Source organism: Blastococcus sp. TF02A-30 (genome assembly GCF_003319185.1).
Classification (GTDB): Bacteria; Actinomycetota; Actinomycetes; order Mycobacteriales; family Geodermatophilaceae; genus Blastococcus.
Window position 1 is genome coordinate 167,158 of the sequence record NZ_QOHJ01000007.1, and the last position, 87,577, is coordinate 254,734.

The window sequence follows — 87,577 nt, forward strand, 5'->3', positions numbered from 1 at the left end:
CGAGCCCCCGCCGACCGGGGGGCGGCATCGGTTCTCCAGGTGAGCGACGGATGCGAGGGTCCATGGGCATCGGGCGGTTCGGCGGGCAGTCACGACCCGGGCGGCAGCGGCAGCACCGCTGGCTCCTCGTCGCCGCTGTCGTCATCGCGTGGGCGGGGCTCATCGCGGGGCTCACCGCGCCCGGCGGCACCGACGTGCAGGCCGCCCGTGCCGAGACACCCGAGAGCGGGCGCCCGGAGATCACCGTGGCCGACCTCTCCGAGGGGGCACCGCCCGGCGCCGAGACCCTCCCCGTCCAGCCGGTGCGCGGCGCCGAGCAGCCCGCGGACGCTCCCGTCATCGACGGGCTGGCCGCCAACGGCATCCCGAACGTCGCGCTCAACGCCTACCGGGTCGGCGCCACCCGCATGAACGCCACGAAGCCGGGCTGCGGCATCGACTGGTCGCTGCTGGCGGGCATCGGCCGCGTCGAGTCCAACCACGGCCGCTTCGCCGGCGCGACGCTCAACCCCGACGGCACCTCGACCCCGGAGATCCGCGGGCCGGCGCTGGACGGTGGCCAGTTCGCCTACATCGGCGACAGCGACGACGGCCGCTACGACCACGACACCCGGTACGACCGGGCCGTCGGCGCGATGCAGTTCATCCCGACCACCTGGCGCGCCTACGCCGTCGACGGCGACGGCAACGGCACGACCGATCCCTTCGACATCGACGACGCGGCCCTCGCCGCGGCCAACTACCTGTGCGCCTCCGGCGGCGACCTGCGCACCGAGTCCGGCCAGCGCCGGGCAGTGCTGGCCTACAACCACTCCGACAGCTACGTCGCCCAGGTGCTCGCCCTCGCCCGGGCCTACGCCGGGGGCATCCCGGTCGACGCGCTGCCGCTGGTGGGCGACACCAGCAGCCCGGTCCCGCCGCCGGACCGCAGCTACCGCGGCCCCGCTGCCCCCGGCCCCGCGCTGGGTGCCCAGGACATGACCCCGGCCTCGGGCGAGACGGCGGGCGTCCGCGACGGGGGCCAGGCCGCCCCGCCGGCCGGGGGCGCTCCGGCCGGGCAGCCCGTCTCCTCCGGCGGCGGGAGCGGCTCCGCCCCGGCGCCGGCGGGCGGCAGCGGTGGCAGCACCAGCGGGAACACCGGCGGCGGGGACCAGGGCTCCCAGCCCGCGCCGGCCCCCGTGGCCCCGGCGCCCGCACCGGCCGCCCCGCTGCCCCTGCCGCTGCCGCTGCCGCTGCCGAGCAACCCGGTGCCGCTGCCTCCGGCCCCCGCCGTGCCGCCCCCGCCGCCGGTGGTGACCCAGCTGGTCCCGGGGGTCACCTGCACGCTGCTCGGTCCGCTCGGGCCGCTGCTGCCGAACCTCCCGGTCTGCCCGGAGTAGCGGGGTTCAGCGGCCACACGGCGGCCGGAACACGGCGAAGGGATCGGTGACCTCGAGACCGGCCTGCACGAAGCGGTACAGCGCGGCCGGTCGGCCACCCGCGCGTCCGGGCGGCGCGGTCTCGCCCGTCGGCTCCAGCACGCCGCGGCGCAGCAGGACGCGCTGCAGGTTGGTCGCCGCGACGTCGTAGCCGAGCGCGGCCACGTAGATCTCGCGCAGCTCGGCGATGGAGAAGGTCGGCGGCGCCAGCGCGAAGCCGACGTTCGTGTACGAGAGCTTGGCGCGCAGCCGGCCCACGGCCGAGCCGACGAGCGACCCGTGGTCGAACGCGGTGGCCGGGAGGTCCTCGACCGGGTGCCAGCCGGTGTCCTCCGGCAGCTCCGGGTCCAGGTGCGACGGGATCAGCCCCAGGTAGGCGGTGGCGACCGTCCTCCCCCGGGGATCGCGCCCGGGGTCAGACCGGGTCTCCAGCTGCTCGAGGTGGGCGAGGTGCCCGAGCTCCACCTTGGACGCGAGCTGCCGCGCCACCGAGGCGCCGAGGGTCTCCTCCCCCAGCAGCGGCCCGCCCGGGAGCGCCCACGCCCCCGCGAACGGCTCGTTCGGCCGGCGCCACAGCATGGCGTGCAGCCGCCGCGCGCGGACCTGCAGCACCACGGCCAGCGCCTGGTGCGGATAGGCCGGGCGCTCCGGCGACGACCACACGGAACCCACGCCCGGAATGCTAGGGTCTTCCCACGAGGTTTTCGCCTGATAGTCAGAAACCCCACTCGCACGGAGGTTCCCCGTGACCGCGACGATCCCCGCTCCGCGCACCGCCGGTTGGACCCCCGAGCAGTGGCAGGACTGGCGCGACGAGGTCCGCCGCCTGGCCGCGGAGCGCGACGCCGTCGTCCTGGCGCACAACTACCAGGCAGCCGAGATCCAGGACGTCGCCGACCACGTGGGCGACTCCCTCGCCCTCTCCCGCATCGCGGCCGCCAGCGAGGCGAGCACGATCGTGTTCGCCGGCGTCCACTTCATGGCCGAGACCGCCAAGATCCTCGCGCCGGAGAAGACCGTGCTGGTCCCCGACGCCGCCGCCGGCTGCTCGCTGGCCGACACGATCACCGCCGACCAGCTCCGCGCCTGGAAGGCCGAGCACCCCGGCGCCGTCGTCGTCTCCTACGTCAACACCTCCGCGGCGGTGAAGGCAGAGACCGACGTCTGCTGCACCTCCTCCAACGCCGTCGAGGTGGTCGAGTCGATCCCCGCCGACCGGGAGGTGCTCTTCCTCCCCGACCAGTTCCTCGGCGCGCACGTCCAGCGGGTCACCGGCCGGACCAACATGCGCATCTGGATGGGCGAGTGCCACGTGCACGCCGGCATCTCCCCCACCGACCTGCGCGCGAGCGTGGAGAGCAACCCCGACGCCGAGCTGCTCGTGCACCCCGAGTGCGGCTGCGCCACCAGCGCGCTGTGGATGGTCGGCCAGGGCGACCTGCCCGAGGACCGCGTCCACGTCCTCTCGACCGGCGGAATGCTCGACCAGGCCCGGCGGACGACGGCGCAGCGCGTGCTCGTCGCGACCGAGATCGGCATGCTGCACCAGCTGCGGCAGGCCAACCCGACCACGGTCTTCGAGCCGGTCAACAGCCGGGCGGCCTGCCCGTACATGAAGATGTCGACGCCGGAGAAGCTGCTGCGGGCGCTGCGCGAGGGCCGCGACGAGGTGACCGTCGACCCCGAGATCGCCGCGCGCGCCCGGGCCGCCGTCGAGGCGATGGTGGCCATCGGCACGCCGTCGCCGGTGGCCGAGTGACCCCCGCCGTCGCGCCGGCCCTCCCCCTGCCGGTGGCGACCTGGACGCGCAGCACTGACGTCGTCGTCGTCGGCAGCGGCGCGGCCGGGCTGATGACCGCGGTGCGGCTGGCCGACGCCGGGCGCTCGGTCGTGCTGGTCACCAAGGGCGAGCTCGGCGCGGGGTGCACCGCCTGGGCGCAGGGCGGCCTGGCCGCCGTCCTCGGGGACGACGACGCCGCCGAGCTGCACGTCCGCGACACCCTGATCGCGGGCGCGGGGCTCTGCGACGAGCCGGCGGTCCGCACCCTCGTCGGCGAGGCACCGGGGGCGATCGCCGACCTGCTCGAGCTCGGCGCGCAGCTGGACCGCGACGCCGCCGGCCGCCCCGCCCTGACCCGCGAGGGCGGGCACAGCCGCGACCGGATCGTGCACGCCGGCGGCGACGCGAGCGGCGCCGAGGTGACCCGGACGCTGGCCGCGGCGCTGCGCGCCCGGGGCGTCGACGTCCTGGAGCACACCGTCGCGCTGGACGCGCTGACCTCGGTCTCCGGCCGGGTGACCGGGCTGCGGGTGGCCGCGGTCGGGGACGACGGCGCGCTGACCCGCCCCGGCGACCTGCTCACCCGGGCGGTCGTCCTCGCCACCGGCGGCTACGGCCAGGTCTACGCCGCAACGAGCAACCCCGAGGGCGCCACCGGTGACGGGCTGGCCCTGGCGTTGCGCGCCGGCGCCGAGGTCGCAGACGTCGAGTTCGTGCAGTTCCACCCCACCGTGCTGTGGCTCGGTGCCGGCGCGCGCGGCCAGCAGGCACTCGTCTCCGAGGCGGTCCGCGGCGAGGGTGCGGTGCTGGTCGACGGTTCCGGCCGCCGCCTCATGGCCGGCGCCCACCCGCTGGCCGACCTCGCCCCGCGCGACGTCGTCTCGGCCACCGTCGCCGCGCACCTGCGGGCCACCGGTGCGGCGCACGTGTTCCTCGACGCCACGCACCTCGGGCGCGAGTTCCTGGAGCGCCGCTTCCCCGGCATCGTGGCCGCCTGCCGCGCCGCCGGCGTCGACCCCGCGACCGAGCCGGTGCCGGTGGTGCCGGCCGCGCACTACGCGTGCGGCGGCGTGCTGGCCGACCTCGACGGGCGGACCTCCGTCCCCGGCCTCTACGCCGTCGGCGAGGTCGCCTGCACCGGCGTGCAGGGGGCCAACCGGCTGGCGTCGAACTCGATCACCGAGGGGCTGGTCGCGGCCCGCCGCTGCGCCGCGCTCCTGGCCGCCGACCTCCCGCCGTCCGCTCCCGCACTGGAGCCCGGCCGCGGATGGGCGGTCGACGCCACGGCACGGCCGGGCATCTCCACCGCGGTGAGCCGGTCCGCCGGCGTCCTGCGGGACGACGCGGGGCTCGCCGCCCTCGCCGCCGTCCTGGACGCGGCACCCGTGGCCGGCACGCTCGACCTCGCCGCCGTCGAGGCCACCGCGCTGCACACCGTGGCGGCGCTGCTGGCCCTGGCCGCGCGGGAGCGCACGGAGAGCCGCGGCTGCCACCGCCGCACCGATGCGCCGGAGCCGCGACCGGAGTGGGCGGTGCGCCTGGCGCACCGGCTGACCCCGGACGGCGGCGTGGCCACCCGGCGGCTGCCGGTCCGGACCGAGGAGCTGGTGCCCGCGTGAACGGCGACCTGGCGGCGGCGCTGGAGAAGGACGGGCTCGATCCCGAGGAGGTGCTCCGCGTCGTCCGGCTCGCCCTGGACGAGGACCTCGCCTTCGGCCCCGACGTGACGACGACGTCGACCGTCCCCGCCTCGGCGACCGCGACCGGCGAGGTGGTCGCCCGCTCTCCCGGCGTCCTGGCCGGGGTGCACGTGGCGGCCGCGGCGTTCGACCTCGTGGGGAGCCCGGACGTCGAGGTGCGCGTGGGCGCGGCCGACGGAGACCGCATCGGGCCGGGCGACGCCGTCCTCACCGTCAGCGGGCCGACGCGGGCGCTGCTCACCGCCGAGCGCACCGCGCTCAACCTGATCGGGCACCTGTCGGGGATCGCCACGCTCACCGGGCGGTGGGTCGACGCCGTCGCGGGCACCGGCGCCGCGATCCGCGACACCCGCAAGACGCTGCCCGGCCTGCGGGCGCTGGAGAAGTACGCCGTCCGCTGCGGTGGGGGCGTCAACCACCGCATGGCGCTGGGCGACGCCGCCCTGGTCAAGGACAACCACGTGGCCGCGGCCGGCGGGATCACCCCGGCCGTCGAGGCGGTCCGGGCGGCGGCGCCGGGCATCCCGCTCGAGGTCGAGTGCGACACCCTCGACCAGGTGCGCGAGGCGATCGCGGCCGGGGTGCAGCTGGTGCTGCTGGACAACTTCTCCACCGCCGACACGCGGACCGCCGTCGCGCTGGTGCGGGGCAGCGGCGTGCGCCTCGAGGCCAGCGGCGGGCTGTCGCTGGAGCGGGCGCGCGAGGTGGCGGCAACCGGCGTGGACTACCTCGCCGTGGGGGCGCTCACGCACAGCGCACCGGTGCTCGACCTGGGCTTCGACCTGCGCTGAGCTCCCTCCCAGCTCTCGGTGCAGAGAGCTGGAAGGGGTGCCCGTTCCCCGGACCGGGTCAGCCGCGCTGGTCGGGGTGGATCCAGCCGATGGCCGGGGCGACGTGCCGGACGACCGTCTCGAGCAGGGAGGCGTTGTACTCGACGCCCAGCATGTTGGGCACGGTGAGCAGCAGCGTGTCGGCCTCCTGGACGGCGGTGTCCTTGGCGAGCTCCTCGGCCAGCTGGTCGGGCTCACCGGTGTAGCTCTTGCCGAACCGCGCCCGCACGCCCTCGAGGATGCCGACCTGGTCCTCGCCGTCGCGGTCGGAGCCGAAGTACTGGCGGTCCAGGTCGCTGACGATCGGCAGCACGCTGCGGCTGACCGAGACCCGCGGCTCACGGTCCCAGCCGGCCGCGGCCCAGGCCGCCCGGTAGCGGGCGATCTGCTCGGCCTGCAGCTGGTCGAAGGGCACGCCGGTCTCCTCGCTGAGCAGCGTGGAGCTCATCAGGTTCAGGCCCTGCTGCGCGGTCCACTCCGCGGTCGCGAACGTGCCCGACCCCCACCAGATGCGCTCGGCCAGACCCGGCGACTGCGGCTGGACCGCCAGCTTGCCGGCCATCCCGCCGGTCATCCGCGGATCGGCGTCGACGACCGGCTGGCCGGAGATCGCGGCCAGGAACAGCGCCGTCTTCTGCCGGGCCAGCTCGGCGTCGCTGCTGTCCGGTCCGGGCACGTAGCCGAAGGCCTCGGAACCCCGCAGCGCCGTCTCCGGTGACCCCCGGCTCACGCCGAGCTGGAGCCGCCCGCCGCTGATCAGGTCGGCCGCCGCGGCCTCCTCCGCCATGTAGAGCGGGTTCTCGTAGCGCATGTCGATGACACCCGTGCCCAGCTCGATGCGGCTGGTCCGCGCCGCCATCGCCGAGAGCAGCGGGAACGGCGAGGCCAGCTGCCGGGCGAAGTGGTGCACCCGCACGTAGGCGCCGTCCAGGCCCAGTTCCTCGGCGGCGACCGCCAGCTCGATGCTCTGCACCAGCGCATCCCGTCCGGTGCGCACCAGCGACCCGGGGATGGGCTGCCAGTGCCCGAAGGACAGGAAACCGATCCGCTTCTCCACCGCACTCACCTCTCGTCGACGCTGGAGCGAGCAGCGCCGGCGGGGCCGCCGGTGTTCCCGGGACAGCATCCACCGGCGCCCTCCTCGGTCCGCTGGCGACATCTGCCGAGACATACGCCTCTGCTAACCCGCTGTGACGGCACGATCACGACTCTCCGTGCACCGGTTCCGTCACTTCTCGCCTCCGATGCGTGACCCTGTTCCGGTGAGCCTCCCCGCCTCCGACACGCCGTGGCAGCCGGCCGGCACCCCCAGCGCCGCCGCGCGGCAGCGCATGCGGGCCATCGACACCCTGCTGGCCGACCGCGGGCAGCTGTTCCAGGCGCTGTTCCTGGCCGCCCCGATCGCCAAGGCGCTGGTCGACCTGGACGGGCACGTGCTGGTCGCGAACCCGATGATGTGCGCCCTGACCGGCCGCACCGCCGACGACCTCGCCGGCCGGCACGTCGACCTGCTCGCCCACCCCGACGACCCGCCGGTCGGCGACCTCGGCCTCGTCCCGGACCCGGCCGAGCCCGGCCTCGACCCGAACCTGCTGCTGGACGGCGAGCGCCGGATGCGCCGCTCCGACGGCACCGAGCTCTGGGTGGTCCAGGCGCACGAGGTGGTGCGGCACAACGACGGCAGCCCGCAGTTCGTCGTCCTCTCGCTGGTCGACGTCACCGACCGCCGCCGGGCCGAGGACGACCTGGTCCGCCGCGCGTTCACCGACCCGCTCACCGGCCTTCCCAACCGGCGCGCGCTCAGCGACCGGCTGCGGCACGCGGTCGCCCTCTCCCGGCGCCGCGGGCTGCAGGTCGGCCTGGTGCACCTCAACATCGACCGCTTCCGCGCGGTCAACGACGCCCTCGGCCACGAGGCGGGTGACCAGCTGCTCAGCCAGGTCGCCGACCGGCTGCGCTGGAGCACCCGGGTCGAGGACACCGCGGTGCGCCTCGGTGCCGACGAGTTCCTCGTCGTGGCCGAGGACGTCGAGGACCTCGACGGGCTGCGCGCCCTGGCCGAGCGGCTGCTCAGCGTGCTCGACGAGCCGTTCGTCGTCGAGGACCGCGAGATCACGCTGTCGGCCAGCGTCGGGCTCACCCTCGGCTCCGACCTGACCCCCGACGACCTGCTCCGCCAGGCGCAGAGCGCGCTGACCAAGGCCAAGGCCGACGGCAGCCGCGCCCGGGTCGAGGTGCACGAGGGCGCGCTCAGCGACAGCGAGGTCGACGCGCTGCAGCTGGAGACCGACCTGCGGCACGCGCTCGACAACGACGAGCTGCGGCTCTTCTACCAGCCGATCGTGCACCTGGCCGACGAGACGCTGCTCGGCTACGAGGCGCTGATCCGCTGGCAGCACCCCACCCGCGGGCTGCTCCCGCCGGGGGCTTTCCTGGAGGCGGCGGAGAACAACCGCCTCACCTCGAAGCTCGGCGCGTGGGTGCTGCGGCGGGCCTGCCTGGACGCCGCCACCTGGCCCGACGACCTGCGGGTGCACGTCAACATCTCCGCCCGGCACCTCGCCGAGGAGGGCTTCAGCGAGCTGGTCGCCGCCGCCCTGGAGGAGTCCGGGCTGCCGGCGCAGCGGCTGGAGCTGGAGATCACCGAGTCGACAGCGCTGTTCGCCGCCGAGGCCACGCTGCACTCCGTCGCCGTCGTCACCGACCAGGGCGTCACCCTGGCCCTCGACGACTTCGGCACCGGGTACTCCGCGATCACCGCGCTGCACCGGCTGCCGATCCACACCGTGAAGATCGACCGGTCCTTCGTCGCCGACGTCGTCACCGAGCCGGCCACCGCCGCGCTGGTGCAGGGCCTCCTGCAGCTGGGCCGCGGCATGGGCCTGCAGGTGATCGCCGAGGGCATCGAGGACCTCGACCAGGCCGACTGGCTGCTGCGGCACGGCTGCGCGATGGCGCAGGGCTACGCCTTCGGCCGGCCCGCGCCGCTGCCGAGCCCGGCGGAGGTGCTGATCGGCGAGGTCACCGACATGCCGGCCGAGGAGGTCGCCGGCCCGCTGCTGCCCGCGACCCTCGAGACGCCGGTCGTGCCGCAGCCGCGGCCCATGCCGGAGATGCCGCCGCGGCGCCCGGTCGTCCTGGCGATGGACGACACCGGCGCGCTGTTCGACTACTTCGGCGACGAGCCGGAGGACGAGCGCCGCTAGGGGCGGGGCAGGGCGAGCGGGACCGGGCGCTTCGGGGCCCGGCCGTCACCCGAGGAGCGCCCGCGCAGCCGGCGCGCGACCCACGGCGCGACGAAACCGCGCACCCAGGCGGCCTCCTCGGCGACAGCGGCACGGAGCGCCCGCGGCGGGGCCGGGGGCAGCGGGGTGCGCCAGCCGTCGTCCTCGGCCGGCAGGCCCAGCGCGGTCGCCGCGGCCAGCGCCATGCGGCGGTGCCCCTCGTCGGTCATGTGGATCCGGTCGGTGTCCCAGAGCCGGAAGTCCTGCACCCAGCCCGCGCCCCACTGGTCGAGGACGGCGGCACCGGTGCGGTTGGCGATCGACCAGATGTTGGCGTTGAAGACGGCGATCTTGCCGCGGACCCGGCGCAGGATCGGGGTGTTGCGGGTGTCCACGCTGGTGGCCAGCAGCACGTCGGCGCCGGCGTCGCGGAAGCGGACGACGGCGGCCTCCAGCCCCGCGGCCAGCTCGTCGGGATCCGCGCCCGGGCGCATCAGGTCGTTGCCGCCGGCGACCAGGCTGACCAGGTCCGGCTGCGCGTCGAGGGCCACCTGCACCTGCTCGTCCACGACCTGGCGCAGCAGCCGGCCGCGGATGGCCAGGTTCGCGTACTCCACCTCGCCGGGGCTGACCGCGGCCAGGTGCTCGGCCAGCCGGTCGGCCCAGCCGCGGAACTCGCCGGGGCGCGCCGGGTCGGGATCGCTGAGCCCCTCGGTGAAGGAGTCGCCGAGGGCGATGTAGCGGCGCCACGGGGCCGCGGAGGCGGTGAACTGCACGGCGTCCATGTGACCACGGCGCTCCGGCGCACCGCCCGGCTGCCGCCGTGTGCCGTCGGGCACAGCCGCCGGTGAACTCCGCGTTGCGGTCGCGTTGCCCACCTGCGCGGACGCGGGGCCGGCTCCATGATCACCGCATGCGCATCGACGTGGCCGCCACGCTCACCCTCTCCTCGCCCGCGCCGTCGACCGCGCTGCTGCAGGTGGCGGTGGCCGCGCCGGTCACCGAGCAGCTCACCGTGCTGTCCGGCGGGCAGGTCGTCGAGCCGGTGCAGTTCGAGGTGGACGGCGCCCGGGTCCACCGGCTGGAGCTGCACGAGGGCGGCACGACGATCACCTACTCCGCGACGGCGGAGAGCGACGGCGCCGCGCGGGCGGTCACCCCGGCGGACTGGGCGACGGCGCTGCGGCCGAGCCGCTACTGCCCCTCGGACCAGCTGGAGGGGTTCGCCTCCGCGGAGTTCGACCGCACGCTGCCCCGGGCGGAGCTGGTGCCCGCGGTCGCCGCGTGGGTGCACCGGCGGCTGACCTACACCTCCGGGTCGAGCCGCCCGGTGGACACCGCCGTCGACACCCTGCTCATGGGGCAGGGCGTGTGCCGCGACTACGCGCACCTGACCGTCACCCTGCTGCGGGCGCTGGAGATCCCGGCCCGGCTGGTCGCGGTCTACGCGCCCGGTCTGCACCCGATGGACTTCCACGCCGTGGTCGAGGCCGATGTCGACGGCGTCTGGTGCGTGGTCGACGCGACCCGGCTGGCGCCGACCCGGTCCCTGGTGCGGATCTGCTCGGGCCGCGACGCCGCCGACACCGCCTTCCTCACCACCCTCGGCGGGGTGGCCGTCTTCGAGGGCATGACGGTGACCGCCGTCGCCGCGGGGGACCTGCCCGCCCCCGACGACGCACCGTTCCCGCTGCCGTAGGCGGCCGGTCGACAGGTCGACGTGTCGACTCCTCGACCTGTCAGCTCGTCGACGAGTCGCGCCAGGTCTCCAGCAGGCGCAGCCAGATCTCGCTGACCGTCGGGTAGGCGGGCACCGCGTGCCAGAGCCGGGCGATCGGGACCTCGCCGACGACGGCGATCGTCGCCGACTGCAGCAGCTCGGCGACCGCGGGACCGACGAAGGTCACCCCGAGCAGCACCTCCCGCTCGGTTTCGACGACGGCGAGCGCACTGCCGGTGTAGCCGTCGGCGAAGACCTTGGCGCCGCTGACCGAGCCGAGGTCGTACTCCACGACCCGGTGGGCCAGCCCGCGCTCGGCCGCCTGCGCCGCGGTGAGCCCGACGGCGGCGACCTGCGGGCTGGTGAACACGACCGACGGCACCGCCCGGTCGTCGGCGGTGGCCACGAACGGCGACCAGTCGTCGAGGCCGACCTGCTCGCCGCGCGCCCGCGCGACGATCGCCGCGCCCGCCTGCCGTGCCTGGTACTTGCCCATGTGGGTTAGCAGCGCCCGGCCGTTGGCGTCGCCGACGCCGTAGAGCCAGTCGCTGCCGCGCACCCGCAGCGAGTCGTCGACGTCGAGGTACTCCCCCGGCCCCAGGCCGACCGTCTCCAGGCCGATGTCGGCGGTCCGCGCGGCGCGGCCGGTCGCGACGAGCACCTCGTCGCCGCGGAGCTCCCCGGCCGACGTCGTGAGCACCACGTCGGTGCCGTCGCGGCGGGCAGCGGTGACCTCGCAGCCCAGCCGGACGTCGACGCCGGACGCGCGCAGCGCCGCAGCCACCGCGTCGCTGGCCACGGGCTCCATGGTGTCGAGCAGCCGGTCCCCGTGCTGGACCAGGGTGACCTGCGAGCCGAGCGCCTGCCAGGCCGTCGCCATCTCGCAGCCGACGTAGCCGCCACCGAGGACGACGAGCCGGCCGGGCGCCTCCTTGGCGCTGGTCGCCTCGCGCGGCGTCCACGGGTCGACGTCGGCCAGCCCGTCGACCGGTGGCAGCTTCGCGACCGACCCGGTGCACACGGCCACCGCGTGCCGGGCGGTCAGCCGGGTCTCCGTGCCGTCCTCCGCGGTGACCACGACGACCTTCTCGCCGGCCAGCCGCGCCGTGCCGCGCAGCAGGTCGATGCCGGCACCGTGCACCCACTCCGCCTGGCCGGAGTCGTCCCAGTGCGCGGTGAAGGAGTCGCGGCGGGCGAGGGTGGCGGTGACGTCCTGCTGCCCGGTCACCGCCTGCCGCGCGCCGTCGACGGCGCGCGCCTCGGCGAGCACCTCGGTGCCGCGCAGCAGCGTCTTGCTGGGCATGCAGGCCCAGTACGAGCACTCGCCGCCGACCAGCTCGTTCTCGACGAGGACCGCCGAGAGGCCGCCCCGGACGACGATGTCGGCGACGTTCTCGCCGGTGGAGCCGGCCCCGAGGACGACGACGTCGTAGGTCTTCCCGTCTGCGCTGCTCACCAGGCCATCCTGCTGGGTGTGGTCGACTTGTCGCCATGCCGGTCGACCGCGCGGAGTTCGCCGCCGCCCTGGGCCAGTACGCGGCCGGGGTGTGCCTGCTGACCGTCAAGGACGACATCGACGACGTCGGCACGACGGTCAGCTCGGTCATGAGCGTCTCGGTCGACCCCCCGCTCGTCGCCGTCGGGCTGAGCGCCGGCGGCTACCCGGCCGAGGTGCTGGAGACCGTCGGCACGTGCGGGCTGACCGTGCTCGCCGCCCAGCACGCGATCGTGGCCTCCCGGTTCGCCTCGGCCGGCCGGCCCAGCGCCCGGCACCTGCTCGAGACCGTGCCGTGGTCGCGGGCGCCGGGCAGCGGGGCGATCGTGCTGGGCGAGGGCCTCGCGGCGCTGGACTGCCGCCTCGAGCGGCTGGTGGAGGCCGGCGACCACGTGCTGGCCCTGCTGGCCGTCGAGGACGTGCTGGCGGTGGCCCCGGCGGGGCTCCCCCTGCTGCGGCTGCGCGGCCGGTTCGTCGACGAGACCGGGCGCCCCGCCGGCCGCTGACCGGAGCCGGGAACACGATCGTCATCCCGCGGGGATAGCGTCGGTGCCGCCATGACTGCGCTCCCGCCCCCGACCGAGTCCGCCCTGCGCCGCGCCCTGGTGCGCGCCGAACGCGGGGTGACCCTCGACGCGGTCGAGGCCGAGACCCTCCTGCACGCCCGCGGCCTGGGCGAGGGCGAGCCGCTGGACCGGCTGCTCACCGCGGCCGGCCGGGTCCGCGACGCCGGCCTGGCCAGCGCCGGGCGGCCGGGCGTCGTCACCTACAGCCGCAAGGTGTTCATCCCGCTCACCCACCTGTGCCGCGACCGCTGCCACTACTGCACCTTCGTGACGACGCCGGGGCAGCTGCGCGCGCAGGGCACGGCGCCCTACCTCTCCCCCGACGAGGTGCTCGACATCGCCCGCGCCGGCGCAGCCATGGGCTGCAAGGAGGCGCTGTTCACCCTCGGTGACCGCCCCGAGGACCGCTGGCCCGTCGCCGCCGAGTGGCTCGAGGCGCACGGCTTCGACTCGACGCTCGGGTACCTGCGGGCCATGGCGATCCGGGTGCTCGAGGAGACCGGGCTGCTGCCCCACCTCAACCCCGGCGTCCTCTCCTGGGAGGAGATCCAGCGGCTCAAGCCGGTGGCCGCCTCCATGGGGATGATGCTCGAGACGACGGCGACCCGGCTGTGGTCGGAGCCCGGCGGCCCGCACTTCGGCAGCCCCGACAAGGAGCCGGCCGTCCGGCTGCGGGTGCTGGAGGACGCCGGTCGCTCCGCCGTCCCGTTCACCACCGGCGTCCTGCTGGGCATCGGCGAGGACTACGCCGAGCGGGTCGACGCGATCCTGCAGATCCGGGCGAGCGCGCAGCGGCACGGGCACGTGCAGGAGACCATCGTCCAGAACTTCCGGGCCAAGCCCCGGACGGCGATGCAGGCGCACGACGACCTGGAGCTGCAGGAGTACGTCGCCGCCGTCGCCGTCACCCGGCTGCTGCTCGGGCCCAAGGCGCGGGTGCAGGCGCCGCCGAACCTCTCGGACTCCACCGAGCTCGGGCTGCTGCTGCGCGCCGGCGTCGACGACTGGGGCGGGGTCAGCCCGCTGACCCCGGACCACGTGAACCCCGAGCGGCCCTGGCCGAACATCGACAAGCTGGCCGCGCTGAGCGCCGAGGCCGGCTTCGAGCTGCGCGAGCGGCTGGCCGCCCAGCCGCCCTACGTGCTGCAGCCGGAGCCGTGGCTGGACCCGCGGGTGCGCCCGCACGTCTCCGCGCTGGCCGGCCCGGACGGCCTGGCCGTCGAGGGGCGGAACCCCGTCGGGCTGCCCTGGCAGGAGCCGGACGAGGCGTGGACGTCGACCGGCCGGGTCGACCTGCACGTCGAGGTGGACACCGTCGGGCGGACGTCGGACCGCCGGTCGGACTTCGACGCCGTCTACGGCGACTGGGCCGAGCTCCGCGACCGGACGACGTCGGCCCGCGACGGCTCCTCGACCGCGCTGGCCGCGGGCGATCCCGAGGTGCGCGCCGCGCTGGCACGGGCCGAGCGGGACCCGGCCGGGCTGACCGACGCCGAGTACCTCGCGCTCCTGGGCGCCGACGGCCCCGATCTGGACGCGCTGACCGGTCTTGCCGATGCCGTCCGCCGCGACGTCAACGGCGACGACGTCACCTACGTCGTGAACCGGAACATCAACTTCACCAACGTCTGCTACACCGGCTGCCGGTTCTGCGCGTTCGCCCAGCGGCGCACCGACGCCGACGCCTACACCCTGTCGATGGCGCAGGTCGGCGACCGGGTCGACGAGGCGTGGGCGGCCGGGGCGACCGAGATCTGCATGCAGGGCGGCATCCACCCCGACCTGCCCGGCACCGCCTACCTCGACCTGGCCCGCGAGGTGAAGCAGCGGCAGCCCGGCATCCACCTGCACGCCTTCTCCCCCATGGAGATCGTCAACGGCGCCGCCCGCACCGGGCTGTCGTTCCGCGACTTCCTGACCGCGGCCAAGGAGGCCGGCCTGGACTCCGTCCCGGGCACGGCGGCCGAGATCCTCGACGACGACGTCCGCTGGGTGCTCACCAAGGGCAAGCTGCCGACGGCGACGTGGCTGGAGATCATCGGCACCGCGCACGAGGTGGGCCTGCCGACGACGTCGACGATGATGTACGGGCACGTCGACACCCCGGCCCACTGGGTCGCGCACCTGCGCACGCTCAGCCGCCTGCAGGACCGCACCGGCGGGTTCACCGAGTTCGTGCTGCTGCCGTTCGTGCACCACAACTCGCCGATCTACCTCGCCGGTGTCGCCCGCCCCGGGCCGACCGTGCGGGAGAACCGGGCCGTGCACGCGGTGGCCCGGCTGCTGCTGCACGGGCGGATCCCCAACATCCAGACCTCGTGGGTGAAGCTCGGCGACGCCGGCACGCAGGCGGTGCTGCAGGGCGGGGCCAACGACCTCGGCGGCACGCTGATGGAGGAGACGATCAGCCGGATGGCCGGCAGCGAGAACGGCTCGCTGAAGACCATCGCCGAGCTGGAGGCCATGGCCGCCGCGATCGGCCGGCCGGCCCGCCAGCGGACCACCGAGTACGGGACGCCGTCGGCCGAGCGGCTCGCCACCGCCCGCACCGACGAGGGTCGGCGCCGGCTCACGCTGTCGATCCGCCCGACCTGAGGGACGGGCGCGGTCAGCCGGTCCGCTGCCGATCGGAGGCCGCGGGCTCCAGCGGCCGCACGCGGAAGACGGGGTGGTCGGCGGCGACGGCCTCGAACGCCGCCACCGGTTCACGCCGGTCGACCGGGATGTGCGCTCGGGCGCCCGGCGCCAGGTCGAGGTAGCGCTTGATGATCGGCGCCCGCTCGGCCACCGGGACCTCCTCGAGGCGCACCGCGGTCCGGGTGCCGCGGCGCAGCACGGCCGCCCCGCGGGCGGCGCGCACGTTGCGCACCCAGTTGCTGCCCGCCCCGAGCATCGAGATGAGGTAGCGCTCGCCGTCCAGGTCGGCGACGACCACCGGCACGGGGACGACCCGCCCCGTGCGCCGTCCGGCCACCTCAAGGGTGACCGCCCGGTCCACCGGCAGCCGGCCGCTGCCCAGCACCAGCGCGTCGAGGCGGTTCAGCAGGCGCGCCACACCGCGCGGGCGGCCGCCGCGGTACATCCAGCGGCGCAGGCGCCGGCGCGTCCCCTCCGCCGTCCAGCTGGTCGGCACGGCCTCACACCTGCTTGGGCATGTGCCCCACGCCGAACGCGTGCATCACCTTGTGGCCGACGTCCGCGGTGGGGTCGAACATGCAGGGGCAGCCGCCGTCGATGACCGTCACCCCGTTGGCCCGGCCGTAGGCCGTCGCCTGCTCGGACACGCTGCCGGCGCCGGGCCCGCGGTGCATCCACACCCGGCCGATGCCGAGCGAGACGCACTCCCGCATCGTGTCCTCGGCGTGCGCCGGGCTGGTGGCGATGACGACGGCCTCCACGCCGCCGGGTACCGACTTCAGGTCGTGGTAGCAGGTGTCGCCCTCCACCTGGTCGGCGTTCGGGTTCACCGCGAAGACGGTGTACCCCCGGTCGCGCAGCCGCTTGTAGACCACGTTGGCCCCGTGGTCCTTCGGGGAGCGCGACACCCCCGTGACCGCGATGCGGCGGTGCTCGAGGAACTCGTGGGCGGCTTGCTTGACGGGGATCACGGCGACCTCCTGGGCGGGCTGGAGCGGTGCCCCCACGCTGCCGAGCCGCCACCGGTCCCCGCCAACGGCCTTCGGCCCGGAAGACCCCGTCTTTCGTCCTCCGGAGCAGGCGGACCCCGGAACCCCTGGCTCAGCAGAGCTCGGCGCGGAGGCGGGCCGCCTTGCGGGCCGCCCGCTCCGCCTTGCGCGCGGCGCGCTGCGCGGCGTCCAGGCGGTGCGCGCGCGAGGCGTCCCGCGCCTGCGCCTGCAGCTCGGCCATCCGGCCGGCGACGAACTCGTCGTTGGGGGTGTTCACGGCAGCTCCTGGATGACGGGGCGGGGACGGGGCGGGCGGCGCACCGGGTCGGGGCGCGCGGGTGGACGCGGTCGGCGCGGGGTCGCGCTGCGGGGGTGCCTCACGGCGTCGCCGGGACGGCGTAGGTGAAGACGAGGACCGGCTCGCGGTGCGCACCGTCGTCGGGCACGTCCCGCTGCCCCCACCTCTCGAGCAGCGCGCCGACCTCCTCCGACAGCTGGCCCAGCTCGTCGGCGGTGAGGTGCAGCCACTTCTGCATGCTGAAGGAGGTGCTGCGCCAGGGGTCGCGCTCCTCGTCGTCCGCGGCGAACCAGGCGCGCACGTGACCGGCGTGCCGGTCGAGGGTCAGCGACTGGACGGCCTGGGCGACCGCCTCGGCCGCGGGGTCGTCGGAGAGGTTCTCGCCCGACCAGCGCAGGGTCCCGTCCACCAGCCGCCACCACCGCTCCCGGCGGTCCTTGGCCAGCTCGGGCGCCTCGACGACCAGGCCGACGTCGGCCAGCGCCTTGACGTGGTGGCTGATGTTCCCCACCCGCTGGTCGGTGCGCTCCGCCAGCGCGCTGGCCGTGGCCGGACCGTGCACGCGGAGCACGTCGAGCAGCCGCCGCCGCAACGGGTGGGCCAGCATCGCCAGCACGCGTGCGTCGGTGACCTCGCGGACGTCCCGGTTCTCGCTCACGAGGACATCATGAACCCACAAGAGGCCTTGCACAAGTACTATTGCGCAACAAGCGTTGCAGGACTGCCTATGGTGCCGAGGTGCGCATCGCGGTCCTCTCCGACGTCCACGGCAACCTGCCCGCGCTCGACGCGGTGCTGTCCCACCTCGAGGTCCAGCGGGTGGACCTGGTCGTGGACCTGGGCGACCTGCTGTCCGGCGGCGTGCAACCGCGGAAGACGGCGGACCGGCTCATGGCGCTCGACCACGTCGTCGTCGCCGGCAACCACGAGCGCCAGCTGCTGACGTCCCCGCGGGAACGGATGGGCGCCTCCGACCGGCTGGCGCACGACACGATCACCGGGGAGCACCGCGCGTGGCTGGCCGGTCTGCCGGCGACGGCGAGCCCGGCGCCCGGCGTCCTCGCCTTCCACGGCTCCCCCACCGACGACCTGGCCTACCTGCTGGAGACCGTCGAGCCGACAGGGGTGCGGCCCGCGACGGTGGCGGAGGTGCTCGACCGGCTGGGCCCGGCCGCGGCGGTCCCGCTGCTGCTCTGCGGGCACACCCACCTGCAGCGCGAGCTGCGGCTGCCCACGGGCGCGCTGGTGCTCAACCCCGGCAGCGTGGGGTGGCCGGCCTACGCGGACGACCTCCCCCACCCGCACGTGATCGAGGCGGGCACCCCGCACGCCCGGTACGCCGTCGCCGACGACGCCGAGGGCGCCTGGCGGGCGGAGTTCCACGCCGTCACCTACGACTGGGACGCCGCGGCGACCATCGCCGAGGGCAACGGCCGCCCCGACGTCGCCCGCGCGCTGCGCACCGGCCGCGTCTGAGCCCGGCTCCTCGGAACCCGGGACGTCGGACGGCGCGGCTAGCCTCGCGCTCGTGGGTCTCTTCGGGAAGTTCGCGTACTCCGACGGGCGGTGGAGCACCGGCGGCCCGACCGCGGTGCCGTTCCTCCTCGTCGACGTGCACGACAGCGGCATCGCCACGGTCGACTACCGGTTGGCCGACGCCTCCGGCGGCCGCTTCTACCTCGGCTACGAGCCGCGGGTGTACTTCGACGAGCCCGAGGCCGCCCCGCCGGTCGACACCGCCGCCGAGGCCGAGGGCTTCGCCCGCTGGGTCCGCGAGGCCAGCGGCCGGGAGGTCGACCCCGCCGAGGCCCGGCAGCTCATGGCCGCGTCCGACGGCGCCCCGCCCACCGACGAGGTCGTCGAGCTGACCGTCGACCGGCTCGCGGAGCTGGCCGGCCTGCCGCCGCTGGACTGGCCCACGGACGCCGACGCCTACGCCGGCTGACGCTTCGCCACGGGCCGGCCGGGTAGTGCCGGGGCCGTGCGCCTGATCTCCTACCGCCGCCCCGGCGGACCCGACGTCCTCGAGCTGCTCGACGCCCCCGTGCCGGAGCCCGGTCCCGGGGAGGTCCGGGTGCGGGTCGCGTACTCCGGCGTGAACCCGACCGACTGGAAGTCGCGCAGCAACGCCGACCCCGGACCGGACGGCCAGGTGCCGAACCAGGACGGCGCCGGCACCGTAGAGGCCGTCGGGCAGGGCGTGGACCCGGTGCTCGTCGGCGAGCGGGTGTGGATCTGGGAGGCCGCCTGGCAGCGCCGCTGGGGCACCGCCGCGGAGCACACCGTCGTCCCCGCCCGGCACGTCGTGCTGCTCGGTACCGACCCGTCGTTCGAGCTGGGTGCGGCCCTCGGCATCCCCTTCCTGACCGCGCACCGCTGCCTGACCGTCGCCGAGTCGCTGCCCGACCGGCTCGGCCCCGGTGCGCTCGACGGGCACACCGTCCTCGTCCAGGGTGGCGCCGGCGCGGTCGGCAACGCGGCCATCCAGCTGGCCCGCTGGTCCGACGCCACCGTGATCGCCACGGTCAGCAGCCCGCGCAAGGCCCAGCTGGCCGCGGCCGCCGGCGCCGACCACGTCGTGAACTACCGCGACGAGGACGTCGTCGCCGAGGTCCGCAAGATCGCGCCGAAGGGCGTGGACGCGATCGTCGAGGTCTCCGCCGCGGTCAACGCCCCGGTCGACGCGCAGGTCATCGGCATGCACGGCGCCGTCGCCATGTACGCCGACGACGGCGGCGCGGAGGTCACCGTCCCGGTGCGCGCGCAGATGGGCCCCAACGCCCGCTGGCAGTTCGTGCTCGTCTACACCGAACCGGAGCGGGCCAAGGTCCTCGGCATCGAGGACGTCGCGACCGCTGTCGCCGACGGCGCGATCCGGGTCGGTGAGGACGCCGGGCTGCCGCTGCACGTCTACCCGCTCGAGGAGACCGCGCAGGCGCACCGGGCGGTGCAGGAGGGCGCGGTGGGCAAGGTGCTGGTCGACGTCACCGCCTGATCGCACCGTTCCCCGTTGACCGGGGCGGCCGGCCCCGGGGACCGTTTCCCCGAGACCGGGGAGGTGCCGGATGGCGGTCGTCGGGCCGGGGCAGGGCGCACGGATCACCGCGCTGGGCTCCACGTACACGACCAAGGCCGACGCGGCCACCACCCGCGGCGCCTACTGGCTGGTCGAGGAGGAGTTCCGGGCGGCGGCCACCCCGCTGCACGCGCACGTCACCGCCGACGAGGCCTTCTACGTGCTGTCCGGCCGCGCCGCGGTGTGGCTCGACGACGACGAGCACGAGGCCGGCCCGGGCGCGTTCGTGCTGGTCCACCGCGGCCGCCCGCACGCGCTGCGCCGGCTGTCCGACGAGCCCGTCCGGATGCTCACCCTGGTCTCGCCCGCCGGGATGGAGCAGTTCTTCCAGGCCGTCGCCGCCGTCGGCGAGGAAGCACTGCTCACGCACCCCGACCGGCTCGTCACGCTGGCGGCCGAGCACGGCACCGAGATCCTCGGCCCGCACCCCGGCGCGTGACGTGCACGCGCCGGGGGCGCCCCTGCTCAGGCGCGGCGCGACCGGCTGCGCAGGAGGACGTAGCCGCCGACGACCAGGGCGCGGAACAGCGTCCCGATGCCGGCCACCGCACCGGCCCGCGAGCCACAGCGGACTGTGGCGGAGCCGCGGCCGGAGCATGATCGACTTCGCCGGTGGCACACGGGACGATCGGGGACCGATTTCCCACCCGCCCCGCCCGACCCCTGCGACACCCGGCCGGCCCGTCCTAGGGTGCCCGCATGAGCGGAGCCGACGACGTCCTCGACCTGTCCGCGCTCGCCGACGAGCTGGCGGCCACGAGCGCCGGGGAGCCCGCCGGCCGCGCCGCCCGTACGCTCCCGCACCCGGTCGACGGCCTGCGCCAGACCGTCGTCGCGCTGCGCGCCGGCACGGAGCTGAGCGAGCACGAGAGCCCCGGCCCCGCCAGCCTCCAGGTCCTCCGCGGCCGCGTGCGGCTGGTCGCCGGCGAACGGGAGGTGGCGCTCGCCGCGCACGCGATCGCGCCGGTGCCCGCCCGGCGGCACAGCCTGCACGCCGACGAGGACGCCGTCGTCCTGCTCAGCGTCGCCGTCCCCGCGCGCACCCCCGAGGCCGACTGAAGGGCTACCCCACGCCGAGGTCGCGGGCGATGAGCATCCGCTGCACCTCGCTGGTGCCCTCGCCGATCTCCAGGATCTTGGCGTCCCGGTAGAAGCGGCCGACCGGGAACTCGTTCATGAAGCCGTAGCCACCGTGCACCTGGGTGGCGTAGCGCGCGTTCTCCATCGCCATCTCCGAGCTGTACAGCTTGGCGATCGAGGCCTCGCGCTTGAACGGCTCGCCGCGCAGCATCTTCTCCGCCGCCCGGTAGTAGGCCAGCCGCGCGGTCGAGGCGCGCACCTCCATGTCGGCGATCATGAACTGGATCGCCTGGTTCCTCCCGATCGGCTGCCCGAACGCCTCGCGCTCGCGGGCGTACTTCACCGACTCGTCCACGCACCCCTGCGCCAGGCCGACCGAGAGCGCCGAGATCGCCACCCGGCCCTCGTCGAGGATCGAGAGGAACTGCGCGTAGCCGCGGCCCCGCTCCCCCACCAGGTTCTCCTCGGGCACCCGGACGTCGGTGAACGACAGCTCGCGGGTGTCCGAGGCGTTCCAGCCGACCTTCGAGTAGCGCTGGCCGACGACGAAGCCCTCCGTCCCGGACGGCACGAGGATCGCCGAGATCTCCTTGCCGCCGTCGGGGCGGGTGCCGGTGACCGCGGTGACGGTGACCAGGCCGGTGAGGTCGGTGCCCGCGTTGGTGATGAAGGCCTTGGAGCCGTTGATCACCCAGTGCCCGTCCTCGAGCCGCGCGGTGGTGCGCGTGGCGCCGGCATCCGAGCCGCCGCCGGGCTCGGTCAGGCCGAAGGCGCCGAGGACCTCCCCGGAGCACAGCCGGGGCAGCCACTCCTGCTTCTGCTCCTCGGAGCCGAAGCGGTAGATCGGCATCGCACCCAGCGACACCCCGGCCTCGAGGGTGATCGCGATCGAGCTGTCCACCCGGGCCAGCTCCTCGAGCGCGACGCACAGGTGGAAGTAGTCGCCGCCGGAGCCGCCGTACTCCTCGGGGAACGGCAGGCCGAACAGCCCGAGCTGGGCCATCTGGCGGACGATCCCGGTGGGGAACTCGTCGCGCTCGTAGAACTCGCCGATCTGCGGGGCGATCACGTCGTGCGCGAACTCCGCGACGGTCTTGCGCAGCGCGTCGGTCTCGGCGTCGAGCCGGTAGTCCAGCATCACGTCTCCTGTTGCTCCGCGTCGGGGGACGCCGGGGTCACCAGCGCCACCCGCTCGTCCAGCGCGACCGTCCGGCCCGCCGTCACCGGGAGCTCGGCCACCACCCCGTCGACCGGGGCGGTGAGCACGTGCTCCATCTTCATCGCCTCGACGACGAGCAGCGGGGTTCCCGCCGTCACCTCGTCGCCGACGGCGACCCGCACCACCGTGACCGTCCCCGGCATGGGGGCGGTCACCACGCCGTCGGCGGCCGTCGAGCCCGCCGACGACGCCAGCCGTTCCTGCTCGCGGAACACCGCGACGTGCCCGTCCGCGGCGAGCCACACCGCGCCGTCGGCGTGCACCAGCGCGTAGGAGCTGGTCAGGCCGTCGAGGGTGACGGTGAGCCGGTCGCCGGCGCGCACCGCGCGGGCCGGCACCGGCTCGCCCTCGCCCACGGCCACCTCGGCCGCGGCCGCCCGGCCGCGCACCCGCACGGCCACCGGCTCGCCGCCGGCCGCCTGCAGCCGGTGCACCGTCCAGGCCGGCTCGCCCAGCCGCCAGCCGTCGGGCAGCTCCCACGGGTCGACCAGCGGCCCGGCCGGCTCCCGCTCGGCCAGCAGCGCCAGCGCGGCGGCGGCGTGCACGTGCGGCGGCGGGGGCTCGGGCAGGGTGAGGTCCGCGCCGCGGCGCTCGATCAGCCCGGTGTCCAGCTTCCCGGCGACGACGTCGGGGTCGCTCAGCAGCGCGCGGAGGAACGCCGCGTTCGTGCTCACGCCGAGGACGGCGGTCCGCCCGAGCGCGGCGACCAGCCGGGCGCGGGCGGTCTCCCGGTCCGGCGCCCAGGCGACGACCTTCGCCAGCATCGGGTCGTAGTCGGTGCCGACGACGGTGCCCACGGCCAGCGAGCTGTCCACCCGGACGCCGGGCCCGTCGGCCTCCACCAGCCCGAGCACGGTGCCGGCCTGCGGGAGGAAGCCGCGCGCGGGGTCCTCGGCGTAGAGCCGCGCCTCGATGGCGTGCCCGTCGAGCGAGACGTCGCTCTGGTCGATCGGCAGCCGCTCCCCCGCCGCCACCCGCACCTGCAGCTCCACCAGGTCCAGCCCGGTGATCGCCTCGGTGACCGGGTGCTCGACCTGCAGCCGGGTGTTCATCTCCAGGAAGAAGAAGTCGCGCGGCCGGTCGGCGTCGACGATGAACTCGACGGTGCCGGCGCCGGTGTACCCGACGACCTTGGCGGCCTCCACCGCGGCGCGGCCCATCGACGCGCGCATCGCCGTGTCCAGCAGCGGCGAGGGCGCCTCCTCGATCACCTTCTGGTGCCGGCGCTGCAGCGAGCACTCGCGCTCGCCGAGGTGGATGACGGTCCCGTGGGCGTCGCCGAGGACCTGCACCTCGATGTGCCGGGAGTTGCCGACGTACCGCTCGACCAGCAGCGTGTCGTCGCCGAAGGAGCCCCTCGCCTCGCGGCGGGCGCCGGCGATGGCGTCGGGCAGCTCGTCCTTGGTGCGCACCACCCGCATGCCCTTGCCGCCGCCGCCCGCGCTGGGCTTGAGCAGCACCGGGAAGCCGACGGCGACGGCGGCGTCGATGACCTGGTCGTCGGTCATGCCGGGTTCTGTCCGCCCGGGGACGACGGGGACGCCGGCGGCCATCACGGTCTGCTTGGCCCGGATCTTGTCGGCCATGGCCTCGATCGCGGCGACCGGCGGGCCGATGAAGACCACGCCCGCGGCCTCGCAGGCGCGGGCGAACTCGACGTTCTCCGAGAGGAACCCGTAGCCGGGGTGGATCGCCTGCGCGCCGGTGCGGGCCGCGGCGTCGAGCACCCGCTCGATCGACAGGTAGCTCTGCGCCGCGGGGGCGGGGCCGATCGGCACGGCGACGTCGGCCAGGCGGGTGTGCAGCGCCCCGGCGTCGGCGTCGCTGTGCACGGCCACCGAGCGGATGCCCATGGCGCGCAGCGTGCGGATCACCCGGACGGCGATCTCGCCCCGGTTGGCGACGAGGACGGTGTCGAACACCTACGCCACCGCCCCTGCGGAGCTTTCGGTACCGAAAGCCGAAGTCCGAACTCCAGCTTTCGGTACCGAAAGCTGGACGTCACATGCGGAAGACGCCATAGCCGACCTCCTCGAGGGGCGCGTTGGCGCAGGCGGACAGGGCCAGACCGAGCACCCGGCGGGTGTCGGCGGGAGCGATGACGCCGTCGTCCCACAAGCGGGCGGTCGCGTAGTACGGGTGGCCCTGCGACTCGTACTGCTCGCGGATCGGCGCCTTGAACGCCTCCTCCTCCTCGGCCGGCCACTCCTCGCCGCGGGCCTCCAGACCGTCGCGGCGGACGGTGGCCAGCACTGAGGCCGCCTGCTCCCCGCCCATCACCGAGATCCGCGAGTTGGGCCAGGTGAAGAGGAACCGGGGCGAGTAGGCCCGGCCGCACATCGAGTAGTTGCCCGCCCCGAAGGAGCCGCCGATGACCACGGTCAGCTTCGGCACCCGGGCGCAGGCCACCGCGGTCACCATCTTCGCGCCGTGCTTGGCGATGCCGCCGGCCTCGTAGTCGCGGCCGACCATGAACCCGGAGATGTTCTGCAGGAAGAGCAGCGGGATCTTCCGGCGGTCGCAGAGCTCGATGAAGTGCGCGCCCTTGAGAGCGGACTCGGCGAACAGCACGCCGTTGTTGGCCACGATCCCGACCGGGTGGCCGTGCAGCCGGGCGAAGCCGGTGACCAGCGTGTGCCCGTACAGCGGCTTGAACTCGGCGAACCGGGAGCCGTCGACCAGCCGGGCGATGACGTCGCGGACGTCGTAGGGGGTGCGCGGGTCCGGCGGCACGACCTCGACCACGGACGCCGGGTCGTGGGCGGGCTCCTCGACCGGCTCGACGTCCCACGGCCGCGGCTCGCGCGGGCCCAGCGTGGAGACGATCTGGCGGACGATCTGCAGCGCGTGCGCGTCGTCGTCGGCCAGGTGGTCGGTGACCCCGCTGGTGCGGCTGTGCAGCTCGCCGCCGCCGAGCTCCTCGGCGGTCACCACCTCGCCGGTCGCCGCCTTCACCAGCGGTGGGCCGCCCAGGAAGATCGTGCCCTGCTCGCGGACGATGACGCACTCGTCGCTCATGGCCGGCACGTAGGCCCCACCGGCGGTGCAGGACCCGAGGACGGCGGCGATCTGCGGGATGCCCGCCTTCGACATCGTCGCCTGGTTGAAGAAGATCCGGCCGAAGTGCTCCCGGTCGGGGAAGACGTCGTCCTGCATGGGCAGGAAGGCACCGCCGGAGTCGACCAGGTAGATGCAGGGCAGCCGGTTGTGCAGGGCCACCTCCTGCGCGCGCAGGTGCTTCTTCACCGTCATCGGGTAGTAGGTGCCGCCCTTGACGGTGGCGTCGTTGGCGACCACCACGCACTCGCGCCCGCTGACCCGGCCGATGCCGGTGATGATCCCGGCGGCCGGGGCCTCGCCGTCGTAGAGGCCGTGCGCGGCCAGCGGTGAGAGCTCGAGGAACGGGCTGCCCGGATCCAGGAGGGCGTCCACCCGCTCGCGGGGCAGCAGCTTGCCGCGGGCGACGTGCCGCTCGCGGGCGCGCTCGCCTCCACCCAGCGCGGCGGAGCGCAGCTGCTCGGCCAGGTCGGCGGCCAGCGCGGCGTGCGCCGCGGCGTTGCGCGCGGCGGCGTCGGGGTCGGCCGAGGCGGCTCGGGGGAGCACCGGTGCGTCCACGGGCAGAGGTTAACCACGGTTCACTCCTGCGGTCCATCTCCCACCCCGGACCGTCAACGACCGTTAACATCCCGCCCATGACCACCACCGGCGCGGAGCAGGACACCGCCCTGCACGCGGACGCCGGGCGCCCGTCGCGGCGGGAGCAGATCCTGCAGGCGGCGGCGCGGCTGTTCGCCGAGCGCGGCGCGCGGGCGGTGGGCGTCGACGACGTCGGCGCGGCCGTCGGCGTCACCGGCCCGGCGATCTACCGGCACTTCGCGAGCAAGGACGCGATGCTCGCCGAGATCCTGGTGCGGATCAGCGAGCGGCTGCTGGCCGGCGGCAGCGAACGGGTGGCCGCCGCCGGCGCGGACCCGGCCGACCAGCTGCGCGCGCTGATCGCCTTCCAGGTCGACTTCGCCCTGGACAACCCCGCCCTGATCGTCGTGCACGACCGCGACCTCGGCTCGCTGCCGGAGGCCGACGCCGCCCAGGTGCGCCGGCTGCAGCGCCGCTACGTCGAGGTGTGGGTGGCCGTGCTCGCCCGGCTGCACCCGACCGCGGAGGCCGCGGCCTGCCGGGCGCGCGCGCACGCGGTCTTCGGCCTGATCAACTCCACCCCGCACAGCGCCGGTCGGGTCGACCGCGCGGCGATGGCCGGGCTGCTGGCCGACATGGCCTGGTCGGCCGCGACCAGCTGAGGGATCAGTCGAGGGACGGCGTCGCCAGCTGCAGGCCGTTGCTCGCGATCAGGTCGATCTCCGCGGACGACCCACCGGCGGCCGGGTCGACCCACGCGCTCTCCACGACGGTCACCGTCGGCCCGGACACCGCGCTGGCGTACTCGGCGTTGGCCAGCTTCGCCGGCGCCCCCTCGTAGGTGACCCCCTCGCGCAGCAGGTCACTGACGTTGCCGCTGCCGTTGGTGTCGGTGAGCGCGCGCAGCTCGCGGGCGGTGGCGGTGTCGGCCATGCGCACCCGCACGACGGAGACGACGACGGCGCGCCCGTCCACCTCGGTCGAGTACAGGGCCCGGGCCAGGCCGGTGCAGTCCTGCGCCCCGAAGAACGCCTGCGTGTCGCCGTAGGCGTGGCCGATGCAGGTGTCGTCGATCGTCGCCGCCTCGACGGTGTACGGGACGCCGTCGATCTCCTGGACGCTGCCGACCGCCGGGCCCGAGTCGGAGCCGGCGGTCGGGACCGCCTCGCCGCTGCCGCCGCCGTCCGCGTCGTCCCCGCCGCGCGTCGCGGCGTAGGCACCGACGCCGAGCCCGACGACCAGGACGAGGACCGCGAGGAGCACGAGCAGACGCCGGGAGCGGCGCGGCGGCTGCTCCTCGTCGGCAGGAACGCCCGGCGGGTTCCAGAAGGTCGGCGGCGGCGCGGGCTGCGCCGCCTGGGCCGCCTGCTGGTGGGCCAGGCTCAGCGGCGGGACCGGCGGCCCGGCCGGGGGCTGCGGCGTGGCCAGGGTCTGCGCCGGGAGGACGGCGGTGCGCGGCGGCTGCGCAGCGACCGGGGTCTCCGGCGCCGCGTTCGCGAACAGGCCCCCGATGCCGGCGTCCGCGGTGTCCGTCGACCCCGCCTGCTCCGGCCCGTCGATGGCCACCGTGTCGCGCGCGGGCGGTGTCGTCGCCGTGGGGGCGGGTGCCTGCCGGCTCCCCGCGGGCACCGGGCTGGTGCCGGTGCTCCCCTGCTGCGGCACCTCGACGGCACCCGCGGCGTGCGCCGCCGCCACCGAGGCGGCGACCGCCTGGGCGATCGACTCCGGCGTCGGACCGGCCGGCGGGCCCGGCGGAGCGGCGGGCGGCGGAGCGGCCTCGACCGGCGCGGGGCTCCCGGGGCCGGCGTTCATCGTGGCCGGGGTGAGCAGCTGCGGGCGGCGCAGCACGTACGGCGAGTACGGGAACCCCTCGCCGTTGAGCTCCTCGACCGAAGGGCCACGACCCTGGAGGCCGAGCGCCTCGAGGGCGGCGCGCACGTCGGCCGTCGTCCAGAGGCGGGGGTTGTCCACGCCGGCGTAGCGGCTGGCGCGGGCGATGCCGAGCAGCAGCGACCGGGTGTCCAGCAGGGCGACCTGGTCGCCCTCGCCGAGGTCGCCGTCGGTCGGCAGCAGGCCGCTGATGTCGCCGACCAGCACGGTCAGCCGGGCGATCCGGCCCGGCTCCAGCCCGGCACGCCGCAGGCGGACGGCGGTCTCCATGCCGGCGCGCATCAGCCCGTCCAGCGGGGTGGACCCGCCACCGGAGAGCTGGAGGACGGCGCCGCCGGTGCCGGGCGGGCCGATCGTCCACGGCCCCTCGGGCGAGGCGGTCACCACGCCGGTCTGCCGCTCCACCTCGGCGACGCGGACGACGGCGATGCCCTCGGGGACGATCAGGATCGCGTCGGAGAGCCGGCGCTGCAGCGGGCCGTCGGCGAACGGGATCGACGCGACGACCGCACCCCGGACCGCGTTGCCGGTGTCCCAGCGGACGAGCTCGGAGAAGAACGCCCGTTCCCCGTCCGTCTGCGGGGGCAGCGGGTTGAGGGGCAGCACGTCGTCCTCCGCACGGTCGGCGTCGCCGGACCCCCGCGGTACCGGCAGGCGCCGGCCGTCCGGCACCCCCTCCGACGCTACGTCATGTAACGGGTCGGTCTCAGCGACCGCGCCGAACCGGGCGCGAGATCACCGGCGCCTGCCGACCCGGGCGGCGGCCGTTGCGTACTGTCGGTCGCCGTGGCAGAGAGCGCAGGGCACCTGGTCTGGATCGACTGCGAGATGACCGGGCTGGACATCGTCAAGGACAAGCTCATCGAGGTCGCCGTCGTCGTGACCGACTCCGAGCTGAACGTGCTGGACCCGGGTCTGGACCTGATCATCGCGGCGGACGACGCCGACCTCGACGGCATGAACGAGGTCGTCGTGGAGATGCACCGCAAGTCCGGGCTCACCGACGCCGTCCGCGCCTCGACGCTCACCGTCGCCGAGGCCGAGCAGCAGCTGCTCGCCTACATCAAGCGCTTCGTGCCCGAGCGGCGCACGGCCCCGCTGTGCGGGAACTCGATCGGCACCGACCGCGGCTTCCTCGCCCGGGACATGCCGGAGCTCGACGACCACCTCCACTACCGGATGGTCGACGTCTCCTCGATCAAGGAGCTGGCCCGCCGCTGGTTCCCGCGCGTGTACTTCGCCCAGCCGGCCAAGGGCCTGGCGCACCGCGCGCTGGCCGACATCCTCGAGTCGATCCGGGAGCTGGCCTACTACCGGCGCACCCTGTTCGTCCCCGCCCCCGGCCCGAGCAGCGACCAGGCCAAGGGCGCGGCCGAGGAGGTCGTGGGCTCGTTCGCCGCGCTCCTCGAGGCGGGCGACCCCGGCGCGCAGCCGGCCGTCGGCGGGGCGTGACGCACCCCGCTCCCCCGGGCTGACCGGAGCGCTCACCCGCTCCGGTATCGTTGCTCCGGTTCCCCTTCCGGTGCGCGCACCGGCGGGCGGGCATGGTGGGTGTAGCTCAGCTGGTAGAGCACCAGGTTGTGATCCTGGGTGTCGCGGGTTCGAGCCCCGTCACTCACCCCAGCGGTGAAGGCCCTGGTCAGTTCGCTGACCAGGGCCTTCGTCTGTTCCGGCGCCGCCGCTGGCGCCCCCGGAACGCCGCTGCCCCCTCGCCTGGGGGGCAGATCGGGGGGCAGTGACGGGGCGACTGCGCACCGCAGACAGCTCCCGACGGTGCGGCTGGTCCTAACCGACCAACCCCACGGAGCCACCCCCCATGTCCCTCAAGCCCCCCAGCCTCTGGATCGAGAAGCGCGGCCACCAGCACCGCGTGTACTGGCGCAACAGCCTCCCCGGCCTGCCGGCCCGGTCCTACCTGCCCTTCTACGGCCGCGCCGAGGCCGAGAAGTTCGTCGGCATGGCCGCCCTGCTCGGCCTCGACAGCTCGCGCCAGGTGCTCGACACCGACGACCCGCAGGCCGCCGCCGCGCTGCTGCAGGCAGCGCTCGCCACGCGAGGCCTCGCGCCCGCCGACCCGGCGCCGGCCCCTGCGCGGCTGGCACCAGCCGGACCGCCGCCGCTGTCCGCAGCGCCGTCCGACCCCCGGCTCACCGGTGTGCCGTTCCGCACGCTGTGGCAGACCTTCCTCGACCGCCAGCACCACGTGGAGGAGGGCACCCTCGAGGACTACACCAGCTACGGCACCTACCACCTGCTCCCCTTCTTCGGCGACACCGACATCGGCCTCATCCTCCGGACCAAGCCGCTGCGCGCCGCCGACGTCCCGGCCGGCGCCGTGTACATCGAGGACGGCTGGCTGAAGGAGATGCTGAAGAAGGAGCGACGCAACAACGTCGGCCGCCCGATCGCCGGCACCATCCTCAGCCACAAGTTCATCAACAACGTCCTCGACGTCCTCGGCCAGTGCTTCGACGTGGCGCTCGCCGAGCGGCCGCCGCTGCTGAGCGACAACCCCGCGCGCGGCATCCGGCTGCCCAAGCACGACCGCCGCGACATGCACTTCCTCAACGACGCCGCCGCCTACGCCGCGCTCCGCGCCGCCATGCACGGCCACTTCCAGGTCCTGCTCGACTTCCTCGTCGGAACCGGCGCCCGCTACGGCGAGGCCGCCGGCCTGCTGGTGCGCCACCTGCACCTGGACGCGGAGCGCCCCTACGTCGACATCCGGCTGGCGCTGAAGTGGCGCGGCAAGAAGTGGAAGCTCGGCCGGCCGAAGACCCGGTCGTCGATCCGCCGCATCCTGCTGCCCTCCCGCCTGGTCGAGGTGCTGCGCCCGCTGGTCGCCGGCAAGGGCACCGACGACCACGTGTTCACGATGGTCGAGGGCGGTCCGCTGCACCACGGCAACTTCTCCAACCGGTACTGGAAGAAGGCGGTCAAGGCAGCCGCCGGCGCACAGGTGCCCAAGGGGACCCGCGTACACGACCTGCGGCACACGCACGCCGCCTGGCTCCTGTCAGCAGGAGTCGCCCCGCTGGTGGTCGCCGCCCGGCTCGGTCACAGCTCGGTCACCACCACGCAGAACGTCTACGGCCACATCACCACCGAGGCCGACGACCGCGCCATCGACATCGTCGACGGCCGGTTGCCCGAGGTCCTCGCCCGCGACGACGAGGGCGCAACCCTGGTGGAGCTCACCGCGGCGGAGAAGCGGCTGCCGGTGTTCCAAGACATCGACGACGAGGACGACGTCGCCGCGTGACGCCGGATCCGGCCGACTCCTGTGCCGCTCAGGTTTCACTCGTGACATCTCGCGAGCTGTCGCCTGCCCCGTCGGGGTGATGTCCACCGCGGGCACTCAAGTCTGGTTGGGACATCAGCCGAACAACTCCATGTCAGCGCACCAGATGTCAGTCGACGGGTGACTGTGCTGACCACAGGCTGCGGCGGGGTGGCATTTCCACCCGGCCGCCGCACCCGCAAGGGTGCCGGCCCCGGGCCTCGTCCCCGCGACGAGCCCGGGGCCTCCATGCGTCGTCGACCCAGAAGGCAGTCGTGCCCGCCGACCGCGCTCAGGCGGGCTGCGCAGAGTCGGACCCGGGCATGGTCACGGTTCGATCGTGCTCCGCGAACCCGACCCCTTGAGCCAGCCTCTGGAACTGTCGGTGCCGAGCCCGGCGGTCGGCGCCGGCGGCGGCGGCGGCGGCGGCGGCGGCGGTCGAGCACCGCAGCACCTGAGCCCACCTGGGCCGGCCGCGACAGTCCAGACGCGCTCAGCCGGCCGTCCGGTCCGGCTGGTAGGTGTAGGCGGCGTCGCGCACGGCCTCGTCGGTCTCCAGGCCGGCGCCCAGCGCCCCGCCGACGGTGGCCAGGGAGCTGGTCAGCCAGGCCAGCTCCACGTAGTCCGACAGACCCACCGCATGCGCCAGCCCGTCGGCGAACAACGCCGACGGCACCAGCAGCAGGGCACCGGCCAGGGCCAGTACGAACAGCGCCGCGTACAGCGCCAGCACGCCGAGGACGACCGTGGCGGTGGTCGCCAGGTTGAACAGCGCCACCTGCTTGCGCACGCGTCGCTCCGGGGCCCCCTCCCACAGCTGCGCGCCGACGATCAGGGTGACCGCGATGGCCACCACCGACCCGAGTGCCACCGCGGTCAACCGCGCCCAGCCGAACGCGTCGGCCAGCCGCCAGATGTCGGAGGTGACCAACGCGAACACGCCCGCGGCGATGGCCGCGGTGAGCGCCCGGGACAGGCCGGCGGCCAGCCGCCAGGGCCGGTTCGCGCGGACCATGCCCAGCAGCAGCCGTGCGTTGCCCGACAGCACCCGGGCGGTGAAACGGATGCCCTCGGCCGACTCGGCCGGCTCGGAAGCGAGCTCCCGCAGGCGCCGCCGGAGACCGACCGGATCGGAGCCCGCGCGGGGGCCGAGCAGCGCCCGGATGAGGTCGAGCGTGGTCTTCAGTGCCCGTCGGCGCAGCCCGACCGCGCCGAGCGCCGGCAGCGACAGCACTGCCACCCCGTGCACCGGGCTGGCGTGCGCCACGACCGGGCGACGGTTCGCCGCCAGTGGCAGGTAGGTCAGGCAGACCGCCAGGTCCCAGCCCTCGGCCAGCAGCCGGGTGCGGGCGGCGGCGACGATCTCGGCGTCGTCGGCCGGTGGCTGCACCAGGCCGTCCTCGCTGCACCGGACGTCCCACCGGATCTCGGCGTGCTCGGCGGACAGCTGCCGGCTCAGCTCTCCGGTCAGCCAGCCGGCGAGCTCGGTCGCGGCTCCGGGTGCGGCCACCAGGCCGACGACGACGTCGGGCAGCGCACCGTCAGCCGGTGCCTCGTCCTCGTCGCCGGGCGGCTGGTCGCCTGGGTGGGGAACCGTCACCGGCGCCTCAGCCGCGGCCGGTGCGGCCGCGGTCGGCACCGGGCAGGTCGGCCCGCCCGTCGCCGTCCGTGCCGCCGCCGCCGTTCGGCGACGGCGGCACGCCGCCGGCGTCTGCGCCGGCGCTGGAGTCCTGCGCGGCCTCGTGCGCGGCGGTCAGCTCCTGGCCGGTGGCCGATCCGGCCGGCGGGGCGGCGTCGGTCTCGGCGCCGCTGGAGGCGGCCAGGTGCAGCCTGCCGTCGCGGACGGTGATGCTCACGGTGTCGCCGGGGTTGAGTTGTCCAGACAGCAGCATCTCGGCGAGCTCGTCATCGAGTTCGCGCTGGATGGTGCGGCGCAGCGGACGGGCGCCGAACTCGGGCTGGAAGCCGCGGTCGGCCAGCCAGTCCAGCGCCTCCTCGGTGATCTCCAGGGTGACCTGCTGGGCGTGCAGCCGGCGGCGGGTCTGCTCGAGCAGCAGGCCGGTGATCTCCCGCAGCTGCTCGCGGCCCAGGCCGCGGAAGATGATGATCTCGTCGATGCGGTTGAGGAACTCCGGCCGGAACGACTGGCCGAGGATCTGCATCAACGGCTCACGCAGCCCTTCGAGGTCGTGGCCGGCGGCGGTGGCGGTGAGGATCCGGTCGGCGCCGATGTTGCTGGTCATGATCACGACCGTGTTGGAGAAGTCGACCGTGCGGCCCTGCGAGTCGGTCAGCCGGCCGGCGTCGAGCAGCTGCAGCAGGGTGTTGAAGACGTCGGTGTGCGCCTTCTCGATCTCATCGAGCAGCAGCACGGTGTACGGGGTGCGCCGCACGGCCTCGGTGAGCTGGCCGGCCTCCTCGTAGCCGACGTATCCGGGCGGGGCACCGACGAGCCGGGAGACGGTGTGCCGCTCTTGAAACTCGCTCATGTCGAAGCGCACCATGCGGTTCTCGTCGCCGAACAGCGCCGTGGCGAGTGCCCGGGCCAGCTCGGTCTTGCCGACGCCGGTCGGCCCGAGGAACAAGAAGGAGCCGACCGGCCGGTTCGGGTCCTTCATCCCGGCACGGGCGCGGCGGACGGCACGGGCGACGGCGCTGACGGCTTCCTCCTGCCCGACGACCCGGCCGTGCAGCGTCTCCTCCAGCCGCAGCAGCCGGGCACGTTCCTCCTCCGTCAGCTGCGCCACCGGGATGCCGGTGACCCGGGAGACGACCTCGGCGACGTCTTCCGGCGTGACCTCCACGACCGGCGTCCGGCCGCTGCGGGCCTCCTCCAGCTCAGCGCGGGCCGCGGTCAGCTCCTCGCGCAGCTGCGCGGCGCGCGTGTAGTCCTCCTCGGCGACGGCGCTGTCCTTCTCCCGTTCCAGCGACTGGACGCGTTCCTCGGCCGCGCGGGTGTCGGGCGGAGCCGTACGGGACCGCAGCCGGACGCGAGCAGAGGCCTGGTCGACCAGATCGATGGCCTTGTCGGGCAGGAACCGGTTGGTGATGTACCGGTCGGAGAGCTCCGCGGCCGCGACCAGAGCCTCGTCGGTGATCCGGACCTGGTGGTGGGCCTCGTAGCGGTCCTTGAGGCCGCGGAGGATCTCCACCGCGTCCTCGACGGAGGGCTCCGGAACCAGGATCGGCTGGAACCGCCGCTCCAGGGCGGCGTCCTTCTCGATGTGCCGGCGGTACTCGTCGATGGTGGTGGCGCCGACCACCTGCAGCTCGCCGCGCGCCAGGGCGGGCTTGAGCATGTTGCCGGCGTCCATCGACCCCTCCGCGGCGCCGGCGCCGACAAGGGTGTGCAGCTCGTCGAGGAAAAGGATGACGTTGCGGTCGGCCGCGCCGACCTCGTCGATGACGTTCTTCAGTCGCTCCTCGAACTCGCCGCGGTACTTGCTCCCGGCCACCATGCCGGCCAGGTCGAGGACGACGACGCGCTTGCCGGCCAGGGTGTCGGGCACGTCGCCGTTGACGATCCGCTGGGCGATGCCCTCGACGATCGCGGTCTTGCCCACGCCGGGCTCACCGATGAGCACGGGATTGTTCTTCGTCCGGCGGGAGAGGACCTCCAGGGTCTGCTCAACCTCGTTCTCCCGGCCCACGACCGGGTCCAGCCGGCCTTCCCGGGCCATCTCGGTTAGGTCGCGGCCGTACTCGTCCAGCGTCGGGGTTGCCGACTGGCCCTGCCCGCCCTGCCGCCGCTGCCCCTGGCCGTGCTGCCCGCGCCCACGGCGCCCGCCTCCGCCGGCCGCCGGCTCGTCGGCGTCCTCGAGCTCCACCGCGCCGGCCAGGGCCTGCCCGGCCGGAGTCTCCGGGTTGTTCGCGATCCCGAGCAGGATGTGCTCCGGGCCGATGTAGGAGGCCCCGGCCTGCCGCGACTGGGTATGGGCGTCGAGCAGCGCACGCTTGGCCGCAGGGGTGAGGTCGAGGGTGCCCTCGTGCTGCTGGTCGTGGTCGACCAGCGATTCCATCTGCTTCGCCAGTGCCTCGACGTCCACACCGGCGCCGGTGAGCATGCCGCGTGTGGGCTCGAGCTGGGTCGCGGCCCACAGAAGGTGCGTGACGTCGATGTCGGCGCTGCCCCGCTCGGCGGCCTGTCGGGCGGCGGTGTTGAGCAGCTCCCGGGCCTGGTCGGACAGCAACCGGGAGATGTTCACGCGCTGCACGGCCCTCGGCCGCCCGCCGCCGCCGAAGGGGTCGCCGCCGAAGAAGCGCTCGATGAGGTCGTCGAAGGAGCCGCCGCCGAAGCCGCGGGCGAAGGGGTCGAAGGTCACTGTGCCACTCCTGTACCGCTCGTGAATCCGTGGTGTCGGTCCTGCGGCGTCCTGCCGTCCCGGGCACCGCGATGTCGGGTCGTGCCGGGGAGGAGGCCGCGCACCCCGGGCACCGGGCTCAGCTGCCTTGCTGCCCGTCCCCGCCGGAGCTCTGTCCCTGCTCCTCGCCGCTGACGGGCAGCTGCTGCTGGCCGCCGCCGTGCTGAACCTCGATGCGGCGGGGCTGCGCCTGCTCCGACACCGGGACGGTCAGGTAGAGCACGCCGTCGTTGTAGGTGGCCTGCACCTTGCCGGTGTCCAGCCCGTCGCCGAGCTGAAGCTGCCGGGTGAACCGGCCCTGCGGTCGCTCGGCCAGCAGCACGTTGGCGCCCTGCTGGTACTCGGCGCCGCGCTCGGCCCGGATTGTGAGCATGTTCCGCTCGGTGGTGATCTCCACGCTGCCCGGGTCGACTCCGGGCAGGTCGAGTGCCACGTGGTATCCGTCCTCGGCCTGCCACACGTCCATCGGCATGCCCATCGGCGTTCGTGTGCCGCTCATCAGCTGACTGGTCAGCCGATCCAGGCTCCGGAACGGATCCCCGAACGGGTCGAAACGCATCACACTCACCGCAACTCCCAAGGCAGTCGTCGATCACTCGAGCAGTCGCGCACCGTCGCGCTCGACTGGAGGGCCGCGGCTTGGCCCGTTCTCCCGGTCGCCTCCGTTTCAGATCCGCAGGACCATGACGTTCGCGCTGCGCAGGCGCCATCCGGCGACGAGCAGGAGCACGCCGGCGAGCAGGGGCGTAGACACCCAGCACCGTGGCCAGGGCCAGCGCGCCCACGTCCGGCCGTGCGAAGATCACGACTCCGGCGGCGATGGAAACGATGCCCAGCACGGCCAGCAGCCATTCACCGGTGATTTCCCGCCGCAGCCGCACTGCCGCGACCACTTCGAGCACCCCTGTGACCACCGCCCAGGCGCCGGCCAACAAGGTCAACCCCCGCGCAGTGACGCCCGGCCACAGTGCGGCGATCACCCCGGCAACCACACTGAGAGCGCCGGCCACCAGGTACAGCCACCGCCTGCGCGAGTCACCGTCGCGGTCCAGGCCGCTGGCGAACATCCCGACGCCATCGACAACCGCGTAGGCAGCGAACAGCAGCGCCAACGCCAGCACCGTCGCACCCGGCCACACCAGTGCCAGCACACCGAACAGCACCGCCAGCACCCCGCGCAGCAGCAGCACCTGGGACAGGCGGCGCGCGACGTTCACACCGCCCCGATTCCCCGTCATCTGATCGTTATGCACGAAATGCTGCCGGTTCTCCACCGTCCCGCAACAGCGCCCCGCTACGGCCGCGCACTGCCCCGGCGCAGCGGTCCGGCCCGGCGCCGGGCGGGCTGCGGTGACCGTCGTTGCACCCCGTGGTCTCGCGGCCCAACGCGTCCAACCCCCATCGTGTCGCGCACGTCGGAGTGGGGGCGGCCTGTCCACGGGAGACGCAGTTCCGTTTCCGCCCACCGGACACGTGCAGGCCAAGCGCGAAAGCGTCGGCTGGTTGTCGAACTTAGGGGGCAGATTGGGGGGCAACCGGACGCTCAGGATCGATCAGGAACGCTCAGGGACGATCGGGGATGTCGGAGAAGCCCGGTACCTTGCGGATTCACCGGGCCAACAGGCCCGGGACCGGCCTCACTCGCGGGTTCGAGCCCCGTCACTCACCCCACGAGGAGAGGCCCCGGTCAGGCGACTGACCGGGGCCTCTCCGCATCTCGCCGTTCTCGGCCCGATCACCGCGCCCGACGGGCGCGCAGGGCCAGACCGACCACGGTCACGGGCAGGGCCACTGCCGCGACGCCGCCGGCGAACGCACCGATCTGGACGGCGCCCGAACGATCAGCTGCCAGCTCGCCCGCGCCGATCGCTGCCGCCGCCACGGCGGCGCCGAGCAGCCCCAGCCCGGTGATCGCCCGCCGCACCCCCGCCTCCTCGGCTCCGCTCTCCTGGGGCCGCAGGACCACCAGGGCGCCCGCCGCCGCCAGTCCGGTCGCGACCGCCATCAGGAGGACCGCCGGCCACATCACGTCGCGATCTCCATGGCGACCTCTGCTCCTCGGCTCGTCGGTGCGCCGTCCGGCCCTGGTGGCGGTCCGGGGGCCCCTTCCCCGGTGCCGCCCCCACCGCTCTGCCGTGGACGAGTCGTCACGGGATCGTCACGGCAGCCGCACCGGTGTGGAGATCTCGTGACGACCGGCGGGACACTCCGGGGCCGGGGTTCCGTCCTCGGCGACCGCGTCGCACGGTCGTCCCATGCACGCGATCTGGGTCCAGACCCCGCACAACCTGCACTGCCCGCGGTGCGACCGGCGCCTGGTGCAGCAGGCCGGCGTCCACTTCCACAGTCGCCTGCAGTCGCACGTGTACGTGGGTGAGGTCGGCACGCTCGCCTGCCCGAACGGGCACCGGCTGCCGGAGCGGAACGAGCTCTACACGCACCGGGAGCGCCGCGGGTACGCCCCCGTGGCCCCCGTGTCGCAGGTTCCGCCGCCGCACCGATGACCCTCACCGGGCACGGCCCGCGGTCGCCCGCCCCCGACCGGGACGGGCACCCAGCGGCTCGGGTGCTCACCATGCGCGTCTCCTCGATGTCGGGGGAAGGTCGGCGGCCGATGGGCCGCTGCCACGCTGACGTGAGGACATTGCGATCACCATGACCGGGACCCGGCGATCCGATGACGGTTCGCCGGTCCCCGACCACCCGCTCCGCCGCCGGCCCCGGTCCGGGGTCGCGCAGCTCCGCGCCGCCACACCGGCGTCGCTGCAGAAGCCCGTGCGGCTGCGCGAGAGGCACACCAGACCCACGAGGCGGTTCGCGCCGTCGACGACGGCGAGACGGCGCACTCCGGCGTCCCGCAACCGGCGAACACCGCTGGGACGTCCCCGGCCGACGCGTCGGCCGGCAGCACCTCCGGCCTCGTGATCATCACGTCGGCCGCGGTGACGGCGGTCAGCGTGCTCGTCATTCCTCGGTCGGGTCCTCGGCGGGGTCCTCGAAGTCGAACGGCTGGTCCGGGGACTGCCCCTCGGCAGCGACCATCGCCTCGACCGTGACCTCCCCCGCCTCCTCGAAGACGAACGTCACCGGGATCGACTCGGAGGAACGCAGCTCGGTCTGCAGGTCCTCCAGCACGATCGACGGCGCGCCCTCGGCCCCGACGTAGACGTTGTCGTCCTCGGGGACGCGGATGACCCCCGGCTCGCCGTCGACCGTGAGCGTGGCGTCCAGGAAGTCGGGGCCCCGGACGTCGACCAGGTCGTCCTCCGGCTCGCCCGTGTTCGCGATGCCGAGGTACAGCGGCGCGTCCTCGCCGGCCTCGTAGACGCCGTCCTCCGGGTACGCCAGCTGCACCTGCAGGAGCTTCAGGTCCTCGTTCACGGCCTCGTCGGGTCCCACCGCGCCGCTGTCGTCGACGTCGGGGGTCTCGTCCCCGCAGGCCGCCACGGCGAGGGCGGCCGCGATCACCGCGACTCGTCGTGGGATCGGGGTCCGGTGCTGTGCAGACATGCGTCGTCCTTCCTTCACGGGTGGCGGGCCGGAGTGCATCTCCACCGTGCGCGGCCTCGCGCCCGGCACGCCCGCGTCGACGCGGCGGTGACGCAGCAGCGAGCCGGGGCACCCGTGCGAAGCGGCTGCGGGGACCTGTCCCACCACGTCGGCCTTCCACTCGGACGGTTCCTGGGAGCACGTACGGGGTTCCCGGCGCCCGCTCCGGATAACGGCCCCGCGGCCTTCTGTCACGGAACTGACATGCAGCACAGCGGCCGTCCTCCGCCTCTGGACGGGCCCGCGGAGGCGCCGTGCCGATGCGGGCGGACCCCGGGCACGGTCACGACGACGGCCAGGACCAGCCCGCTCCGTGGGGGACGGCGGAGCCCGTCGGGCTCCCGCGACGCCGGCGTGCCACCGACGGTCTGGACGTACCGGGCGATCAGCCGACGCACCGGGCGGACGCCCAGCGGATCCGGCGCCGCTGACGGATCGCCGGCGGCGTCGAGCAGCAGCAGGTTGTCGTCCAGGGCGGCGATCGCCACCGGCACGGACTCGTCGGGTGCCCGGCTGCGGAAGCAGTGCAGGACCGGGTACGCGAGGTGCTGCTGCGCGACGGTGGCCAGCGGCCCGCTGAGCCCGATCAGCTGCTGGGCGAGGGCGGGGCCGAACGCGTCGCCGGTCCAGGCACCGGCCACCATGGCCCCGCCGGTCGGACCGAGCGCCCGGATCTGGGTAGCGAGGGCGCACCCGACGTGTGATCGGTCCGGCGCCCTCCCCCAGGGTCGACGTCGTCGCCAGGACGTCGACGAGCACCGCGACGACCAGCACCGCCCGTGGACGCGACGACGCCGAGCACCCTCACTCCCCCAGCGCCGTCACCGCGCTCAGCAGCGCGGCGTAGAACCCGAGCCCGGTGAGGAACCAGCCGTAGCTCGACCGGCCGGTGGACGGCAGCTCCTCCTTGAACACGTTGAGCAGGATGGATCCACCGAGCAGCGCGGTGAGGAGAGCGACGACCACCGTGCTCGTGGGTGCGAACAGGGCGTCCAGCCCCCACCCGAGCAGGAGGGCAGCGGCGAGGAGGGCCCGCCCGCTGCGTGGGAACCGGCGGGGGTAGTGCTCCTCGAGCGATCGGTCGGTGAGCACGAAGTGCAGGCCCATCGCGAGGGCGAACAGCACGGCGAAGGCGACGCCGGTCCGGAGCCGCAGGGCCATCGTGTAGGTGATCAGGGCGTTGTAGACCATGAACGACCCGAGGTGCAGCCAGTAGACGCCGGCCGGCTCCCGTGCTCCCTGCCCCGTGGCTGCCCGCGTCCGGGCCAGCCGCTCCAGCCCGTAGAAGGCGGCGAACCCGGCGAGCGCGACGAGGAAGATCCCGAGGTCCAGCAGCGGTGTCGGCTCGAGCACGTCGCTGAGGGCCTCACCGATCGCCTCGTTGCCCTCGGCGAGCTCCGGCAGCAGGTGCAGGAAGACGTACGCCACCGCCAGGCCGCCCGCGAAGGAACCGGTCACCCGCTCGGGGACCAGCGGCAGCCGGCGGATGCGTGACGCCGCCACGTGCAGGGCGGCCAGCAGGAGGCTGATCACCAGCGCCCCCACCACCGACCCCGCCGTCGTGAGATCCCCGTCCACCCATGCCCTCCCGCCGCCGGTTGCCGACGACGTGGCGTTCCCTGACCGTGCCGCGGTAGTCGGTGCGTCGATGACAGATCCGTGACGATCCCCGCGCTCGGCCTTCCTCCCGCGCGCAGGAGACGCACAGTTCGGACGTGGACCGTTCAGGCCGTGCGGACGCGGGCACACTGCCCGACGTGCCGCAGTCCGTACTGGTCATCGAGGACGATGCCCGCATCCGCCGCGTGGTCGAGATGACCCTGCAGCGGGAGGGGTTCGAGGTGTGCGAGGCGGCCTCCGGCGAGGAGGGGCTGGCGCGCCTTGGCGGACGGCCGTTCGACGTGGTGCTCCTGGACCTCCGCCTGCCCGGGATCGACGGCTTCCAGGTGTGCCGCGAGATCCGGAAGACCAGCACGACCCCGGTGATCATCCTGACCGCCCGGTCGGACAGCGACGACGTCGTCGCCGGGCTGGAGGCCGGGGCCGACGACTACGTCACCAAGCCGTTCGTGCCCAAGGAGATCGTCGCGCGGGTCCGCGCCACCGCCCGGCGCACCCGCGGTGGCGGCGAGCCACCGACGATCGTCGTCAACGGCATCGAGGTGTCCCCGCTCGCCGGGACCGTCACCCGCGACGGAGCTCCGATCGAGCTGACGAAGACGGAGCTGCGCCTCTTCGTCGAGCTGGTCGCCGACCGCGGCCGCGTCCTGAGCCGCGAGGACCTGCTCCAGCGCGTGTGGGGCTACGACTACTTCGGGGACTCCCGCCTCGTCGACGTCCACATCCGACGACTGCGGAAGAAGGTCGAGGCCGATCCGGCCCGACCGGAGGTCGTCACCACGGTGCGGGGCCTGGGGTACCGGGTGCCGGCATGAGAGCCGCCCGCTGGCCGGGCACCCTGCGCGGCCGCGCCACCCTGGCCTTCACCGCCGTGGCGGTGGCACTGAGCATCGTGCTCGCCGTCGGGGTGTGGCTGGGGGTGTCGCGGTACCTGCTCGTCGGCCGGGAGCGGGCCACGCTGGCGCAGACGACGGCCAACGCGGCGCAGGTGCAACGGGCATCCGGGGCTGCTGGCCTCTCCACCGAGCAGCTGCTGTCGCAGCTCCCGCGGGAGACCGGGTCCACGTCCCTGCTGGCCGACGGCGACCGCTGGATCACCACGTCGCTGACCGTGGGCCGCGCCGACATCCCGGCGGAACTCCGCCAGGCCGTCCTCGAGGGCACCCCCGCCCGCCAGCGGTTCGACGTGGACGGGCAGACCGTCCTCGGGATCGGGCTGCCGCTCGCGTCCGGCGGCGGCTACTTCGAGGTGTTCCCCCTCGACGAGCTGGACCACACCTACCGGGTGCTCGCCGGCGTCCTGGCCGGCGCCACCCTGGCCGTGGTCCCCGCCTCCCTGCTCGTCGGCAGCTGGGCCACCCGACCCACGCTCCGCCCGCTGGACCGCGTGGCCGGGGCGGCCGCGGCGATCGCGGCCGGCGATCTGAGCGCGCGCATCGATCCGCAGGGCGATCCGTCCCTGGTCCCGATCGCCCGGTCGTTCAACGCCACCGTGGCCGCCCTGGAGGAGCGGGTCCGCAGCGATGCCCGGTTCGCCGCCGACGTCAGCCACGAGCTCCGCAGCCCGCTCACCACGATCCTCGGGTCGCTGGCCCTGCTGGAGGCGTACGCAGACCACCTGCCCGCGGACGGGCGCGAAGGGCTCGAGCTGCTCCGCGCCGAGGTCTCCCGCTTCGAGCGGCTGGTGGCCGACCTGCTCGAGATCTCCCGCGCGGATGCCGGCGCGGAGGACGCCGTGCTCGAGGACGTCCGCCTGGCCGACCTGGTGACCGAGTCGCTGTCCCGGCGGCAGACCACCGGCGGGCCGGACGTCCCCCTCGTGGTCTCACCCGACGGGCGCGCGGTCGTGGTCCGCGCCGACAAGCGACGCCTGGAGCGGGTCGTCAGCAACCTGGTGGAGAACGCCGAGAAGCACGCCGGCGGCGCCACGGCGGTCCGGGTCGAGGCCGGCCCCGCCGAGGCCCGCGTGCTGGTCGACGACGCAGGCCCCGGCGTCCCCGAGGAGGAGCGGTCCCGCGTGTTCGAGCGATTCGCCCGCGGGCACGACACCAACCGGGCCCGGTCCGACGGCGCGGGGCTCGGGCTGTCGCTCGTCGCCCGGCACGTGCGGGCCATGGGCGGCAGCGTCGCGCTGTCCGAGAGCCCCGAGGGCGGCGCACGGCTGACCGTCACCCTGCCCCGCCAGGAGGTGCCGTGCGACGACTGATCCTCTGCTGCCTCGCCGCCGGCACGGCGCTCGCCGCGTGCGGCGTGCCGACGCAGGGCAGGCCCGAGGCGCTGGCCGTCGACACGCCGGCGCCAGCGCCCCTCGAAGAGCCGACGGTCGACGACGGCGTCGTCGAGCTGTGGTTCGTCCGCGGCCGTCAGCTGGAGGCGGTGTCCCGGCCGGTCGGCCCGGCCGACGTGCACGCCGCCCTCGACCTCCTCGTCGCCGGCCTGACCCCGGCCGAGGCCGCCGCCGGGCTCCGCACGGCACTGGCACCGCAGACGCTGCGGCACAGCGGACCGGCGGCCGACGACGCCGTGGTCACCGTCGCGGTCACCCGTGAGTTCACCGGCCTGGTCGGGGGCAACCAGCAGCTCGCCGTCGCCCAGATCGTCTGGACGGTGACCGAGTTCCCCGGGGTGGACGGTGTCCGGTTCAGCGTCGAGGGCCGCCCCCTGGAGGTGCCCACCGACGACGGGCTCACCGACGAGCCGGTCGACCGGGACGACCACCGATCGGTGGCTCCCCGGTGAGGGCGGGCTGCCACCGGTCCGCGTCAGCTCGCCGGTGCAGAGCGTGAGCGGGGACCCGGGCACACGGGTCGTGGCATCCCCCGGCCACCTGGCGGCGGCCGGCCTCACAGCGATCGCGGTGTCCTTCGCCTTCGCCCGCTACGGGTACGGGCTCTTCCTGCCGCAGTTCCGCGAGGCGTTCGCCCTGTCCACCGAGGCGGCGGGCCTGCTGGCCGCGGCCGGGTACGCCGCCTACCTGCTGGCGCTGGTGGTCACCGGAGCGGTGGTCTCCCGAACAGGCCCGCGGCTGCTCGTCGTGGTCGGCACCTCCGCCGCGACGCTGGGTACGGCGATGGTCGCCGCGGCGCCGAACGCGCTGGTGCTCGCGATCGGGGTCTGCGTCGCCGCGACGAGTCCGGGTGGGTGCTGGGCGCCCTTCTCCGACGCCGTCGCCCGGCAGGTGCCGCCGGATCGGCAGCACCGCACCCTGTCGGTGATCACGTCCGGCACGACGTTCGGCGTGCTGGTCTCGGCGCCGGTGGCTTGGCTGACCGGTGCGGCTTCCACCTGGCGGCTGGCGTGGGCCGGCTTCGCGGTCGTCGCCCTGATCTCGGCCGTCTGGAACGCGCTGCTGGTGGCCGGTGGCCCCGACCCGCGGCGCACGGACGCGCCGGCGGGCGCATCCCCGTGGCGCTGGCTGCGGCGCACGGGCAGCGCACCCCTCCTGCTGGGCAGCGCCGGGTTCGGTCTCACCAGCACCGTGTACTGGACCTACGCGGTTGACCGCGTAGCGGGCGCACCGACCATGCCGGACGTCGCGGCGCCGGTGTTCTGGGTGCTCGTCGGCGGCAGCGGGATCCTGGGTACCGCTACCGGGTCCCTGGTGGCCGCCGGCGGGCTGCGCCGGACGCTGGTCGTCACCTCGCTCGCTCTCGGCCTGGCTTCCGCGGTCATGGTCCTGCCCCCGTCCTGGGCGTCGGTGGCGTCGTCCGCGGTGCTCTTCGGCTCGAGCTTCATGGTCCTGTCCGCGCTGCTGGTGATCTGGTCCGGCGAGGTGTTCCCGGAACGACCGGCCACCGGCTTCAGCGCCGCGCTGTGCGCCCTGGCCCTCGGCGCCATCGCCGGGTTGCCCCTGCTCGGTGGCTATGCCGATGCCCGCGGGCTGCCGGCCATGTTCGCCGTCAACGCCGTGCTGGCCCTCCCGATGCTGCTGCTGCGGCCCCGGTTCGCCCGGCCGTCCCCGTGAGGGGGGCGACGACGTGCGCCGGGGCCCGGTCAGCGGAAGGGGGCGAGCGGTCAGGCATCGCGGGCCCGCACGCCCTCCAGGCTCGACCCGTTCCCGAGCTTGCCGGCCGGGATGACGCTCAGCGAGCCGTCGCTCTCCAGCACCACGGCCGCGATCGACGTGAGGTCACCGGAACCCGTCGACCGCACGGCCTGCCGGATCTCGTCCATCGACACGCGCTCGGCTGCGAGCGCCCCCGGCAGGGCGCACCCGTCGCGGAGCAGCAGGGTGGGCCGCGCGGTCACCACCGCCCGCCCGCCCGGCCAGCGGACGGTCCCCCACGCGACCAGTGACTGCAGCAGCGCCAGCACGGCCAGGGCGAGCGCACCCTCGGACCAGGAGACGTCGCTGTTGAGCAGGATCGTCGCCAGGGTCGAACCCAGCGCGACAGTGACGACCAGGTCGAAGGCGTTGAGCTTGGCCAGCGTCCGTTTCCCGGACAGCCGCAGCACCACCACCACGGTCAGGTAGGCAGTGGCCCCGATGACGGCCACCCGCACCAGGTCGGACCACGAGTCGAACCACACGGCTACTCCCCTCTCCCAGCCCGCCGGTAGAGCACCCGGCCCGGCGCCGACGTCGTTCCGTGCACCACGGTGCTCGCGGCGACGACCAGGCTGCCGGCCGCCAGGACGACCGGGTCCACGGCGAGCCGTTCGGCCTCCATGGCCAGGTAGAAGAGGGCGGAGACGCCGATGGGGCCGAACCAGCCGAGGAAGACGGCATCGGGCCGGCCGAGGCCGAGCGGTCGGCGCAGCGCCCACAGCACGGGCAGCCGGCGCAGGAGCAGCACGCCGACGACCAGTGCCGGCCCCCGCCACCCCAGCTCGGTCCACGCCGACCACGGCAGCACCGCCCCGAACCCGACGAACAGCGGGAGCACCAGGAACCGGTTGACCGCCTCGTCGATCGGCACGTCGTCGGTCCGGTCGGAACCGGTCGCCACGTGGTTGAAGGCCAGCCCGGCGACGAACACGGCGAGGATGCCGTCCACGTGCACGAGCCCGGCGGCGCCCAGGACGGCGAAGGCGAGCACCGCGGTGAACAGCAGGCGCGGACCCGGGCTGGTGGATCCGTGCTCCTCACCCGCGCGCAGCGCCCGCCCCCCGAGCCAGCCGGCCGGCACGCCCAGCAGCACCGCGCCGGCGACCTGCCACACGGATTCGGCGACCGCCGCCCCGAGGCTGTCGGCACCCGCCACGGCGAGCGCGAGCAGGACGAGGGGCAGTGCCAGACCGTCGTTGGCGCCCGACTCCAGCGAGAGGATCTGCCGGTCACGGGCCGGCAGGTCCTCCTCGGCGGGTCCGCCGGTCACGACGCTGGAGGCCAGCACCGGGTCGGTGGGGCACAGCGCGGCACCGATCAGCACCGCGGCACCCAGGCCGACGCCCAGCAGCCAGGCGGCCAGTCCCGCGGTGACACCGGCCATGACCGGCATGGCGACCGCCAGCAGGAGCAGCACCGGGCGGAGCTGGTCCCGTGCGGCGGCGACCGGGTAGCGCAAGGCCACCGCCATCACCGAGACGGCCAGCAGCAGCCGCGTGGTGGTGTGCAGCCAGGTGCTGTCCTCGGTCATCGGCGGCACGTCCAGGAGCCCCAGCAGCTCGGGCCCGAGCAGCACGCCGGCGGCCAGCGCCAGCACCGGCTCGGACACCGGCAGCCGGCGCAACCGCTCGGACAGGGCGGCCACGGCCAGGCCGAGTGCGCCCGCGGCGACGAGCAGGACGTCGATCAGCACGTGGCCCACCCCGCCGTCACAGCTGCGGGCGGACGCCGGCTTCGCCGCGGAGGTCCGATGGCTGCAGCGGCCCGTCGCCGTCCACGGCCGCCCGCCCCGGGCCGCGCCGCCCCAGCGGGAGCACGGTCCGCTGCCGGGCACCCTCGAGCTCCAGGGCGAGGGCCGCGTAGAAGGCGACGCCGGCCAGGACCAGGCCGACCCAGCCGGCCGCCGCCTTCCACCCGGCCGAGCCGGTGAGCTCGTAGCCGCCGGTGACGAGGAAGCGGGTACCGGCCAGAGCCATGACCAGCGCGGGGACGAGCTTGCTGCCCGCTGCTGAGGCCGCCGGGATGAACATGGCCGCGCCCGCCGTCAGCAGGAAGACGCCGAGACCGTCGCTGACCGCTCCGGGCGGGGACGTCAGCGTGGTGAACCCGACGACCGCCCAGGTGCCGGACAGCACCCCCATGCCGGTGGCCGCCACCGGGTCGCGGGCGAGGAAGCCGACGACCGACGACAGCAGCTGCAGCGGCACGGTGGCGGCCAGGGCCGTGAGAGCGGCGATCCGGCCCTCGGTGGGGGCGATCCACTCCAGCTGGACGGCGGCGAACAGCACGGTCGAGACGGCCAGCGCCAGGAAACCGAGGGGTAGCGGGGTGGCGATGGGCCGGAGGACGACGCGGGTGCCCACGGGTTCGGACATCAGCTCACCAGCGCCTGGGTCGCGGACTCCTTGAGCTTGGCGTTGGCCCAGCGCATCTGCCGCAGCGTGTCGGGGTGGCAGCGCTCGGCCAGCGCGAGCAGCTCCCGCTTGCGCGCGCCCTGCGCCGCCTGCGCCAGCAGCTCCCAGTCCAGCGACACCCCGGCTGCCTCCCGGTGCACGTGGCGGAGGTCGGCGAGCAGCAGCAGGCCGGGTTCTGGGCGGCGGCCCAGCAGGTCCGACGTCGCCTGCTGGATCCGCTCCAGGATCCCCGGCTCGCCCTCGGGCTCGGGATCGAGGTCGACGCCGAAGTCGGCCCCGATCCGGGCCAGCTCCGTGACGTGCCGCTGCGACCAGCCCGCGATGTCGCGGGCGACGTAGAAGACCTCGTGGTCGGCCTTGTGCCGGTCGGACACGGCCAGCAGCACGCGGGCCAGGTGGTTCTCCGACCGGTGCAGCTCCTCGATCGCCAGGCCCAGCTTCACCGTGCACCTCCCTGCTCCAGCGCCAGCGCGTCGTCGCCGCCCCGGGTGGGTGGCACGTCCGCCGACACCGGCCGCGAGCCGGTGGTCGTCGGCGCGAGCGACGGACCGTCGCCGGCAGCCAGCCGGGTGACGGCGGCCGCGGCGGTCTTGAAGATCGGCTGCTTGGAGCAGGCGTCCCAGTCGGTGAGGGTCAGCTCGTTCGCCGCCCGGTCGTGGCCGTCGGGCTCGTGGCCGGCTGGTTGGTCCCAGTAGCCGTAGTGGAACGGCAGGAACAGCACCCCCGGTCGGATGCCGCTGACCCGCACCTTCGCCTCCACCCGCCCGCGCGGGGTCCGCACCTCCAGCAGGTCACCTTCGGCCCATCCGTGGTCGGCGGCGTCGGAGGCCGACATCTCCACCCACACCTCCGGCGCGGCAGCCTGCAGCTGCGGGGCGCGGGCGGTCTTCGTGCGGGTGTGGAAGTGGTACAGCGTGCGGCCGGTGATCAGCTGGAACGGGAAATCCTCACCGACGAGCTCGTGCGGCGGCAGGTACTCCGCGGCCTTGAGCACCGCCCGGCCGGTCGGGTTGAGCGCCCTGTACTCGGTCTCGTCCAGCGGGGCGCCGGTGACCAGGTCGCGGCCGTAGCTCTCGCAGTAGTCCGGCTGCGCCCAGAACTGCCCGTCGACGTAGATGTGCTCGGTGCCGTCGGGGTGCTCCTCGGTGACCGGCCACTGGATGCCGCTGCCGCCGCGGAGCTTGTCGTAGGACAGGCCGCTGTAGTCGCACGGCCGCCCCTTCGAGCACTGCTTCCACCCCTCGAACGCACCCTCGGGGTCCGACCACTTCACCAGCGGGGCGCCGTCCTTGTCCCGCAGGTCGAGCCGTCGGGCGAAGTCGATCAGGATGTCCAGATCCGGCCGCGCCTCCCCCGGCGGGTCGACCGCCTTCTCCGACAGGTGCACGGTGCGGTCGACGTTGGTGAAGGTGCCGGTCTTCTCGCCCCACGTGGCCGCGGGGAGGACGACGTCGGCGAGCTGCGCGGTCTCGGACAGGAAGATGTCCTGCACGACGAGGAACAGCCGGTCCTGCGACAGCAGCGACCGGATCCGCGCGAGCTCCGGCAGGGAGACCGCGGGGTTGGTCGCGGTGACGTAGAAGAACCGGATGGATCCCTCTTCGATGTAGCGCAGCTGCTGCATGATGTGCGTCGGCGGCGAGTAGTGCGGGATGTCCATCGGGTCGACGTTCCAGACCTTCGCCAGGTCCTGGATGTGGCTGTCGTTCGACCAGTTGCGGAAGGCCGGCAGGTCGCCGTCGGCGCCGGCCTCGCGGGTGTTCTGCGCGGTGGGCTGGCCGTTCATCTGGAGGATCCCGCAGCCCGGCCTGCCGAGCATGCCGCGCACGACGTTGACGTTGTTGACCTGGACGGCGGCCGCGGTCGCCTGGTGCGACTGGTAGAAGCCCTGGAGCACCGTGGAGAGCAGCCGCTGGGCGTGCCCGATGATCCGGGCGGCGCGGCGGATGTCCTCGGCCGGGACGTCGCACACCTCGGCGGCCACCTCGGGCGGGTAGTCCTGCACCCGCTTCGCCAGCTCCTCGAAGCCGACGGTGTGCGCCTCGACGTACTCGGAGTCGACCCAACCGTTGCCGATGATCTCGTGCAGCAGCGCGTTCATCAGCATCACGTTCGTGCCGGGGCGCGGGGCGAGGTGCACCGTGGCCGCGCGGGCCACCGGGGTCTCGCGGGGGTCGACGCAGATCACCTGGGGCGGGTTGGGGCCGGCCAGCCGGTCCAGCACCCGGCTCCACAGCACGGTCTGGGTCTCGGCCATGTTGTGCCCGTAGAGGCAGATGACGTCTGCGGAGTCGATGTCGGTGTAGGAGCCGGGTTGCCCGTCGGAGGCGAAGGTCTCCTTGAGCGCCGCCGCCGCGGTGGCGGTGCACAGTCGCGTGTTGCCGTCGACGTGGTTGGTGCCGATCCCGCCGTGCGCGATCAGGCCGAGCGTGTAGTACTCCTCCAGGAACAGCTGCCCGGTCGTGTAGAAGGCGATCGAGCTCGGCCCGCGCTCGTCCAGCAGCTCCCGGCACCGTCCGGCGACGGCGTCCATGGCGGTGTCCCAGTCGGTCTCCACCAGCTCGCCGTCCCGGCGGATCAGCGGCCTGGTCAGCCGGTGGGGCGAGTTGTTGGCCTGCCAGCCGTAGAGGTCCTTGGGGCCCAGCCGGCCGTGGTTGACGCGGTCCACCGCGCGGCCCCGGACGCCGACGATCCGGTCGTCCTTCACGGCGATGTCCAGACCGTCGCCGTTGGAGTGCAGGATCGTCGCCGACTGCACCCAGCGGTCGACGTCGTCCTCGGTCAGCCCGTCGGCGAGGAAGGAGTCGACGCGGGTCGGCCAGGTCTCCCCCGGCCCGTACGGGGTGCGCGTCCCCCACGGCTCGCCGATCCGGTCGATCCGCCCCATCACGTCCTCCTCCGATCACGAACGGCCCGGTCGAGCCGACCGACCCCTACCCGTGCCGGCTACCCCGCTGCTCGCGGCACATGACAGATCTGTGACATCGGGGCGGTTCGCGCGCGAGCCGGGGTAGGCCACGGGTCCCGGTGGGATGCGCAGGCGTCGAGGGGACGCCCGCCGCCGGCGCATGGAGGAGGATCCCGTGACCGTTGCCAGCCAGATGCTCGAGACCTACCCGAAGGACCTCGGCGGTGTGGACCGCGACAAGCTGCGGGAGTGCATCGAGGCCTGCATCGAGTGCGCCCAGGCCTGCACCGCCTGCGCCGACGCGTGCCTGTCCGAGGACATGGTCGCGGAGCTGAGGAAGTGCATCCGCACCAACCTCGACTGCGCGGACGTCTGCGACACCACCGGCCGGGTGCTGTCCCGCCACACCGGCTACGACGCGAACCTGACCCGCGCGGTGCTGGAGGCGTGCGCCGCTGCCTGCAAGGCGTGCGGCGACGAGTGCGCGGAGCACGCCTCGATGCACGAGCACTGCCGCGTGTGCGCGGAGGCGTGCCGGCGCTGCGAGCAGGCCTGCCGGGAGCTCATCGCGTCGCTGGGCTGACCAGCCCGTCCCTGCCCCCACGCCTCGCGCCGCACGACCCGGTGGACGCGTCCGCGTCGCGCGGGGCGGCGGGGCACCCCCGACCCGAGATCGGAGCCCACCCATGCCCTCGAAGGCGCAGCACGACGACCAGCAGCACCGGGACGACCGGAGCGGCAGCAGCCCGATGGACAGGAAGATGTACCTGCGCTTCGGCGCGATGATCCTCACCGCGATGGTCGTCATGTACGCGGCCATGTTCGCCGGCACCTACGAGTGGGGCCACGTCCGGTTCAGCGAGAGCCGGGTGTTCATGGCGCTCACGATGGGCGGGACCATGGGCCTGGTGATGCTCGGCTGGATGCTGAACATGTACCGCAGCACCAAGGCCAACGTCGCGATCGTGGTGGCGAGCCTGGTCCTGCTCGGGGTCGGGGTGTTCCTCGACCGCAGTCAGACCACCGTCCAGGACGAGTCCTGGATGAGCTCGATGATCCCGCACCACTCGCTGGCCATCACCCGGTCCGAGCGCGCCGAGATCTCCGACGCCCGGGTCTGCGAGCTCGCCGTCTCGATCAGCGAGGCGCAGCGGCGGGAGATCATGGAGATGGACTGGCTGCTCGACGACATCGACGAGAACGGGGTGGCCGCGACGCCCGAGGAGGCAGCGGCCCGCCCCGTCCCCGAGTTCGACGTCTCCGCGCTTCGCAGCTGTGCGACGGACTGACGGCGGGCGCACCGGTTGGACCAGGACCGCCCGGGTAGCCCTCGCGCTCCGCGAGCGCCTGCCGGAGAGAGGTCCCCCGATGACGAGGAACACCGCGCGCCACCGCGGCCGGTCGCGCGGATGAGCAGCCGCGTCGGACAGGGCAGCGCCGAGCGGTCACGGGGCCCGTTGTGGGTCTGGCCCGCGACATCCGGAGCGATCGCGGCGGCGGCCGCCTGGGCGTTGGGGCAGGTGCGACCGCGCAGCGGCGTCCTGGCCTCGCTCTGGCCGAGCGACAGCAGTGCACCCGGGGCGCTGCTGCAGGTCGTGGCCACCGGCTCGGTGACGATCACCACCCTGACGCTCAGCCTCACCGTGGTGGCGCTGCAGATGGCATCGCAGCAGTTCTCGCCCCGGCTGCTGCGCGACTTCGCACGGGACCGGGTCACCAAGCAGGTCCTGTCGGTGTTCGCCGCCACCTTCGTCTTCGCCGTCACGGGTCTGCGCGGGGTCGACTCGGCCACGCCGGTCGCCACCCTGGTCTGCGTCGGGGCCGCCGTCCTCGGCATCGCGTCCTTCGCCGCGCTGCTCGCCTTCATCACGCACATCTCCGCGCTGCTCCGGGTGGACACGATGATGAAGCGGCTCCACGACGAGACCGATCGCGCCATCGACGGCTTCTACGCCCCCTACGGGGACCGGTCCCTCCGTTCCCCCGACGAGCTGCGGCTCGACGCGGACGGCGGGTGGTCGGTCCGGGCGGCCACCAGCGGCTTCGTGCGCGTGATCGACGTGGCGACGGCGGCTGGTGCCGCCCAGGAGCACGACGCCGTGGTGCGGATCGAGGTCCGACCCGGGGACCACGTGACGCGAGGAGCCCCGGTGGCCACGGTGTGGTCCTCGGGTCGCGGGTCCCCGGCGGAGGAGCTGCACGAGGCCGTCCGCCGGGCGATCGACCTCTCGTACGAGCGGACCATCGACCAGGACGCCGCCTTCGGCATCCGGCAGCTCGAGGACATCGCCATCAAGGCGATGTCCCCCGCCATCAACGACCCGACGACCGCCGACGCCGCGGTCGGGCACATGGCCGACCTGCTCGTGCGGCTGACCGGACGCCGACTCGGCGCCGCGCTGCACGAGGACCAGGAGGGCGTGGGCCGGGTGGTCGTGCCCGACCGGGACCTGGAGTACTACCTGGAGCTGGCCTGCGGCCAGCTGCGCCGGTTCGGCGCGGACGAGCCCACGGTGCTGATCTCGCTCCTGCGGATGCTCCGCGACGTCGCGGTGGCCTGCCGGGACGACCACCAGCGGCCCGACGTCGCCGACGCGGCGGACCGGGTCCTGGCCCAGCTCTCCCCCCGGGACGGCGACTCCGACACCGGCGGCGTGCACGACATGCACCGCCGAGTCGGCCAGGCGCTGCGCGGGCGGGTCGAGGAGGCGTTCGCCGACCGCGCCGGTGAGACGCGGTCGATGTGACCGTGCTCAGCGACCGACCTGGGCCGGCGACTCACCGCCCTCCAGGTCGCCCTCCGTGTCGAGGTAGGCCTGCTGCAGCTCCGCGAGCAGCGAGGGATCCGGCTCGGCCCACATCTTCCGGTCGACCGCCTCGAGCAGCCGCTCGGCGATGCCGTGCAGCGCCCACGGGTTCGACTTCTCCATGAACTCGCGGTTCTCCGGGTCGAGCACGTAGGTCTGCGCGAGCTTCTCGTACATCCAGTCGGCGACCACGCCGGTGGTGGCGTCGTAGCCGAACAGGTAGTCGACGGTGGCGGCCAGCTCGAAGGCGCCCTTGTAGCCGTGCCGGCGCATCGCGGCCAGCCACTTGGGGTTGACCACCCGCGCCCGGAACACCCGGGCGGTCTCCTCGGTCAGCGAGCGGGTGCGCACCTGCTCCGGCCGGGTCGAGTCGCCGATGTAGGCCGCCGGGGCGCGGCCGGTCAGCGCGCGGACGGTCGCGACCATCCCGCCGTGGTACTGGAAGTAGTCGTCGGAGTCGGCGATGTCGTGCTCGCGGGTGTCGACGTTCTTGGCGGCGACGGCGATCCGCCGGTACGCCGCCTCCATGTCCGGCCGGGCCTGCACGCCGTCGAGGTCGCGGCCGTAGGCGTAGCCACCCCACACCGCGTACACCTCGGCGAGATCGGCGTCGCCGCGCCAGTCGCGGGAGTCGATCAGCGAGAGCAGCCCCGCCCCGTAGGCACCCGGCTTGGAGCCGAACACACGGGTGGTGGCCCGGCGGCGGTCGCCGTGCCCGGCCAGGTCGGCGTCGACGTGGGCGCGCACGTAGTTCTGCTCCGCCGGCTCGTCGAGGCCGGCGACCAGGGTCACCGCGTCGTCGAGCATGGTCACCACGTGCGGGAAGGCGTCCCGGAAGAAGCCGCTGATCCGCACGGTCACGTCGATCCGCGGCCGGCCGAGCTCCTCCAGCGGCACCGGCTCCAGCGCGGTGACCCGGCGGGAGGCCTCGTCCCACACCGGGCGCACGCCGAGCAGGGCCAGCACCTCGGCGACGTCGTCGCCGGAGGTCCGCATCGCCGACGTCCCCCACACCGAGAGCCCGACCGAGCGCGGGTGCTCGCCGGTGTCGGCCACGTACCGCTCGACCAGGGACTCGGCCATCGCCTGCCCGGTCTCCCACGCCAGGCGGGACGGGATCGCGCGCGGGTCGACGGAGTAGAAGTTGCGGCCGGTCGGCAGCACGTTGACCAGCCCGCGCAGCGGCGAGCCCGACGGCCCGGCCGGCACGTAGCCGCCCTCCAGCGCGTGCAGCGTGGCGTCGAGCTCGTCGGTGGTCCGCTCCAGGCGGGGCACCACCTCGGCCACGGCGAACCGCAGCACCGCCGCGACGCCGTCGTCGTCCCGGCCGAGCACCTCGCGGACGACCTCGTCGACCGCCGCCTCGACCCACCCGCGGGCCTCCATGCCGCCGACCAGGGCGGCCGCGGTGGCCTCGACCTCGTCGGTGGCCTTGAGCCCCGCGGATCCGTCCTCGGTCAGGCCCAGCGCCTCGCGCAGGCCGGGCAGCGCGACCGAGCCGCCCCAGATCTGCCGCGCGCGCAGCATCGCCAGCACCAGGTCGACCCGGTCCTGACCGGCCGGGGGCGAACCCAGCACGTGCAGGCCGTCGCGGATCTGGGAGTCCTTGATCTCGCAGAGCCAGCCGTCGACGTGCAGGATCATCTCGTCGAAGTGGTCGTCCTCCGGCCGCTCGTTCAGGCCCAGGTCGGAGTCGAGCTTGGCCGCCTGCAGCAGCGTCCAGATCTGCGCGCGGACGGCGGGGAGCTTCGCCGGGTCCATCGCGGCCACGTTGGCGTGCTCGTCGAGCAGCTGCTCCAGCCGGGCGATGTCGCCGTAGGTCTCCGCGCGCGCCATCGGCGGCACCATATGGTCGACCAGCGTGGCGTGCGCGCGGCGCTTCGCCTGGCTGCCCTCGCCGGGGTCGTTGACGAGGAACGGGTAGACCAGCGGCAGGTCGCCGATCGCGGCGTCCGGGCCGCACGAGGCCGACAGCCCGACGGTCTTGCCCGGCAGCCACTCCATGTTGCCGTGCTTGCCGACGTGCACCAGCGCGTGCGCGCCGAACTCCGAGCGCAGCCACCAGTACGCGGCCAGGTAGTGGTGCGACGGCGGCAGGTCGGGGTCGTGGTAGATCGCGATGGGGTTCTCGCCGAAGCCGCGCGGCGGCTGCACCATGACGACGACGTTGCCGGCGCGGAGGGCGGCGAAGACGATGTCGTCGCCGTCCACGAACAGCGCGCCCGGCGGCTGCCCCCAGTGCTCGACCATCGCGTCGCGCAGGTCCTCGGGCAGCGTGTCGAAGAAGGCGCGGTAGCGCTCCGCCGGGATGCGCACCGGGTTGCCCGACAGCTGCTCCTCGGTGAGCCAGTCGGCGTCCTGGCCGCCGGCGGCGATCAGCGCGTGGAACAGCGCGTCGCCGTCGAGGCCGGCCACGCCGGGCAGCGCGTCGGGCCCGTCGAACGGACCGATGTCGTAGCCCTGCCCCTGCATCGCGGCGAGCAGCCGGACGACCGACGCCGGGGTGTCCAGGCCGACGGCGTTGCCGATGCGGGCGTGCTTGGTCGGGTAGGCCGACAGCATGACCACGATGCGGCGCTCCGCCGGCGGGGTGTGCCGCAGCCGGGCGTGCGCCACCGCGGTGCCGGCCACACGCGCGGCCCGCTCGGGGTCCGGGACGTAGGAGGTCAGCCCGTCCTCGTCGGTCTCCTTGAACGAGAACGGGACGCTGATCAGCCGGCCGTCGAACTCCGGGATCGCGACCTGGTTGCCGACGTCCAGCGGCGAGAGCCCGTCGTCGTCGGCCAGCCACTCCTCGCGCGAGCGGGTCAGGCACAGGCCCTGGATCACCGGCACGTCGAGCTCGGCGAGCTGGCCGACGTCCCAGGCGCCGTCGTCCCCACCCGCCTGCGCGGTGGCCGGGCGGGAGCCCCCGGCCGCCAGCACGGTGACCACCAGCGCGTCGGCGGTGCGCAGCGTGGCGAGCAGCTCGTCGGGCACCGTGCGCAGCGACGAGGTGAACACCGGCAGCGCCCGGCCGCCGGCGTCCTCGACCGCGGCGCAGAGGGCCTCGACGAAGGCGGTGTTCCCGGCCAGGTGGTGCGCCCGGTAGTAGAGGACGGCGACGACGGGGCCGCTGCCGCGCGACTCGCGCTCGAGGACGCCCCAGTCGGGTGCGACCGACGGCGGCTCGAACCCCTCGCCGGTGAGCAGCACGGTGTCGGACAGGAAGCGGTGCAGCTGGACCAGGTTGCCCGGCCCGCCCTGGGCCAGGTAGCCGTGCGCGGCGGTGGCCACGCCCATGGGGACGGTGGACAGCTCCATCAGCTCGGCGTCGGGCGCCTGCTCACCGCCGAGGACGACGACCGGCGCGGGACCGGCCAGCAGCGGGGCCAGCATCTCCTCGTACTGCCGCCGGACACCGAGGATGCGGACGACGACCAGCGGGCTGCCGTCGACGAGCGCGGCGATCCCCGCGTCGTCCAGCCGGGCCGGGTTGCCCAGCCGCCAGCCGGCGCCCGAGGCGCGGGCGGACAGCAGGTCGGTGTCGCTGGTGGACAGCAGGGTGAAAGCGGGGTCGCTCACGGCGCGTTCCTCACTCGGGGTCCGCGCCCCGGGTCGTCGGGCACGGCAGCCGGAGTGTCTGGCTCACCCGTCTCCGGGCTCACAGTGGCGGGACCGCGTCGGAGTTGCACCGACTTCCTCGCTGACTGCCGTGATGCGGGGACCGTACCTGGCGCCCCCAGTAGCCTCGCCAGCGCCATGACCGCCGCTCCCCCGCCCCGCGACCGGCCCGACGCCTGCCCCGGAGCGCTGCAGACCCACGCCGCCGCCGACGGCGGGCTCGCGCGTGTGCGCGTCCCCGGTGGGGCGCTCACCGTCGCCCAGCTGCGGGTGCTGGCCACCGCCGCGCACGAGCTCGGCGACGGCGCGCTGGAGCTGACCAGCCGGGGCAACGTGCAGCTGCGCGGCGTGCGGCCGGGTGCGGAGCCCGAGCTCGGCGATCGGCTGGCCACCGCGAGGCTGCTGCCCAGCGCCACCCACGAAACGGCCCGCAACGTGCTGGCCAGCGTGCTCAGCGGCCGCGCGGGCGGGCTGCTCGACGTGCGCCCCTGGGTGACCGCCTTCGACGCCGGGATGTGCGCCGACCCGTCGCTCGCCGCGCTGCCCGGGCGCTTCCTCGCCGCGTTCGACGACGGCCGCGGCGACGTCGCCGGCATGGGTGCCGACGTCGGTCTGCTCGCGCTGGACGGCGGCGCCGTCGCGCTGCTGCTGGCGGGGGCCGACAGCGGGGTGCGCGCGGCACCGGAGGAGGCGGTCGCGCTGGCCCTGGCCGCCACGCGGGCGTTCCTCGCTGTGCGGGCCGGCCAGGGCGGCACCGCCTGGCGCCTCGCCGAGCTGGCCGACGGTCGGGCGCGGATCGCCGGTGCGCTGGGCGGGCCGCGCGCCGAGCCGGTGCCGGCACCGGCGTCCCCGCCGACCGGCCCGGCCGGTGCGGTGGACCAGCACGACGGGCGCACCGCGCTGGTCGCCGTCGTCCCGCTGGGCCGGCTCACCGCCGGGCAGGCCGAGCTGCTGGCCGCCACCGCCGGGCACGACCTGCAGCTCACGCCCTGGCGCAGCGTGGTCGTCCCCGACCTGCCCGACGCGTCCGCGGCCGGGGAGCTCGCCGCCTCCGGCCTGGTGCTCGACCCGGGCAGCGCCTGGCTGCGGGTCACCGCCTGCGCCGGCCGGCCCGGGTGCGCGAAGTCGCTGGCCGACGTCCGGGGCGACGTCGTCCGGGCGGTCTCGAGCGGCACCCTCCCGGCCGGCGGCGCCCGGCAGCACTGGGTCGGCTGCGGGCGCCGCTGCGGCCGGCCCACCGGCGACGTCGTCGACGTGGTCGCCACCGGCGCCGGCTACCGGGTCGGCTGAACGCCTACTTCCGCCAGAACAGGTGGTGGGTCACGCCGCTCGGGCTGGGCACGACGTCGCAGTGGAAGCGGTCAAGGAGCTCGTCGGGCTTCTCCCAGAGCCGCACACCGGCCCCGAGCTCCACCGGTGCCACGGCCACGTGCAGCGTGTCGACGAGGTCGGCGTCGAGGAACTCCCGGATGGTCGTCGCCCCGCCACCGAGCCGCACGTCCTTGCCGTCGGCCGCCTGCCGCGCCTGCTCCAGGACCGCGGCCGGTTCGCCGCCCACGAAGTGGAACGTGGTGTCCGACAGCGTGAACGACGGGCGCTCGTGGTGGGTCATGACGAACACCGGGGTGCGGAACGGCGGCTCCTCGCCCCACCAGCCCTGCCACGCGTGGTCCTGCCACGGGCCGCGCTGGGGGCCGAACTTGTTGCGGCCCATGATCTCGGCGCCGATGTTGTGCGTGAAGTCGCGGGTGAAGTAGTCGTCCAGGCCGCGGGTGCCCCCGGGATCGGTGCGGTTCGGCCAGCTCGCCGTGGCCCCGGCCCACGACATCAGGGCTGCCGGGTCGGCGTGCCCGAACGGCCGTTCCAGGCTCTGGCCCTCGCCGGCGCCGAAGCCGTCGCTGGACACGGCGAAGTTCTGCACTCGCAGCAGCTGCGTCACGGCTCTCCCTCGGGTGCGTGTGGTCGACGACGGGAGGACCGTCGCGGCCAGCGGAAGTCATCGGTCGTGCGGGACGTAGCCTCCTCGCCGATGTCCGAGCAGAGCTACGAGTACGAGAAGGACGGCGCCGAGATCTACCGGCAGTCGTTCGCCACCATCCGGGCCGAGGCGGACCTGGCGGGTCTGCCCGAGGACGTCGCCCGGGTCGCGGTCCGCATGATCCACGCCTGCGGGCAGGTGGACCTGGTGGCCGACGTGGCGTGGTCCGACGGCGTCGTGGCCCGGGCCCGCGCCGCCCTGGACGCCGGCGCCCCGGTGCTCTGCGACGCCCAGATGGTCGCCTCCGGCATCACCCGCCGGCGGCTGCCGAAGGACAACGACGTCGTCTGCACCCTGAACGATCCGCGCACCCCGGGGCTGGCCGCGGAGCTGGGCACCACCCGCACCGCCGCCGCGCTGGAGCTGTGGCGCGACCGCCTCGACGGCGCCGTCGTCGCCATCGGCAACGCACCCACCGCGCTGTTCCACCTGCTGGAGATGGTCGCCGCGGGCGCACCCCGGCCGGCCGCCGTGCTGGGCATCCCGGTCGGCTTCATCGGTGCCGCGGAGTCGAAGGAGGCGCTGGCCGCGTCCGACCTCGACTTCCTGGTCGTGCGGGGCCGCCGCGGCGGCAGCGCGATCACGGCGGCGGCCGTGAACGCGATCGCGAGCGACGTCGAGTGAGCGGGCGGCTGTACGGGGTCGGGCTCGGCCCCGGGGACCCCGAGCTGGTGACGGTCAAGGCGGCCCGGCTGATCGGTGCCGCCGACGTCGTCGCCTTCCACGCCGCCCGGCACGGCCGGTCGGTGGCCCGTGGCATCGCCGAGCCGTACCTGCGCGAGGGCCAGGTCGAGGAGCTGCTGGTCTACCCGGTGACCACCGAGACCACCGACCACCCCGGCGGCTACCAGGGCGCCATCGACGAGTTCTACGAGGCGGCGGCCGCCCGGCTGGCCGCGCACCTGGACGCCGGCCGCGACGTCGTCGTCCTCGCCGAGGGCGACCCGTTCTTCTACGGCTCGTACATGCACATGCACAAGCGGCTGGCGCACCGGTACCCGACCGAGGTGGTCCCCGGCGTGACCAGCGTCAGCGGCGCCGCCGCGGCCGTCGGCCGCCCCCTCGTGGAGCGGGACGAGGTGCTCACCGTGCTGCCCGGCACGCTGCCCGCCGACGAGCTCGCCGAGCGGCTGGCCGGCACCGACTCCGCGGCGGTGATGAAGCTCGGCCGCACGTTCCCGCAGGTCCGCGAGGCCTTCGCCCGCGCCGGCGTGCTCGACCGCGCCCTCTACGTGGAGCGGGCGACCACCGACCGGCAGCGCACGGCGCCGCTGGCCGACGTCGACCCGGCGAGCGTCCCGTACTTCTCGCTCGCGCTGCTGCCCAGCCCGCTGACCGGCGAGCTACCGGTGGCGGACCGGGCAGCCGACGAGGACCGGCCCGCCGGCGAGGTCGTCGTCGTCGGGCTCGGCCCCGGCGCGCGCTGGTGGACCACGCCCGAGGCGGCCGACGCGCTGGCCGGTGCCGAGGTGCTGATCGGCTACGGCCCCTACCTGGACCGGGTGCCGGCCAACCCCCGCCAGGAGCGGTTCCCGACCGACAACCGGGTCGAGGCCGAGCGGGCCGCGCACGCCCTGGAGCTGGCCCGCTCGGGTCGGCGGGTCGCCGTCGTCTCCAGCGGCGATCCCGGCGTGTTCGCCATGGCCACCGCCGTCCTCGAGGTCGCCGAGCGGGCCGAGTTCGCCGGCGTCCCGGTGCGCGTGGTGCCGGGGCTCACCGCCGCGCAGGCCGTCGCCTCCCGGGCCGGCGCCCCCCTCGGCCACGACTTCTGCGTGCTGTCGCTCTCCGACGTCCTCAAGCCGTGGGACGTCGTGCTCGACCGGCTCCGGCACGCGGCCGCCGCCGACCTGGTGATCGCCCTCTACAACCCGCGGTCGAAGCACCGCCCGCACCAGCTCGGCGAGGCGCGGGCGGCGCTGCTGGAGATCCGGTCGCCGGACACCGTGGTCGTGGTCGGCCGCGACGTCGGTGGGCCCGAGGAGCGGCTCACCGTGACGACGCTGGGCGACCTCGACCCGGGGACCGTCGACATGCGCTGCCTGCTGATCGTCGGCTCGTCGCGGACCCGCGTGACGCCGGCGGGCAGCGTCGTGACCCCCCGGACCTACCCGTAGGCCGGGCTCACCGCCCGGGGTAGGGCGCGGCCCTCAGCGCCCGGGCGAGGTGGGCGGCGTTCTCGGCCAGGGTCGCCGTCGTGGACGCCACCGCCTCGGGGGTCTCCTCCAGCTCCCGGTAGTCGGTGCCGCCCATGGCCTGGTCGTTCCAGTAGGTCGAACCCTGGGCCGGGATGGTGAACCCGATGTCGTCCAGCGCCTGGAAGGCATCGGCGACGATCTTGTGGGCGCCGTCCTCGTTCCCGACGACGGCGACGACGGCGACCTTGCCGGTCACCAGCGGCCGGCCGCTGTCGTCGGTCTCGCTCAGCTCGCCGTCGAGCCGCTCCAGCACCCGCTGGGCCACGCTGCTCATGTGCCCGACCCAGGTGGGGGTCGAGAACACCAGGATGTCGGCGGCCATCATCCGCTCGCGGATCGCCGGCCAGGCGTCGCCGTCCCCCATGTCCACCTCGACGCCGGGCCGGACGTCGTGGTCGACCACGCGGACGACGTCGCCGGTCACGCCGTGCTTCCCCAGCTCGTCGAGGACCTGGCGCGCCATGAGGTCGCTGCTGGACGGAGCGGGCGAGGGCTTGAGGCTGCACACGAGGGCAAGGGCACGGAGCGACGCGGTCTCGGTCATGCCCGGCACCTGCCCAGCCGACCTGGGCGTTCACACATGCCGGAGCACCCAGGCCGTCGCCTCCTCGACCGTCGCCACGGTCGGGACCCCCGGCGGCAGCGGCGGGCGGCGGACGAGCACGACCGGCACCCCGAGCTCCCGGGCGGCGGTCAGCTTGGCCTCCGTCAAGTGCCCGCCCGAGTCCTTGGTGACGACGACGTCGACCCGGTGCTCGCGCAGCAGCGCCAGCTCGTCGGCGACACTGAACGGCCCCCGCTCCAGCACGACCGTGGTCCGCGCCGGCAACGGCGGTTCCGGCGGGTCGACGGAGCGCACCAGCACCTCCTGGGTCAGCCCGGCGAACGCGGCCAGCCCGGAGCGACCGGTGGTGAGGAAGACGCGGGCGAACCCGGCGACGGCCTCGGCCGCCTCCTCGAGCGAGCCGACCCAGCGCCAGTCGTCCCCGGGTTGCGCCCTCCACCCCGGGCGCTGCAGGCGCAGCAGCGGGACGCCGGTGACCTCGGCCGCCCGCGCCGCCGAGGCGGTCATGACTGCGGCGAACGGGTGCGTCGCGTCGACCACGGCGCGGACCGGGTTCGCCCGCAGCCACGCGACCAGCCCGTCGGCCCCGCCGAAGCCGCCGATGCGCACCCCGCCCGGCGGCAGCGCCGGATCGGCGACCCGGCCGGCCAGCGAGGACAGCACGTCGACCCCCTCGGCGTCCAGGCCCGTGGCCAGCCGCCGGGCCTCCCCGGTGCCCCCGAGGACGAGCACCCGTCCGGTCACGCGCACCGGCCAGGCATGCTGACCACGTGAGCAGGGACGGCGCCACGGGGCTGCGCTACGGGTGGACGACGGGCGCCTGCGCGACCGCCGCCACCACCGCGGCCTACACCGCCCTGCTCACCGGCGAGTTCCCCGACCCGGTGCGGATCGACCTGCCGAACGACAGGCACCCCTCGTTCGCGCTGGCCACCGAGCAGCTGGCGGCCGACGCCGCCTCCGCGGGCGTCGTCAAGGACGCCGGCGACGACCCGGACGTCACGCACGGCGCGCTCGTCTCGGCCCGGGTCACCCACGGCGAGCCCGGCACCGGCGTCACCTTCCGCGCCGGGGAGGGCGTCGGCACGGTGACCAAGCCCGGCCTGCCCCTGCCGGTCGGCGAGCCGGCCATCAACCCGGTGCCGCGGCAGTTCATCCGCGAGCACGTCGCCGCGGTCGCCGCCCGCCACGGCGGCACCGGCGACGTCGTCGTCGAGATCTCGGTCGAGCACGGCGAGGAGCTGGCGCGCAGGACCTGGAACCCGCGGCTGGGCATCCTGGGCGGGCTGTCGATCCTCGGCACGACCGGCGTCGTCGTCCCGTACTCGTGCTCGTCCTGGATCGACTCGATCCGGCGCGGCATCGACGTCGCCCGTGCGGCCGGCCACCGGCACGTGGCCGGGTGCACCGGCTCGACCAGCGAGCGGGTGGTCACCGAGCTCTACGGGCTGCCCGAGGACGCGCTGCTGGACATGGGTGACTTCGCCGGCGCGGTGCTCAAGTACCTGCGCCGCCACCCCGTCCCGCGGCTGACGGTCGCCGGCGGCATCGGGAAGCTGGCCAAGCTCGCCGACGGTCATCTCGACCTCCACTCGGGCCGCTCCCAGGTGTCCACGGAGTCGCTGGCCGCCATGGTGCTCGGAGCCGGGGGTTCCCCGGAACTGGCCGACGGCGTGCGCGCGGCCAACACCGCGCTCGACGCGCTGCAGCAGTGCCAGGCCGCGGGTCTGCCGCTGGGCGACCTGGTCGCGGCCGGCGCCCGCGACACCGCGCTCGGGGTGCTGCGCGGCGCCCCGGTCGAGGTGGACGTCGTGGTCATCGACCGCGGCGGCACCGTCGTGGGGCGCGCCTAGCGGCATCTCGTGGTCGAGTACAGGTGGCTGTCGGGGAACTCCCCCGCGGTCAGCACCGCCCCCACGACCACCACCGCCGTCCGCTTCACGCCGGCGGTCTCCACCTGCTCGGCGATGTCGGCGAGGGTGCCGCGGAGGATCAGCTCGTCGTCCCGGCTGGCCCGCGCGACCACCGCCACGGGGCAGTCGGCGCCGTAGTGCGGCAGCAGCTCGGGCACCAGCTCGGTGATCCGCTGCACGGCCAGGTGCAGCACCAGCGTCGCCCGGGAGGCGCCCAGCGTGGCGAGGTCCTCGCCCGGCGGCATCGGCGTGGAGCGGGCCGACGTGCGGGTGAGGATGACCGTCTGCCCGACCCCCGGCACGGTCAGCTCCCGCTTGAGCGACGCCGCCGCCGCGGCGAACGCGGGCACCCCGGGGACGACGTCGTAGGGCACGCCGTGCGCGTCGAGGCGGCGCATCTGCTCGGCCATCGCGCTGTAGACCGACGGGTCGCCGGAGTGCAGCCGGGCGACGTCCAGCCCCGCCTCGTGCGCGGCCACCAGCTCGGCGGTGATCTGGTCGAGGTCGAGGTCGGCGGTGTCGACGAGGCGGGCGCCGGGCGGGGCCGTGTCCAGCAGCTCCCGCGGCACCAGCGCGCCGGCGTAGAGGCAGACCGGCGCGGCGGCGATGATCCGCGCCGCGCGCAGCGTGACCAGGTCGGCGGCCCCGGGCCCCGCTCCGATGAAGTGCACGGTCATGGCGCTACCGAACCACGGAGAAGATCGTGACCGGCATCGCCGGCTTCCAGCCGGTGTAGGAGCCGACCGGCCGGGCCCGCTGGACGCCGATCCGCACCAGCTCGCCACCGACCCGGGCGAACCAGCCGGCGAGCACCGCCTCGCTCTCGACGGTGACCGCGTTGGCGACCAGCCGGCCACCCGTCGGCAGCGCCGCCCAGCAGGTCTCGAGCAGCTCCGGCGTCGTGGCCCCGCCGCCGACGAAGACGGCGTCGGGCGCCGGCAGCCCGGCGAGCGCGCCGGGCGCCCGGCCCTCGACGACGCGCAGCCCCGGCACCCCGAGGTGGGTGGCGTTGCGGGCGATCCGGGCGGCCCGCTCCGGGTGCGCCTCCACCGCGACCGCCCGGCAGGAGGGGTGCGCCCGCATCCACTCGATGCCGATCGACCCGGCACCAGCACCGACGTCCCAGAGCAGCTGACCGGGCAGCGGCGCGAGGTGCGCCAGGGTCACGGCCCGGACCTCGCGCTTGGTCAGCTGGCCGTCGTCCTCGAACGCGGCGTCGGGCAGGCCGGGGACCGTGGGCAGCGGCACGGTGCCGGGATCGGCGGCCACCTCGACGGCGGTCACGACCAGCGGGTCCACGACCCCGTGCGGCCACTGGGCGGCCGCGCCGGTCAGCGCGTGCTCGTCCGGTCCCCCCAGCCGGGCCAGCGCGGTCACCCGGCTGGCGCCGTAGCCGAGCCGGGCGCACAGCCCGGCCACCTCGGCCGGGGTCCCGCCGTCGGACCCGAGCACGAGCAGCCGCCGTCCCGGGGTCACGTGCGACGTCACCAGCTCCAGGGCGCGGCCGACGACGGTCACGACGGCGATGTCCTCCACCGCCCACCCGAGCCGCGCGCACGCCAGGCTCACCGAGGAGGGGTGCGGGACGACGTCCACGGCCTCCGGCCCGAGCAGGCGGACCAGCGAGCTGCCGACGCCGGAGAGCATCGGGTCGCCGCTGGCCAGCACCACCACCCGGCGCTCCGGGTGCTCGTCGAGCAGGCCGGTCAGCGCGGGTCCCATCGGCGAGGGCCAGGGCAGGCGCTCGGCCGGCACGTGGTCGGGCACCAGGCCCAGCTGCCGGGTGCTGCCGCGCAGCACGTCGGCGGCCTCGATCGCGCGGCGGGCGGCCGGCGACAGGCCGTCCCACCCGTCGGCGCCGATGCCCACGACGGTCACCGGCGCGGGTCCGTCCCGCTGGTCAGCACGCACGACGGGCGATCCTAGGCACCGGCCCCGCGGAGCCGGTTGACACGATGAGCGGCGATGGACACCCCGATCGCGACCGGTCTGGCGCTGGGCGCCGCCGCCGACCTGCTGCTCGCCGACCCCCGCCGGTACCACCCGGTGGCCGGGTTCGGCGCCGTCGCCGACCGGCTGGAGCGTCGCGTCTGGCGCGACTCCCGGGCGGTCGGCAGCGGCTACGCGCTGGGGCTGGTGACGGCCGCCGCCGGCCTGGGCGCGCTGCTGGACCGGGGCACCCGCCGCCGCCCGGCCGCCCGGACCGTGGTCACCGCCGCGGCCACCTGGGCGGTGCTCGGCGGCACGTCGCTGGGCCGGGCGGCCGGGCGCATGCGCACCGCGCTGGAGGCCGGCGACGTCGAGGCCGGTCGCGCGGCGCTGCCGGCGCTGGCCGGCCGCGACCCGAGCGTCCTCGGGGTGGACGGGCTGGCCCGGGCGACCGTCGAATCGGTCGCGGAGAACACCTCCGACGCCGCCGTCGCCCCGCTGTTCTGGGGTGCGGTGGCCGGCCTGCCCGGGCTGCTCGGCTACCGGGCGGTGAACACGCTCGACGCGATGGTCGGCCACCGGTCGCCGCGGTACGAGCGCTTCGGCTGGGCGGCGGCCCGCCTCGACGACGTCGCCAACTGGGTGCCTGCACGGCTCACGGCGGCGCTGACCGTGGCCTGCGCGAGGGCGTGCGGCGGCTCGGCCGGAGGGGCGCTGCGCACCTGGCTCCGGGACGGCGCGTCCCACCCGAGCCCCAACTCCGGGCGGTGCGAGGCAGCGGCCGCCGGCGCCCTCGGGGTCCGGCTCGGCGGACGCAACGTGTACGGGTCCCGGGTGGAGGTCCGCCCGGCCCTCGGGTCGGGTCGCCCGCCCGCACCCGCCGACATCGGACCGGCGATCCGGCTCTCCCGCGCCGTCTGGCTGGGTGCCGCGGTGCTCGCGGTGGCCGCCCGGCTCGGACGGGGGCGGGCGTGAGCGGCGCGCTGCTGGTCGCCGGCACCACGTCGGACGCCGGCAAGTCGGTCGTCACCGCCGGCATCTGCCGGTGGCTGGTGCGCCAGGGCGTCTCGGTGGCGCCGTTCAAGGCGCAGAACATGAGCAACAACTCGATGGTCACGCCCGACGGCGCCGAGATCGGCCGGGCGCAGGTCATGCAGGCGGCCGCCGCGCGGGTCGAGCCCGAGGCGGCCATGAACCCGGTGCTGCTCAAGCCCGGCGGTGACAACGCCAGCCAGGTCGTCGTCCTCGGTCGGGCGGTCGCCGACGTCACCGCGCTGTCCTACCGGCCGATGAAGGCCGCGCTGCTCGAGCAGGTCCTCAGCAGCCTGGCCGACCTCCGCGCCCGCTTCGACGTGGTGGTCTGCGAGGGCGCGGGCTCCCCCACCGAGATCAACCTGCGCGCCGACGACATCGCCAACATGGGGTTGGCCACCGCGGCCGACCTCCCGGTGCTCGTGGTCGGCGACATCGACCGGGGCGGGCTGTTCCCCGCGCTCTACGGCACGGTCGCGCTGATGCCGCCGGCCGACCAGCGGCTGGTCGCCGGGTTCCTGGTCAACAAGTTCCGCGGCGACGTCCGCCTGCTCGAGCCCGGGCTGGTCGAGCTGGAGCGGCTCACCGGCCGCCCGACGCTCGGCGTCCTGCCCTGGCTCGGCGGCCTGGAGCTCGACGTCGAGGACTCCCTCGGCATCCCGGCCGGTGGCACCCTGACCGCGCCGCCGCACGGCGAGGACGTGCTCCGCGTGGCGGTCGCCCGGCTGCCCCGGCTGTCGAACTTCACCGACCTCGACGCCCTCGCCGCCGAGCCCGGCGTCCTCGTCCGCTACGTCACCCGGCCCGAGGAGCTCGCCGACGCCGACCTGGTGGTGCTCCCCGGCACGCGGTCGACGGTCGCGGACCTGGGCTGGCTGCGGGCGACCGGGCTGGCCGAGGCGGTGCACCGGCACGCCGCGGCCGGCGGGCCGGTGCTGGGCATCTGCGGCGGGCACCAGATGCTGGCCCGCACCATCACCGACGACGTGGAGTCCCGGTCCGGCACCGTCGATGGGTTGGGGCTGCTGCCCACCGAGGTGCGCTTCGCGCCGGAGAAGACACTGGGGCGCCCCTCCGGGTCGGCGCTCGGTCACCCGGTGCGCGGCTACGAGATCCACCACGGGGTGGTCACCGTCGACTGGGACTCGGCCGCACCGGCCGCCGAGCCGTTCCTGGACGGCGCCCGGGCGGGGTCGGTCGCCGGCACCACCTGGCACGGGGCGCTGGAGAACGACGGGTTCCGGCGCGCGTTCCTCGCCGAGGTCGCCCGGACCACCGGGCGCCGGTTCGTCCCCGCCCCGGGCACCGACTTCGCCGCCGTCCGGGAGGCCCGGCTCGACCGGCTCGGGGACCTGGTCGCCGAGCACGCCGACACCGCGGCGCTGTGGCGGCTGGTCGAGTCCGGTCCCCCGGCCGGGCTGCCGCTGCTGCCGCCCGGGTCCGCCGCCCGCTGACCCCGGGGCTGTCGGCCCGCGAAGCGGTTGTGGTTCCATGACGCCGCCACACGCGACGGCAGTGGAGGAAGCCCGGTGAGATTCCGGCGCGGTCCCGCCACTGTGAGCCGGTTCTCCGGTTAGTCAGGAACTCCCGCCGTCGCGCTCCTGCCACCTCCGGGCGTGGACACCCGGGGAGAGGACGCGTGACCCGTGCGCCGTGCTCGCGCATGACCTACCCCTTCAGCGCCGTCGTCGGCATGGACGACATGCGGCTGGCCCTGCTGCTCAACGCCGTCTCCCCCGCCGTCGGCGGTGTGCTGGTGCGCGGCGAGAAGGGCACCGCGAAGTCGACGACGGTCCGGGCCCTGGCCGCGGTGCTGCCGCCGGTCGCCGTCGTGCCCGGCTGCCGCTTCGCCTGCGACCCCGCCGCGCCTGACCCGGCCTGCCCCGACGGTCCGCACGAGCCGACCGCCGGCGGTCCGGTCCGCCCCGCGCGGCTGGTCGAGCTTCCCGTCGGCGCCTCCGAGGACCGGGTCGTCGGCTCGCTGGACCTCGAGCGCGCGCTCACCGAGGGCGTGAAGGCGTTCGAGCCCGGCCTGCTGGCCGCCGCCCACCGCGGCGTGCTCTACGTGGACGAGGTCAACCTGCTGCACGACCACCTGGTCGACCTGCTGCTGGACGCCGCCGCCATGGGCACCGCCTACGTCGAGCGGGAGGGCGTCTCGGTCCGGCACGCCGCCCGCTTCCTGCTCGTCGGCACCATGAACCCGGAGGAGGGCGAGCTGCGGCCGCAGCTGCTCGACCGCTTCGGGCTCACCGTCGAGGTGGCCGCGCCGCGCGACCCCGCCGAGCGGGCCGAGGTGGTGCGCCGCCGGTTCGCCTCCGACGCCGATCCAGCCGGGTTCGCCGCCGCGTGGTCGGCGCAGGAGTCCGCGCTCGCCGACCGCATCGCCGACGCCCGCGCCCGGCTGCCGCACGTCGTCCTCTCCGACGCCGCGCTGCGGCAGGTGACCGCGGTGTGCGCCGCCTTCGACGTCGACGGCCTGCGCGCCGACCTGGTCACCGCCCGCGCGGCCATCGCGCACGCCGCCTGGTCCGGCCGCGACGAGGTGACCGAGGACGACGTCCGGGTGGCCGCCCGCCTGGCGCTGCCGCACCGCCGCCGGCGCAACCCCTTCGACGCCCCGGGTCTGGACGAGGACACCCTCGACCAGGCGCTGGCCGACAGCCGCCCCGAGGACGACGGCCCGCACGACGACGACCCGCACGACGACGGCCCCGACGGCGGCCCCGACGGCGGCCCCGGCGACGGTGGGAGCACGCCTCCCCCGCCGCCGGCCGGCGCCCGCGAGGGCCAGAACGGCCGTCCCGGCCCCGAGGAGCCGGGCGGGCCGACGACGGCGCCGCGGGGCGAGGGCGGTGGCTCGACCTCGGCCGCGCCGGCGCCCGACCAGGCCGCCGTCGCACCGTCCGACCCGTTCCGCGCGCGGCGGCTGGAGGTGCCCGGCCTCGGCGCCGGTGCCGCCGGCCGGCGCTCGCGCGCCCGCTCCGAGCGCGGCCGGGTCGTCGGCTCCACCCGGCCCACCGGAGCCGTCACCCGGCTGCACCTGACCGGCACCGTGCTCGCCGCCGCGCCGCACCAGCGGGCGCGCGGGCGCAGCGGCCCGGGCCTGCGGATCGTCCGCGAGGACCTGCGCCAGGCCACGCTGGAGGGCCGCGAGGGCAACCTGGTCCTCTTCGTGGTCGACGCCAGCGGCTCGATGGGCTCGCGGGCGCGGATGGCCGCGGTCAAGGGCGCCGTGCTGTCGCTGCTGCTGGACGCCTACCAGCGCCGGGACAAGGTCGGCCTGGTCACCTTCCGCGGGGCCGCGGCCGAGGTCGCGCTGCCGCCCACCTGGTCGGTGGACGCGGCGGCCGCCCGGCTGGCCGAGCTGCCCACGGGCGGGCGGACCCCGCTGGCCGCGGGGCTGCTCAAGGCGCACGACGTCCTCCGGCTGGAGCGGATCCGGGATCCGCAGCGCCGCCCGCTGCTCGTCGTCGTCACCGACGGCCGGGCCACCGGGGCGCGCGGGAGCGCCTCCCTGGCCGACGCCTCCGCGGCCGCGGCGCTGCTGGCGGCCACGGGCACGCCCGCGGTCGTCGTCGACTGCGAGTCCGGCCCCGTCCGGCTGGGCCTGGCCGCGACGCTCGGGACGGCGCTGGGCGGCCAGACCCTCCGGCTGGAGGAGCTGGCCGCCGACGCGCTGGCCGCCACCGTGCGCAGCGCGAGGGCCGCCTGATGCCGCAAGGGCAGGTCACCGCCGTCCCCCAGGACGGGCTCACCACGAAGCAGCGCCGCAACCGGCCGCTCCTGGTGGTGCACACCGGCGAGATGAAGGGCAAGTCCACCGCCGCCTTCGGCATGGCGATGCGCGCCTGGAACCAGGGCTGGTCGGTCGCGGTCTACCAGTTCGTCAAGAGCGCCAAGTGGAAGGTCGGCGAGGAGAACGCGCTGACCGCGCTCGGCCGGCTGCACGAGCAGACCGGCGAGGGCGGGCCCGTGGTCTGGCACAAGATGGGCAGCGGCTGGAGCTGGTCGCGCCGGCAGGGCACCGAGACCGACCACGCGGCCGACGCCGCCGAGGGCTGGGCGCAGATCAAACGGGATCTCGGCGCGCAACGACACAGGTTCTACGTGCTGGACGAGTTCACCTACCCGATGACGTGGGGCTGGGTCGACGTGGACGACGTCGTCGAGACCCTCACGAACCGTCCCGGCACCCAGCACGTCGTCGTCACCGGCCGGAACGCGCACCCGGCGCTGGTCGAGGCCGCCGACCTGGTGGTCGAGATGACCAAGGTCAAGCACCCGATGGACGCGGGCCAGAAGGGCCAGCGAGGCATCGAGTGGTGAGCCGGGTGCCGCGGGTCGTCGTGGCGGCGCCGAGCAGCAACGCGGGCAAGACCTCGATCGCCACCGGCCTCATCGCCGCGCTCACCGCCCGCGGGCTCACCGTCTCGCCGCACAAGGTCGGCCCCGACTACATCGATCCGGGCTACCACGGTCTCGCGGCCGGCCGCCCGGGCCGCAACCTCGACCCGTGGCTGGTCGGCGAGGAGCGGATCGCGCCGCTGTTCCTGCGTGGCGCGCTGCACCCGCGCCCGGCCGACGTCGCCGTCGTCGAGGGCGTGATGGGGCTGTTCGACGGCGCCACGCACCCGTCGGTCGAGCCGGGCTTCGCGTCCACCGCGCACGTCGCCGGCCTGCTCCGCGCGCCGGTTCTCCTGGTCGTCGACGCGTCGTCCCAGGCGCGGTCGGTGGCGGCGCTCGTGCACGGGTTCGCCACCTACGACCCCTCGGTGCGGCTCGGCGGCGTCGTCCTCAACCGGGTCGGCAGCGACCGGCACGAGGCGATCCTGCGCGAGGCGCTGGGCGCCGCCGGCGTCCCGGTGCTCGGTGCCGTGCGCCGCATGGACCAGCTGCACACCCCGTCCCGGCACCTGGGCCTGATCCCCGCCGCCGAGCGCTCGGACGCCGCGCTCGCGACCGTCCGCCGCCTCGGCGAGGTCGTGGCCGCCTCGGTCGACCTGGACGCCGTGCTGGCGCTGGCGCGGTCCGCTCCCCCGCTCGGGGCCCGTCCCTGGGATCCCGCGGCGGAGGTGGCGGCCACGCCGGGCCGGCCCCGGATCGCGGTCGCCGGGGGGCCCGCCTTCACCTTCGGCTACGCGGAGAACGCCGAGCTGCTCGAGGCCGCCGGGGCCGAGGTCGTCCCGGTCGACCCGCTGCGCGACGAGGCGCTGCCCGACGGCACCGCCGGCCTGGTCGTCGGCGGCGGGTTCCCCGAGGTGCACGCGGCCGAGCTGTCGGCCAACGAGACGCTCCGCGCCGACGTCGCGGCGCTCGCCGCTGCCGGCGCACCCGTCGCCGCGGAGTGCGCGGGGCTGCTCTACCTCGCCCGCGAGCTCGACGGCGTGCCGATGTGCGGGGTGCTCGACGTGGCGACGGCGATGTCACCCCGGCTCACCCTCGGCTACCGCGCCGCCGTCGCCGTCACCGGGTCGGTGCTCGCGCCGGCCGGCACCCGGGTGCGCGGCCACGAGTTCCACCGCACGCATGCCGACCCGTCCGCCGGTTCCGCCCCGGCCTGGCGGTGGTCGGCCACCGGAGCCGAGGGCTTCGTGGCCGGTGGCGTGCACGCCTCCTACCTCCACCTGAACTGGGCCGGCAGCCCCCGGCTGGCCCAGCACCTCGTCACCGCCTGCGCCGCGACCCGCCGATCGGAGAACGTCCGTGCACATCGCTGAAGGTTTCCTCCCGGCCGAGCACGCGCTCGGGTGGACGATCGCCGCCGCGCCGTTCGTCGTGCACGGTGCCCGCGCCGTCGTGAAGGAGGTGCGGGAGAACCCGGAGTCGACGCTGCTGCTCGGCGCGGCCGGGGCGTTCACCTTCGTGCTGAGCGCCATCAAGCTCCCCAGCGTCACCGGCAGCTCCAGCCACCCGACCGGCACCGGCCCCGGGGCGATCCTGTTCCGGCCGCCGGTGATGGCGCTGCTGGGCACCGTCGTCCTGCTCTTCCAGGCGCTGCTGCTGGCGCACGGCGGGCTGACGACGCTGGGGGCCAACGCGTTCGCCTTCGCCGTGGTCGGGCCGTGGGCCGGGTACGCCGCCTACCGGCTCACCCGCGGGGCGGGCGCCGGGCTGCTGCCGGCGGTCTTCGCCGGCGTCGCGCTGGCCGACCTCGCCACCTACGTCACCACCTCGCTGCAGCTGGCGCTCGCCTTCCCCGACGCGGAGAGCGGGCTGGCCGGCGCGCTGCTGAAGTTCCTCGGCGTCTTCGCGGTCACCCAGGTCCCGCTGGCCATCGGCGAGGGGCTGCTCGGCGTCCTGCTGTTCCGCGTGCTCACCGTCAACGCCCGTCCCGAGCTCGAGCGGCTCGGTCTGCTGAAGCCCGTTCCCGTCGCCGCCGGAGGTGCCGCATGACCCGCCGCACGCTCGTCACCGCGCTGCTCGTCCTCGCCGTCGTCGCGCTGTTCGCCGTCCCGCTCCTGCTCGACGGCGGCACCTCGGAGTACGGCGGCACCGACGCCGCGGTCACCGAGGAGCTCGAGGCCGACGGCTACACCCCGTGGGTCGACTCGCTGTTCAGCCCGGCCGGCGAGGTCGAGTCCGGGCTGTTCGCGCTGCAGGCCGCCCTCGGCGCCGGGGTCCTCGGCTACGTGCTGGGCCTGCTGCGCGGCCGGCGGTCCGCGACCCCGGCGGTCGCCGCGGGGGCCGGCGACCGGTGACCGGGCTGGCCGTCGACGACGCGGCGTGGGCCAGCGCGTGGCGCCGGCGCGCGCCCGGCGACAAGCTGCTGCTCTGCGGCGGCCTGGTCGTCACCGCCCTCGTGCTGCCGGCCTGGCCGGGCAGCGTGCTGGTCGGCGTCGTCGCGGTCGGGCTGGCCCTCGGCCCGGCGCGGGTGCCCGCGCGCACCTTCGCGCGCGCCGTGCGCTGGCCGCTGGTCTTCGTCGCGGTCGGCGCGCTGACCGCCGTCGTCACCGTGGACGGCGGCGGTCCCGGGTGGGCGCCGGACGCGGCCGCCCGTGCCGGCTCGCTGGTCGGGCACGCGCTGGCCGGCAGCGCCGCCGTGCTGCTGCTCGCCACGACGACGCCGATGTCGGACCTGCTGCCCGCGCTGCGCCGCGCGCGGGTGCCGGCCGCTGTCGTGGAGGTCGCCTCGGTCGTCTACCGGCTGCTCTTCGTGCTGCTGGACAGCCTGCACACCGTCCGCGAGGCCCAGGCGGCCCGGATGGGCTACTCGTCGCTGCGCCGGTCCTACCGCTCCTGCGGTGCCCTGGCCGCCGCCGTCCTGGTCCGGTCCTGGGACCGCGCCCGCCGGATGCAGGACGGGCTGGCCGGCCGCGGTCTGGAGACCGGGCTGCGGGTGCTGCCCGAGACGCTGCCGTCGTCCGCCGCCTTCCTCGCCGCCGCGGGAGCCGGGATCGCCGGCATCGTGGCGGCCTCGCTGGTGCTCGCGTGAGCCACCGCGCGCTGGCCGCCCAGGGGGTGGTCGCCGGCTACGCCCCGGGCGACCGGGTGCTCGACGGCGCCGCGCTGTCGGTGCCCGCCGGCCGGCGGCTGGCCCTGCTCGGCGCGAACGGCTCGGGCAAGACCACCCTGCTGCGCTGCCTCTCCGGGGCGCTGCGCCCGACGGCCGGCGCGGTCACCGTCGACGGGGTCCCGGTGGCGTACTCCCGGGCGGGCCTGCGCGCGCACCGCCAGACCGTCCAGCTCGTGCTGCAGGACCCCGACGACCAGCTGTTCAGCGCCTCTGTCGCGCAGGACGTCTCCTTCGGCCCGCTCAACCTGGGCCTGGCCGAGGACGAGGTCCGCGCCCGGGTGGCCGAGGCGCTGCAGCTGCTCGCCGTCGAGCCCCTCGCCGGCCGGCCCACCCACCAGCTCTCCTACGGCGAGCGCAAGCGGGTGGCGATCGCCGGTGCGGTCGCGATGCGCCCCTGCGTGCTGCTGCTCGACGAGCCCACCGCCGGCCTCGACCCGTCCGCGGTCGCCGAGACCCTCGCCGCGCTGGCCCGGCTGCAGGAGAACGACTCCACCGTGGTCATGAGCACCCACGACGTCGACCTCGCGCTGCGCTGGGCCGACGAGGTGGCCGTGGTGGTGGACCGCGTCGTCGTCCAGGGGCGCCCCGACGAGGTCCTCGGCGCTCCCGCCCTGCTGGAACGGGCCCGGCTCGACCGGCCGTGGGCGCTGACCGTGGGGGCGCGGCTGCGCGCGCTCGGCCTCCTGCCCGAGGGCTCGCTCCCGCGCACCACCGAGGACCTGCTCGACGCGCTCCCGGCGGTGCACCCGTGATCACCGTGGGCCTGGGGACGGCGAGCGGGGTGAGCGCCGAGGAGGTGCTGGCCGCCGTCGACGCGGTGCTGCCGCCCGGGGCCACCGCCGTCCGCCTGGCGACCCTCGACGCGCGGCTGCGCGAACCGGGCCTGCGGGAGGCGGCGGTGCTCCGCGGGTGGCGGCTGGTCGGTCACCCGGCCGCCGCGCTGGCCGGGGTCGCGGTGCCGACGCCGTCCGAGCGGGTGGCTGCGGCCGTCGGCACCCCGTCGGTCGCCGAGGCCGCGGCGCTGCTGGACGGCGGCTCGCTCACCGTGCCGAAGACCGTGGTCGGGCGGGTCACCGTGGCGGTGGCTGTGAGCGGACAGGTGGGTGAGCATCGCAGCGAGGAACGAGCGAGGAGCGGAGCCCACCGCGGGAGCGAACGGTGGGTGCAGTGACCGACCTCCGCCACCACGGCGACGCCGAGCTGGCCCCCGGCCTGGTCGACCTGGCCGTCAACGTGCGGGAGGGCGCGCCGCCGCCGTGGCTGCGCGCCGTCCTGCACGCCTCGATCGACGCCGCGGCGTCCTACCCGGACCCTGCCCCCGCCCGGGCCGCGGTCGCCGCCGCGCACGGCCGCCCGGTCGAGGAGGTGCTCCTCGCCGCCGGTGCGGCCGAGGTGTTCGTCCTCCTCGCCCGGGCGGTGCGCCCCCGGCTCGCCGCCGTCGTGCACCCCTCCTTCACCGAACCCGAGGCAGCGCTGCGGGCGGCCGGTCACCCGGTCACCCGCGTGCAGCTGCGCGCCGACGACGGCTGGCGGCTCGACCCGGCGGCCGTGCCGGAGGACGCCGACCTCGTCGTGCTGGGCAACCCGACGAACCCGACCTCGGTGCTGCACCCGGCCGCGGGGATCGCGGCCCTCGCCCGGCCCGGCCGGGTGCTCGTGGTCGACGAGGCCTTCGCCGACACGGTGCCCGGTGAGCCGGAGTCGCTCGCCGCCCGGCGGGACCTGCCCGGGCTGCTGGTCGTGCGCAGCCTCACCAAGACCTGGGGGCTGGCCGGCCTGCGCGTGGGCTACGCGCTCGGGCCGGCACCGCTGATCGCCCGGCTGGCCGAGCAGCAGCCGCACTGGCCGGTGTCCACGCCGGCGCTCGCCGCGCTGGTCGCCTGCAGCACGCCGGGGGCCAGCGCCGAGGCCGGCGCCGCGGCCCGCGAGCTCGCCGAGCGGCGGGAGGTCCTCCTCCGGGAGCTGCCGCCGTCCGTCGCCGTCGAGGGCGACCCGCGCTCCTCGTTCGTCCTGCTCCGCGTCCCCGACGGGGCGCGGGTGCGGGAGGAGCTCCGGCAGCGGGGGTGGGCGGTGCGCCGCGGCGACACCTTCCCCGGGCTCACCCGGGACCACCTCCGCGTCGCCGTGCGCGCGCCGGCCGTCTCGCGCGCGTTCGCCACAGCCCTCACCGACGTCCTCCGATCCGCCCCGACCCCCGAGGAGGTGCCATGAGCACCACGTCGCTCCCGGTACCGCTCCACCCGGTCGCCCTGCACCTGCACGGCCGGCGGGTGGTCGTCGTCGGTGGGGGTACCGGCGCCTACCGCGCGACGGTGGGGTTGCTGGACGCCGGCGCGCTGGTGACGGTGGTGAGCCCGGTCGTGGTCCCGGCGCTGCAGGCGCTCGCCGAGTCGGGCTCGCTGGCGTGGGTCCGGCGCCGGTATGCGCCCGGCGACCTGGACGGCGCCTGGTACGCCGTCGCGGCGACGCAGGACCCCGCGGTCGACGGGGCCGTCGCCGCGGACGCCGAGCACGCCCGGGTGTTCTGCACCCGCGCCGACGACCCCGGGGCATCCAGCGCCCGCCCCACCCTGGCCGAGCCCGGGGCCACGCTCCCCCGCGACCGCCGGCGCGGCCGGGTGGTGCTCGTCGGGGGCGGGCCGGGCGACCCGGGGCTGATCACGGTTCGCGGCCGGGACGCGCTGGCGCAGGCCGACGTCGTGGTCGTCGACCACCTGGGCCCCCGCTCGCTGCTGGCCGGGCTGCGGCCCGACGTCGAGATCGTGGACGCGTCGAAGCTGCCGCGCGGACGGGCGATGCCGCAGGAGGAGATCAACGCCCTGCTGGTGCAGCACGCGCGAGCCGGCGCGCTCGTCGTGCGGCTCAAGGGCGGGGACCCGTTCGTGTTCGGCCGCGGGATGGAGGAGCTCCTCGCCTGCGCGGCCGCCGACGTCCCCGTCGAGGTCGTCCCCGGCGTGACCAGCGCGGTGGCGGTCCCGGCGGTCGCCGGGGTCCCGGTCACCCACCGCGGGCTCACCCACGAGTTCGTCGTCGTCTCCGGCCACCTGCCGCCGGACCACCCGCAGTCGCTCGTGGACTGGTCCGCGATCGGCCGGCTGCGCGGCACCGTGGTCGTGCTCATGGGGGTGGAGACCGCGCCGGCGATCGCGGCCGCGCTCGTCCGGCACGGCCGGCGGCCGGACACCCCGGTCGCCGTCGTGGCCGACGGCACGACCGGCGACCAGCGGACGGTCCGGACGACGCTGGCCGAGCTCGGGACGGCGATCGCCGCGGAGTCGGTCCGCCCGCCGGCGGTGTGGGTCGTCGGCGAGGTCGTCGACGTGGCGCGGGGGCGCTGACCGCTGGAGCACGGGGTGCCCGACGTCGGGTGCGCCTACCCCCGGGGGTATGTACGGTGGACGACGTGGACATCCCCCGGGGCGAGCTCGCCGACGTCGTCGCCGACGGCCGCATCGCAGCGGCCGGGCCGCGCAGTTCCTCGGCGGGAAGGGCTTCGACGTCGCCGACCTCGACGGCGGCATGACCAGGTGGATCGCCGAGGGCCGCCCGACGGCCTGAGTCCGCATCTCACCCGCTGACACCCCAGCCCCGTACCGTGAGGAGACATCGTGCAGATCGACGTCATCGAGACCACCGGGCTCGGCGACCGCAGCTACCTCGTCAGCGCCGAGGGCGTGGCGGCCGTCATCGACCCGCAGCGCGACATCGACCGGGTGCTCGCCCTCGCCGAGAAGCGGGGGGTCCGCATCGCGGTGGTGCTGGAGACCCACCTGCACAACGACTACCTGACCGGGGGCCTGGAGCTGGCCCGGGCGGTCGGCGCGCGCTACGTCGTGCCGGCCGGCGACAGCGTCGCCTACGAGCGGGTGCCGGCCGCCGACGGTGACGTCCTCGAGGCCGGCCCGCTGCGGCTTCGGGTGCTGCACACCCCCGGGCACACCCACCACCACGTCAGCTACGTGCTCGCCGACGCCTCGGGCGCGGTGCAGGCCGTGTTCACCGGCGGCTCCATGCTGTACGGCTCGACCGGGCGGACCGACCTCGTCGGGCCCGAGCACACCGACGAGCTCACCCACGCCCAGTACCGCTCGGTGCGCCGGCTGGCCGACGAGCTGCCGGCCGGGACCCCGGTGTTCCCCACCCACGGCTTCGGCAGCTTCTGCTCGGCCACCCCGACCAGCGGCGACTCCTCCACGGTGGGCGAGCAGCTCCGGGTGAACCCGGCGCTCACCCAGGACGAGCAGACCTTCGTCGACCAGCTGATCGCCGGGCTCACCGCGATCCCCGCCTGGTACAGCCACATGGGCCCGGGCAACGCCGCCGGGCCGGCGCCGGTGGACCTGTCGGCGCCGCGCCCGGTCGACCCCGCCGAGCTGGCCGAGCGCCTGGCGGCCGGCGAGTGGGTCGTCGACCTGCGGACCCGCACCGCCTTCGCCGCCGGGCACCTGCCGGGCGCGCTGAACTTCGAGCTGGCGATCGCCAACTTCGTCACCTACGTCGGCTGGCTCGTGCCCTGGGGCGCGCCGCTGACCCTGATCGGGGAGACCGAGCAGCAGGTGGCCGAGGCCCGCCGCGAGCTGGTGCGCATCGGCATCGACCGGCTCGCCGGCGCCGCGATCGGCAGCCCCGAGGAGCTGGCCGCCGGCCGCGACCTCGCCGCGTACCCCGTCAGCGACTTCGCGGGCCTGGCCACGGCCATGGCCGCCGATCCGGAGCTGGCCGTCGTCGACGCCCGTCGTGCCGACGAGCGAGCCGGTGGCGGCGTGCGCGGTTCGCGGCACATCCCGATCCACGAGCTGGTCGACCGCGTCGACGAGGTCCCCGACGGCGACGTGTGGGTGTACTGCGGCTCCGGTTACCGCGCCTCGATCGCCGCCTCCCTGCTCGCCCGCACCGGCCGCCGCCCGGTCCTGGTGAACGGCAGCTACGGCGACCCGGACACCGGTGCGGCCGCCGTCGGCCTGCACGACGACTCCACCACCCGCTGAACCCTGAGGAGATCCCCACCATGTGCCGAGCGGTTGCCTGCAGCACCTGCGGCAAGACCACCTGGGCCGGCTGCGGCCAGCACGTCGACCAGGTGATGGCCCGCGTGCCCAGCGCCCAGCGGTGCCCCGGCCACCCACGCCCCGAGCGGTCCGGCGGCTGGCTGACCCGGCTCACCCGCCGCCGCTGACGCCGGCCCCCCTCGCCGTGCCGGCGCTGGTCCACCTCGCCGGCCAGGACCTCCAGCAGGCGGCGGCCACCCCCTGGTGGTCGTCGGCACCACCGCCGTCGCCGGGTGGATCGCCGTCCAGCTGGTGGTCGACGCCCTGACCTGCGCAGATCCCGGGCCCCCGCGCCGTAGCGTCGCGCCGTGAGCTACGACGCGCTGGCCGAGAGCCTGCGGCTGCTCGACGGCGCCCCTCCGGCCGCGGACGCCCGGCTGAGCCGGCGGGTGCGCCACCTGCCGCTCGCGGTGGACCGGGTCGACGACGTCGCCGCGACGATGTTCCTGCGGCGGGGCGTGAACGGCGCGCCCGAGATCGACGTGCACGTGCTCGAGCGGGTCGACGGCCGCTGGGTGCTGCTCGGCGGCGGAGGCGGTCCCGGCGAGGAGGCGGTCCGGCCACGGCCGGCGCTCGCCGCGCTGGGCGGTCCGGCGGTCAGCTCCGGCGGCGGCTCGACGGCGCGCCGGCACAGCGGGTGGTGGCCGCGCATCCGCGACAGCTCCGTGCACCACGCGGAGGTGTTCGCGGCGCGCGAGGTGGCCGCCCTGCGCGTCGACGACCGGGTCGTGCCGGTCGCCGCCCACGGGTGCGCCGTCGTCGTCTGGACCCGCCGGGCACCGGCCATCACGGCGCTGGACCGCGACGGGGAGGAGCTCGGCACCGTCGTCCCCCTGCGGCTGGACCAGTGCGCCATGCCCCCCTGGTACTGACCGGCCGGTCAGGCCCCGGTGCGCTCCCGCCGGACCACGGTCAGCGGCAGGCGCAGCGCCCCGGGTGCGGACGGCGGCACGACCGGCCGGCGCGGCGGCACCGGGTCCACCGGCCGGTAGCGCTCCCCCGGCGCCGGGCGCCGATCCGGCTCGCCCTTGTTCGGCCACAGCGCCACGGCCCGCTCGGCCTGCGCGGTGATGGTCAGCGAGGGGTTGACGCCGAGGTTGGCCGACACCGCCGAGCCGTCGACCACCGAGAGCCCCGGGTAGCCGTGCACCCGGTGGTACGGGTCGACGACGCCGTCGGCCGCCGTCGCGCCGATCGCGCACCCACCGAGGAAGTGCGTGGTCATCGGGATGTTGACCAGCTCGGTCATCGCCCCGCCCGGGTCGCCGCCGATCTTGGCCGCGATCCGCCGCACCGCCTCGTGCCCGCCGGGGATCCAGGTGGGCACCGGGTCACCCGGGCCGGGCCGGCTGGTGAGCTTGCGGCCGAACCGCCGCTTGGCCCCGGACACCACGATGCTGTTGTCCAGGCTCTGCATCACCAGCGCGATGACCGTGCGCTCGGACCACCCGCGCACCGACAGGCTGCGCGCGAAGGCCGCCGGGTTGCGCGCCACGACGCCGAGCGCCTTGAGCCAGCGGGGCAGCCGGCCGCCACCGTCCACGAGCACCGTCTGCAGCAGGCCGATGGCGTTGCTGCCCTTGCCGTAGCGCACCGGCTCCAGGTGGGTGTGCTCGTCGAGGTGGAACGACGAGGTGATCGCGACGCCCCGGCTGTAGTCGGTGGGCCCGCCGCGCCGGCCGGTCGCCGCGAGGACCGCCTCGGAGTTGGTGCGGGTCTGGTGGCCCAGCCGCGGCGAGAGCGCGGGGAGCGTGCCGCCGTCCTTCATCGCGTGCAGCAGCCGCTGGGTGCCGTAGGTGCCGGCGGCCAGCACGACCTGGTCGCAGGTCCAGCGCCGCACCGTGCGCGTCGCGAACCAGGCACCGCTGCGCACCGCCTCCACGACCCAGCCGCCGCCGGGCCGCGGCCGCACGCTGGTGACCGTGGTCAGCGGGTGCACCACCGCGCCGGCCCTCTCGGCCAGGTACAGGTAGTTCTTCACCAGCGTGTTCTTGCCACCGACCGCGCACCCGGTCATGCACGACCCGCACTCGGTGCAGCCGGTGCGCTCCGGCCCGACGCCGCCGAAGAACGGGTCGGGCACGGTCTTCCCGGGCTCGCCGTAGAAGACGCCGACCGGGGTGGCCACGAACGTCTCGCCCACCCCCATCTCCTCGGCGACCTCGCGGAAGATCTCGTCGGCGGCCGTCGTCGTCGGGTTGGTGGTGACGCCGAGCATCCGCGAGGCCTGCTCGTAGTAGGGCGCGAGCTCGCTCTCCCAGTCGGTGATCCCGGCCCACTGCGGATCGCGGAAGAACGCCGACGGCGGCTTGTAGAGGGTGTTCGCGTAGTTCAGCGACCCGCCGCCCACCCCGGCGCCGGCCATGACCAGCACGTCGGGCAGCAGGTGGATCCGCTGCACCCCGTAGCAGCCGAGCTGCGGGGCCCACAGGTAGCGGCGGAGGTCCCAGGAGGTCTTCGGCAGCTCGTCGTCGGCGAACCGGCGGCCGGCCTCGAGCACCTCGACCCGGTAGCCCTTCTCGCTCAGCCGCAGCGCGGCGGTGCTGCCGCCGAAACCGCTGCCGACGACGACGACGTCGGTGTGGCGCTCAGACGTGCGCAACGGGGGCTCCTTCGTGCCGCGGCGCGGGCGCGAAGTCCGCGAGGTCGAGCCGGCGCAGGCGGCGCCGGAAGGTGAGCGTCGACGCCGGCCAGTTCGTGGTGTTGCGGCCGCTCTCGGTGAGGTACCAGCTGCGGCAGCCGCCGGCGAACACCGTGCCGCCCACCCGGCGCTGCACCCACGCGTCGAAGGCGGCGGCGACCTCGGGGCGGACCTCCAGCCAGCGCCGCCGGCCGCGGGCCAGCTCCTGCACCGCCTGGACGACGTAGCCGACCTGCGCCTCGAGCATCACGATGATCGAGTTGTGCCCGAGGTTGGTGTTCGGGCCGTAGAGGACGAACAGGTTCGGGAAGCCCGGCACGGTGGTGCCCAGGTAGGCGCTGGCGCCGTCGGCCCACTGCGCGTGCAGGTCGCGGCCGCCGCGACCGGTGAACCGGACCGGCGCCAGGAACTCGGTCGCGGCGAACCCGGTGCCCAGGACGATCGTGTCGACCTCGCGCTCGGCGCCGTCGGCGGTGACCACCGAGTGCTCGCGCACCTCGGTGATCCGGTCGGTGACCACCTCGACCTGCGGCAGCTGCAGCGCCGGGTACCACTCGTTGGACATCAGGATCCGCTTGCAGCCCATCGGGTCCGTCGGCGTCACCTTGGCCCGCAGCTCCGGGTCCGGCACGGCCTTCCGCAGGTGGGCGAAGAACCGCTTGCGGTGGGCGAACAGCAGCCGCGGTTCGGTGTTGAAGCCGAGGGTCCGCAGCTCGTTGGAGAAGTAGTTGGCCTCCCGGGACAACCGCAGCAGCCCGGGCACCCGCGCGAACGCCCGCTTGGCCCTCTCCCGGTAGGCCCGGTCGGGCTTGGGCAGCACGTAGGGGGCCGAGCGCTGGAAGACGCTGAGCTTCGCGGTCCGGCCCGCCACCGCGGGCACGAACTGGATGGCGCTGGCGCCGGTGCCGAGGACCGCGACCCGCTCGCCGGTGACGTCGTGGTCGTGCCGCCACTGCGCGGAGTGGAACAGCGTGCCCCGGAACCGGTCCAGGCCGGGGACGTCCGGGGTGCTGGGCCGGCTCAGCTGCCCGAGCGCGGTGATCAGGACATCGGCCTCGTGCGTGCCGCCGTCGGCGAACCGCAGCCGCCAGGTGGCGGTGCCCTCGTCGAAGGCGGCCTCGGTCACCTCGGTGCCGAACCGGATGAGCGGCAGCAGCCCGAAGTCGCGGGCCACGTCGCGCAGGTACTGGTGGATCTCGGCCTGCGGGGCGAACCGCCGCGACCAGTCGGCCTTGGGCGCGAACGACAGCGAGTAGAGGTGGGAGGGCACGTCGCAGGCCGCACCGGGATAGGTGTTCTCCCGCCACACCCCGCCCACGTCGTGGCTCTTCTCGAACAGGAAGACGTCGGTGAGGCCGGCCTGCCGGAGCCGCACCGCCATGGCCAGCCCGCCGAAGCCGGTGCCGACGATCGCGACCCGCGGGCCGGCCATCAGCGGGCCGTCCAGTTCGGGGCCCGGCGCTCGACGAACGCGGCGATCCCCTCGGCCGCGTCGGCGCTCCGGATGACCGCCGCCATCTCGGCGTCGTTGCGCTCCCACGCCGCCGCCTCGTGCGGCAGGTCGCCGTTCACGACGCCCAGCGCGAGCCGCTTGCTGGCCTGCACCGCCAACGGCGCGTTGGCCGCGACCTCGTCCGCCAGCCGCAGCGCCGCCGGCAGCACCTCGGCCGCGGGGACCACCTCGTTGACCAGCCCCCACCGCAGCGCGTCGTCCGCGCCCATCGGCCGGCCGGTGAGGATCAGCCGCATCGCCACCTTGCGGGGCAGCTGCTCGGGCAGCCGGAGGACACCGCCGGCCGCGGCGAAGATGCCGCGGGAGATCTCCGGGAGGCCGAAGACCGCGGTGTCGGCGGCGACCGCGAGATCGCTGGCCAGCACCAGCTCGGTGCCGCCGCCCAGCGCGGCCCCGTTGACCGCCGCGATCACCGGCGTGCTGATCGGGTGCCGCACGAACCCGCCGAAGCCGTAGTGCTCCCGGCCCGCGGCGAGCGGGCGTTCCCCGCGGCCGAGGGCCTTGAGGTCGGCGCCGGCGCTGAATGCCTTGTCCCCGGCGCCGGTGAGCACGACGCAGCGGACGTCGCGGTCGGCGTCGGCGGCCTCGAGCGCGTCGGCCAGCCGGGTCGCGACGTCGGCGTCGATCGCGTTGCGGGCCTGGGGGCGGTCGATCGTGATCACCAGGGTGGCGCCGACCCGCTCGGTGCGGACGGCGGGCTCCTGCGCGGGGGTGCTCATGCGGCTCTCCGGGGATCAGACGGTGACGGCAGGGGTGCCGCCGGACAGGGTGACGCGGACGGTGCGGCCCACGTGCGAGGTCGCGCCGTCGGGCAGGGCGGCGAGCGACAGGGCGGCCGCGGTGGCGGAGTCACCGGGCGCGGAGGCCACCGCGACCCGCTCCCCGGTGGGGGTGCGCCCGACGACGAAGGCCTGCTGCGGCGCGCCGTCGCGGCCGTGCTCGACGGTGGCGGTCTCGATCGCGAGCTCCCGACCCCCTGCTTCGGCGGCGGGCAGCAGCGGCGGGGCGTCGGGGTGGTCGACCGCGACCGGTTCGGGCCGGCCGACGTAGCCCTCGGGGTGCGGCCGTCCGCCCAGGAGCACGGCGTGCTGCTTGGTGAGGAAGCCGCCGTTGGCGTGCACGAGCCCGACGTCGCCGGTGCCGCGCAGCTGCAGGGCGGCGGTGGCGATCGCGTGCAGCGAGTAGGTGTTCAACGGCCCGCCGAACGACGCGTGCCCCCCGGCGACGCTGAGCACGGCGTCGGGGTCGTACTTGAGGTGCAGCCCGGCCAGCTTCGGGACCACCGGGAAGCAGCTGTAGACGTCGACCAGCGCGAGGCCCTCCGCCTCCGTGGACGCCTGGCCCAGGCAGCGGTCCAGCGCCAGCCCGAGCGCCTCCGACCGCCCGAAGCCGGTGCGGCTCAGCGGGTCGACGTCGTCGGCGCCCGCACCGCCCCACACGTGGACGAGGCGGTGCTCGGGGATGCCGGCCGCGCGCGCGGCCCCCAGCGAGGTGAGGACGACGGCGGCCGCCTGGTCGACGACCGGCATCGCGTTGACCGCCAGCGGGTAGGGCTCGCAGACCATCCGGTTGCCGGGGCCCACGGTGGCGATCTGCTCGGGGGTGCGCGGCTCGGGATTCCAGGCGGCCGGGTGGACGGCGGCGATCTCGCTGTAGTCGGCGTAGAGCCGGGCCGACCAGTCCGCGTTCTGCTGCGGGGTGAGGCCCAGGTCGGCCTGCAGCCGGTTCTCGAAGAGCGGGTAGACGCGGGTGGGCAGGAAGAGGCCGGCGTCGAGCATCGCCGGCGTCCCCAGGTCGTCGAGGTCCAGCGGCGGCGGACCGCCCGGCGCGGCGCTCCAGCCCAGGTCCGCGACGGGGTCGACGCCGGCCTTGCCCAGTGCGCCCACCGACGCCTGCGCCTCGCCGCCGACGAGCAGCGCGACCTCGCTCTCACCGGCGGCGATCGCGGCCGCCGCGGCGTCGAGCAGCCGCGCCGGCAGGTGCCCGCCCAGCGGGGTGTTGCCGGCGGTGCGCGGGGTGGCGCCGACCCGCGCGGCGACCGCGGCGGCGAGGTCGGCGTAGGCCCAGCTCGCGGTGCGGACGGCGTGCACGGTGTCGGCCTGCCGGAGCAGCTGCGGGGCACCGGCGTCGGCGGCGGCCAGCTCCAGCGCCTCCACCATGAGCGCCAGCGGCTCGCGCGCGGCGTCCGTCGTCCGGTCGCGGTTGGCGCGCAGCTGGCCCACGCCGGCCAGGACGGGGGTGCGGAACTCGTCGGGCACGGAGGATCTCCTCGGATCAGAGCCGGGCGGCGGCGGTGTACAGCGCGGTCAGGTGGTCGAGCAGGGCGCGGATGTCGGTGGTGCCGGGCCCGGAGGCGTGCGCGATCAGCAGCTCGACCAGCCCGCCGGTGAGGACGGCGGCGCTCAGCTCGACGTTCCCGGCGGGCGTCCCCGACGGCCACAGCGACCGCATGAGCCGGGCGGCCAGCGCGCTGAACGCCTCCAGCAGGACGCGCCGCTCGCGGCGGAACTCCTCGGTGGCCAGCGACTCCATCAGCGCCACCCGGACGGTCCGCGGATCGGCGGCGAACCAGTCGGCCAGCGCGCCCAGCACGGCGCGGGCGCGCTCTTCCGGGCTGCCCGCGCTGCCGTCCAGCGCCGTCCGCACCGTCGCGTGCACATGGTCGGCGATGCGCGCGGTCACCGCCCGGAAGAGGTCCTCCCGGCTGCCGAACAGCTCGTAGAAGTAGCGCGGGCTGAGCGCGGCCGTGCGGCACACGTCGGACACCGTGCTGGCGGCCCAGCCGCGCTCGGCGAACACCTCGAGGCCGGCGTCGAGGAACTGCTGCAGCCGGCGGGCCGAGCGCTCCTCGGCGCTCATCCCCGCGTACAGCCGCTCGGTCACGCCGCCTCCCGATGCCTAAGTGGAACGGGACTTTACAAGATGAAAGGCGGTGGTCAAGATGTCGCGGCAGTCACTTCCCCGAGCACCGAGGAGCACCGTGAACGGCTGGGACACCGACGAGCGCAGGGCACTCCGGGCGTCGGCCCGCCGGTTCACGGAGGCCGAGATCGTGCCGCACCTCGCCACGTGGGAGGAGGCCGGCGCGGTGCCCCGCGAGCTGCACGCCAAGGCCGCCGCGGCCGGCCTGCTCGGCGTCGGCTTCCCCGAGGAGGCCGGCGGCGAAGGCGGCACGGCGGTCGACACCTGGGTCGTCGCCGAGGAGATCATCCAGGCCGGCGGCTCGAGCGGGCTCGTCTCCGCGATCTACACCCACGGCATCGGCCTGCCGCACCTGATCGAGGCCGGCGACCCGACGCTGATCGAGAAGGTCGCCCGCCCGGTCCTGGCCGGCCAGAAGATCGTGTCGCTGGCGGTCACCGAGCCCGAGGGCGGCTCCGACGTCGCCGGCCTCACCACGCGAGCCGTGCGCGACGGCGACGACTTCGTGGTGAACGGCACCAAGCTCTACATCACCTCGGCCACCCGCGCCGACTTCTTCACCGTCGCCGTCCGCACCGGCGGCCCCGGCGCCGGCGGGATCTCGCTGCTGCTGGTGGAGCGCGGCATGCCCGGCGTGGAGGTGTCGGCACCGCTGAAGAAGATGGGCTGGCTGTGCTCCGACACCGCCGAGGTGTCGTTCTCCGGGGTCCGGGTGCCGGCGGCCAACCTCATCGGCCGGGAGAACGAGGGCTTCTACGCGATCATGGGGCAGTTCGCCGCGGAACGGCTGAGCCTCGCCGTCCAGGCCTACGCCACCGCGCAGCGCTGCCTCGACCTGACCCTCGACTGGATCACGCAGCGGAGCACCTTCGGCAAGCCGCTGGCCCGGCGGCAGGTCGTGCAGCACCGGGTGGCCGAGATGGCGCGGCAGACCGACGTCGCCCGCACCTACACCCGCGCGGTGATCGACGACTGGCAGGCCGGGGAGAACGTGTTCGCCCAGGTCGCGATGGCGAAGAACACCGCGGTCGCCGCCTGCGACTCCGTCGTCGACGACGCCGTCCAGCTCTTCGGCGGGCTGGGCTACATGCGGGAGTCGGAGGTCGAGCGGCACTACCGCGACAGCCGGATCCTCGGCATCGGCGGTGGCACGACCGAGATCATGACCGAGATCGTCGCCAAGCTGCTCATCGCCTGACCCGCGCAGCTTTCGGTACCGAAAGCTGGGTAGGGCGCACCCGTGCCCCGTTCGTCCCGACCGCGGCCGCTGCGCCGGGAGCCGCGGTGGGCCCGGGAGCTGCGCGACGGCGGGCACCCGTGGCTGCTGGTGGGTCCGCAGCGCGGCAACCACGCCGCGGGCCTGCCGGACCTCGCCGAGGGCAACGACGTGCGGCCGCTGGTCGACGGCCGCGCCTACCTCGCGGCGCTGGCCGAAGCGCTCGGCCGGGCCGGAGGTGGCGCAAGGGTGCTGTTCGCCGGCTGGCGGGCCGACGCCGACGAGCTGCTCCAGGACGGCGGACCGACGCTGGCCGAAGCCCTCGTGGCGGCGGTGGAGCGGGGCGCGCTGGTGCGCGGCCTCGTCTGGCGCTCCCACCCCCGGGCGCTGGGCTACTCGGCGGAGGCCAACCGCGAGCTGGCCCGCGCGGTCACCGCGGCCGGCGGCCGGGTGCTGCTCGACCACCGGGTCCGCCCGGTCGGCAGCCACCACCAGAAGTTCGTCGTCGTGGCGGGCGCGGACGGCGCCGAGGACGTCGCCTTCCTCGGTGGCCTGGACACCGCGCGCTCGCGCCGCGACGGGCCGGCGCACGACGGCGACCGGCAGACGCGGCGGTTCTCCGCCCGGTTCGGGCCGACCCCGGCGTGGCACGACGTGCAGCTGCGGCTGACCGGTCCGGCGGTCCGCGACGTGGAGACCGTGTTCCGGCAGCGCTGGGCCGACCCCACCCGGCTGACCCGCTGGCCGTGGCACACCCTGCCCGACCGGGTGCGGGGTCTGCCCCGCGCCGCCGATCCGCTCCCCGCGCCCGGCCCCGCGCCGGCACCGGTCGGCAGCCGCACCGTGCAGCTGCTGCGCACCTACCCGCGGCGGCGTCCGGCGTACCCGTTCGCGCCGCAGG

The 87,577-nt window shown here is 75.3% G+C and carries 79 protein-coding genes, 1 tRNA gene, 2 pseudogenes and 2 riboswitches; of the genes and pseudogenes, 46 read left to right on the top strand and 36 right to left on the bottom strand.

Annotated features, from left to right (window positions below; translation table 11 throughout):
* Nucleotides 1–50: 50 nt before the first annotated feature.
* Nucleotides 51–1,379 (top strand): lytic transglycosylase domain-containing protein, encoded by a 1,329-nt coding sequence (locus DQ241_RS16875; protein WP_113831365.1) that lies wholly within the window; start codon nt 51–53, stop codon nt 1,377–1,379.
* Nucleotides 1,380–1,385: 6 nt separating this feature from the next.
* Here the strand turns inward: DQ241_RS16875 and DQ241_RS16880 are convergent, their stop codons facing one another.
* On the bottom strand, nt 1,386–2,090 hold the full coding sequence (locus DQ241_RS16880; protein WP_113831366.1) for an NUDIX domain-containing protein: 705 nt from the start codon (nt 2,088–2,090) through the stop codon (nt 1,386–1,388).
* Nucleotides 2,091–2,163: 73 nt separating this feature from the next.
* Here DQ241_RS16880 and nadA point away from each other — a divergent pair, with 73 nt between their 5' ends.
* From nadA to nadC, 3 genes are read left to right on the top strand one after another with little or no spacing between them, the layout of a single operon-like run.
* A complete protein-coding gene (gene nadA / locus DQ241_RS16885) occupies nt 2,164–3,177 on the top strand; it encodes a quinolinate synthase NadA (RefSeq protein ID WP_199584651.1) in 1,014 nt (337 codons plus the stop codon).
* Nucleotides 3,174–4,817: an L-aspartate oxidase gene (locus DQ241_RS16890; protein WP_113831367.1), complete on the top strand. Its 1,644-nt coding sequence runs from the start codon at nt 3,174–3,176 to the stop codon at nt 4,815–4,817. Before nadA ends, DQ241_RS16890 begins: the two co-directional genes overlap by 4 nt.
* Nucleotides 4,814–5,689, top strand: coding sequence for a carboxylating nicotinate-nucleotide diphosphorylase (gene nadC / locus DQ241_RS16895; protein WP_113831368.1), 876 nt, complete (start codon nt 4,814–4,816; stop codon nt 5,687–5,689). The genes DQ241_RS16890 and nadC overlap by 4 nt, the downstream gene beginning before the upstream one ends.
* 58 nt (nt 5,690–5,747) lie before the next feature.
* Here the strand turns inward: nadC and DQ241_RS16900 are convergent, their stop codons facing one another.
* A complete protein-coding gene (locus tag DQ241_RS16900) occupies nt 5,748–6,785 on the bottom strand; it encodes an LLM class flavin-dependent oxidoreductase (RefSeq protein WP_199584652.1) in 1,038 nt (345 codons plus the stop codon).
* 205 nt (nt 6,786–6,990) lie between these two features.
* Between DQ241_RS16900 and DQ241_RS16905 the strand changes: the two genes are divergently transcribed.
* Nucleotides 6,991–8,934 (top strand): bifunctional diguanylate cyclase/phosphodiesterase, encoded by a 1,944-nt coding sequence (locus DQ241_RS16905; protein ID WP_233492513.1) that lies wholly within the window; start codon nt 6,991–6,993, stop codon nt 8,932–8,934.
* On the opposite strand, the gene DQ241_RS16910 is transcribed toward DQ241_RS16905, so the two are convergent.
* Nucleotides 8,931–9,737, bottom strand: a complete 807-nt coding sequence (locus tag DQ241_RS16910; protein WP_113831370.1) for an SGNH/GDSL hydrolase family protein — start codon at nt 9,735–9,737, stop codon at nt 8,931–8,933. The two genes, DQ241_RS16905 and DQ241_RS16910, sit on opposite strands and share 4 nt — an antisense overlap.
* Before the next feature lie 128 nt (nt 9,738–9,865).
* Between DQ241_RS16910 and DQ241_RS16915 the strand changes: the two genes are divergently transcribed.
* Entirely contained in the window at nt 9,866–10,651 is a 786-nt protein-coding gene (locus DQ241_RS16915; protein ID WP_113831371.1) for a transglutaminase family protein, read from the top strand.
* Nucleotides 10,652–10,691: 40 nt separating this feature from the next.
* Here DQ241_RS16915 and DQ241_RS16920 read toward each other — a convergent pair whose 3' ends face one another.
* Nucleotides 10,692–12,128, bottom strand: a complete 1,437-nt coding sequence (locus DQ241_RS16920) for an NAD(P)/FAD-dependent oxidoreductase (protein ID WP_113831372.1) — start codon at nt 12,126–12,128, stop codon at nt 10,692–10,694.
* Between the two features lie 35 nt (nt 12,129–12,163).
* Here DQ241_RS16920 and DQ241_RS16925 point away from each other — a divergent pair, with 35 nt between their 5' ends.
* Nucleotides 12,164–12,673 carry a flavin reductase family protein gene (locus DQ241_RS16925; RefSeq protein WP_113831373.1) on the top strand — a complete coding sequence of 170 codons (510 nt, stop codon included), beginning with the start codon at nt 12,164–12,166 and terminating at the stop codon, nt 12,671–12,673.
* Between the two features lie 51 nt (nt 12,674–12,724).
* Nucleotides 12,725–15,328, top strand: a complete 2,604-nt coding sequence (locus DQ241_RS16930; RefSeq protein WP_113831374.1) for a bifunctional FO biosynthesis protein CofGH — start codon at nt 12,725–12,727, stop codon at nt 15,326–15,328.
* Between the two features lie 13 nt (nt 15,329–15,341).
* Here DQ241_RS16930 and DQ241_RS16935 read toward each other — a convergent pair whose 3' ends face one another.
* From DQ241_RS16935 to DQ241_RS16945, 4 genes are all read right to left on the bottom strand, one after another.
* Complete coding sequence (locus DQ241_RS16935) at nt 15,342–15,866, bottom strand: nitroreductase/quinone reductase family protein (RefSeq protein ID WP_199584655.1); 525 nt, start codon at nt 15,864–15,866, stop codon at nt 15,342–15,344.
* 4 nt (nt 15,867–15,870) lie between these two features.
* Entirely contained in the window at nt 15,871–16,341 is a 471-nt protein-coding gene (locus tag DQ241_RS16940; RefSeq protein WP_113831458.1) for a CoA-binding protein, read from the bottom strand.
* Between the two features lie 130 nt (nt 16,342–16,471).
* Nucleotides 16,472–16,636, bottom strand: a complete 165-nt coding sequence (locus DQ241_RS20660; RefSeq protein ID WP_158545954.1) for a hypothetical protein — start codon at nt 16,634–16,636, stop codon at nt 16,472–16,474.
* Nucleotides 16,637–16,736: 100 nt separating this feature from the next.
* Entirely contained in the window at nt 16,737–17,315 is a 579-nt protein-coding gene (locus DQ241_RS16945; protein ID WP_199584657.1) for a winged helix-turn-helix domain-containing protein, read from the bottom strand.
* Nucleotides 17,316–17,395: 80 nt separating this feature from the next.
* Here DQ241_RS16945 and DQ241_RS16950 point away from each other — a divergent pair, with 80 nt between their 5' ends.
* The 5 genes from DQ241_RS16950 to DQ241_RS16970 all read left to right on the top strand — a co-directional run bounded on the left by DQ241_RS16950 (nt 17,396) and on the right by DQ241_RS16970 (nt 20,792).
* Nucleotides 17,396–18,133, top strand: coding sequence for a metallophosphoesterase (locus DQ241_RS16950; protein WP_113831375.1), 738 nt, complete (start codon nt 17,396–17,398; stop codon nt 18,131–18,133).
* A 52-nt stretch (nt 18,134–18,185) separates the two neighbouring features.
* Entirely contained in the window at nt 18,186–18,602 is a 417-nt protein-coding gene (locus tag DQ241_RS16955) for a hypothetical protein (RefSeq protein WP_113831376.1), read from the top strand.
* 36 nt (nt 18,603–18,638) lie between these two features.
* Entirely contained in the window at nt 18,639–19,652 is a 1,014-nt protein-coding gene (locus DQ241_RS16960) for an NADPH:quinone reductase (RefSeq protein ID WP_113831377.1), read from the top strand.
* 70 nt (nt 19,653–19,722) lie between these two features.
* A complete protein-coding gene (locus DQ241_RS16965) occupies nt 19,723–20,172 on the top strand; it encodes a cupin domain-containing protein (protein ID WP_113831378.1) in 450 nt (149 codons plus the stop codon).
* Between the two features lie 260 nt (nt 20,173–20,432).
* Nucleotides 20,433–20,792, top strand: a complete 360-nt coding sequence (locus tag DQ241_RS16970; protein WP_113831379.1) for a hypothetical protein — start codon at nt 20,433–20,435, stop codon at nt 20,790–20,792.
* Between the two features lie 4 nt (nt 20,793–20,796).
* Here DQ241_RS16970 and DQ241_RS16975 read toward each other — a convergent pair whose 3' ends face one another.
* From DQ241_RS16975 to DQ241_RS16985, 3 genes are all read right to left on the bottom strand, one after another.
* Entirely contained in the window at nt 20,797–21,951 is a 1,155-nt protein-coding gene (locus DQ241_RS16975) for an acyl-CoA dehydrogenase family protein (RefSeq protein ID WP_113831380.1), read from the bottom strand.
* Entirely contained in the window at nt 21,951–23,954 is a 2,004-nt protein-coding gene (locus tag DQ241_RS16980) for an acetyl/propionyl/methylcrotonyl-CoA carboxylase subunit alpha (RefSeq protein ID WP_113831381.1), read from the bottom strand. Before DQ241_RS16980 ends, DQ241_RS16975 begins: the two co-directional genes overlap by 1 nt.
* Nucleotides 23,955–24,033: 79 nt before the next feature.
* Nucleotides 24,034–25,647, bottom strand: coding sequence for a carboxyl transferase domain-containing protein (locus DQ241_RS16985; protein WP_113831382.1), 1,614 nt, complete (start codon nt 25,645–25,647; stop codon nt 24,034–24,036).
* A 77-nt stretch (nt 25,648–25,724) separates the two neighbouring features.
* Here DQ241_RS16985 and DQ241_RS16990 point away from each other — a divergent pair, with 77 nt between their 5' ends.
* Nucleotides 25,725–26,330, top strand: coding sequence for a TetR/AcrR family transcriptional regulator (locus DQ241_RS16990; RefSeq protein ID WP_113831383.1), 606 nt, complete (start codon nt 25,725–25,727; stop codon nt 26,328–26,330).
* 4 nt (nt 26,331–26,334) lie between these two features.
* Here DQ241_RS16990 and DQ241_RS16995 read toward each other — a convergent pair whose 3' ends face one another.
* Nucleotides 26,335–28,230: a hypothetical protein gene (locus DQ241_RS16995; protein ID WP_233492514.1), complete on the bottom strand. Its 1,896-nt coding sequence runs from the start codon at nt 28,228–28,230 to the stop codon at nt 26,335–26,337.
* Between the two features lie 114 nt (nt 28,231–28,344).
* On the opposite strand from DQ241_RS16995, the gene orn reads away from it, so the two are divergent.
* The 3 genes from orn to DQ241_RS17010 all read left to right on the top strand — a co-directional run bounded on the left by orn (nt 28,345) and on the right by DQ241_RS17010 (nt 30,820).
* Nucleotides 28,345–29,010, top strand: coding sequence for an oligoribonuclease (gene orn, locus DQ241_RS17000; protein WP_113831384.1), 666 nt, complete (start codon nt 28,345–28,347; stop codon nt 29,008–29,010).
* 95 nt (nt 29,011–29,105) lie between these two features.
* Nucleotides 29,106–29,181 (top strand) — tRNA-His (locus DQ241_RS17005).
* A 193-nt stretch (nt 29,182–29,374) separates the two neighbouring features.
* A complete protein-coding gene (locus DQ241_RS17010; RefSeq protein ID WP_113831385.1) occupies nt 29,375–30,820 on the top strand; it encodes a site-specific integrase in 1,446 nt (481 codons plus the stop codon).
* 511 nt (nt 30,821–31,331) lie between these two features.
* Here the strand turns inward: DQ241_RS17010 and DQ241_RS17015 are convergent.
* The 5 genes and pseudogenes from DQ241_RS17015 to DQ241_RS17035 all read right to left on the bottom strand — a co-directional run bounded on the left by DQ241_RS17015 (nt 31,332) and on the right by DQ241_RS17035 (nt 37,228).
* Nucleotides 31,332–32,438, bottom strand: a complete 1,107-nt coding sequence (locus DQ241_RS17015; RefSeq protein ID WP_233492515.1) for a hypothetical protein — start codon at nt 32,436–32,438, stop codon at nt 31,332–31,334.
* A gap of 7 nt (nt 32,439–32,445) precedes the next feature.
* A complete protein-coding gene (locus tag DQ241_RS17020; protein ID WP_113831386.1) occupies nt 32,446–35,160 on the bottom strand; it encodes an ATP-dependent Clp protease ATP-binding subunit in 2,715 nt (904 codons plus the stop codon).
* Between the two features lie 118 nt (nt 35,161–35,278).
* Nucleotides 35,279–35,698: an Hsp20/alpha crystallin family protein gene (locus tag DQ241_RS17025; RefSeq protein WP_233492516.1), complete on the bottom strand. Its 420-nt coding sequence runs from the start codon at nt 35,696–35,698 to the stop codon at nt 35,279–35,281.
* 289 nt (nt 35,699–35,987) lie between these two features.
* Nucleotides 35,988–36,437, bottom strand: a pseudogene (locus DQ241_RS21475) (HdeD family acid-resistance protein); the annotation flags it as partial.
* Between the two features lie 497 nt (nt 36,438–36,934).
* Nucleotides 36,935–37,228 carry a hypothetical protein gene (locus tag DQ241_RS17035; protein WP_147252392.1) on the bottom strand — a complete coding sequence of 98 codons (294 nt, stop codon included), beginning with the start codon at nt 37,226–37,228 and terminating at the stop codon, nt 36,935–36,937.
* Between the two features lie 226 nt (nt 37,229–37,454).
* Here DQ241_RS17035 and DQ241_RS17040 point away from each other — a divergent pair, with 226 nt between their 5' ends.
* On the top strand, nt 37,455–37,703 hold the full coding sequence (locus tag DQ241_RS17040; protein WP_113831389.1) for a hypothetical protein: 249 nt from the start codon (nt 37,455–37,457) through the stop codon (nt 37,701–37,703).
* Between the two features lie 460 nt (nt 37,704–38,163).
* On the opposite strand, the gene DQ241_RS17045 is transcribed toward DQ241_RS17040, so the two are convergent.
* From DQ241_RS17045 to DQ241_RS17055, 3 genes are all read right to left on the bottom strand, one after another.
* Complete coding sequence (locus DQ241_RS17045) at nt 38,164–38,709, bottom strand: copper chaperone PCu(A)C (protein WP_147252393.1); 546 nt, start codon at nt 38,707–38,709, stop codon at nt 38,164–38,166.
* A gap of 230 nt (nt 38,710–38,939) precedes the next feature.
* Nucleotides 38,940–39,392: a hypothetical protein gene (locus DQ241_RS17050; RefSeq protein ID WP_113831391.1), complete on the bottom strand. Its 453-nt coding sequence runs from the start codon at nt 39,390–39,392 to the stop codon at nt 38,940–38,942.
* Between the two features lie 160 nt (nt 39,393–39,552).
* The gene (locus tag DQ241_RS17055; protein WP_113831392.1) at nt 39,553–40,326 is read right to left on the bottom strand and encodes a hypothetical protein; all 774 of its coding nucleotides are present in this window, start codon (nt 40,324–40,326) and stop codon (nt 39,553–39,555) included.
* A 179-nt stretch (nt 40,327–40,505) separates the two neighbouring features.
* Between DQ241_RS17055 and DQ241_RS17060 the strand changes: the two genes are divergently transcribed.
* From DQ241_RS17060 to DQ241_RS17075, 4 genes are all read left to right on the top strand, one after another.
* The gene (locus DQ241_RS17060) at nt 40,506–41,183 is read left to right on the top strand and encodes a response regulator transcription factor (RefSeq protein ID WP_113831393.1); all 678 of its coding nucleotides are present in this window, start codon (nt 40,506–40,508) and stop codon (nt 41,181–41,183) included.
* Nucleotides 41,180–42,574 (top strand): HAMP domain-containing sensor histidine kinase, encoded by a 1,395-nt coding sequence (locus tag DQ241_RS17065; RefSeq protein ID WP_113831394.1) that lies wholly within the window; start codon nt 41,180–41,182, stop codon nt 42,572–42,574. The genes DQ241_RS17060 and DQ241_RS17065 overlap by 4 nt, the downstream gene beginning before the upstream one ends.
* Nucleotides 42,562–43,107, top strand: coding sequence for a GerMN domain-containing protein (locus tag DQ241_RS17070; protein WP_113831395.1), 546 nt, complete (start codon nt 42,562–42,564; stop codon nt 43,105–43,107). Before DQ241_RS17065 ends, DQ241_RS17070 begins: the two co-directional genes overlap by 13 nt.
* A gap of 70 nt (nt 43,108–43,177) precedes the next feature.
* Nucleotides 43,178–44,332 (top strand): MFS transporter, encoded by a 1,155-nt coding sequence (locus DQ241_RS17075; RefSeq protein WP_158545955.1) that lies wholly within the window; start codon nt 43,178–43,180, stop codon nt 44,330–44,332.
* Between the two features lie 50 nt (nt 44,333–44,382).
* On the opposite strand, the gene DQ241_RS17080 is transcribed toward DQ241_RS17075, so the two are convergent.
* From DQ241_RS17080 to DQ241_RS21160, 5 genes are read right to left on the bottom strand one after another with little or no spacing between them, the layout of a single operon-like run.
* The gene (locus DQ241_RS17080; RefSeq protein WP_113831397.1) at nt 44,383–44,898 is read right to left on the bottom strand and encodes a DUF421 domain-containing protein; all 516 of its coding nucleotides are present in this window, start codon (nt 44,896–44,898) and stop codon (nt 44,383–44,385) included.
* Nucleotides 44,899–44,900: 2 nt separating this feature from the next.
* A complete protein-coding gene (locus DQ241_RS17085; protein WP_113831398.1) occupies nt 44,901–46,109 on the bottom strand; it encodes a cation:proton antiporter in 1,209 nt (402 codons plus the stop codon).
* Nucleotides 46,110–46,125: 16 nt separating this feature from the next.
* Nucleotides 46,126–46,791: a GPR1/FUN34/YaaH family transporter gene (locus DQ241_RS17090; protein ID WP_113831399.1), complete on the bottom strand. Its 666-nt coding sequence runs from the start codon at nt 46,789–46,791 to the stop codon at nt 46,126–46,128.
* Nucleotides 46,791–47,273: a hypothetical protein gene (locus DQ241_RS17095; RefSeq protein WP_113831400.1), complete on the bottom strand. Its 483-nt coding sequence runs from the start codon at nt 47,271–47,273 to the stop codon at nt 46,791–46,793. The genes DQ241_RS17090 and DQ241_RS17095 overlap by 1 nt, the downstream gene beginning before the upstream one ends.
* Nucleotides 47,270–49,717, bottom strand: coding sequence for a molybdopterin oxidoreductase family protein (locus DQ241_RS21160; RefSeq protein WP_113831401.1), 2,448 nt, complete (start codon nt 49,715–49,717; stop codon nt 47,270–47,272). The genes DQ241_RS17095 and DQ241_RS21160 overlap by 4 nt, the downstream gene beginning before the upstream one ends.
* Nucleotides 49,718–49,913: 196 nt before the next feature.
* Here DQ241_RS21160 and DQ241_RS17105 point away from each other — a divergent pair, with 196 nt between their 5' ends.
* From DQ241_RS17105 to DQ241_RS17115, 3 genes are all read left to right on the top strand, one after another.
* A complete protein-coding gene (locus DQ241_RS17105) occupies nt 49,914–50,321 on the top strand; it encodes a four-helix bundle copper-binding protein (protein WP_113831402.1) in 408 nt (135 codons plus the stop codon).
* A gap of 103 nt (nt 50,322–50,424) precedes the next feature.
* Nucleotides 50,425–51,027 (top strand): DUF305 domain-containing protein, encoded by a 603-nt coding sequence (locus tag DQ241_RS17110; RefSeq protein WP_233492517.1) that lies wholly within the window; start codon nt 50,425–50,427, stop codon nt 51,025–51,027.
* Nucleotides 51,028–51,147: 120 nt separating this feature from the next.
* Nucleotides 51,148–52,485 carry a DUF2254 domain-containing protein gene (locus DQ241_RS17115; protein ID WP_113831403.1) on the top strand — a complete coding sequence of 446 codons (1,338 nt, stop codon included), beginning with the start codon at nt 51,148–51,150 and terminating at the stop codon, nt 52,483–52,485.
* 6 nt (nt 52,486–52,491) lie between these two features.
* Here the strand turns inward: DQ241_RS17115 and cobN are convergent, their stop codons facing one another.
* A complete protein-coding gene (gene cobN / locus DQ241_RS17120; RefSeq protein WP_113831404.1) occupies nt 52,492–56,109 on the bottom strand; it encodes a cobaltochelatase subunit CobN in 3,618 nt (1,205 codons plus the stop codon).
* Nucleotides 56,110–56,161: 52 nt separating this feature from the next.
* A riboswitch (cobalamin riboswitch) is annotated at nt 56,162–56,229 on the bottom strand.
* Between the two features lie 57 nt (nt 56,230–56,286).
* On the opposite strand from cobN, the gene DQ241_RS17125 reads away from it, so the two are divergent.
* Nucleotides 56,287–57,438 carry a nitrite/sulfite reductase gene (locus DQ241_RS17125; RefSeq protein ID WP_113831405.1) on the top strand — a complete coding sequence of 384 codons (1,152 nt, stop codon included), beginning with the start codon at nt 56,287–56,289 and terminating at the stop codon, nt 57,436–57,438.
* A gap of 4 nt (nt 57,439–57,442) precedes the next feature.
* Here DQ241_RS17125 and DQ241_RS17130 read toward each other — a convergent pair whose 3' ends face one another.
* Nucleotides 57,443–58,087, bottom strand: a complete 645-nt coding sequence (locus tag DQ241_RS17130; RefSeq protein ID WP_113831406.1) for a dihydrofolate reductase family protein — start codon at nt 58,085–58,087, stop codon at nt 57,443–57,445.
* 90 nt (nt 58,088–58,177) lie between these two features.
* On the opposite strand from DQ241_RS17130, the gene DQ241_RS17135 reads away from it, so the two are divergent.
* On the top strand, nt 58,178–58,810 hold the full coding sequence (locus tag DQ241_RS17135) for a precorrin-8X methylmutase (RefSeq protein WP_113831407.1): 633 nt from the start codon (nt 58,178–58,180) through the stop codon (nt 58,808–58,810).
* Nucleotides 58,807–60,300, top strand: coding sequence for a precorrin-2 C(20)-methyltransferase (locus DQ241_RS17140; RefSeq protein WP_113831408.1), 1,494 nt, complete (start codon nt 58,807–58,809; stop codon nt 60,298–60,300). Before DQ241_RS17135 ends, DQ241_RS17140 begins: the two co-directional genes overlap by 4 nt.
* A 7-nt stretch (nt 60,301–60,307) precedes the next feature.
* Here the strand turns inward: DQ241_RS17140 and DQ241_RS17145 are convergent, their stop codons facing one another.
* Together DQ241_RS17145 and DQ241_RS17150 are read right to left on the bottom strand one after the other, a co-directional pair.
* Nucleotides 60,308–60,925: a flavodoxin family protein gene (locus DQ241_RS17145; RefSeq protein ID WP_113831409.1), complete on the bottom strand. Its 618-nt coding sequence runs from the start codon at nt 60,923–60,925 to the stop codon at nt 60,308–60,310.
* 30 nt (nt 60,926–60,955) lie between these two features.
* Nucleotides 60,956–61,696 (bottom strand): cobalt-precorrin-6A reductase, encoded by a 741-nt coding sequence (locus DQ241_RS17150; RefSeq protein WP_233492518.1) that lies wholly within the window; start codon nt 61,694–61,696, stop codon nt 60,956–60,958.
* Between the two features lie 20 nt (nt 61,697–61,716).
* Between DQ241_RS17150 and DQ241_RS17155 the strand changes: the two genes are divergently transcribed.
* Nucleotides 61,717–62,799 carry a cobalt-precorrin-5B (C(1))-methyltransferase gene (locus tag DQ241_RS17155; RefSeq protein WP_113831410.1) on the top strand — a complete coding sequence of 361 codons (1,083 nt, stop codon included), beginning with the start codon at nt 61,717–61,719 and terminating at the stop codon, nt 62,797–62,799.
* Here DQ241_RS17155 and cobM read toward each other — a convergent pair.
* Nucleotides 62,796–63,536 (bottom strand): precorrin-4 C(11)-methyltransferase, encoded by a 741-nt coding sequence (gene cobM, locus DQ241_RS17160; protein WP_113831411.1) that lies wholly within the window; start codon nt 63,534–63,536, stop codon nt 62,796–62,798. The two genes, DQ241_RS17155 and cobM, sit on opposite strands and share 4 nt — an antisense overlap.
* A gap of 4 nt (nt 63,537–63,540) precedes the next feature.
* Nucleotides 63,541–64,770 (bottom strand): precorrin-6y C5,15-methyltransferase (decarboxylating) subunit CbiE, encoded by a 1,230-nt coding sequence (gene cbiE / locus DQ241_RS17165; protein WP_113831412.1) that lies wholly within the window; start codon nt 64,768–64,770, stop codon nt 63,541–63,543.
* A 54-nt stretch (nt 64,771–64,824) separates the two neighbouring features.
* Here cbiE and DQ241_RS17170 point away from each other — a divergent pair, with 54 nt between their 5' ends.
* The 15 genes from DQ241_RS17170 to DQ241_RS17235 all read left to right on the top strand — a co-directional run bounded on the left by DQ241_RS17170 (nt 64,825) and on the right by DQ241_RS17235 (nt 79,256).
* Nucleotides 64,825–65,763, top strand: coding sequence for a cobalamin biosynthesis protein (locus DQ241_RS17170; protein WP_113831413.1), 939 nt, complete (start codon nt 64,825–64,827; stop codon nt 65,761–65,763).
* The gene (locus DQ241_RS17175) at nt 65,760–67,274 is read left to right on the top strand and encodes a cobyric acid synthase (RefSeq protein WP_113831414.1); all 1,515 of its coding nucleotides are present in this window, start codon (nt 65,760–65,762) and stop codon (nt 67,272–67,274) included. The genes DQ241_RS17170 and DQ241_RS17175 overlap by 4 nt, the downstream gene beginning before the upstream one ends.
* 24 nt (nt 67,275–67,298) lie before the next feature.
* Nucleotides 67,299–67,430, top strand: a riboswitch (cobalamin riboswitch).
* A gap of 29 nt (nt 67,431–67,459) precedes the next feature.
* A complete protein-coding gene (locus tag DQ241_RS17180; RefSeq protein ID WP_233492519.1) occupies nt 67,460–69,535 on the top strand; it encodes a putative cobaltochelatase in 2,076 nt (691 codons plus the stop codon).
* Complete coding sequence (cobO, locus tag DQ241_RS17185; protein ID WP_113831416.1) at nt 69,535–70,149, top strand: cob(I)yrinic acid a,c-diamide adenosyltransferase; 615 nt, start codon at nt 69,535–69,537, stop codon at nt 70,147–70,149. The genes DQ241_RS17180 and cobO overlap by 1 nt, the downstream gene beginning before the upstream one ends.
* Nucleotides 70,146–71,540 (top strand): cobyrinate a,c-diamide synthase, encoded by a 1,395-nt coding sequence (locus DQ241_RS17190; RefSeq protein ID WP_233492520.1) that lies wholly within the window; start codon nt 70,146–70,148, stop codon nt 71,538–71,540. The genes cobO and DQ241_RS17190 overlap by 4 nt, the downstream gene beginning before the upstream one ends.
* Nucleotides 71,527–72,216: an energy-coupling factor ABC transporter permease gene (locus DQ241_RS17195; protein ID WP_113831418.1), complete on the top strand. Its 690-nt coding sequence runs from the start codon at nt 71,527–71,529 to the stop codon at nt 72,214–72,216. Before DQ241_RS17190 ends, DQ241_RS17195 begins: the two co-directional genes overlap by 14 nt.
* Entirely contained in the window at nt 72,213–72,521 is a 309-nt protein-coding gene (locus DQ241_RS17200; protein ID WP_113831419.1) for an energy-coupling factor ABC transporter substrate-binding protein, read from the top strand. Before DQ241_RS17195 ends, DQ241_RS17200 begins: the two co-directional genes overlap by 4 nt.
* Complete coding sequence (gene cbiQ, locus DQ241_RS17205; RefSeq protein WP_113831420.1) at nt 72,518–73,255, top strand: cobalt ECF transporter T component CbiQ; 738 nt, start codon at nt 72,518–72,520, stop codon at nt 73,253–73,255. Before DQ241_RS17200 ends, cbiQ begins: the two co-directional genes overlap by 4 nt.
* Complete coding sequence (locus DQ241_RS17210) at nt 73,252–74,088, top strand: energy-coupling factor ABC transporter ATP-binding protein (RefSeq protein ID WP_113831421.1); 837 nt, start codon at nt 73,252–73,254, stop codon at nt 74,086–74,088. Before cbiQ ends, DQ241_RS17210 begins: the two co-directional genes overlap by 4 nt.
* On the top strand, nt 74,085–74,507 hold the full coding sequence (locus DQ241_RS17215) for a cobalamin biosynthesis protein (protein WP_113831422.1): 423 nt from the start codon (nt 74,085–74,087) through the stop codon (nt 74,505–74,507). The genes DQ241_RS17210 and DQ241_RS17215 overlap by 4 nt, the downstream gene beginning before the upstream one ends.
* Entirely contained in the window at nt 74,504–75,547 is a 1,044-nt protein-coding gene (cobC, locus tag DQ241_RS17220) for an Rv2231c family pyridoxal phosphate-dependent protein CobC (protein WP_113831423.1), read from the top strand. The genes DQ241_RS17215 and cobC overlap by 4 nt, the downstream gene beginning before the upstream one ends.
* On the top strand, nt 75,544–76,674 hold the full coding sequence (gene cobA, locus DQ241_RS17225; protein ID WP_113831424.1) for a uroporphyrinogen-III C-methyltransferase: 1,131 nt from the start codon (nt 75,544–75,546) through the stop codon (nt 76,672–76,674). The genes cobC and cobA overlap by 4 nt, the downstream gene beginning before the upstream one ends.
* Before the next feature lie 270 nt (nt 76,675–76,944).
* Complete coding sequence (locus DQ241_RS17230; RefSeq protein ID WP_113831425.1) at nt 76,945–78,324, top strand: rhodanese-like domain-containing protein; 1,380 nt, start codon at nt 76,945–76,947, stop codon at nt 78,322–78,324.
* A 20-nt stretch (nt 78,325–78,344) separates the two neighbouring features.
* Nucleotides 78,345–78,512 carry a hypothetical protein gene (locus DQ241_RS20900; RefSeq protein WP_199584658.1) on the top strand — a complete coding sequence of 56 codons (168 nt, stop codon included), beginning with the start codon at nt 78,345–78,347 and terminating at the stop codon, nt 78,510–78,512.
* Nucleotides 78,513–78,692: 180 nt separating this feature from the next.
* Nucleotides 78,693–79,256, top strand: coding sequence for a hypothetical protein (locus tag DQ241_RS17235; RefSeq protein ID WP_113831426.1), 564 nt, complete (start codon nt 78,693–78,695; stop codon nt 79,254–79,256).
* Nucleotides 79,257–79,264: 8 nt separating this feature from the next.
* On the opposite strand, the gene DQ241_RS17240 is transcribed toward DQ241_RS17235, so the two are convergent.
* The 5 genes from DQ241_RS17240 to DQ241_RS17260 are packed head-to-tail and all read right to left on the bottom strand — an operon-like array spanning nt 79,265 to nt 85,421.
* Complete coding sequence (locus DQ241_RS17240) at nt 79,265–80,986, bottom strand: GMC family oxidoreductase (RefSeq protein WP_113831427.1); 1,722 nt, start codon at nt 80,984–80,986, stop codon at nt 79,265–79,267.
* On the bottom strand, nt 80,973–82,457 hold the full coding sequence (locus DQ241_RS17245; RefSeq protein ID WP_113831428.1) for an NAD(P)/FAD-dependent oxidoreductase: 1,485 nt from the start codon (nt 82,455–82,457) through the stop codon (nt 80,973–80,975). The genes DQ241_RS17240 and DQ241_RS17245 overlap by 14 nt, the downstream gene beginning before the upstream one ends.
* Complete coding sequence (locus DQ241_RS17250; protein WP_113831429.1) at nt 82,457–83,257, bottom strand: crotonase/enoyl-CoA hydratase family protein; 801 nt, start codon at nt 83,255–83,257, stop codon at nt 82,457–82,459. Before DQ241_RS17250 ends, DQ241_RS17245 begins: the two co-directional genes overlap by 1 nt.
* 15 nt (nt 83,258–83,272) lie before the next feature.
* Entirely contained in the window at nt 83,273–84,796 is a 1,524-nt protein-coding gene (locus DQ241_RS17255) for an acetyl-CoA acetyltransferase (RefSeq protein ID WP_113831430.1), read from the bottom strand.
* Between the two features lie 16 nt (nt 84,797–84,812).
* Nucleotides 84,813–85,421, bottom strand: coding sequence for a TetR/AcrR family transcriptional regulator (locus DQ241_RS17260; RefSeq protein ID WP_113831431.1), 609 nt, complete (start codon nt 85,419–85,421; stop codon nt 84,813–84,815).
* 97 nt (nt 85,422–85,518) lie between these two features.
* On the opposite strand from DQ241_RS17260, the gene DQ241_RS17265 reads away from it, so the two are divergent.
* Both DQ241_RS17265 and DQ241_RS17270 read left to right on the top strand, forming a co-directional pair.
* The gene (locus DQ241_RS17265; protein ID WP_199584660.1) at nt 85,519–86,658 is read left to right on the top strand and encodes an acyl-CoA dehydrogenase family protein; all 1,140 of its coding nucleotides are present in this window, start codon (nt 85,519–85,521) and stop codon (nt 86,656–86,658) included.
* A 42-nt stretch (nt 86,659–86,700) separates the two neighbouring features.
* Nucleotides 86,701–87,577: pseudogene (locus DQ241_RS17270) on the top strand (phospholipase); the annotation flags it as partial.

What these genes read in the sequence shown, in the direction of transcription:
- DQ241_RS16875 (WP_113831365.1), top strand. Translation starts at nt 51, where the DNA reads ATGCGAGGGTCCATGGGCATCGGGCGGTTCGGCGGGCAGTCACGACCC.
- DQ241_RS16910 (WP_113831370.1), bottom strand. Translation starts at nt 9,737, where the DNA reads ATGGACGCCGTGCAGTTCACCGCCTCCGCGGCCCCGTGGCGCCGCTAC.
- DQ241_RS16915 (WP_113831371.1), top strand. Translation starts at nt 9,866, where the DNA reads ATGCGCATCGACGTGGCCGCCACGCTCACCCTCTCCTCGCCCGCGCCG.
- DQ241_RS16925 (WP_113831373.1), top strand. Translation starts at nt 12,164, where the DNA reads ATGCCGGTCGACCGCGCGGAGTTCGCCGCCGCCCTGGGCCAGTACGCG.
- DQ241_RS16930 (WP_113831374.1), top strand. Translation starts at nt 12,725, where the DNA reads ATGACTGCGCTCCCGCCCCCGACCGAGTCCGCCCTGCGCCGCGCCCTG.
- DQ241_RS16965 (WP_113831378.1), top strand. Translation starts at nt 19,723, where the DNA reads ATGGCGGTCGTCGGGCCGGGGCAGGGCGCACGGATCACCGCGCTGGGC.
- DQ241_RS16970 (WP_113831379.1), top strand. Translation starts at nt 20,433, where the DNA reads ATGAGCGGAGCCGACGACGTCCTCGACCTGTCCGCGCTCGCCGACGAG.
- DQ241_RS16975 (WP_113831380.1), bottom strand. Translation starts at nt 21,951, where the DNA reads ATGCTGGACTACCGGCTCGACGCCGAGACCGACGCGCTGCGCAAGACC.
- DQ241_RS16990 (WP_113831383.1), top strand. Translation starts at nt 25,725, where the DNA reads ATGACCACCACCGGCGCGGAGCAGGACACCGCCCTGCACGCGGACGCC.
- DQ241_RS17010 (WP_113831385.1), top strand. Translation starts at nt 29,375, where the DNA reads ATGTCCCTCAAGCCCCCCAGCCTCTGGATCGAGAAGCGCGGCCACCAG.
- DQ241_RS17025 (WP_233492516.1), bottom strand. Translation starts at nt 35,698, where the DNA reads ATGAGCGGCACACGAACGCCGATGGGCATGCCGATGGACGTGTGGCAG.
- DQ241_RS17040 (WP_113831389.1), top strand. Translation starts at nt 37,455, where the DNA reads ATGCACGCGATCTGGGTCCAGACCCCGCACAACCTGCACTGCCCGCGG.
- DQ241_RS17045 (WP_147252393.1), bottom strand. Translation starts at nt 38,709, where the DNA reads ATGTCTGCACAGCACCGGACCCCGATCCCACGACGAGTCGCGGTGATC.
- DQ241_RS17050 (WP_113831391.1), bottom strand. Translation starts at nt 39,392, where the DNA reads ATGGTGGCCGGTGCCTGGACCGGCGACGCGTTCGGCCCCGCCCTCGCC.
- DQ241_RS17065 (WP_113831394.1), top strand. Translation starts at nt 41,180, where the DNA reads ATGAGAGCCGCCCGCTGGCCGGGCACCCTGCGCGGCCGCGCCACCCTG.
- DQ241_RS17090 (WP_113831399.1), bottom strand. Translation starts at nt 46,791, where the DNA reads ATGTCCGAACCCGTGGGCACCCGCGTCGTCCTCCGGCCCATCGCCACC.
- DQ241_RS21160 (WP_113831401.1), bottom strand. Translation starts at nt 49,717, where the DNA reads ATGGGGCGGATCGACCGGATCGGCGAGCCGTGGGGGACGCGCACCCCG.
- DQ241_RS17110 (WP_233492517.1), top strand. Translation starts at nt 50,425, where the DNA reads ATGCCCTCGAAGGCGCAGCACGACGACCAGCAGCACCGGGACGACCGG.
- DQ241_RS17115 (WP_113831403.1), top strand. Translation starts at nt 51,148, where the DNA reads ATGAGCAGCCGCGTCGGACAGGGCAGCGCCGAGCGGTCACGGGGCCCG.
- DQ241_RS17125 (WP_113831405.1), top strand. Translation starts at nt 56,287, where the DNA reads ATGACCGCCGCTCCCCCGCCCCGCGACCGGCCCGACGCCTGCCCCGGA.
- DQ241_RS17135 (WP_113831407.1), top strand. Translation starts at nt 58,178, where the DNA reads ATGTCCGAGCAGAGCTACGAGTACGAGAAGGACGGCGCCGAGATCTAC.
- DQ241_RS17145 (WP_113831409.1), bottom strand. Translation starts at nt 60,925, where the DNA reads ATGACCGAGACCGCGTCGCTCCGTGCCCTTGCCCTCGTGTGCAGCCTC.
- cobM (WP_113831411.1), bottom strand. Translation starts at nt 63,536, where the DNA reads ATGACCGTGCACTTCATCGGAGCGGGGCCCGGGGCCGCCGACCTGGTC.
- DQ241_RS17170 (WP_113831413.1), top strand. Translation starts at nt 64,825, where the DNA reads ATGGACACCCCGATCGCGACCGGTCTGGCGCTGGGCGCCGCCGCCGAC.
- cobO (WP_113831416.1), top strand. Translation starts at nt 69,535, where the DNA reads ATGCCGCAAGGGCAGGTCACCGCCGTCCCCCAGGACGGGCTCACCACG.
- DQ241_RS17200 (WP_113831419.1), top strand. Translation starts at nt 72,213, where the DNA reads ATGACCCGCCGCACGCTCGTCACCGCGCTGCTCGTCCTCGCCGTCGTC.
- cobA (WP_113831424.1), top strand. Translation starts at nt 75,544, where the DNA reads ATGAGCACCACGTCGCTCCCGGTACCGCTCCACCCGGTCGCCCTGCAC.
- DQ241_RS20900 (WP_199584658.1), top strand. Translation starts at nt 78,345, where the DNA reads ATGTGCCGAGCGGTTGCCTGCAGCACCTGCGGCAAGACCACCTGGGCC.
- DQ241_RS17245 (WP_113831428.1), bottom strand. Translation starts at nt 82,457, where the DNA reads ATGGCCGGCCCGCGGGTCGCGATCGTCGGCACCGGCTTCGGCGGGCTG.
- DQ241_RS17250 (WP_113831429.1), bottom strand. Translation starts at nt 83,257, where the DNA reads ATGAGCACCCCCGCGCAGGAGCCCGCCGTCCGCACCGAGCGGGTCGGC.